Source organism: Acidovorax bellezanensis, assembly GCF_025421555.1.
Lineage (GTDB): Bacteria > Pseudomonadota > Gammaproteobacteria > Burkholderiales > Burkholderiaceae_C > Comamonas > Comamonas bellezanensis.
The window spans coordinates 401746-517088 of sequence record NZ_JAODYH010000001.1; the positions used below are offsets into that span (position 1 = coordinate 401746).

The following is a 115343-nucleotide window of genomic DNA, read 5'->3' on the forward strand; positions in this document are numbered from 1 at the left end:
CGCAAAACGTCGCACAGTTCCAGGCCACCTACCTGGTGCAAACCGTCGACGCCGCTGGAAGCACGACGCTGCAGTACCGCAAGGGAAGCGACATGCCCGCCTCCGCCCTCGACCCCGAATGGCGCCGCGTGCAGGGCATACAGATTTGTCTGGTGCTTTACGGCAGCGAGGCGATCAGCATGCCCCCGGGCAGCAGCTACACCGACTGCCAGGGCGCCAATGTGGACATGACCACCCTCACCGGCCTGCGCCAGAACCGCATGCACCTGCTGTTCAACAGCACTTTCCAGTTGCGCAGCCAGGGGCTGCTGCCCAACGCCTCCTGATCGCCATGAGCGCGCCCTCAGGAAACCACAAATCCACCACCATGCCACAGCCTCCACGCCCCGCCCCCCTGCGCCACCTTGCCCACGGCGGTCGCCAACACCTCTTGTCAGCCTTTGCCAAGCGCCAGCAAGGGGTGGTGCTGTTCGTCGTCATCGTCTGCGTCATGCTGTCGATGCTGCTGGCGCTATGGGCGTCGCGCACCTCGCTGTTCAACGAAATGGTCGTAGGCAACGACGCGAGCTACCAACGCGCCTTCGAGGCCGCCCAGGCGCTGATGCAGGACGCCGAACTCGACATCCGCGGCGAAATGGCCGATGGCAGCGCATGCGGCGCCCCCCCATGCCGGGCCTACTCCAGCAAGCTGCAGTTTCCGGCCGACACCCAGGAAATCAACCCTTTGATCACCGCGCTGCAGGCCGAGCCCACGCGCTGCAAGGATGGCCTGTGCTCACGGCGCGTAGGGCGGCAGGACTTCTGGAACTACGCCACAGCAACGACCCCCATCCAACCGGCCGCCAACGCGGACCTGGGGGAGGTGCCGCTATCCGCCCTCATGGCCGAGGGGGTCGGCGCCCGTTACGGCCAGTACACCGGCGCCGTCCATACCACCGACGCCGGCCCGATCAACCCCATCCTGGCCGAAACCGCGGCGGGACGGGGTGGCTGGTACTGGATAGAAGTCATGCGCTACAGCGACAAAGCCAAAAGCGCCAATCTGATCATGGACTCATCCACCAGCGAACTGCCGCTGAACCTCGACGTCTACGTCGTCTTCCGCATCACGGCCCTGGCCATAGGCAGCAGGCCCGGCACCACCGTCGTGCTGCAGGAAACCTATGCACGCCAACGGACGAAGGATTGACATGCCGCGCCGCACCCGCATTTCAAGCCATTTCATCTCTTTGTTGAATCCGCCCCTCAAGGAGCACGCCATGCCCCGCACCAAGCACCACCCCTTCCAGAAGAACCTGCTGGCCATGGCCATTGGCGCCGCGCTGACACCTGCCTGGGCCCTGGACCTGGTGCAGGAGCCGCCATTGCCCACGTCCAAATCGGCTTTTGTGGCGCCGAATGTGATTATCTCGGTGGATGACTCGGGGAGTATGGATTTCTGCTCCAATGCCGAAAGCGAAACGAAATGCGTCAAAAACACTGCTGACAGCACCGTCAAGATCACCTACAGCTGCTCTTCAGGGTACACCCTCAACTCAAATAATGATTGCACGAAGAACAATAATCCAAACAAGGGGTCCATAGATAACAGTAAAAGAAGCAGCAAAACCACCTACAGCTGCCCATCAGGATACAGCCTTGATAGCAACACCAATGATTGCTACCAATGGATTGGGGCTACGGATGAAACAGCGCCTATCAATGGATCATGGCCAGCCACCAGTCGCCGCATCAATGTTCTGAAATACTCGCTGAATAAAGTATTTTCCGACGCGGAATTGATACCCAGCAATAAAATACGCCTGGGCTGGCAAGCCATGTGGAATAACGGCGGATCCCCCAATGCAAAGAATATCAACGCAACGGTGATGAACACCAACTCCATGCGACCCATTGATGCAAGTCTGGGCACAGGGAGCACGCAGACAACACATCGCGCCAATTTTGTCAGTTTTGTCAACAAGCTATCGGCAAACAACGGCACGCCATCGCACCTGATGTTCAGCCAGGCAGACGCCTACATGCGACAGTCACTGGGAAAAAACAGCCCCTGGTCAACCGACCCCGGAGGAGTCGGTAGCAAGAGCACCGAATACCTGGGTTGCCGCCGCAATTACCACATCATGATGACCGATGGCCGCTGGAACAGCTCGGCCACTGATATTACAGAGACAAGCAAGCGCGACAATGCAACCAACTTGACTCTTGCCGATGGCACAAAATACACCGGCACCGATTCCGCACTGTACAGGGATAAATCCGCAAATTCCACGTTGGCCGACTGGGCTTTTTATAGCTGGGCGACGCCACTTCAAACCAGCGTGAGCCTGAAAGATGCGGACAAAATCAAGCCATCACTCGTCTATGAGCAAGCGCCATCCACCGAAACATTTGGCACCGGCACCGACCAAGTGACACTCAAGAAGTTCTGGAATCCTAGATATGATCCAGCCACTTGGCCACACATGGTCACCTATACGATTGGCTTCAGCCAGATGGCATACAGCTGGGACTACAGCTCCATTAATCCGCCTACGCAAATGGCGCCTTTTGGTTATGACGGCAGCTTCCCAGCATTAGCCAGCGGAAAAACACTCTGGCCAGATTTGACGACATCGACGGAATCCAGAAACTCTCTGGACCTTTGGCATGCGGCCTTGAATGGACGCGGCAGCTTCTACGCCATTCAACAAGGCGCCGAACTGGAGCAGGCCTTCCGCGAAATCATCGGCAAGATCAACAAGGAAAGCGCGCCCTTGCCCGACGAACTCGCCGGGGGCAGCAGCACCAGTGGCTACAACGTCTCGCAAAACAATGCCGGCATTTTCGCGTCGATCTACAGCCCCCTGCGAGGCTGGAGCGGCTCCATTACCGCCACGCGGGCCGTTGACCCCGAAGAATATGCCTGCCCGACCGAGGCGGACAAGGATGCCAAGTGCATACGCTTTCCTGACACCATCGCCGGATGGCAGGGCAAGTCCTCGGCGGATAGACTGGATGCTCTGGCCTCTGTAGACACACGGCTGGTTCTGAGCTGGAGCGATGACAGCAAGGGCATCCCGTTCCAATGGGCCGATTCAGGCAGCTACAGCACCGAGCAAAAAAAGGCCCTGCTGGGCCTGGCCGCGGGCGACACCATCACCGCCGCCCTGAAGACGCAAGGGACAAACCTCGTCAACTACATCCGGGGCGACCGCTCGCTGGAAGGCACCACGCCGGAGAAACCGCTGCGCGTGCGCTTCAGCCGGCAGGGCGATGTGGTCAACTCCGAAATCTGGTACACCGGCCGCCCGACCGGCAACTATGCGATGGACTATTCGACTTTCGTGACGGCCCAGAAAAACCGCACGCCTGTCTTGTACGTCGGCGGCAACGACGGCATGCTGCACGGCTTTTCGGCCACCGACGGCAAGGAATTGATCGCCTACGTACCGCGTGGCGTGGTCGCTGGACTGAGAGACCTGGCCGACAAGGACTACCAGCACCGCTACTACGTTGACGGTTCACCGATGACGGGCGACGTGCGTGACGGCACGACCTGGAAGACCCTGCTGGTGGGCTCACTGGGTGCCGGTGGCAAGGGTTACTTCGTGCTGGATGTCACCAAGCCCGGCAGCTTTGGCGCGGCCAAGGCGTCCGATCTGGTGGTGCTGGACCGCACCCGTGGCAACAGCGAAGCCGCCCCCGTCTGCACCACGCTCTCGGGCGCGGCACAGCTCGCCTGCAACGCGACCGTGGACGACAACAAGGACATTGGCAACATGACCGCCCAGCCGGGGCGCAATCCCGCCAACCTGCAAGAGGCCACGCAAATCACGCGCATGAACAACGGCCGCTGGGCGGTGGTGATGGGCAATGGCTACAACAGCGCCAACCAGCGCCCGGTGCTGCTGGTGCAATACCTCGACGGCGACAAGGCGCTCAAGCGCATCCAGGCCACCACGGCCCTCACGGGCAATGGCAACGCCAAGGACAACGGCCTGGCCTCGCCCGCGCTGGTGGACCTCAATGGCGACGGCAAGACCGACGTGGTCTATGCGGGCGACAACCTGGGCAACCTCTGGAAGTTCGACCTGACCAGCGCCAGCGATGGCGATTGGAAAGTGGCCTTTGGCAACAACACGCCCCTGTTCACCACGCTGGGCCCCGTCGCACTGGGCAACACGCGCAACCAGGTGCAACCGATCACGGCCCCGCCCATCGTGCGTGCCAACGATCGCCTCATGAACGTGGGCACAGGTTCCAGCGCCACGACCGTTGCCGTCGGCGGCATGATGGTCGCCTTCGGCACGGGCCGCAACCTCACCGCGAACGACCGCAGAACCGACATCACGCAGAACGTGCAGACGCTGTACTCCGTGCTGGACAACACGCGCTATCGCATGAAGGCCGACAAGACCGCCCTGGAAGTTCACCCAGGCGAAGGCAGTTGCAGCAGCGCGCCCGCCACCTGCATACCGGCCCCCACGCCGGCGGGCAACATGGCATCCGATGGCAAGCCCCTGGCCCAACAGACCATCAAAACGGTGGACGGCAACTTCGCTACCGTGAACGCCGTCCAGGAGCTGAAGAAGGAAACCTGGACAAGCTACAAGGGCTGGTACCTGGACCTGCCATTCACCGGCGAGCGTCTGCTCAAACCCATGCAGTTCTTCGATGGCAGCAATATTCTTGCGGTCTATACCGAATCGCCCTCGGGCACCATCAGCAACGAAAGCGACAACATCAACGAGAGCTGCGTGCCGGTCAAGGTGGACACCAGCGCCGGCAGCCAGTTCCGCACGCTGATCAACATCATGGATGGCAAGATCTCCACAGTCCAACTGGTGGACTACAAGGAAGACGGTGTTTTCAATGCCGCCGACCTGAAAGTGGCGCGGGTAAAGGTGAATACCGGCACCCCGGTGCTGATCACGAAACGCGATCGCATTGTGGACCTCACCGGGGGCGGGGGCGGGGACACCCGAGACACACTGAACCGCATGCCCGAGCAATCCATGCGCCCGAGCTGGCGCCAGCTGCGATAGTTTCCATTGAAGAAGAGCACATTTTTTATGAAGCACCCACACCGCGGTTTTACGCTCATCGAACTGATGATCGTGCTGGCCATCGTCGGCATTCTGTCCGCCATTGCCTACCCCAGCTATGCCGAATACACCCGGCGCGGCTACCGGGCGGACGCGCGGGCAGGACTGCTGCAGGCGCAGCAATGGCTGGAGCGGGCCTCCACGGCCACGGGCAACTATCCAGCGGCGCTGCCTTCGGCGCTCACCTGGGCGACAGACGGCACGAAACGTTATCTGATCAGCTACGCCCCCGTCGGCACGCCCGTCGCCAGCTTCACGCTGACGGCCACGCGCCGTGGCACGCAAGCAGACGACCGCTGTGGCGACTTCACTCTGACCAACACCGGCGTACGCGACGCAATCAATCTCAACGGCATGAGCGCCGCGGAGTGCTGGAACAAGTAAGCGCCGCGCTCCCCATCTGCGCTAGGATGGCGGCCACATGACGGCCACTCCTGACTTTATGCAGCAAGCGCTGGCGCAAGCTGCCCAAGCGCTCTTTTCCAGCAACCCCAACCCCCGCGTCGGTTGTGTCATCGTCGCGCGCGACGGTCACACCATTCTGGGCGCAGGCCATACCCAACAGGCCGGCGGCGCCCATGCCGAAGTGATGGCGCTGCGCGATGCCGCGGCCCGCAACCACGACGTGCAGGGCGCTACCGCCTACGTGACGCTGGAGCCCTGTGCCCACCAGGGCCGCACCGGCCCCTGCTGCGACGCCCTGGTGGCCGCCGGCATAGGCCGGGTGGTCGCCGCGCTCGAAGACCCGAACCCGCTGGTCGCCGGCCAGGGCTTTGCCCGGCTGCGCGCCGCTGGCGTGGCCGTGGAAGTCGGCCCGGGCGCAGCCCAGGCGCGCGAACTCAACATCGGCTTCTTCAGCCGCATGGTTCGCAAGACCCCCTGGGTGCGCATGAAAGCCGCGGCCTCGCTGGACGGAACGACGGCGCTGGCCAACGGCGAAAGCCAATGGATCACGTCGCCCCAGGCCCGCGCCGACGGCCACGCCTGGCGTGCCCAGGCCTGCGCCGTGCTGACCGGCATAGGCACCGTGCTGCAGGACAATCCGCGCCTGGATGTGCGCGGCCTGGACACTCCACGCCAGCCGCATGTGGTGGTCGTCGACAGCCGCCTGCAGACACCGCTGGACGCCAAGCTGTTCGTTCCCGGCCGCAGTTGCTTCATCTACACGGCCAGCGACAGCGCTGCCAAGACCGCGGCCTTGCAGGCCCTGGGCGCGGTGGTCATTCATCTGCCCAATGCCCATGGCAAGGTGGATCTGACCGCCATGCTGCGCGACCTGGGCCAGCGCGGCATCAACGAGCTGCATGTCGAAGCCGGCTACCAGCTCAACGGCTCGCTGCTGCGTGAAGCCCTGGTCGATGAATTGCTGCTCTACCTCGCACCCAAGCTGCTCGGCTCGGGCCGCGGCATCTGCCACATCGGGCCGCTGACGGCGCTGGCCGACGGGCCCGAACTTGCGTTCCACAGCGTCACCAATGTCGGACCCGACATTCGGGTGCTGGCACGTTTCGCTGGGCGTGCGGACTTCTGAGCCTGCGCCCACAATCACTTTTCTCTACCTGACACAATCTGCTCATGTTTACTGGAATCATCACCGGCATGGGGCGCATCGCCGCCGTGCAGTCGCTCGGCGACACCTCCGCCCACGGCAAGCGCCTGGTCATTGCCACTCCGCCCGGCTACCTGGACGACGTCGGCCTGGGGGACAGCATTGCCCTCAACGGCGCCTGCATGACCGTGACCAGCTTCGACAAGGCCGCGCACACGTTCACCGTCGACGTTTCGGCCGAGTCGCTGGACAAGACCACGGGCCTGTCGCAGCCCGGCCCCATCAACCTTGAAAAAGCCTTGCAGGCCCATGACCGCCTCGGCGGCCACCTGGTGTCCGGCCATGTGGACGGCCTGGGCAGCGTGACGCATTTCGCGCCCCTGGGCGAAAGCTGGGAGCTGCGCATCCAGGCGCCGGCCGACCTCGCGCGCTATGTGGCCTACAAGGGCTCGATCACCGTCAATGGCGTGAGCCTCACCGTCAACCGCGTGCACGATTCGGAGCAAGGCTGCGAATTGAGCATCAACCTGATTCCGCACACGGTGGAAAACACCGCCTTGGGCGTTCTTCAGGCCGGCTCCCAGGTCAACCTGGAAATCGACCTGATTGCGCGCTATGTCGGCCGCATGATGGACCGGCCCGCGCCACAGGCCTGATCCCCCCTGCCAGGCCCACCCGGGCCTGCACGTCAGCATTGTCTGACACGGAAACCCCGCGACACCGGCTATACCTGGGGCATCCTGCGGCACGGGCTGCAGCGAAGCCGCTTTTGCGCTCCCTGCCCCTCCCTATGCCCACTGATTCTGCTTTCCGGCCACTCCCCTGCCCACGGCGCCTGTCCTGGTACGGGTGGCTTGCCGTCCTGCTGCTGGCCTGGAGCCTCGCCGGCTGCGGCAGCTTGCCGCGCGACGTGCCTCGGCCGGTGTCCAATGCCTTGTCCCAGCCCGAGCAGACCGCGCTCGGCCAATGGCTGCAACAGCGGCAGGCGGCCGACCAGGCCCGCCACCCTTCGGCGTTCGTGCTGCTGTCTGGTGCGGCCGCGGCCTACGGCAGCCGGCTGGCGCTGATCGAGTCCGCCGAAAAGACACTGGACCTGCAGTACTACGCAATCCATGCCGATGCCAGCACCGGGCGGCTGCTGCGCGGACTGGTCGCTGCCGCCAAGCGCGGCGTGCGCGTGCGCATTCTGCTCGATGACTTCCACAGTGCCGGCAGCGACGCCCAGGTCCTGCGCCTGGCCTTTGTGCCGAACATCGAAATGCGTTTGTTCAACCCGCTGGCCGGGCCGCGCAACTCGACCCTGTTCCGGACCTTCAACGCCCTGACCGACTTCCATCGCGCCCAGCAGCGCATGCACAACAAGCTGTTCCTGGCCGACAACGTGGTCGGCATCGCCGGCGGCCGCAATCTGGGCGACGCCTATTTCGACCAGCACCCGAGCAGCAACTTCATCGACCTGGATGTGATGGCGGCCGGCCCCATCGTGCGCGACCTCTCGCGCAGCTTTGACAGCTACTGGAACAACGAGCGCGCCTACCCCGTGTCTTCGCTGGTCAGCCGCGCCGAACTGGAACGCATGGAGACGGCGGAGCAGGCGGCCGCCCGGGCGGCAAGCCACGCCCACAACACTCCCCTGGCCCCCATATGGGACCAGACACCGATGGACTTGCAGAGCGCGCCCTGGATCTGGGCCGCGGCCAGCGTGCTCGCGGACAAGCCGGCCAAGATTGCGCTCGAAGGCGAAGGTCCGACGACGACCGCGGCCAGCGCGTCCGCAGACCCGTCCGGCACGCCAGAAACACCGCCTCCCGCCGCAGCGCTGCCGCCCGTGCTGCGCCCAGGCGCGGGCACCATGGCCGTGCGCCCCGGCCTGCGCTCAGGCAGGGACACACCGGCGCTGCAGGCCGACTCCGTGGTCGATGGCCTGCTGGCCCTGATCCAGCGCGCGCGCCAGGATCTGCTCGTGGTCTCGCCTTACTTCGTGCCCGGCGACGACATGAAGCAGGCTTTTGCCCAGGCACTGCAGCGCGGCGTGCGTGTGCGCGTGCTGACCAACTCACTGGCCTCGAACGACGCCCCGCTGGCCCATGCGGGTTATGCGCGCCATCGGCCCCAGCTGCTGGCCATGGGCGTGCAGCTGTTCGAGATGCGCAGCGAGCGCGCCGGCCTGCGCAACAGCCTTTCCGCGGGCAGCACGGCGGGTGCTTCGCGCGCCATGCTGCACTCCAAGCTGCTGGTGATCGACGGCGGCCTGGTGGCCGTCGGCTCCATGAATCTCGATATGCGCTCGCAGTTGCAGAACACTGAAATCGCCCTGCTGATCGCCAGCCGCGCGCTGGGCCGCCAGGCCCAGGGCAACATCGACGCCGCCCTGATCGAAAGCGCCTGGCAGGTGACGCTGAGCGACAAGGGCCGCCTGGTCTGGCGGGCTCCGCTCGGCAGCGGCCTGGAAGATGCCACGTCCGAGCCCGATGCCAGCCTGCCGCTGCGGCTGATGCTGCAGCTGATAGGCCCGCTGGCGCCGGATAGCCTGCTCTAACAGCTATAGAAGTCCAGACCCACCGCCGGCGCCGGGCCGCACCTCGGCGGCCCCCCCAAGCCGGCGGCCCCCCCCAAGCCGGCGGCCGGCCCTCTCGGGGGCGGCCCGCGTAGGGGCAGCGCAGCTACGCGAAGCGAGCAAGCGTGGGGGCACGATTTTGCAGATCCTCCACCCACAGCGTGATCGCCTGCTGGTCGGTTTGCACGCGCACTTCCTGGTAGGCGATTTCGGCTTCGGGAAAGCGCCGGCGCAGCAGGTTGAGCCATTGCTTGAGGCGGCCCGCGCGCTGGCGCGGCTCCAGGTCTTCGCAGACCATTTGCCAGAAGCGCGCGATCTGCGGCAGCAGGGCTTGCCAGGTCAGGGGCGGGGCCACCGCGTCGCCGTCCACGGCCGCGCGTATGGCCAGCGCCAGCCCCGGATCGGCCACGATGCCGCGGCCCAGCATCAAGTCGTCGCAGCCCGATTGCTCGCGGCAGCGCAAGGCCTCTTCCACGGTCCAGATTTCACCGTTGGCGATCACCGGCACGTTCACGGCTTCGCGGATGCGCGGGATCAGCTCCCAATAGGCCGGCGGCCGGTAGCCGTCGAGCTTGGTACGCGCATGGACCACGATTTCACAGGCCCCGCCCTGGGCCATGGCCTGGGCGCATTCGCGCATCAGGCCGGTGTCGTTGAAGCCCAGGCGCATCTTGGCGGACACCGGCAGATGCGCCGGCACGGCGCGGCGCACGGCCTCGACCACGCGCGCGATATGCGCGGGATCCTGCAGCAAGGCCGCGCCGCCGCCATGGCGATTGACCACCTTGGCCGGGCAGCCGAAGTTCAGATCTATGCCTTCAGGGCCGAGCCGGGACAGGCTGGCGGCATTCTCTGCCAGGCTGACTGGATCCGAGCCCAGGAACTGCGCGCGCACCGGCACGCCGGCCAGCGTGCGGCTGCCATTGCGCAGCTCGGGCATGGTGCGAAAGTACACCTTGTCGGGCAGCAACGTGCCCGACACGCGGATGAACTCGCTCACGCAGCGGTCGGCCCCGCCGACGCGGGTCAGCACATCGCGCAACACAAAATCCAGCAAGCCTTCCATGGGCGCCAGCATCAATCTCATCGCCCCGCCCTCACCCGATTCGTCATAAACATTCCGCAAAAAAATGGATCCCGCCCGCATTGTCGCGCCTGGTCTATTTCCTGACACAGCGCTGTAATCCGCCCGGGTTTCAATCGGTGCTTCACGGATCGATGGACCCCATGCTGCTGTACAAGACGTCCAAAGCCCATCAAGAGCTTGCCCCGGGCTCGCGCAGCCTGAACCTGCGCCAGCGCTCGCTGCTGTTGCTGGCCGAAGGCACGCCGCTGGCCCAGCTGCAGCAGATGTACCACGGCGAAGGCGCGGCGCTGGTCGCGCAGCTGCTGGAATCGGGCTACCTGGAAGCCACGCAGCCTGCGCTCGCCCCCACTACGACAGCACCGCCGCCCGCTGTGGCACCGACCCTGGCCGGCACTCGCATGTACTTGTTCGACCTGGTCGAGCGCCTGTTCGCCAACCGCCAGCAGGACACGGCCCAGCATTTCCGCCAGGCCTTGCGCGAGGCCCGCAATGAGCATGCGCTGCGCTGCGTGTGCGACGCCCTGCTGCACGCCATCGCCCAGCACGCGGGCACGGACCGCGCCCTGCAGCTGAGCCAGCAGCTCGCCCATCTGGTGCCCGACTGGAGCCTCGAATCCTACGAGCCATGAAAAAAGCCGAAGCTTTCAAGGAAAGCTCCGGCTTGATGCGGTCCAGGCCAGCCCTTGCGGGCCTTGTCTTAGCGTGCGGCCAGGCGCCACAGCGAAGTGACTTCGGCAGCGCGCGCGGCATGCAATGCATCCGTCGTGTCGGCGACCTTGCCATGGTTGGCCTTGGTATCCATACGGTGCAGCACCTTGAGGCCGGCAGCGTCAATCCAGCCCATCAGGTCTTCGCGGCTGCGCAAGGACAGGTGCTCGGCCAGATCCGACAGGATCAGCCAGGCTTCGCCGCCAGGCGTCAAATGCGCCGCAGCGCCGGCCAGGAAGCCGCGCAACATGCTGCTGCCTTCGTCGTAGATCGCGTGTTCCAGCGCCGAGCTGGGCTTGGCCGGAACCCAAGGCGGGTTGCACACCACCAGGGGGGCGCGGCCTTCGGGGAACAGATCGGTCTCGACCAGATCCACCTTGTTCAGGCAGCCCAGGCGTTCGAGGTTTTCACGGGCACAGGCCAGAGCGCGCGGCGACAGGTCGGTGGCCACGATGCGCTTGACACCGCGGCGCGACAGGACGGCCGACAGCACGCCGGTGCCGACGCCGATGTCAAACGCCAGCGTCTGTGCATTGACGGGCAAAGGCGCTTGCGCGACCAGAGCCACATACTCGCTGCGCACGGGAGAAAACACCGCGTAGTGCGGGTGGATGCGGTTGTTGGGCGCAATGCCCAGCGCTTCCACTTCCACGCCCTTCTTGCGCCACTCGTGTGCACCGACCAGGCCCAGCAGCTCGCGCAGCGGGGTCACCAGCGTCGGGCCGACCTTGTCAGCCGGACCCCAGCCTTCTTCGCAAGCCACACGCAGATCGGGCGCACGACGCAGGCCAATGCCGTAGTCGGAATCGAGCTCGATCAGAATGCTAGAGAGCACCCGTGCGCGCTGCGCCTGCGCCTGGCGGTGCAAGTGGAACGCATGCGGGAAAGTCTCTTCAGGCAGGATTTCCTGCTTCTGCGCGGCCTGGCGCTTCTGGTGCCGGGCCTTGGCCGAGGACTTGCGCGGATCACGCTCCTGCCGGCGCATCAGCGCCTGCAGCAGCAGTCGTGCATTCTGGAAATCGCCCCGCCACAGCAGCGAAGTTCCTTCGCAGGCCAGACGGTGGGCCGCATCGGCGGACAGGGTGTCGTCGGCGATCACCACCTTGCGGGGTGCGGCCAGACCACTTTCAGAGCGCCAGACAGCGCTGCGCTCTTTGTTTTTTTCACGCCAATGCAACATCGGGGCTTTCAGTTCAGTGGGCGCTTGAGGCGCACTTCTTCAATTTTGATACCGCCGATGAGGGCGGTTTTGGCTGTCGACATTTCGCGCTTGAAACCGGCCATCTCATGAAAGCGCAGTGCGCGTTCATTGCGCAAAGGCACCCAGGCGGTGACATTGGTGCAGCCTTCTTCGGCCAGGCCATCGCGGGCAGCGTCCCAGAGGGTCACTCCCACGCCTTGGCCCCAATGCGAGGGGGCCGCGTAAATGGCCCAGATCTCACCGGTGGTAGGACGGGACTTTTCATCGCGCGAGCGATCGAAGCCGACAAAGCCCACGATCTTGTCGCCATCGATGGCGACCTGGACCTGGGGCTCACAATATTCAATGGCTTCGCGCCAGTACGCCTGGCGCTTTTCTACCGACGACATGGATTTCAGTTGATCGTCGGGAACCAGCCCTCGGTATGCCTCCGTGGCTGAAGCGGTATGGATCTGTGCAATGGCCTTGGCATCGCGAAGCGTGGCGGGACGAACCTGGAAACTGGACATGGAAATACCGAAACGAAAACAGGTGAAAATGGGAAAAGCGGAATTGTCGCCGCAAACGTTTTTTTACCAACCTGCATGAATCTGTAGCCATTCATGCAAGTACGGCTGTATGGGTCGCCTTGCCCTGCCAAAGCCAATGTGATAACGCCTATGAAAAATAGGCAGGAACACAAAGGCGCCAGCCGTGGCCCAACGCGCTCAACGTTTGATGGATGGTGACAAAAATGCCATGAATCTGGCCTGAACTCCTGCGGGTGAAGCAGGCTGTGCAGGCGCTTATAACCAGCGCCGGAGCAGCCCCATCACCCGGTCAAGCCGAGGTCCATAAGGCGGATAGAACAACGCCCCCATGGACCAGCGCGACTGCAGCAACACCGACTTCTGGTGGCTGAACCGCAAAAAGCCTTGCTCTCCGTGGTACGCCCCCCAGCCGCTGTCGCCGACCCCGCCAAACGGCAGGTTGTCGTGCGCAATATGCATCAGGGTGTCGTTCACCGACACCCCACCGCTGACAGTTCGCCGCAGTATACCGTCCCGGACATTTTCATCGCTGCCGAACCAGTACAAGGCCAAGGGCCGGGGACCGGCATTGAGGGCCGCGACCACGTCGTCCAGGCGTTCGTAAGTGATCACTGGCAGGATGGGACCGAAGATTTCCTCCTGCATCAACTGCATTTCCGAAGTCGCGCCAAACACCAGCGCGGGCGGCATCTGCCGCTCGGCCGCATCGCTCCACAGGCTGGCCGCGGCTTCGCCGGGCTGCGACGAAGCCGGCCCCATGACTTCGACATGCGCGCCCAATGACTGGGCCTGGCGCAGCATTTGCCGCAGCCGCGCCAGATGGCGCTTGGTCAGGATGGACGCGTAATCGGGATTGCCGACGATGGTCGGATACAGCCGGGCCACGGCCGCGCGGTAGGCCTGGGCAAACGCCTGCTCGCGCCCACGCGGCAGCAGCACATAGTCGGGCGCGATGCAGGTCTGCCCCGCATTGAGCAGCTTGCCGTGGGCAATCTTGAGCGCGGCATCGGCCATGTCGCAGTCCTGGGCGATGAGGCAAGGGGACTTGCCGCCCAGCTCCAGCGTCGTCGGCGTGAGGTGCGCCGCGGCGGCCTGGGCCACGCGCCGGCCCACGGCCGTGGAGCCGGTGAACACCAGGTGATCGAACGGCAGGCCCGAGAACTGGGTCGCCACATTGACATCGCCCTGCACCACGCAGAACTCGTCGGGCGCGAAAAACTGCGCCACCAGCGCCGCCAGCTGGGCCGAGGTATGGGGCGTGAGTTCGCTGGGCTTGAGCATCACGCGGTTGCCCGCGGCCAGCGCCGTGATGGCCGGCGCCAGGGCCAGCTGCACTGGATAGTTCCAGGGGGAAATCACGCCCACCACGCCCAGCGGCTGGCGCTCGATGCGCGCCCGCGCGGGCAGCAGGTACAAAGGCGTGCGCACTCTCTGCGGCTTCATCCAGCGCGCCAGCTTGCGCAGGCACTGGTTGAGCAGATTGCGCAGCACGAAGAAGTCGGCCACCTCGGTCAGACGCGGCGAGCGCATGCCGAAATCAGCCTGCACCGCCGCCGCCAGCACCGTCCCATGTTCGTCGAGCATCTTGCGCATGCGCAACAAGCGCTCGCGGCGCACCAGCAGCGGCACTTCCACATGGATGCGGCTGGCCTGGTGTTGGGCTTCAAACAGGCGATGGAGGTCGGCAGGAATCATGCGTACTCATAAAAACAGGAACCAAAGACAATCGGGCACATGCACGACTCACAGCCGATGCAACTGGCGCGTCCCAACAAAGGGGCAGGCCCCGCAGCGAGGCTGCCGTCCCCTTGGGGGAAGACGGGGCCGGCCATCCGGCGTAAGCGTCTCAGGGGGTGTCCCTAACCTCGCGTGGCTGAACATCGACTACGTCGTCGCTGCCACGCAAAATGCCGCCGCGGCGGCTGAAGCCAGCAGCGCCGGCCTCAGTCTCCGTTGCGGCAGCGGACCCGCCAGGGGCTGGCCCGCCGGGCGCCGTCCAGACGGTGCGAGAACGGTAGACCGAGCTCCAGGCCGCCGCGGGGCTCACGCCCATGGTCCAGGGCGTCACCGGGCGACCGGTGAGCCTGGCCCACAGGGAGCGCACGCCCCAAGCCAAGGCCAGCACGCTGGCGGCGGCCAGCAGACTCAGAAAGAACACGGTCGCGGCGATCAGCAGAAAAATGCGTACCGACCAGCGAACCACCAGAGTCACAAAATCATTCAAAGCTTGGCCTTTCTCGCTGGCCAGGGGCTTTACCCCTGGTCAACCAACGTAAATTGAAACACGCCCGGCTCCAGCACCGGATCCACCGTCACCGCAATCGTGCTCTTGGGCGGGAAGCGCCCTTCCAGCAGCAAGCGCGACAAGGGGTTCTCGATGCGTTGCTGGATCGCCCTCTTGAGCGGACGTGCACCGAACACCGGATCGAAGCCGACCTTGGCCAGCTCGTCCACAGCCTGGCTGGAAATCTCCAGCGCAAGGTCCATCTTCGCCAGCCGCTGCTCGAGCAGCTTGAGCTGGATCCGTGCAATCGATGCGATGTTTTTCGCATCCAGCGCATGGAACACCACGGTTTCGTCGATGCGGTTCAGGAATTCGGGTCGGAAATGGGTTTTAAGTTCCCCCCACACCGCTTCCTTGATGTCCGCCGAGTCTTCACCCACCATGGCCTGGATCAGGTGCGAGCCGATGTTGCTGGTCATGACGATGACGGTGTTCTTGAAGTCCACCGTGCGACCCTGGCCGTCCGTGAGGCGACCATCGTCGAGCACTTGCAGCAGCACATTGAACACGTCGGGATGGGCTTTTTCCACCTCGTCGAGCAGCAGCACGCTGTAGGGCTTGCGGCGCACGGCTTCCGTCAGGTAGCCGCCCTCCTCATAGCCCACATAGCCTGGGGGTGCACCGATCAGCCGCGCCACCGAGTGCTTCTCCATGAACTCGCTCATGTCGATGCGCACCATATGGTCTTCGCTGTCGAACAGGAAGCCCGCCAGTGCCTTGCACAGCTCGGTCTTGCCCACGCCCGTAGGGCCCAGGAACAGGAAGGAGCCAGTAGGACGATTGGGATCGGACAGGCCCGAACGCGAGCGCCGGATGGCATTGGCCACCGCCGCGATCGCCTCTTCCTGGCCGACCACGCGCTCGTGCAGCTTGTCTTCCATCTTCAGCAGCTTGTCTTTCTCGCCCTGCATCATCTTGGCCACGGGAATACCCGTGGCACGGCTGACCACTTCGGCGATTTCCTCGGCACCCACCTGGGTGCGCAGCAGCCGGTGCACAGGCACGCCGCCGGCACCGCCAGCTTCATTGGCCTGCACTTCCTTGAGTTGCTTTTCCAGCGCGGGCAGCTTGCCGTATTGCAGCTCGGCCACCTTGTTGAAATCGCCCTGGCGCTTGAACTCCTCGATCTGCATGCGGATCTGGTCGACATCCTTGCGGATCTGCTCCGAACCCTGGGCGCTGGCTTTTTCGCTTTTCCAGATGTCCTCCAGATCAGCGTACTCGCGCTCCTGCTTCTCGAGCTCTTCCTCGATCAGGGACAGGCGCTTTTGCGAAGCCTCGTCCTTTTCCTTCTTCATGGCTTCGCGCTCGATCTTGAGCTGAATCATGCGGCGGTCGAGCTTGTCCAGCACTTCGGGTTTGGAGTCGATTTCGATCTTGATCTTGGCCGCGGCCTCGTCGATCAGGTCGATCGCCTTGTCGGGCAGGAAGCGGTCCGTGATGTAGCGATGGCTCAGCTCGGCCGCGGCGACGATGGCCGGGTCGGTGATGTCCACGCCATGGTGGGCTTCGTACTTGACCTGCAAACCGCGCAGAATGGCGATGGTGTCTTCCACGCTGGGCTCGTTGACCAGCACTTTCTGGAAGCGCCGCTCCAGGGCCGCGTCTTTTTCAATGTACTTGCGGTATTCATCGAGCGTGGTCGCGCCTATGCAATGCAGCTCGCCGCGCGCCAGCGCTGGCTTGAGCATATTGCCCGCGTCCATGGCGCCGTCGGCCTTGCCGGCCCCGACCATGGTGTGGATCTCGTCGATGAACAAGATGATGCGGCCTTCCTCCTGGCTGACTTCCTTGAGCACGGCCTTGAGGCGTTCCTCGAAATCGCCACGGTACTTCGCGCCCGCGAGCAGGCCGGCCATGTCCAGCGACAGCACGCGCTTGTTCTTCAGGCTTTCAGGCACTTCGCCGGCCAGAATGCGCTGCGCCAGGCCTTCGACAATGGCCGTCTTGCCCACGCCGGGCTCGCCGATGAGCACAGGGTTGTTCTTGGTGCGCCGCTGCAGCACCTGGATGGCGCGGCGGATTTCGTCGTCGCGGCCGATCACCGGATCGAGCTTGCCGCTGCGCGCGCGCTCCGTGAGGTCCAGGGTGTATTTCTTCAGCGCTTCACGCTGGCCTTCGGCCTCGGCGCTGTCCACGCTGTTGCCGCCGCGCACGGCTTCAATGGCCGATTCCAGGCTCTTGCGCGAGACGCCGTTGTCTTTGAGCAGCTGTCCGGCACGGGTCGTGCTGTCGGTGAGCGCCAGCAGGAAGAGTTCGCTGGCAATGAACTGGTCGCCCCGCTTGAGGGCTTCCTTTTCCGTGGCCTGCAGCAGGCGAGCCAGGTCGGACCCGACCTGGATCTGGTCTTGCACCTGGACCTTGGGCAGGTCTTGCACGGCTTTTTCGGTCGCCGTCTGCAAAGCCGTGACGTTCGCGCCGGCGCGTTGCAGCAGCGAGCGCGGTCCGTCGTCCTGGCGCAAAAGGGCCAGCAGCAAGTGCAGGGGGTCGATATTGGAATGGTCGCTGCCCAGAGCCAGCGTCTGGGCTTCGGACAAGGCTTCCTGGAATTTCGTCGTCAGTTTGTCAATACGCATGGGTTGGGTTCCTCCGAATTGCTTTACAGGTGGGGAGCATCCATCCTATTTCAAGTCAGTTCACCCCCCTCGCGCTGCCAGACAAAGGCCCGACGCAGGCTTATTCCCCTGGCGTCAGACTTTCCAGCGCTCCAGCGCCGCGTCGTCGCTGCTGCGCGCATCCACCCAGCGCGCGCCTTGCGGCGTTTGCTCTTTCTTCCAGAAAGGCGCCTGGGTTTTCAGATAATCCATGATGAACTCGCAGGCCTGGAAGGACGCGCCGCGGTGGGCCGCGCTCACGGCCACCAGCACGATCTGGTCCAGAGGCTGCAGCAGCCCCACACGGTGGATGACCCTGGCGCCATAGATGCCAAAGCGCGCAATGGCCTGCTCGACAATGGCCGCGATCGATGGCTCGGTCATGCCGGGGTAATGCTCCAGCTCCATGGAAGCCACGGCGTCGCCCTCGTTGCGGTCGCGCACGCAGCCGACAAAGCAGCACACCGCGCCCACGCGTGGGTCGGCAGCGCGCAGAGCGGCGAGTTCAGCGCTGGCGTCAAAATCCTGCGGCTGAACCGCAATATGCACGGTGGTCATACCCTTCATGGCGCACGGTGCAGCCGCGGGGCCGACAATAGCGCCAGTTCCTCGTCCACCACCGTGGCCAGCTGGCGGTTCTCCTTGGTGTTCGGCAAACCGACCACCAGAGCCTGCAGACGCTGGAGATCTCCCACGGTGGGAGCCACCTTGATCTGCGCTGTTGCTGCGCTGGCATTGCCAGCGCGGATCAGGCCAAACACTTTGTTGGCCCATTCATTCTTGTTGTGCGCCATGGCGCCCTCTCATAGTCAAATCGGCAATGCCATTTTCGTTAGCATTGACTCGCACTGTAACCTTCAGACCATGGCCTCTCTCGCAATCACCACCAGCCACTACAAGCTTTTCCCGTCGCCGCGCAACGAACACCGCGTGGTGTTCGAGTACGAAGTCTTCGTGCCCCACCCTTACGCGCTGATCGATCTGCCCAGTTTCGGCTTCAAAGGCAAGTACAGCCTGTTCGCGGCCTGCCGCATCAAGGACATGAAAATGGGGCAGCTCGCGACCTTCGAACAGGTCGACGACGCCATCCACTTCGAAAAGAACTTCACGCCGGATTGAACCCATGTCCGAAGGCAACCAATTGACCGTGGCACCCAGCTTCGCCGCGCTCTACGCCGACCGCAGCGGCCGCGTACGCACGCCCCTGGCCGAAGTACTGGCGCGCTACGAATTCTGCGAAGACCTGGCCAGCCATCTGGTCGAGCAGGCACAAATTCTGTACCACCGCGAAGCCCCTTCCGAAGCCGGCGTGCTGCTGGGCATGCACGCTGCCCTGCGCGCCGACGAAGCGCTGCTGAGCGCCGCCGAAGCCGGCTGGGTGGTGCAACGCCTGGCCGAGCTGCTGGACTGGCGCTGCCCGCAGCTGCCGGAGCCCGGGGACGCTGCCCCCCCGCAGGTCTGAGTTCAGCCCTGGTCTGCGGCCAGACGATTCAGCATTCGCTGGACTTGGCCATGGGTCCATTCGCCGCCGCGCGCGGCCGCAATGCCGCGGCGATTCAATTCGGCGGCCATCTCGCGGTGGGTCAGGCCCTGGGCCTGAAATTCGGCGAACACCGGCTGCTGCAGCCGCGCAAAAGCATCGGCCGTCTGCGTGCGCTTTTCCAGCGTGGCCTGAAGATTGCGCGTGCCGGCGCTGCCCAGCACCACGCCGCGGGCCTTGGCCTGGGCCAACGCGGCGCGCGTGCGCTCGCTGACGGTCTGCGGAGCAGCGGATTCCTCGACCATGTTCAGCCTCCAGTCACGGGGGGAAAGAACGCGACTTCGTCGCCCGCCGCCAGCGGCGCGCTCTCATCGCTGAGCACCTGGTTGTGGGCCATGCGCACGGCCTTGCCGCGGGCCAGCGCCTGGGCATGCGCGCCGCCGCGCGCGATCAACTCATCGCGCAGCGCGCCCAGCGTGGGCGCCGTCGTCGCACAATTTTCGTATCCCGTGTCCAGCGCTTCGCGGATCGAGGCGAAATAGCGCACGGTAACAGTGATGGGGCTCATGACAGCAACTCCGCAAACGACAGAAAGCGCACCGTATCGCCGCGCGCAATGGTCTGCTCGGGCGGGTTGTCGACCAGGCCGTCGCCCCAGGCCGCCGAAGTCAGCAGGTTCGAAGTCTGGTTGCGAAACAGCTCCAACTGGCCGTCTTCGTTGTAGCGCACGCGCAGGAACTCACGTCGGCGGTCGCCGCGCGGCCAGTCGAAGGCCGCCGTGGCAGCGACCACGCGTGGCGCGACATCGGCCACGCCCTGCAGGCGCAGCAGGAAAGGCCGCACCAGCAGCATGAAAGTCACGAAGCTCGACACCGGATTGCCCGGCAGGCCCATGAAATGGGTCTCGCCCAGGCGGCCATAGGCAAACGGCTTGCCCGGCTTCATGGCAATTTTCCACAAATCCAGCTGTCCCAACTGTTCCACCGCGGGCTTGATGTGGTCTTCCTCGCCCACCGACACGCCGCCGCTGGTGAGAATCAAATCGTGGGCGCTGGCCGCATCGCGCAGCGCGTTGACCGTCGCCTCGCGCTGGTCGGGCACGATGCCCAGATCGGTGACTTCGCAGCCCAGGCGCTGCAGCATGGCGCGCAGAAAGAACCGGTTGCTGTTGTAGATGGCGCCCGGCGGCATGTCCTCGGGGCGCACGCTGCCCGGCATGACCAGCTCGTCGCCGGTGGAAAACAAGGCCACGCGCGGGCGGCGCGCGACTTCGAGCTGGGCCAGGCCAATGCTGGCCGCCAGGCCCAGCTCGGCCGGCGTGAGCCGCGTGCCGGCTTCGAGCACCACGGCGTTCAAGGCAATGTCAGCGCCCGCGCGGCGCACCCATTGGCCGGCTGCGGGCAGCGCGTTGATGCGCACGCTGCCATCGGCCTGCGCTTCACAGTCTTCCTGCATGACCACGGCATCGGCACCCGCGGGCAGGGGCGCGCCGGTGAAGATGCGCGCCACCGTCGCCGGTGCCAGCGCCTCGCCCATCTGGCCCGCGGCAATGCGCTGCGATACCGGCAGCACTGTGCCCGGCGCGGCCACATCGCTGCTGCGCACGGCATAGCCGTCCATGGCGCTGTTGTCGTGCGGCGGCACCTGCAGGGGCGACACCGCCTGCGCCAGCAGCACGCGGCCGTCGGCGTCGAAGGTACTCACGCGCTCGCTGCCGGATAAGGTACGGGCCTGGGCCAGCACCGCCGCCAGGGCCGAGTCGAGTGAAGTCAGTGAATCGCGCATCTCATTCTTTCGTAAAACGGTATTCCAGACGCTCGCCCTGGGCCAGCAGCCAGTCGACCACCGTCTGTGGCTGGTTCAGGTCCAGCAGCGCCAGCGGCTGCGCCAAGGGCGGCAGTTGGCGCGCATCGTCGGTGATCAGGGCCAGCACCCCACTGTCCTGCATGCACAGCAAAGGCCTGTCGCGCTCGCCGGGCGCGGGCGCGCGCCAGACTTCCATTTTGGGCAGATCGCCATGCTTGAAGCCTTCGACCAGCACCCAGTCCACACCGGCGTCAAGCTCGGCCAGCATGGCGTGGATGTCGATCTCGCCAGGCTGCTCGAACTCGCGCATCAGCGCCAGGCGCTGGTCCGAGACCACCAGCACTTCGAAAGCACCGGCCTGGCGGTGGCGCCAGCTGTCCTTGCCCGGCTGGTCGATGTCGAAATGGTGGTGGGCATGCTTGACCACCGACACGCGCAGACCGCGCTGGCGCAGCAGGGCAATGACCTGCTCGACCAGCGTGGTCTTGCCCGCGCCGGAGTAACCGGCAAAGCCGACCACTTTCATGGCCGGCCTCGCCTGGGCTCGCACATCACAGGCCGCACTCAGTCGCAGTTCTCGGCGATGTAGGCCTTGATCTGGTCCACATCGGCAGGCATGCGGTGCACGCGCTTGGGCAGGTCTTCGATGCCGACGAACTTCGCCGGACGATCGGGCAGGCGCCCCAGGGCTTCTTCAATGGTTTCGGCGAACTTGATCGGCAAGGCGGTTTCCAGCACGACCATGGGCTCGGGCCCCTTGTGCTCGCGCGCCACCTTGACGCCATCGGCCGTGTGCGTGTCGATCACCATGCCGAAGCGCTGGAACACGTCACGGATCGTGGCCAGACGGTCGGCATGTGTGCTCTTGCCGCTGACGAAGCCGTAGCGGGCGGCCGCATCGGCGAACAGCGGGTCGCCGCTGAGGTCGAAGAAGCCGTCGCGGGCCACGCCATCGACAAACAGCTGGCGCGTGCGCTCGGCGTCACGGCCCAGCAGATCGAACACAAAGCGCTCGAAATTGCTGGCCTTGCTGATGTCCATCGACGGGCTCGAGGTCTCGTAGGTATGGGCGCTTTCGCGCACGCGGTAGATGCCGGTGCGGAAGAACTCGTCGAGCACGTCGTTCTCGTTGGTCGCGACCACGAGCTTTTCAATCGGCAGGCCCATCTGGCGCGCCACATGGCCCGCGCAGACGTTGCCGAAGTTGCCGCTGGGCACGGCAAAGCTGACCTTCTGGTCGTTGCTCTGCGTGGCCTGCAGGTAGCCCGCGAAGTAGTACACCACCTGGGCCAGCAGACGCGCCCAGTTGATGGAGTTCACGGTGCCGATCTTGTAGCGGGCCTTGAAGGCGTGGTCGTTGGAGACCGCCTTGACCATGTCCTGGCAGTCGTCGAACACGCCGTCGACGGCGATGTTGTGGATGTTCTCGTCCTGCAGGCTGAACATCTGCGCCTGCTGGAACGGGCTCATGCGGCCGTGCGGGCTGGTCATGAAGACGCGCACGCCCTTCTTGCCGCGCATGGCGTATTCGGCCGCGCTGCCGGTGTCGCCGCTGGTCGCGCCCAGGATGTTGAGCGTTTCGCCGCGCCGGCCCAGTTCGTACTCGAACAGGTTGCCCAGCAGCTGCATGGCCATGTCCTTGAAGGCCAGCGTCGGGCCATTGGACAGGGCTTCGAGCCACAGGCCGTCTTCGATGTGGCGCAGGGGAACGATTTCGCCCGTGCCGAAGACTTCGGCCGTATAGGTCTTGGCGCACAGCGCGCGCAAGTCATCGGCCGGGATGTCGTCGATGTACAGCGACAGGATGCGGAACGCGAGTTCGGCATAGCCCTGCTCATGGTAGACACGGCGCAGTTCGCTCAGTTGCGCAGCATCAATCTGCGGGTAGCTTTGCGGCAGATACAGGCCGCCATCGGGGGCCAGGCCGGCGAGCAGGATGTCGCAAAAGCGCTTGCGCTCGGGGTGGCCGCGGGTAGAGAGGTACAGCATGGACGTAGGCCTTTAGTTCAGCTCTTCCTTGCGGATGCGGTTGATGGGAGCGAGCACCGTGGGCAGGGCCTGGATCTGCACCAGGGCTGCGTCCATGTCGCCTTCGCGCGTGTCGTGCGTGAGGATGATCAGATCGGTCTGGGTCGAGCCTTCGCCGCCGACTTCATCGGCTTCGCGCTGGATCACGGCGTCGATGCTGATGCCTGCATTCGCGAGAATGCCCGTGACCTTGGCCAGTACGCCGGCTTCGTCGGCCACATGCATGCGCAGGTAGTAGCTGGTCACGACTTCGCTCATCGGCAGCACGGGCAAGCTGCTCATCGCGCCTTCGAGCGTGTGCGACTGGAAAGCCAGCGGCGGCACGCGGTGGGCCGCATCGGCATCGGCCAGACGGGCGATATCGACCAGATCGGCGATCACGGCGCTGGCCGTGGGCTCGGAGCCCGCGCCCTTGCCGTAGTACAGCGTCGTGCCCACGGCGTCACCATGCACCACCACGGCGTTCATCGCGCCTTCCACATTGGCGATCAGGCGCTTGGACGGCACCAGCGAAGGGTGAACGCGCAGTTCCACGCCCTTGTCGGTGCGCTTGGTGATGCCCAGCAGCTTGATGCGGTAGCCCAACTGCTCGGCGTAGCGGATGTCGGCCGCGGCCAGACCGGTGATGCCTTCGATGTAGGCCTTCTCGAACTGCACGGGAATGCCGAAAGCGATCGCGCTCATCAGCGTGACCTTGTGGGCTGCGTCCACGCCTTCGATGTCGAACGTCGGGTCGGCTTCGGCATAGCCCAGGCGCTGGGCTTCCTTGAGCACCACGTCGAAGTCCAGGCCCTTGTCGCGCATTTCGGACAGGATGAAGTTGGTCGTGCCGTTGATGATGCCCGCCAGCCACTGGATGGAGTTGGCCGTCAGGCCTTCGCGCAGCGCCTTGATGATGGGAATGCCACCGGCCACGGCGGCCTCGTAGGAGACGATCACGCCCTTGTCGGCCGCGGCCTGGAAGATTTCCGTGCCGTGCACGGCCAGCAAGGCCTTGTTGGCCGTCACCACATGCTTGCCCGCGGCGATGGCTTCGAGCACCAGCGCCTTGGCGATGCCGTAGCCGCCGATGAGCTCGACCACCACGTCGATGTCGGGGTTGGCGATGACTTCGCGCGCATCGGCCACCACTCGCACGCTGTCGCCCACCACGCTCCTGGCACGCTCCGTGTCCAAGTCGGCGACCATGGTAATTTCAATCCCGCGACCTGCGCGGCGGCGAATTTCGCCTTGATTGCGCTGCAGCACGTTGAACGTGCCGCTGCCCACGGTGCCAATGCCCAGAAGGCCTACTTGGATCGGTTTCATATGCAAATTGCCAGTCAAAAAGCGCTGCAACACACAGGAACCCTGCGCTTGCAGCAATTGGGAAACGGGTAAGAAAATCAGTTCGTTCCGAAGCGCACACGCGCTTTTTCGAGGAACACGGCCAGGCGGCGAATGGCTTCGCGCAAGTCGGCCTCGTGCGGCAGAAAGACAATGCGGAAATGGTCGGGTTCGGGCCAGTTGAAGCCCGTGCCCTGCACCAGCATGACCTTGGTTTCCTGCAGCACTTCGAGGAAGAACTGCTGGTCGTCCTTGATCGGGTAGATCTTGGGGTCCAGGCGCGGGAACATGTACAGCGCCGCCTGCGGCTTGACGCAGCTCACGCCCGGAATGGCGGTGATCAGCTCGTGCGCCAGGTCGCGCTGCACGCGCAGCCGTCCGCCCGCCTGCACCAGCTCGTCGATGCTCTGGTGGCCGCCCAGCGCCGTCTGCACCGCCCACTGGCCGGGCACGTTGGCGCACAGACGCATGTTGGACAACATGTTCAGGCCCTCGATGTAGTCACGCGCGGGCTTCTTGTCGCCCGACACCACCAGCCAGCCGGCGCGGTAGCCGCAGGAGCGGTAGGCCTTGGACAGGGAGTTGAAGGTCAGCGTCAGCACATCGGTCGACAGGCTGGCCATGGGCACATGCACCACGTCGTCGTAGAGCACCTTGTCATAGACCTCGTCGGCAAAGATCACCAGACCGTGCTCGCGCGCAATCTCGACGATGCTTTGCAGCAATTCCTTGGAATACAGCGCGCCCGTGGGGTTGTTCGGGTTGATGACCACGATGCCCTTGGTGCGCGGCGTGATCTTGGCGCGGATGTCTTCCAGATCGGGCATCCAGCCGTTGGCTTCGTCGCAGGTGTAGTGCACGGGCGTGCCGCCCGACAGGCTGGCCGCCGCCGTCCACAACGGGTAATCGGGCGCGGGCAGCAGCACTTCGTCGCCGTTGTCCAGCAGCGCATTGGTGGCCATCACGATCAATTCGGAGGCGCCGTTGCCCAGGTAGATGTCGTCCAGCGTCACGCCCTTGATGCCCTGGCGCTGGGTTTCATGCATCACCGCCTTGCGGGCCGCGAAAATCCCCTTGCTGTCCGAGTAACCCGCCGACGTCGGCAGATTGCGGATCATGTCCTGCTGGATTTCTTCGGGCGCATCGAAGCCGAACACCGCCAGATTGCCGATGTTGAGCTTGATGATCTTGTGCCCGTCTTCCTCCATCTGTTTGGCCGCGTCCATGATGGGACCGCGGATGTCGTAACAGACGTTGGCTAGCTTGGCGGATTTGTGGACGGTCTTCATGCGGGTAGGGTAGTTACTGCAGAACACGCCAAAGGGCATAGCCCCCTGGTGAAACCTATAATTTGACCACAGTTCCGCACTGCACCATGGCGCCCATGGGCATGGCGGCAGGCCACTTTTTTCACACCGGCGGCCCTGACGGGCAGTCGCTACCGAGCGCACCATGAAATTCCAACCCGAACGCTCCGACGCTCAAACCATCCGCGGCTACGGCCCTGGCTGGATTGCCATCGACCAGGACAAGATCAGCCACAGCCTGATCATCAGCGCCAGCGGCCTGCGCCAGGCCTGGGACTGCCAGCGCTTCGAAGACCTGACGCCCGAGCATTTCGCCCAGATCGCCGCCATCCCGGCCGAGTTGGTGCTGTTTGGCAGCGGCACGCGCAGCCGTTTCGTGCCGCCAGCCTGGCTGCAGCCGCTGATCGATCGGCAAATCGGCGTGGAAACCATGGACACGGCCGCGGCTTGCCGCACCTACAACATTTTGGCCAGTGAGGGAAGAAACGTGGTCGCAGCACTGCTACTGGAGTAATCCAGGTGTGCAAAATCAATTCAGGGTAAAATACCAGACTGCGGTTGGGGGCTGCATCAAAGCAATAACAGACCTTTGCCCTCAACTATTCAACGACTACACCCGAGAGATAGAAGCGCATGGCGATCGTTGTCAACAAACCACTCCCTGAATTCGAAGCCAATGCAACCGGCGGGATCAAGGTGTCCAACACCTCCCACAACGGCCAGATTGTGATTCTGTACTTCTATCCGAAAGACAATACGCCCGGTTGTACCACCGAAGCGATGCAATTTCGGGATAAGTACAAGGATTTTGTCAAAGCCGGAGCTGCCGTGTTCGGCGTTTCGCGTGACAACATGAAGTCGCACGACGATTTCAAGGAAAAGCTCGAGCTGCCCTTTGAACTCATCGCCGACACCGAAGAGAAAATGTGCCACATGTTCGGCGTGGTCAAGAACAAGATCATGTACGGCAAGAAGGTCAAGGGCATCGAGCGCAGCACCTTCCTGATCGACACCGACGGCATATTGCACCAGGAATGGCGCGGCCTCAAGGTGCCCGGTCACGTGGAAGAAGTGCTCAAGGCCGTCAAGTCCTTGAAGACACTGAAGAAAGAAGCCGCCTGATTTCAGGCCGCTACCTCTGTGGGGGCTGCAATTGCATGCAGCTGTCACAGAGCTATGCATAATGGAACGATGCCACCGAGCACCGCCGCACCATTGACTCCCAATCCCAAGCCGCCCCGGTCTCCGTGGCGGCTTTGTGCTTTTTGTTCTGTTGTTTTTTGATGGGTCCGCCGAATATGCCACTGCCTCCCGCCCCCAGCCGCCGCGCGGCCAAGCTCCCTCCTGAAGCCTTCAACCAGGTCGCGCAGCGCAAGAATGCGCTCTCGGACGTGGCCTTGGCCGAGCCCGACGAGCCATTGCACGTCGCCCCCGCCCCCGCCCTCAAAATCGCGGCGCCCGCCGCCCCACGCCGTCGCGCCGCGCCGGCACCTGTCGCCGCACCCGCCAGCCAGGCGGCCGCCCCCGCGCCCAGCGCCAAGCCCGTCGCCGCTCCCGCAGCCGCGCCGGCCGGCAACTTCGCCCGCGGCAACCGCCCAGCGGCCCCGGCGCCAGTGTCCGCCAAGGCCAGCAGCCCGACCCCGGCAGCCGCCGCGCCGGCCGGCCCCATGCCCGTGCGCCCGCGCAAGTCGCGTTCCGGCGTCACCACGCTGTTCGTGCTCGACACCAATGTGCTGCTGCACGACCCGTCCAGCCTGTTCCGCTTTGAAGAACACGACATCTTCCTGCCCATGGTGGTGCTCGAAGAGCTGGATGCCCACAAGAAGGGCATGACCGAAGTCGCGCGCAATGGCCGCCAGGTCAGCCGCAGCCTCGACGCCCTGGTCGCCGCCCAGGGCGACATCAGCCTGGACCAGGGCCTGCGCCTGAACGCTTCTGGCCAGCGCAGCGCCACCGGCCAGCTGTTCTTCCAGACCGGCGCGCTGGAGTCCCCCCTGCTGTCCAGCCTGCCGCAAAGCAAGGCCGACAACCAGATCCTGGGCGTCGTGGCAGCGCTGCGCAAGCAGCACAGCGGCCGCGAAGTGGTGCTGGTGTCCAAGGACATCAACATGCGCGTCAAGGCGCGTGCGCTGGGCCTGGCCGCCGAGGATTACCAGAACGACAAGGTCCTGGACGACGGTGATCTGCTGTATTCCGGCCTGATGGCCCTGCCCCTGGACTTCTGGACCAAGGCCGGCAAGGGCATGGAAAGCTGGAACGAAGGCCCTTACACCTGCTACCGGGTCACTGGCGCCATCGTGGGCCAGTTCATGATCAACCAGTTCGTCTACTACGAAGCACCGGGCGAGCCCAGCCTGTTCCTGCGCGTGGTCGAAATCCGCGACCGCACGGCCGTGCTCAAGACCCTGCGCGACTATGGCCATGCCAAGAACGCGGTCTGGGGCGTGACCACGCGCAACCGTGAGCAGAATTTCGCCATGAACCTGCTGATGGACCCGGAAATCGATCTGGTGACGCTGACCGGCACCGCCGGCACCGGCAAGACGCTGATGGCCTTGGCCGCGGGCCTGACCCAGGTCCTCGACGAGCGCCGCTACACCGAAATCATCATGACCCGCGCCACCGTCAGCGTGGGCGAGGACATCGGCTTCCTGCCCGGCACGGAAGAGGAAAAAATGGGTCCATGGATGGGCGCGCTGGACGACAACCTGGAATTCCTGGCCAAGGGCGACGGCGGCAATGCCGGCGAATGGGGCCGCGCCGCGACCAATGAGCTGATCCGCAGCCGCATCAAGATCAAGAGCATGAACTTCATGCGCGGCCGTACTTTCCTCAATAAGTACCTGATCCTGGACGAGGCACAAAACCTCACGCCCAAGCAGATGAAGACCTTGATCACGCGTGCCGGCCCCGGCACCAAGATCATCTGCATGGGCAATCTGGCACAGATCGACACGCCTTACCTGACCGAAGGCTCGTCGGGCCTGACCTACTCCGTCGACCGCTTCAAGGGCTGGCCGCACAGCGGCCACATCACCCTGGCGCGCGGCGAGCGTTCACGCCTGGCGGACTTCGCCAGCGAGGTGCTCTAAGCCATGGCCATCAGCTGGATCACCGCCTTGAAGCTGGTTCCCTGGGGCGACGTGATCGAAGCCACGCCCCAGGTGGTCAAGGCCGCCAAGGGCCTGCTGGGCAAGAAACCGCCAGCGACCGCCAGTGCGCCCGCCGCCACGCCTCAGGCGGCCAGCCACCTGAACGCTCCGCACAACGCGGGCGAGCAGGCCTTGCAGCTGATCCAGGCCCTGGAAGCGCGCACCCGCCAGCTCGAGCAGGCACAGCAGTTGTCGGCCGAGCTGATCGAACAGCTGGCCGAGCAGAATGCGCAGGTGGTGCGCACCGTCGACCTGCTGCGCACCGGCGCCCAGCGCCTGGCCTGGGCCTGCGTCGTGCTGGGCGTGGCCGTCATCGGCCTGGGCATTGCACTCTGGCGTGTAAGCTGAAGCTCCACGCCCCCAACAAAAAACGGCCCTCGGGCCGTTTTTTATTGGACGTCTTATCTGCTTTCATAACGCTTTCAGCACCCACAGCTTGTGAAACTGGCGTGCCCCAGCTCAGGGGCAGCGAGCAAGCGCCGCCGCGCAGCGAGGCTGCCGTCCCCCTCCACCGAAGGATGAGAGGGGGAAGCCGGGGCGGCCCATGCCGCGAAGCGGCTCAGGGGGTGCCTTAGAAATCATCGCCGCCCATGGCCAGATTCTCGAAGCGCGTCTGGTTCTTCTGGAAGAACAGCTTGACGGTGCCCGTGGGGCCGTTACGCTGCTTGCCGATAATGACTTCGGCGATATTGGGCTCTTTCGAGTCCTTGTTGTAGTAGTCGTCGCGGTAGATGAACATGATGATGTCGGCATCCTGCTCGATGGCGCCGGATTCGCGCAGGTCGGACATCATCGGGCGCTTGTCGGTGCGCTGCTCGACCGAGCGGTTGAGCTGCGACAGCGCAATCACCGGGCATTGCAATTCCTTGGCCAGCATCTTCAAGCCCCGCGAAATTTCGCCCAGCTCGGTCGCCCGGTTGTCCGAGCTCGCCGCCGAACCCGAGCCGCTCATCAGCTGCAAGTAATCGACCACGATCAGGCCCAGCTTGCCGCACTGGCGCGCCAGACGACGCGAGTTGGCACGCAGCTCGCCAGGCGTGAGGCCCGGGCTTTCGTCGATGTGCAGCGACACCGTGCGCAGCCGCTCGATGGCCTCGGTCAGGCGCGGCCACTCGTCGTCATTGAGCTTGCCGGTGCGCAGATTGCCCTGGTTCACGCGGCCGATCGAGCCCACGATACGCACGGCAAGCTGGGCGGCGCCCATTTCCATGGAGAAGATTGCGACCGGCAGGCCTTCGTTGAGCGCCACATGCTCGGCGATGTTCACCGCCAGCGCGGTCTTGCCCATGGAAGGACGCGCGGCCAGCACCACCAGGTCACCGGCCTGCATGCCCGACGTCATGCGATCCAGATCGGCAAAGCCCGTGGGCACGCCGGTCACGTCCATGGGGTTGTCGGCCATTTCCTGGACCCGGTCCAACAGGTCGACCACCAGGGTGTCCAGCGACTGGAAGCCCTGCTTGTTGCGCGCGCCTTCTTCGCCGATGGCGAAGATCTTGGACTCGGCCTCGTCCAGCACGCGCTCCACGGTCTTGCCCTGGGGGTTGAAGGCGTTGGTGGCGATGTCATCGCTGGCCGTGATCAGCTTGCGCAGGATGGAGCGGTCGCGCACGATTTCCGCATAGCGGCGGATATTGGTCGCGCTGGGCACGTACTGGGCCAGCTGGTTCAGATACAGCAAGCCGCCGATTTCCTCGGCCTTGCCCATGGTCTGCAGGTTCTCGTAGACCGTGATCACGTCAGCCGGCTTGCTGGCATTGATCAGCTTGCCTATGGCTTCATAGATCAGCTTGTGCTCGTGGCGGTAGAAGTCGCTGTCCGACAGCAGGTCACCCACCCGGTCCCAGGCGTTGTTGTCCAGCAGCAGACCGCCGAGCACGCTCGACTCGGACTCCATCGAATGCGGCGGCACGCGCAGCTGCGCGACCTGGCGGTCCGGCGGAGAAAAAGCATCATCGAGCTCAAGCGGCGGCATAACAGAGGACATGAATTTCCTTGGGGGCAAGCCCTCCATCCTAGCCGCTGTCGCGATGGCCGTCATCCTCGGCAAGCGTTGCACGCACGAGGGGAACGGCTATGGCTTGCACAGCCGGCGCGGATGGAAGCAAAAAACACAAAAGCCGCCCGAAGGCGGCTTTCGATCAGGGGACAAGCCCTTGATTAGGCAGTTTCGCCGTAGACCGAAACGGTCACGTCAACCACCACGTCGGTGTGCAGGGACACGCTCACGGTGGTGTCGCCAATGGTCTTGATGGGACCGTTGGGCAGGCGCACTTGCGACTTCACAACCTTGTAGCCTTGCTTGTTCAGCTCAGCCGAGATGTCGCTGTTGGTGACGGAGCCGAACAAACGGCCGTCAACGCCAGCCTTTTGCGACAGCTTGACGTTGCCGCCAGCCAGCTTTTCGCCTTCAGCCTGAGCAGCAGCCAGCTTTTCAGCGGCAGCCTTTTCCAGTTCAACGCGCTTGGCTTCGAACTGGGCCTTGTTGGCTTCAGTCGCGCGGCGTGCGGAGCCGGAAGGGATCAGGAAGTTACGGGCGTAGCCGTCTTTGACCTTGACGATATCGCCGAGGTTACCCAGGTTCACAACCTTTTCGAGCAGAATGATTTGCATGGTTCGGCTCCTTAGATCTTGTGCTGGTCGCTGTAAGGCACCAGGGCCAGGAAGCGGGCGCGCTTGATGGCGGTGTTCAGCTGACGCTGGTAAATGGCGCGGGTGCCGGTCAGACGTGCGGGCACGATCTTGCCGTTTTCGCCGATGAAATCGCGCAGCGTGTCGACGTCTTTGTAGTCGATTTCTTCAACACCAGCCACGGTGAAGCGGCAGAAGCGCTTGCGCTTGAACAGCAGCGACTGGGTGTTGCGCTTGGGGCGCTTGTCTTTGTTGAATTTCTTGAACGTGGCCATTGCTGGACCTCTTGAAAATTAATTTTGTTGAATATCCTGGATGTGCATCACCACTGTCTTGCTGTTGCGCGGGGTAGCGAGGAAGCCTTGAAACTTCCAGCTGCTGCCCGGTGCCTGACGAGCCAGACGCTCTGCCAGTGCACCAAAGGCCACCGCTTTGACAGCTGCCGTGACATTCCGCTGGGTACCTGCCTCTTGCTGCTGGGACTCGTGTTCGAGTCTCAGGTCCAGCGCAGGCAGTCCGGCGGGCGTGTAGCGCAGGGGTTGAACCTCAGCGATACAAGCGGTCAGGGCAACGTGGTTTTCCACTCCGTGGGTGCGATGTGACGCTGAGCTCAGGCCTGTTCGGCCTGGTTAGCCTTACGGGCTTCTTCGCGCTCGACAGTCTTCATCATCGAAGAAGGTGCAATATCAGCCTTCTTCTTTTGCACGGTCAGGTGACGCAGCACGGCGTCGTTGAACTTGAACGCGTGTTCCAGTTCAGCCATCACGGCTTGATCAGCTTCGATGTTCAGGCACAGGTAGTGGGCCTTGGCAAGCTTGTTGATCATGTAGGCCAGTTGACGACGGCCCCAGTCTTCTTCACGGTGCACCTTACCGCCGCCGGCGGTAATCATGCCCTTGTAGCGCTCCAGCATGGCTGGAACTTGTTCGCTTTGATCCGGGTGGATCAACAAAATGATTTCGTAATGACGCATGTAAACTCCCTTTTGGGTTGGGCCCCCCGCTGCGTCTGTAGCGGTGTGGCAAGGCAAAGTAGGCAATTATAGCCCCCCTTCCGCCAGCTTGTACACTCCCGGTCTGGAGATGCCCTTTCAAAAGCCAGGCCAGCCCATGGCCAGGCCTGAAAAGGGCCCACGCTACGCAAGCTGCGGATGCTGCTCTTGAATTACCACGGCAGACCCACATCTGCCATGCAATCGTTTTTACTTCTTATTCTTGAAGCCTATATCCATGCCTGAACAGAATCCTACAGCCCACCTTTCCCCGGCAAACGCTTCGCCCGAAGAAGTGGAGGCAGCAATGGCCGCCCACAGCGCCGACGAAATGGCCCGCCTGCAGGCCGAGCTCGCAGAGATCAAGGCCAAAAGTGCCGAGTTGGCGGACCAGTTCCTGCGCGCCAAGGCCGAAGCGGAAAACGCCCGCCGCCGCGCCGAGGACGAAGTCTCCAAGGCCCGCAAGTTCAGTATTGAAAGCTTCGCCGAGAGCCTGTTGCCCGTTTGCGACAGCCTCGACGCCGCCCTGGCCATCCAGTCGGCCACGCCCGAGCAACTGCGCGAAGGCGCGGACGCGACGCGCCGCCAGCTGGCTTCGGCCCTGGAACGCAACAAGGTTCAGCCGATTGATCCCGCGGCCGGCGACAAATTCGACCCCCACCTGCACCAGGCCATCAGTGTGGTGCCCGCCGAGCAGGCGCCCAACACCGTGGTGAACGTGCTGCAAAAGGGCTACCTGATTGCCGACCGCATCCTGCGCCCGGCCCTGGTGACCGTGACAGCGCCTAACTAGCTCGACTTGAACGGCGGTCTGCCGCCATGAAAAATTTCGGCGGCCTGGCTTGAAGCATCGCCAGCCCGCCACAAGTTATCAGCCATTCATATATTCAATATTACGGAGAAGAACATGGGAAAAATCATCGGTATCGATCTGGGAACCACCAACAGCTGCGTGGCTGTGATGGACGGAAACACGGTTCGCGTGATTGAAAACAGCGAAGGTGCACGCACCACGCCGTCGATCATTGCCTACCAGGAAGACGGCGAAATCCTCGTCGGTGCATCGGCCAAGCGCCAGGCCGTGACCAACCCACGCAACACCATCTACGCTTCCAAGCGCCTGATCGGTCGCAAGTTCGACGAGAAGGAAGTGCAGAAGGACATCGACCTGATGCCCTACACCATCACCAAGGCCGACAACGGCGACGCCTGGATTGAAGTGCGCGGCCAGAAGATGGCCCCTCCTCAAATCAGCGCCGAAGTGCTGCGCAAGATGAAGAAGACCGCCGAGGACTTCCTGGGCGAGCCCGTGACCGAAGCCGTCATCACCGTGCCGGCCTACTTCAACGACGCCCAGCGCCAGGCCACCAAGGATGCAGGCCGCATCGCCGGTCTGGATGTCAAGCGCATCATCAACGAGCCTACCGCTGCAGCCCTGGCCTTCGGCCTGGACAAGACCGACAAGGCCGATCGCAAGATCGCCGTGTATGACCTGGGTGGCGGTACGTTCGACGTGTCCATCATCGAAATCGCCGACGTGGACGGTGAAAAGCAGTTCGAAGTGCTGTCGACCAACGGCGACACCTTCCTGGGCGGCGAAGACTTCGACCAGCGCATCATCGACTTCATCATCAGCGAGTTCAAGAAGGAACAAGGCGTTGATCTGTCCAAGGACGTGCTGGCCCTGCAGCGCCTGAAGGAAGCTGCCGAAAAAGCCAAGATCGAACTGTCGAACTCGGCCCAGACCGACATCAACCTGCCTTACGTGACGGCTGACGCTTCGGGTCCCAAGCACCTGAACATCAAGCTGACGCGCGCCAAGCTCGAAAGCCTGGTCGACGACCTGATCGAGCGCACGATTGCGCCTTGCCGCATGGCCATCAAGGACGCCGGCATCTCGGTCTCCGACATCAACGACGTGATCCTGGTCGGCGGTATGAGCCGCATGCCCAAGGTGCAGGAAAAGGTCAAGGAATTCTTCGGCAAGGAACCCCGCAAGGACGTGAACCCCGATGAAGCCGTGGCCGTGGGCGCTGCCGTGCAAGGCCAGGTGCTGTCGGGCGACCGCAAGGACGTGCTGCTGCTGGACGTGACTCCCCTGTCGCTGGGTATCGAAACCCTGGGTGGCGTCATGACCAAGATGATCACCAAGAACACGACCATCCCGACGAAGTTCGCACAGACCTTCTCGACGGCCGACGACAACCAGCCTGCCGTGACCATCAAGGTCTTCCAGGGCGAGCGTGAAATCGCATCGGGCAACAAGATGCTGGGCGAGTTCAACCTTGAAGGCATTCCACCAGCAGGCCGCGGCGTGCCGCAGATCGAAGTGACCTTCGACATCGACGCCAACGGTATCTTGAACGTCTCGGCCAAGGACAAGGCGTCCGGCAAGGAAAACAAGATCACCATCAAGGCGAACTCGGGCCTGTCGGAAGAAGAGATCCAGCAAATGGTCAAGGACGCGGAACTCAACGCGGCCGACGACAAGAAGAAGCTGGCTCTGGTGCAGTCCAAGAACCAGGGCGAAGCCGCTGTGCACAGCGTGACCAAGAGCCTGACCGAGCACGGCGACAAGCTTGATGCCGCCGAGAAGTCGGCCATCGAAGCTGCCGTCAAGGAAGTGGAAGAAGCGCTCAAGGGCGACGACAAGGACGCCATCGACGCCAAGACCACGGCCCTGATGACCGTCAGCCAGAAGCTCGGCGAGAAGATGTACGCTGACGCGCAAGCCGCTGGCGGCGCAGAAGCCGCAGCAGCTGGCGCCGGTGCTGCTGCTTCGGGCCCCGCAGCGGCCGACGACGACAACGTGGTCGACGCGGAAGTCAAGGAAGTCAAAAAGGACTGATGCGGCAGGTCTTTAAAGACTGACCCGCCGCCGCGTCGCCCCGTGTTTACGGGGTGACGCGGCGTTCCTGTTCCAACCGGCTCAAAAAACAACATGTCCAAACGTGACTATTACGAAGTCCTCGGCGTTGCCAAGAACGCTTCGGACGATGAAATCAAGAAGGCTTATCGCAAGCTGGCGATGAAGCACCACCCTGATCGCAACCAGGGCGATGCGGCCGGCAAGTCGGAAGAAAGCTTCAAGGAGGCCAAGGAGGCCTACGAGATGCTTTCGGACAGCCAGAAGCGTGCGGCCTACGACCAGTACGGCCATGCAGGCGTGGACCCGAACCGCGGCATGGGTGGCGGCGAAGGCTATGGCGGTTTTGCCGAAGCTTTTGGCGACATCTTTGGCGATATGTTCAGCCAGGGTCAGGGGCGCGGCGGGCGCGCGGGCGGCGGACGCCAGGTCTACCGCGGCAACGACCTGAGCTACTCGATGGAAATCACCCTCGAGGAAGCGGCCAAGGGCAAGGACGCGCAGATCCGCATCCCTTCGTGGGACAGCTGCGACACCTGCCACGGCTCGGGCGCCAAGCCCGGCACCAGCGCCAAGACCTGCACCACCTGTGCAGGCCAGGGCTCGGTGCAGATGCGCCAGGGCTTTTTCAGCGTGCAGCAAACCTGCCCCCACTGCCGCGGCACGGGCAAGATCATTCCCGAGCCTTGCACCAGCTGCCAGGGCCAGGGCAAGGTCAAGCGCCAGAAGACGCTGGAAGTGAAGATTCCCGCGGGCATCGACGACGGCATGCGGATCCGCTCCACCGGCAACGGCGAGCCAGGCACGAATGGCGGCCCTCCGGGCGACCTGTACATCGAGATCCGCACCAAGAAGCACGACATCTTCGAGCGTGACGGCGACGACCTGCACTGCCAGGTGCCGGTGAGCTTCATCACGGCCGCCCTGGGCGGCGAGATCGAAGTGCCGACACTGGCCGGCAAGGCCGCGATCGACATTCCCGAAGGCACCCAGGCCGGCAAGCAGTTCCGTCTGCGCGGCAAGGGCATCAAGGGCATTCGCGCCAGCTACCCCGGCGATCTGTACTGCCACATCGTGGTGGAAACGCCGGTCAAGCTCACCGAGTACCAGCGCAAGCTGCTGCGCGAGCTGGAAGAGTCGCTGCAAAAGGGCGGCGGCCGCCACTCGCCCGGCGGCGAGAGCTGGACCGACAAGCTGAAGAAGTTCTTTAGTTGAAAGTATGAGGCACCCCCTGAGCCGCTAACGCGGCTTCCCCCTCTCATCCTTCGGTGGAGGGGGACGGCAGCCTCGCTGCGGGGCGGCCCTTGCTCGCTGCCCCCATGCTGGGCCGCGCCAGTTGCATGGGCTGCGCCGCCTCACCGATTCCTGCAAAGACCAGCCCCGCCTTCGAGCGGGGCTTTTTTTCATCCGGAGCGACCCGGGCAACAATCGCTGAAAAACATGTTTGTCATCGCGATTCACGATGACAAAGCGGCAATAATCGTTGAAAATACGTCTCTCTTCTCCTTTCGAGAAGCATTCAAGCCCCATGAAGAATTCAGAACGCAGTTTTGCCCGCCGCATCGATCTCACATCGCTGCAGTTGTTTGTGGCCGTCTGCGAATTGGGCAGCATCGGCCGCGCGGCCGAACGCGAATTCATCGCCGCCTCGGCCGTGAGCAAGCGCCTGTCCGACCTGGAAGCCGCCGTGGATACGGCCCTGCTCTATCGCCACAGCCGCGGCGTGACGCTCACGCCGGCCGGTGAAAGCCTGCTGCACCATGCGCGCACCGTGCTGTTCGGGCTCGAGCGCATGCAGGGCGAGTTGAGCGAGTACGCCGAAGGCGTGCGCGGCCATGTGCGCATGCACGCCAACATGTCGGCCATCCTGCAATTCCTGCCCGAAGACCTGGGCGCGTTCGCGCGCACCCACAGCCAGATCAAGATCGACCTGCAGGAGCGGCTGAGCCCCGAAGTGCTGCACGCCGTCCAGGAAGGCACGGCCGACATCGGCATCTGCACCCTGGGCACGGCCGGCGCGGGCGACTTGCAGACCCGCCCCTATCGCAGCGACCGGCTGATGGTGGTGGTGCCCGAAACCCATCCGCTGGCCGCCTACCCGTCCGTGGCCTTTGCGCAGGTACTGGACTGGGACATCGTCGGTCTGCAGGGCGGCTCCAGCATCAGCCTGGCCATGCGCGCCGCCGCCGCCCTGGCGGGCCAGCCGCTGCGCCAGCGCATCCAGGTCACCAGCCTCGACGCCATGTGCCGCATGATCGACAACGGCCTGGGCCTGGGCCTGCTGCCCGACCGGGCTTTTGCCTTGATGCACGGCGGCGGTCGCCTGCGCGCCGTGCGCCTGACCGACGCCTGGGCCGCGCGCGAAGTGCAGCTCGTGGCCCGCGATTTCGACGCCCTGCCCGTGACGTCACGGCTGCTGGTCGAACACCTGAGCCCCGCGCCGACGGCACTGGCCGAGCGCCTGGCCGCAGCCTAAAATTATCCTACCCACCGAAACCACAAATCCGAGAGAACGCCATGGGACGCACCCTGTACGACAAGATCTGGGACGAGCACGTCGTCCATACCGAAGAAGACGGCACGTCCATCCTCTACATCGACCGCCATCTGGTGCACGAAGTGACCAGCCCCCAGGCGTTCGAAGGCCTGCGCGTCGCGGGTCGCAAGCTCTGGCGCATCAGCTCGGTAGTGGCCACGGCCGACCACAACACGCCCACCACGGGCTGGGAGCTGGGCTACGAAGGCATTGCCGACCCGATCAGCAAGGAGCAGATCACCACGCTCAACGACAACATCGGCGAGTTCGGCTCGGCGGCCTTCTTCCCCTTCATGAGCAAGGGCCAGGGCATCGTCCACGTGATGGGTCCTGAGCAAGGCGCGACGCTGCCCGGCATGACCGTGGTCTGCGGCGACAGCCACACCTCGACCCACGGCGCTTTCGGCGCGCTGGCCCACGGCATCGGCACCTCGGAAGTCGAGCATGTGATGGCCACGCAGACCCTGCTGGCCAAGAAGGCCAAGAACCTGCTGGTGCGCGTGGACGGCAAGGCCTCTCCCGGCGTCCAGGCCAAGGACATCGTGCTGGCCATCATCGGCAAGATCGGCACGGCTGGCGGCACGGGCTACACCATCGAATTCGCGGGCCAGGCCATCCGCGACCTGTCCATGGAAGGCCGCATGACGGTCTGCAATATGGCCATCGAAGCCGGCGCGCGCGCCGGCCTGGTGGGTGTGGACGAGAAAACCATTCGCTACATCAAGGGCCGCCCGCTCGCGCCCACGGGACTGGAATGGGACCAGGCCGTGGCCTACTGGCAGACGCTGCAGTCGGATGCCGATGCGCAATTCGACGCCGTGGTCACGCTCGACGCCACGCAGATCGTGCCGCAGGTCACCTGGGGCACTTCGCCTGAAATGGTGCTGGGCATCGACGCCCGCGTGCCCGATCCGGACAAGGAAAAGGACAGCAACAAGCGCGGCGCCATCGAGCGCGCGCTGGCCTACATGGGCCTGGAGCCGGGCAAGGCCATCAACGACATCACCATCGACAAGGTCTTCATCGGCTCGTGCACCAACAGCCGCATCGAAGACATGCGCGAAGCCGCGGCCATGGTGCAAAAGCTCGGCCGCAAAGTGGCCAAGAACGTGAAGCTGGCCATGGTCGTTCCCGGCTCGGGACTGGTCAAGGAACAGGCCGAGCGCGAAGGCCTGGACCTGATCTTCAAGGCCGCGGGCTTTGAATGGCGCGAACCCGGCTGCTCGATGTGCCTGGCCATGAACGCCGACCGCCTCGAGCCCGGCGAGCGCTGCGCTTCGACGTCGAACCGCAACTTCGAAGGCCGTCAGGGCGCGGGTGGCCGCACCCACCTGGTCAGCCCGGCCATGGCTGCCGCGGCCGCCGTGCACGGCCATTTTGTCGACGTGCGCCGATTCACCTGATTGGGGAGAAAAGCGATGAGAAAAGCTGCTGCACTGTGCCTGGTCGCGCTGGCCTTCACGCTCACCGGCTGCAACACCGTCCAGGGCATGGGCCAGGACGTACAGCGCGCCGGCAATGCCATCGAGCGCGCCGCCCGCTGAGGCCGCCCCACCCGAACCGAAAAGAATTCCTTCCATGCAAAAATTCACTGTGCACCAAGGCCTTGTGGCCCCCATGGACCGCGAGAACGTCGATACCGACGCCATCATTCCCAAGCAGTTCCTCAAGTCGATCAAGAAGACCGGCTTTGGCGTGAACCTGTTCGACGAATGGCGTTATCTGGACCACGGCGAGCCCGGCCAGGACCCGGCCAGCCGCAAGCCCAACCCCGACTTCGTGCTGAACCAGCCGCGCTTCCAGGGTGCTTCCATCCTGATCGCGCGCAAGAACTTCGGCTGCGGCTCCAGCCGCGAGCACGCCCCATGGGCGCTGGACCAGTTCGGCTTTCGCGCCATCATCGCGCCCAGCTTTGCCGACATCTTCTTCAACAACTGCTTCAAGAACGGCCTGCTGCCCATCGTGCTGCCCGAAGCCACGGTGGCCGAGCTGTTCGACGCCGTCAAGGCCTTCCCCGGCTACCAGCTGACCATCGACCTCGAGCGCCAGGTGGTGGTCCATCCCCAGGGCCAGGAAACGCCGTTCGAAGTGAACGCTTTCCGCAAGTACTGCCTGCTCAACGGTTTTGACGACATCGGACTGACCCTGCGCCAATCCGACAAGATCAAGGCCTTCGAAGCCCAGCGCCTGGCAACCAAGCCCTGGCTGGCCCATACCCTGGTGCAAGGCTGATCGCACCCAATGAACGGCTGGGCACGCGGGTGAGACCGGCGTGCCCAGCCCTGTTTTACATCTCCACAGAGAACTCTCATGAAAATTGCAGTCTTGGCCGGTGACGGCATTGGCCCGGAAATCGTCGCGGAAGCCGTCAAGGTGCTCAACGCCCTCGACCTGGACTTCGACATGGAATCGGCCCTGGTCGGCGGTGCCGCCTACGCCGCCACGGGCCACCCCCTGCCCGAAGCCACGCTGAAGCTGGCCATGGAATCCGACGCCGTGCTGTTTGGCGCCGTCGGCGACTGGAAGTACGACACGCTGGACCGCCCCCTGCGCCCCGAGCAGGCCATCCTGGGCCTGCGCAAGCACATGGGCCTGTTCGCCAACTTCCGCCCGGCCATTTGCTACAAGGAACTGACCCACGCTTCCAGCCTCAAGCCCGAGCTGGTCGCCGGCCTGGACATCCTGATCATCCGTGAACTCACGGGCGACATCTACTTCGGCCAGCCCCGCGGCCGCCGTATTGCCACCGACGGCCATTTCCCCGGCGCCGAGGAAGCTTTCGACACCATGCGCTACTCGCGCCCCGAAATCGAGCGCATCGCCCATGTGGCTTTCCAGGCCGCGCAAAAGCGCAGCAAGCGCGTGACCAGCGTGGACAAGGCCAATGTGCTCGAGACTTTCCAGTTCTGGAAGGACGTGGTCACCGAAGTCGGCAAGGAATACCCCGACGTGCAGCTGGACCACATGTATGTGGACAACGCTGCCATGCAGCTGGTCAAGGAACCCAAGCGTTTTGACGTGGTGGTCACGGGCAATATGTTCGGCGACATCCTGTCGGACGAAGCCTCCATGCTCACCGGCTCCATCGGCATGCTGCCTTCGGCCAGCCTCAACTCCAAGGGCCAGGGCCTGTACGAACCCAGCCACGGCAGCGCGCCCGACATCGCCGGCAAGAACATCGCCAACCCGCTGGCGACCATCCTGTCGGCGGCAATGATGCTGCGCTTCAGCCTGAACCAGGAAGCCGCGGCCCAGCGCATCGAAGCCGCCGTGCAGGCCGTGCTGGCCCAGGGCCTGCGCACGCCCGACATCTGGAGCGAAGGCACGACCCGCGTCGGCACCGTGGAAATGGGCGATGCGGTGGTGAACGCACTGCGCTGAACGCGCCAGGCGCCGCAAGGCGCCACCAGCCCACAAGGCAGCCAGCAGTGGCTGCCTTTTTTTTGCCCTGAGATTGCAGGAAAAGCGCAGTGACCGAGGGCTTGTAGGCGGCCGTCTATAAATAGTTCAAAGCTATTGACCCGTTGATTTCAAAAAAATAACCTCATCACTCACTCACAGGCCGCGCGCCGCATCCGCGGTGCATGCCGACCCGCAACTTCCAGGAATTGCCATGACCACCACCCTCGCCCATCCCGACACACGCCAGGACGGCAGCGCCAGCCGCTGCGTCGATACGCCGGACCACGCCGCCAGCGCACAGGCCACGCCCGCCACGAACGCACTGAATGCGACGGCGACCGGGCCGGGCGCGCTCCTGGCCTGGCTGCAGGACTCGGCGCAGACAGTGCGCTCAGCCGTCACCACCCTGCGGGAAGAAGCCAGCCAACATCTCGCCGCCCACAATGGGACGACCGCCAAGGCCATCGCGCTCGGCAAGATCACGCTGCAGCACCTGTCCACCGCCGCCGAGGAAGTGCACTCCTTCCTCCTCGCGGAAACGACCCAGACCCTGTTGAGCAACACCGTGGACAGCTGTATTGCCCTGTCGAACAAGGCGTTCCAGACCATTGCGCAGCCGCTGGCCAAACTGCCAGCCCAGACCTCCGACGCCAGCGACTTCGTGCTGAAATGGGCCGCCACCGCCATCCCTGGCAGCCGGGTACTGTGTTCCGTGGCGCTGACCAAACTGCAAGACCTGGGCAGCACCCTGTGGCAGGTGTATCAGAAGACCGGCACCGATGGCACGGAAAAATCGCCCACCATTTCGGATTTCAGCGCATTTGTCGACCGCCCCGCCGCAAAGCACAGCAGCGCTACAACCCCTGGCTCGACCACGGCAAAGACACCCGATGACCCCGGCCTCGATCCGGGCCATGCGCTGCCACCCCTGACGCAGCGGGACTCCATGGGCGCGACTGGCGACACCTACATGTACAACGATGAGAACCTGCAGCCCTCGCTGACCCGATGGATGTCGCAAGACCTGCCCCTGCCCCCCACGGAAACCGCGCGCTGCATGGGAATCTGCGAAAGTTTCGAAGGCGCCACCGCGCCCCTCCTCTGATCCACCCTGGTCGGCAGCAGGGGAACCCTCGCCGAATGGCGGGGGAATCCATTACAATGCGCGGCTATGTTTGCCGCCCACACCCGCTTGGTCCCGATGACAGCTGCCCCCCTGGCAGCCGTGGCTGCGCGCGCAACCATCATTACGACGATTAAAGGCTGACCCAGCCCGGTTCGTCGCGCGCCCTCTCCCGGCCAGACGAGCCGGGACCCCAGTCTGGTCGAACACTGTTTCTTAAACCAAAAGGGCGTTGAAAATGAGCAAGTTGGTAGGTTTGGTGGGCTGGCGCGGCATGGTCGGCTCGGTGTTGATGGACCGTATGCAGGCCGAAGGTGACTTCGATCTGATCGAACCCATTTTTTTCTCCACCTCGAATGCCGGCGGCAAGGCTCCGGCCATGGCCCGCACGCACACCACGCTGCAGGATGCCAACGACATCGCAGCGCTGGCCCGTTGCGACATCATCATCACCGCCCAGGGCGGCGACTACACCAAGGCCGTGTTCGGCCCGCTGCGCGCATCCGGCTGGCAAGGCCACTGGATTGACGCGGCTTCGTCGCTGCGCATGGAAGATGACGCCGTCATCGTGCTCGACCCCGTCAATGACGACCTGATCCAGTCCAAGCTGGCCGCGGGCGGCAAGAACTGGATCGGCGGCAACTGCACCAACTCCATCCTGCTGATGGGCCTGGGCGGCCTGTTCAAGGCCGGTCTGGTCGAATGGGTCAGCTCCATGACCTACCAGGCGGCATCGGGCGGCGGCGCCAACCACATGCGTGAACTGCTCAAGGGCATGGGCGTGGTGCATGCGGCCGCGGCCGACGCGCTGGCCACGCCGGCTTCGGCGATTCTGGACATCGACCGCCAGGTGGCCCACACCATCCGCAACGACGTGCCCACCGAATACTTCGGCGCGCCCCTGGCCGGCGGCCTGATCCCCTGGATCGACGTGCAGCTGCCCAACGGCCAGTCCAAGGAAGAATGGAAAGGCCAGGCCGAAGTCAACAAGATTCTCGGCACGGCGTCCGTCATTCCGGTCGACGGCCTGTGCGTGCGCATCGGCGCCATGCGCTGCCACTCGCTGGCGCTGACGATCAAGCTCAAGCAGGACCTGCCCCTGGCCGAGATCGAAGCCCTGATCCAGTCGGGCAACCCCTGGGTGAAATTTGTCGCCAACGACCGCGCGGTCACCGTGAAGGAACTCACTCCCGCCGCCGTGACCGGTGGCCTGGAAGTGGCCGTGGGCCGCGTGCGCAAGCTCAACATGGGCCCTGAATACCTGTCGGCCTTCGTCATCGGCGACCAGCTGCTGTGGGGTGCTGCCGAGCCGCTGCGCCGCATGCTGCGCATTCTGCTCAAGTAAGCCACGCCCTTCTTGCGGGCCGCAAACGCCCCCTGGACTGCAATCCGCGGCCCAGGGGGCGTTTTCTCGTTGTCTCAAGACAACATCTGGCCCGCCCGCCAGGCGCCGGCCGCTGCCTGCCCTGTCAGGTGTTGGACAATGCCCTCTGTCACCTTGGCTTGTCACTGCTATGCATTGCTGCTAAGGTCATTTTCTACATTGACGCGCAAAGCACCGGGCAGGGATTCTTCATGAGAACAACTATGCCGCTCGCCCGGGCTGCACAACCATAAAAGCTGACGCAACCATGCATCGTTGGAAACTCTCTGCACTGGCCGCTGCGGCCCTTGTCTCTGTCAGCCTGACGGCCACCGACGCCTGGGCCCTGGCACTGGGGCGCATCAACATGCAGTCGGCTTTGGGCGAGCCTTTGCGCGCTGAAGTCGAACTGCCCCAGATCACGGCCGCCGAAGCCGACAGCCTCCAGGCCAATATCGCCACGCCGGCCGTCTTCCGTGCCCAGGGCATGGAGTACTCGACCACGGCCAGCCAGCTCAAGGTCCAGCTGCACCGCCGCCCCGATGGCTCGGCCGTGCTGCGGCTGAGCAGCGCGCAACCCATCAACGAACCGTTTGTCGACCTGGTACTCAACGCCACCTGGGGCGCCGGCCAGGTCGTGCGCAGCTACACCCTGCTGCTCGACCCTCCCGCCTTGCGCCGCCCGGCGCCAGGCGTGACGGCAGCCCCCCAGGCCGCCATGCCGGCAGCGCCCGCCGCCGCAGCGCCTTCGCCCGCCCCTGCGGCCGCTGCAACGCCTGCGCCCGCCGCTGCCCGCAGCCCCGCCTCCGCGCCAGCCCCCGTGGCGCAGCAAGCCCCCAGCGCCCGCACGGCGGCCGCGCAGACGGTGCGCGCCGGCGACACGGCAGGCCGCCTGGCCAGCGCCCATCGCCCGGCTGGCGTCTCGCTGGACCAGATGCTGGTGGCCATGCTGCGCGCCAACCCCCATGCTTTCATCAGCGGCAATGTGAACCGCATCAAGGCCGGTGCCGTGCTGCAAATCCCCGACCAGGCGACGGCGCAAGCCACCCCGGTCAGCGAAGCCAGGCAAATCGTCGCCGCGCAAAGCCACGACTTCAACCAATACCGCCGCCAGCTCGCTGGCGCAGCGCCCATGGCCACGGTGGAGACGGCCAAGCGCAGCGCCAGCGGCAACGTCGAAGCCCAGGTCGAGGACAAGAAGCCATCCACCGCAGCGCCCGACAAGCTCACCCTGTCCAAGGGCGCGCTCGAAGCCAGCAAGAACGCCGATGAACGCCTGGCCCAGGACAAGCAGGCCCAGAGCCAGTCCGAGCGACTGGCCGAGCTCTCGCGCAACCTGACGGAACTCCAGCAAGTCTCGGGCGCCGCCGCGACCACGGCGGCGGGAACGCCTGCCGCCGGTACGCCCGCAGCCGGTACGCCCGCGACGCCAGCGGCCGCAGGCGCCGCGCCCGCCGCCGGCATGGAAGTGAGCACCAGCGCGGCAGCCGCTCCCGCGGCCGCCGAAGCCGCGCCCGCGACCCCGGCCCCCGCACCTGCCCCCGCCGTGGCCTCCGTCACCCAGGCCCCACCGGCAGCCGCCCCGGCCCCTGCGCCAGTGGAAGAGTCCGGCTTCATGGACTTCCTGGGCGAAGACCCGATCCGCCCGCTCGCCGGCGCCGGCCTGCTGGCCCTGCTGCTGGGCTATGCCGGCTACCGCGTGGCGCAGCGCCGCCGCCAGCAACGCGACCTGCAGGGCGACAGCCAGTTGCCGACCGACTCCTTCTTTGGCGCCGGCGGCGGCCAGCGCGTCGATACTGCGCACAGCCAGTTCGGCAGCGGCACGTCGATGGCCTATTCGCCCAGCCAGCTCGATACGGGCGGCGAAGTCGATGCCGTGGCCGAAGCCGATGTCTACCTGGCCTATGGCCGTGACCTGCAGGCCGAAGAGATCCTGAAGGAAGCCCTGCGCAGCCAGCCGGACCGCATTGCGGTGCACCAAAAGCTCGCCGACATCTATGCCAAGCGCCAGGATCGCAAAGCCTTCGAAGCCGCGGCCCAGGCCGTGCTGGCCCTGACCCAGGGCCAGGGCGCGGATTGGCGGCATCTGGCCGAACAAGGCCGCCAGCTCGATCCAGGCAACCCCCTGTACCAGAATGATGCCCACGCCGCGCCTGGCGCGGACAGCATTTTCCCCAGCACCCAGCCCGCCGCCGACGAAGCTGCGCTGGCACCTGTCGCCATGGCCGCGGCAGCCGGTGCCGCGGCAGTCGGCGTAGCCGGGGCCTTGGCGGCCTCGGCACTGCAGGACCAGCGCACCGAGCCCTCCTTGCCACCCGGCCTGGACCTCGATCTGGATCTGGACCTGCCCGGCGGCCTGGCCGACCAGGCGAGCGCAGTGACTGCGCCGCAAAGCCTGCCTCAGCACTCGCCCAACGACATCGATTTCGAAGCCATAGAGCCCACCTGGAAGCTGCCGGCCTCCACGGACGCCGAGGCAGAGGCAGAGGCCGCGCCCGAAGCGCTGGCCGCGGATTTTCCGGCGATCTCCCCCGAGTTGCCGGAACTGGCGGCGCCGTCAGACGACACCAGCGCGACACAAGCCCGCCAGGATCCGCCCACGGCACCCGCAGACGCTCCCGCCCAGCCTCCTGCGGCCGATGCGCCATGGTCTGGCCAGGCCATGGAGTTCAGCCTGGACAGCGATGCCGCGCCGGCGCCAGTCGCGCCCGCCGAGCCTGCCATCCCGGCCCCCGCGGCGGCACCCGAAGTGGCACCCGCAGCTGCGCCCGCTTTTGACTCCCTGGAATTCGATCTGAGCAACCTGTCGCTGGACCTGGGCGATACCCCGCCCGCGTCACTGTCGCAAAGCAGCCAGGCTGCCGCCGAAGACCCACTGGCCACCAAGCTGGCGCTGGCCCAGGAATTTGCTGCCATCGGCGACAGCGAAGGTGCTCGCACCCTGATCGAGGAAGTGGTCGAAGAAGCCCACGGTGAACTCAAAGCCCGCGCCCAGCGCCTGCTCTCTGAAATAGATTGATGTTTTTTTTGATGACAAGCCCGGCGCCGCGCGCGTCCGGCAAGGAGCTGCCATGCGCGTAGCCCTGGGAGTGAGTTACAACGGCCAGCGCTACAACGGCTGGCAAAGCCAGACGTCCGGCAACACGGTGCAAGACCATCTCGAAGCGGCCCTGGGCCGCTTTGCCACGCAGCCCGTGCCCACCGTGTGCGCGGGCCGCACCGACGCCGGCGTGCACGGCATCATGCAGGTGGCGCATTTCGACACGGAGTTGTCGCGCACGCCGTTTTCCTGGGTGCGCGGCACCAACACCTACCTGCCGGCCGACATCGCCGTGCAATGGGCCCAGATCGTTCCCACGGATTTCCACGCACGCTTTTGCGCCACGGCGCGCCGCTATGCCTATGTGCTGCTGCAGTCTCCGGTGCGCCCCAGCGTCGAGGCCGGTCGCGTGGGCTGGGTGTTCCATGAGCTCGACGGCGAGGCCATGCAGGCCGCCGCGCGGCAACTGCTGGGCGAGCATGACTTCTCGTCCTTTCGGGCCTCGTCCTGCCAGGCCAAGAGCCCGGTCAAGACCATGCACCGCATTGACATCTCGCGCCGCGCGTCGCCCGCCTCCGGCCCACTGGACGGCCTGCACGGCCTGGGCCGCCCGGGCGAGCCGCCGATGCAGACCTGCTACTGGCATTTCGAATTCGAGGGCAGCGCTTTCCTGCACCACATGGTGCGCAACATCATGGGCTGCCTGATCGCCATCGGCCAGGGCAAGCAGCCCGTGGACTGGATGCAGACCGTGCTGGATGCGCGCTCGCGCGATGCCGCCGCGCCGACTTTTTCCCCTGACGGCTTGTATTTCCTGGGTCCGGTCTACGATGCGGTGTGGGGTCTTCCCACGCGTGCCGCTGCGTATGATTGGCTGCCATGAACCCGACTTTTGCAAAACCGCTGCGTACCCGCATCAAGATCTGCGGCCTGACCCGTGAAGAAGACGTGGACCAGGCCGTGGCCGCCGGGGCCGATGCCATAGGCTTTGTGCTGTATGCGCCCAGCCCCCGCGCGGTGAGCCTGGCGCGCGCCGCGCAGCTGGCGCGCCGCCTGCCGCCATTCGTCACGCCCGTTCTGCTGTTCGTCAACGAGACCGCAAAGCGCATCCAGGAGGCCTGCGCGACCATCCCCGGCGCCTGCCTGCAATTCCACGGCGATGAGTCGCCCGAGCAATGCCTGCAAGCCAGTGGCGGCACGCGCGCCTTCCTGCGCGCCGCACGGATTCCCCTTGGCGACGCCGCAGCCAGCTTCGACCTCGTAGAATATGCACAGCGTTACTCTCACGCCCAAGCCATCTTGCTCGATGCCCATGTGGACGGCTATGGCGGCGGCGGCAAGGCATTCAATTGGTCACTCCTACCACCAAGCGTCGACTCTCACCTCGTTTTGTCTGGTGGACTCACGCCTGCAAACGTAGCCGATGGCATCGAACAGCTACGCCCGCGTTGCAAGACGCTGGCCGTTGATGTCAGCTCTGGCGTAGAGGCCACGGGCCCCGACGGCCGACCCATCAAAGGCGTCAAGGACGCCGACAAGATTCACCGCTTCGTTGCCGCTGTGCGTGCGGCCGATGCCCAAACCCTTGAGAATTTGTAATGTTTGACTATCAGCACCCGGACGCCTCCGGGCATTTCGGCCGCTATGGCGGCAGCTTTGCCAGCGAAACCCTGACCCACGCACTGACCGAGCTGCGCGAAGCCTATGCGCGCTACCAGCACGATCCCGAGTTCGTCGCCGAGTTCGAGTCCGAGCTCAACCACTACGTGGGTCGTCCTTCGCCCGTCTACCATGCGGCCCGCATGAGCCGTGAAATGGGCGGCGCGCAGATCTACCTCAAGCGCGAAGACCTGAACCACACCGGCGCGCACAAGATCAACAACGTCATCGGCCAGGCCATGCTCGCCAAGCGCATGGGCAAGAAGCGCATCATCGCCGAGACCGGCGCGGGCCAGCACGGCGTGGCCACGGCCACCATCTGCGCGCGCTATGGCATGGAGTGCATCATCTACATGGGCGCCGAAGACATCCGTCGCCAAAGCCCCAACGTCTACCGCATGAAGCTGCTGGGCGCCACCGTCGTGCCCGTGGAATCGGGCAGCAAGACGCTCAAGGACGCCTTGAACGAAGCCATGCGCGACTGGGTTGCCAACGTCGACAGCACCTTCTACATCATTGGCACGGCCGCGGGCCCGCACCCCTACCCCATGATGGTGCGCGACTTCCAGAGCGTGATCGGCACCGAATGCCTGACGCAGATGCCGGAATTCCTCGCGGGCGGCCAGCCCGACGCGGTCGTCGCCTGCGTGGGCGGCGGCAGCAATGCCATCGGCATCTTTCACCCCTATATCCCCTACGAAGCCACGCGCCTGATCGGCGTGGAAGCCGCGGGCATGGGCCTGGACACGGGCAAGCACTCGGCTTCGCTGCAGCGCGGCAGCTCGGGCGTTCTGCACGGCAACCGCACCTTCATCCTCCAGGATGACGACGGCCAGATCCTCGAAACGCACAGCATCAGCGCCGGCCTGGACTACCCTGGCGTGGGTCCAGAGCACGCCTGGCTGCAGGAAATCGGCCGCGCCGAATATGTCGGCATCACCGACACCGAAGCGCTCGAGGCGTTCCACTACCTGTGCCGCACGGAAGGCATCATTCCGGCGCTCGAGTCCAGCCACGCCGTGGCCTATGCCATGAAGCTGGCCAAGGACATGCGCGCCGACCAGTCCATCCTGGTCAATCTTTCGGGCCGCGGCGACAAGGACATCGGCACGGTTGCCGACCTGTCGGGCGCTGATTTCTATGACCGCCCGTCCATGCGCGGTCTGACTGTGAAGGGAGGGCCTGCCGCATGAGCCGCATTGCCGCCACATTCGAAAAACTCCAATCCGAAGGCCGCAAGGCCTTGATTCCCTACGTCACGGCCGGCTTCCCGTTCGCGGCCATCACGCCGGCGCTGATGCACGGCATGGTGGAAGCCGGCGCCGACGTGATCGAGCTGGGCGTGCCGTTCTCCGACCCCATGGCCGACGGCCCGACCATCCAGAAAGCCGGCGACAAGGCCTTGGCCCTGGGCGTGGGCGTGGTCCAGGTACTGGCCTATGTGCGCGAATTCCGGCAGAAGAACGACAGCACCCCCGTGGTGCTGATGGGCTACGCCAACCCTATCGAGCGCTATGACCAGATCCATGGCGAAGGCGCTTTCGTCAACGACGCGGCCAACGCCGGCGTCGACGGCATGCTGATCGTCGACTACCCGCCCGAGGAATGCGCGGAATTCGCGGCCGCGCTGCGCGCGCGCGACATGGACCTGATCTTCCTGCTCGCGCCCACCAGCACCGACGCGCGCATCCAGCAGGTCGCTCGCGTGGCCAGCGGCTACGTCTACTACGTCTCGCTCAAGGGCGTGACCGGATCCGGCGCCCTGGACCCTTCGGCCGTGCAAGCCATGCTGCCGCGGATTCGCGCGCATGTGAACATTCCCGTGGGCGTGGGTTTTGGCATCCGCGATGCCCAGACCGCCCAGGTGATCGGCCAGATGGCCGATGCCGTGGTCATCGGCAGCCGCATCATCGAGATGCTCGACGGCCAGCCCCACGAAAAAGTCGTACCGCTCACCATTGACTTTCTGCGCGGTGTGCGTAAGGCACTCGACGCATAATGCACCAAAACGTTAAGCACCCCCTGAGCCGCTGACGCGGCTTGGGCCGCCCCGGCTTCCCCTCTCAACCTTCGGTGGAGGGGGACGGCGCCCTCGCTGCGGGGCAGCCCTTGCTCGCTGCCTCCACGCTGGGGCACGCCAGTTTCAGGGGCTGCGAGCATCGCTGGTGCCACGGATAAATCAAGAGGAAATACTATGTCTTGGCTTGAAAAACTGTTGCCTGCCAAAATTCAGCACACCGACCCGACAGAGCGTCACCAGATCCCTGAAGGCCTGTGGATCAAGTGCCCCTGCTGCGAAACCGTGCTGTACCAGGCCGACCTGGAGAAAAACCAGAACGTCTGCCCGACCTGCGGCCAGCACCACCGCATTGGCGCGCGCGCCCGCCTGAACCATTTCCTCGACGCCGAAGGGCGTTACGAAATCGGCCAGGAAGTCGTGCCCGTCGATCCGCTGAAGTTCAAGGACAGCCGCAAGTACCCCGAGCGCCTCAAGGAAGCCCTGGAGAACACCGGCGAGACCGATGCACTGATTGTGATGGGCGGCTCCGTCAAGAGCGTCAATCTGGTCGTGGCCTGCTTTGAATTCGATTTCATGGGCGGCTCCATGGGCTCGGTCGTCGGCGAGCGCTTCGTGCGCGGCGTCGAAACCGCCATCGAGCAGAAAGTGCCTTTCCTGTGCTTTACCGCCACCGGCGGCGCACGCATGCAGGAAGGCCTGCTGAGCCTGATGCAAATGGCCAAGACCAACGCCGCGCTGACCCGCCTGGCGAAGAAGGGCCTGCCCTACATCAGCGTGCTGACCGACCCGACCATGGGCGGCGTGTCGGCCGGCTTTGCCTTTGTCGGCGACATCGTGATCGCCGAACCCAAGGCGCTGATCGGCTTCGCCGGCCCGCGCGTGATCGAAACCACGGTGCGCGTGAAGCTGCCGCCAGGTTTCCAGCGCGCTGAATTCCTGCAGGAAAAGGGCGCCGTCGACATGATCGTCGACCGCCGCAACCTGCGCGACACCGTGGCCAGCAGCTTGGCCATGCTGCAGCGCCTGCCTGCCGACGCGGTAGCCTGAAAATAAGCACCCCCTGAGCCGCTTCCGCGGCTTGGGCCGCCCCGGCTCCCCCCTCTCAACCTACGGTGGAGGGGGACGACACCATCGTTGCGGGGCGGCCCTTGCTCGGTGTCCCCTTGCTGGGACGCGCCAGTTTCAAGGGCTGTGCCACCTTCAAAAAAAAAGCGGTAAGTGCAGCCATGCACTTACCGCTTTTTTGTTTACAGGCTCACATCAGCACACCTGCCTGCACATAGGCCAGCACCATCATCGCGATCTGCAGCAGCACCAGCAGCACCAACGGCGACAGGTCGATGCCGCCGATCAGCGGCATCACCTTGCGCACCGGGCGCAGCAGGGGCTCGGCCAGGCGTTCCAGCACCTGGGAGATGGGCGAACGCGTCTGCACCCAGGACAGGATGGTGTAGACCAGCACAATGCCTATGCAGCCCGACAGCAGCACGCGCAGCAGGCCGCACAGCGCCAGCCAGGGCAGCCACAGTCCCTGCGCACCCGCGCCCATCATCAGCCACAGCAGCAGGTACTGCAGCAGCTGCAGCACAAAAGCCGCGATCAGACTTGACGCATCCCAGCGTCCTGTGGGCGGCACGACCTTGCGCAGCGGCAGCACGATCCAGTCGGACAGTGCAAACACCAGACGCCCCACGGGGTTGGAAAACGGAACGCGTTGGGCCTGCATGTACAGGCGCAGCAGGCAGATGCCGGTGAGCAAGCCCACCACGACGTCCAGCAAGAAAGTGATGATCTGAAAAAACATGTAGGAATGATGGCTAAGAAGCTTGCGGCAAAAACGCCACAGACAGGCGGCTTGTGCCTGCACGACAGGGACTGGGGCTCCATGGGATGATAGCGGGCAAGGCCTCAGCACCATGACATTACCCCTGACCCTCACTTCCCTGCCGTTGTTCCCCCTGGGCAGCGTACTGTTCCCTGGCGGCCGCCTGCCACTGCGTGTCTTTGAAGTGCGCTACCTGGACATGGTGCGCAAATGCGCGCACACCGGCGCGCCGTTTGGCGTGGTGGCGCTGACCGACGGGCATGAAGTCCGCCAGGCCGGCGCACCGCCCGAGCAGTTCCACAGTGTGGGCACCCTGGCCACCATTGCCCAGCTGCAATTCCCCCAGCCCGGTCTGATGCATTTGCTGTGCCAGGGCACGCAGCGCTTTCACGTGCGCGAGCGCCGCTGCCTGCCCCAGGGCCTGTGGGTGGCCGACGTGGAGCTCATAGAGCCCGACCTCACGGTGGCCGTACCCAACGACCTGCAGGCCGCGGCCCAGGCGCTGGCCCAGTTGCTGCAGACGCTGCGCACCCAGCACGCCGATGATCCCGGCCTGGCCTTGCCCGACAGCCTGCACCTGCAGGACTGCGGCTGGGTGGCCAACCGCTGGTGCGAGCTGCTGCCGCTGACAACCACCTTGCGCCAGCAACTGATGGAGCTGGAAAATCCACTGGTGCGGCTGGAACTGGTGGCCGACGTTCTCGAGCGCAGCGGCATCGGTTTTTGATGCGTGAGCAGGTGCGCCACACGGCCATTGCATGGGTGCATGCCCAACTCGACTAAAGAACTTAAAATCACCGGTTTTGGCCCCGTTCCACCAGCGCTCGCACGCTGGCGCTTTGTTCATGTCTGACCACAACACCTCCTCCGCTGCCGAGACCGCCGCCCCTCAGGACGAAAACCAACTGATCGCCGAGCGCCGCGAAAAACTCAAAGCGCTGCGCGCAGCCCAAGCCCAAGGCGGTGGTGTGGCCTTCCCCAACGACTTCCAGCCCACGCACCACGCGGCCGACATCCAGGCCAGCTACGCCGAGCAAACGCCCGAAGCGCTGGAAGCCGCCGCTGTCAGCGTCAGCGTAGGCGGCCGCATGATGCTCAAGCGCGTCATGGGCAAGGCCAGCTTCGCCACCGTGCAGGACGGCTCGCTGGGCGCGACCGGCGGACGCATCCAGCTCTACATCACGCGCGACGCCATTGGCGAAGAGCTGTATGCACAGTTCAAGCGTTGGGACCTGGGCGATATCATCGGCGCCACGGGCACCCTGATGAAGACCAAGACCGGCGAGCTGTCAATCAAGGTCACGGCGCTGCGCCTGCTCACCAAGAGCCTGCGCCCCATGCCCGACAAGTTCCACGGCATGGCCGACCAGGAACAGAAGTACCGCCAGCGCTACGTCGACCTGATGATGGACGAAGCCGCACGCCGCCGCTTCACCGCCCGCTCCAAGGCCATCAGCGGCGTGCGCGAGTTCATGGTGCAACACGACTTCCTCGAAGTCGAAACGCCCATGCTGCACCCCATTCCCGGCGGCGCCAATGCCAAGCCTTTCGTCACGCACCACAATGCGCTCGACCAGGAAATGTATCTGCGCATTGCGCCCGAGCTCTACCTCAAGCGCCTGATCGTGGGCGGCTTCGAGCGCGTGTTCGAAATCAACCGCAGCTTCCGCAACGAAGGCATTTCGGTCCGGCACAACCCTGAATTCACCATGATGGAGTTCTATGCCGCGTACTGGAACTACCGCGACCTGATGGACTTCACCGAAAAGCTGATCCGCGACACCGCCCAGAAGGCTGTCGGCAGCCTGCAGTTGAGCTATGGCGGCAAGCCCGTGGACCTGGCCCAGCCTTTCGAGCGCCTGACCATCCGCGAAGCCATCCTCAAGTACACCGAAGCCGGCGACAACGTCGACCAGCGCGACTGGCTGATTCCCGCGCTGCGCAAGCTGGGCTTGACCGAAGACAAGAACAAGCTCTCGGGCCGCACCCTGGCCAGCCTGCAAGTGCTGTACTTTGAAGAACTGGTCGAAGAAAAGCTCTGGAACCCGACTTTCATCATGGAACACCCGACGGAAATTTCGCCGCTGGCCCGCGCCAACGACGACCGCCCCGAAGTGACCGAGCGCTTTGAGCTGTACATCACGGGCCGCGAGTTCGGCAATGGCTTCAGCGAATTGAACGACGCCGAAGACCAGGCTGCGCGCTTCAACGCCCAGGTCGACGCCAAGGACAGCGGCGACGACGAAGCCATGTTCTTCGACCACGACTTCGTGCGCGCGCTCGAATACGGCATGCCTCCCACCGGTGGCTGCGGCGTGGGCCTGGACCGCTTGATGATGTTGCTCACCGACAGTGCCAGCATCCGCGACGTGATCCTGTTCCCCGCACTGCGCCACGAACGCTAAGGCACAGGCTGGATAAAGGTGTAAGCTGCGCACCGGCTGACGTTTACACTTGTATCTTCTGTCGCCGCTTGGCCGGCAGACATATTTGGCCGGAGGCGCGATTGCACTCCGGGCTTCAGGCCCCAAGGAACCCGATGTGATCCCGACGCAGCCCCCTCCAGCCATCGAACCCACCGGGGCTCGCTTCACGCCCCATACGGATCCTGCCCCCTTCTCGGTCTTGGTGGTCGAAGACCAGGCATCACTGCGCGCCTCGCTGGTGCAGGAGCTGCAATACGCGGGCGTGACCGAAGTCATGGAAGCGGCCGACGGTCAGGTGGCGCTGCAACTGTTCAAGCTGCGCCGCCCCGACCTGGTGCTGCTCGACATCCGCCTGCCCGGCATCGACGGCTATGCCGTCGCCCACCAGATGCGCGAAGCCGAGCCCGGCGACTGGACGCCCATCATTTTCCTGTCCGGCCTCGACAACGACCTCGATGTCTGGCGCGGCATCGAATCGGGCGGCGACGACTACCTGGTCAAACCCGTCAAACCCATCGTGCTGGTGGCCAAGCTGCGCGCCATGCGCCGCCTGCTGGACATGCGCCGCCGGTTGATTTCCATGTCGGCCGAGCTGCATCTGGCCAACCAGCGCCTGAACGAGATGGTGGAGATGGATGCGCTCACGGGCCTGGTCAACCGCCGGGGCTTCGACCGCATCCTGCACGCGGAAATCATGGCCGCACGGCGCGACGGCACGCCGCTGACGCTGATGCTGTGCGACCTGGACCATTTCAAGCGCTACAACGACAGCTGCGGCCACGTCAAAGGGGATGAATGCCTGCGCGCGGTGGGCAAGCTGCTGCGCGAAGTCTGCGTGCGCCCGCGCGACGTGGCCTCGCGCTACGGCGGCGAAGAATTCGCGCTGATCCTGCCGAACACGCCGCGCTCGGGCGCCATGACCTTCGCCCGTGCCCTGGGCAAGATGCTGAGCCTGCGCGCCCTTCCGCACCCCGACTCTCCGCTGTGCGCCGTGCTCACGCTGTCGGGCGGCATCACGACCTGCATCCCCGATGACCACACCAGCGCCGAAAGCATGCTGATGCGCGCCGACCAGGCCTTGTATGCCGCCAAGGCCCAGGGCCGCGACCGTTTTTTCAGCTTCGAGATGCAGATGGATACCATCGAGCAACGCGGCGGCGTCGCTGCCCCCTTCTGAGCGGCAGAAGGCTCCGGGGTGGGGATGCGCCCATTTCAGGGGCTGCGGCATGGATAGCTGATAGGCTTGTGGCCCGGGCTCTACCGCCTGTACCCTTCCTTTTTCGACCCCATTGGAGCTATGCGTCGCCTCTTCACTCACCTGCCCAGCTGGTTGCAGGACTGGCTGGAAGTCCTGATTCCCGCCACGCAAATCCTGTTGATCCTGCTGTCCGCCTGGCTGATCAACCTGTTTTTCAAGCGCCTGATCGCGCGCGCCGGTGCCCACTATGCGCTGCCGCGCGAGCTGCTGGTGCCGCTGCGCGGCGTCATCCGCTGGCTGATCATTGCAGCCACCGTGCTGTTGCTGCTGGAGCGCCTGGGCGTCTCGGCCACCGTGCTGTGGACGGCCTTCACGGGGTTTGCCACCGTCGGCGCCGTGGCCTTCTTCGCCGCCTGGAGCGTGCTGTCCAACCTGTTCTGCGCCCTGCTCATCGTCACCGTGGGCCCTTACCGTCTGGGCGACTACATCGAGCTGCTCGACACCGCGGAAAAGCCCGGCGCCAAAGGCCGCGTGATCGACATCAACATGCTCTACACCACGCTGGAAGATACTTCGGGCCGCCATGGCGAAGGCACCTTGCTGCAGATTCCGAATTCACTGATCTTCCAGCGCGTGGTGCGCCGCTGGAAAGGCGGAATCCATGCCCATGTGCCGGACGATGCGCCGCCGTCGGACGTGGAAGAGGCTGCAGCGCTGGAACTGACCTCTCGCACACCCCCTGCGTAACAGGGTGTACCACGGGGTCCATCGTGGAACCACTTCATCCCTGCGGTTACAGAGCAAGCATCTTCAGTTTTCTAGAAACGGTTTGCTATGCGCCAACGCTACGATGACCTGCTGACGGCACTGGCCGAAGAAATTGGACTGGATGGACCATCCTTGCTCGCCACGGAGGAAATCCTGATCGACAACCTGTCGATCAGCCTGCAGCTGGAAGGCAACGACGACAAAGCGCAAGTGCTGCTGTGCAGCCTGCTGGGCGCCGTGCGCTCAGACCGCTGGCCCCAGGTCGCCCGCACCCTGTTGCTGGCCAACCACGGCTGGACCGCCACCCGCGGCGGCACGCTGGGCGTGATCCCCGATGACGATACGGTCAGCCTGAGCATTCGCCGGCCGCTGCACAGCCTCGATGCCGACAAGCTCGCTGCCCTGCTCGGCTGGGTGAGCGACATCGGGCTGGCCTGGAAAGAATATGTCGCCGGAGACTCCAGCACCGAGCCACCGGCCTTATTCCAGAACAGTCTCAACGTCTACGCTTGATACACCGCGAAGAGCTGCCATGAACGTCATTGCCTCCCGGATTTCCCCCAGCATTCCACCAACAGGGCTGCAAGGCACAGATACCGCGGCGACCAATGCCCCGGACCACTCCCGCGATACCGAAGCCCGCAATGGCTTGGGCCCCCTCGGTGGACGCCAGATTGCAGTCGGTGATGGCCGAGCCACCCAGGCTTTGCACCGCGCCGATTCGACGCTGCAAGCCACGCTGGCCGGCGTTTCTCCAGATCTCCAGGCGAAAGTGGACAGCGCGGCGCCCCCCTCCAGCGACAAGGGCATCGCTCGCCTGAAAGAGCGCCAGCTAGGCAATGGCGATGGCCAGGCAGCAGCCCGGTCACGCGGTGCCAGCGCCAGCATCCTGCGCGTGCTGTCCGGCGTATCGAACCTGCTCAAGACGCTGCTGCAATCCATCAAGACAACCAGCATGAACAGGCAGGAGCGTTCCGCGGTAATGCAATGGGAAAAGGCCCACGCGGCTGTCAAAAACCTGGGCGCATTGCCCCACGACGCCCCTGTAATGCAGCAGGCACAGGAACGACTGACGCGGGCCATGGAAGCCAGGACCAGCAGCCACCAGCAAATTTTTCATGCCGAGGTCAGCCAACTGAAAGGCGTGCTGCTCACGGACCCCATGCCCTCGGCCGACACCTCGGCAGCGGAATCGATCCACCAGCAGGCCGTCAAGGACTGGAAACGCGATGGCGTGACCATCGATGGCAAGACTTTTCCGCCCAGCCAGGAAAGTCACAACGTTCGGGAGGCCTCCACGGCCCTCGCCGAAGCCTGCGGCAAGCCCATGGCCCAATGGGTCAGCCGCTTTACCAACCAGCAGGCCTTCAGTCCCGTGAGTACCTTGATCAGCAAGCTGCCTCTGGGTGTCAACGGCGAAGCCGGGTTTCTGCCTGTGGGCACGGCGCAGCAGAGCTACACCATCACCGTGCTGCCCGACAAAAGCGTGCAGATCGACCTGTGCTGCAGCTGGGACTCACCGCCGGGCCTGACATCCGCACGCAATGGCGAAATCGATATGCTGGAACTGGACAAGGGCAGCAACATCACGGCCAAATTCTCTCTCCAACTGGAGATGTCATCTTTAGGCGCCACGGATGCTCCGCCCACCGTCTCCGTCCTGAAACCACTGGAACTCACCACCGACATCCGCCACAGCACGGACCAGTGACCGCGCCCGCCTCAGGGCAGACGGTCCAACGCGTTGCGGTAGGCCGGCTGGAGCATGAGCTCCTCCCAGCTCTGGGGCAGGGTTTCGGGCAGCAGCGCCAGGCGGCGCGATTCGCTGTCCAGGCTGGGCGTCCAGCGGCCCTGCTCCAGCGCGGTCTGCAGGCCGTCCAGCAGCCCGTCCAGCGCCAGGCCGTCGCCCAGGCTCTGGTTGCACAGCAGCGCCATGTCGCAGCCCGCGTTCAGGGCTTCGATGGCGGCGTCCGTGAAACTCAGGGTCTTTCCATTCAGCCGGCGCGCGGCTTCCATGCTCAGGTCGTCGCTGAAGATCGCGCCGTCAAAACGCAGCCGGCCGCGCAAGATGTCCTGCAGCCATTTGGCCGAGAAGCCCGCGGGGCGCTTGTCGACCTTGGGGTAGATCACGTGGGCCGGCATGACGCTGGTCAGCACCGAGGCCAGCCAGGGATAAGGCGCGGCATCGCCGGCCAGGATGGCCTGCAGACCGCGCGAATCCACGGGCATGTCGGTATGCGAATCGGCCTTGACGAAGCCGTGGCCGGGGAAGTGCTTGCCGCAGTTGGCCATGCCTGCCTGCAGCAGGCCGTGCATCAGGCTCTTGGCCAGGGCCGCGACAACGCGCGGGTCCGCATGGAAGGCCCGGTCGCCGATCACGCCGCTTTCGCCCCAGTCGAGGTCCAGCACGGGCGTGAAGGAGAAATCCACGCCGCAGGCGCGCAGCTCGCAGCCCAGCACATAGCCCGCGGCCGTGGCGGCGTCCATGGCGCGCATCGCACCACTGCCTTCGCGCCGCTTCGCGCCCTGGCCGTCGTCCATCCACATCTGGCCAAAAGCGCGCATGGGCGGCAAATGGGTGAAGCCGTCGGTGCGAAAACGCTGCACGCGACCGCCTTCGTGGTCCACGCAGATCAGCAGGTCATCGCGCACCGCCTTGATCTCGGCCGTGAGCGCCAGCAACTGGGCCCGGTCCTGCCAGTTGCGCGCGAACAGTATCATGCCGCCGACCAGCGGGTGCGCCAGGCGGACGCGGTCAGCCGGCGTGAGCTCGGTGCCGGCGATGTCGATGATGAGGGGAGCGTGCTCGGTCATGTTCGGTCCTTGGGGGAAAATCCTTCAATCCGCGCATGATGCCAGCGCCCTGCGCGGCTGGCAGCCGCTAGGCGGCTTTTTTCTCGACCACGCAGTAACTCGTGGCGTAGTCGCTTTCGTCGCTCACGCTCAAATGCACTTGCAGGTCCCGCGCCTCGAACCATTCCTTGAGCGCGCCGTGCAGCACGATACTGGGCTGACCGCTGGGCAGCTTCACGACTTCGCAGTGCCGCCAGGTCATGGGCATGCGCATGCCCATGCCTATGGCCTTGCTGAAGGCCTCCTTGGCCGAAAAGCGCGTGGCGACATAGCGCACACCGCGATCCGGCCAGCGCGCGCTGCGTGCGCGCCAGGTGGCGAGCTCGCCTTCGGCCAGCACCTTCTCGGCGAAGCGGTCGCCATGGCGCTCCAGGCTGGCGCGTATGCGCCGCACATCGCAGATATCCGTGCCTATGCCGTAGATCATGGCGTCAGGCCGTCTGGGCTGTCTTGGAACGCATGCCCGCGGCTATGGTCTCCTGGTACGCCTGCACCGCGCCCGCGTAGCCGCGCTCGAGTGCGTCGGCGATCAGCGCATGGCCGATGGAGACTTCCTGCAGTCCCGGCACCTGGGCCACGAAGGCCGCGAGGTTGTCGAGGTTGAGGTCGTGGCCGGCGTTGATGCCCAGGCCCACGTCCAGCGCCGCCTGGGCAGCCGCGCGGTAGCTTTCAAGCTGCTGCGCCTGTGCAGGCGTTCCCCAGGCCGCGGCATAGGGCTCGGTGTAGAGCTCGACCCGGTCCGCGCCCACGGCCTTGGCGGCCGCCATTTGCGCGGGGATGGGGTCCATGAACAGGCTCACGCGCACGCCCAGGGCCTTGCATTCGGCGATCAGCGGCGCGAGGCGCTCGGCGTCCTGGGGGAAGTTCCAGCCATGGTCGCTGGTGAACTGGTCTTCACCATCGGGCACGAAGGTCGCCTGATGGGGTCGCTGCGCGCGGATGAAGTCCATCAGGTTGTGAAAGGGGTTGCCTTCGATGTTGTATTCGGCCTGGGGCCACTGCTTGAGCAGCTCCTGCAGCTCGCTGACATCGCTGGCGCGGATATGGCGCTCGTCGGGCCGCGGGTGCACGGTGATGCCTTGCGCGCCGGCCTCGAGGCACAGTTGGGCCGCGCGCGTCACGCTGGGAATGCCCAGGTGGCGCGTGTTGCGCACCAGCGCAACCTTGTTGACGTTGACCGACAGCGCGGTGCGGGTGGTGGCAGTAGCAGAGGAAGTCATAGGTTTTGCAAATCCATCATCAGCTGGCGGGTGCGCAGCAAGGGACTGCCGCAATGGTATTGCAACAAGGTCCGCAATTGCGATTTGAGGGCCAGGGCCACGGGCGCGGCCGCACGCAAAGTCGCGGTGTAGACCGAGGCCGTCGGGGTGTTGGCGCTGCCCAGGGCCTGTTCCAGCGCCTGCCATTGTGCGCCCGTGAGGGCAGCGCGCTCGCCGGCCGCGGCCTGACGCAGCCCGCCTTCTGGCACCAGCATGTAGCGGCTGCGCGCCTCAAGCGCCGACAAGGTCATGGTTTCCTCGCCGAGGCTGGGCAACAGGCCCAGTTCGCGCAGCAGCACCAGCTCGAAAGCGCGCAGCACGGGCTCCAGGGCTTCGCCCTGGGTGCCGGCCAGCACCCGCACCACGCCGCCATAGACGTCGAACAGCGCCGCGTAGGGATCGTCGCGCGCCATCAGGCGCAGCAGCAATTCGTTGAGGTACAGGCCGGACAGCAAGGCCTCGCCCGTGGGCATGACATGGCCGCCGACCCACTCCGCGCCCTTGAGGCTGTGGATTTCGGCATTGCCTTCCGCGCCCAGGGTGTAAGTCAGGCGCAGTGGCTGCAGCGGCAGCAGCACCGGCCTGAAGTTGGACGTCGGCTTCTTGGCGCCGTTGGCCGCCAGCGCCACCCTGCCGCGGTGGCGCGTGAAGACCTCCAGAATCAGACTGGATTCGCTCCAGTCATAGCTGTGGAGCACATAGGCGGGCTCGTCGATGACGCGCTTGGCAGCCAAGCTAGCGCTTATTCGTAGCCAAAGGAGCGCACGCGCGCTTCATCGTCGGCCCAGCCCGAGCGCACCTTGACCCAGACTTCCAGGAACACCTTGGCGTCCATCAGGCGCTCGAGCTCCTGGCGGGCTTCGGTGCTGATGCGCTTGAGGCGCTCGCCCTTGTCGCCGATCACCATAGCCTTGTGGCCGTCGCGTTCGACCACGATGGTCACGGCAATGCGCATGAAGCGCTTGTGTTCCTTGCTCTTCTCCTCGGAGAACTTGTCCAGCACCACCGTGGAGGTGTAGGGCAGCTCGTCGCCGGTGAAGCGGAACAGCTTTTCGCGCACGGTTTCCGTGACCAGGAATTTCTCGCTGCGGTCGGTCAACTCGTCGGGGCCGTAGAACCAGCCCTGCTCAGGCAGGTATTTCTCGCAGATGCCGAACAGGCGCTGGATGTCGTCGCGCTTCTTGGCCGACATGGGCACGAATTCGGTGAACGGGTGGCGTTCCTGCATGCTCTTGAGCCAGGGCGCGAGGTCGGCGCGTCTATGGATCTGGTCGAGCTTGTTGGCCAGCAGCAGCGTGGGAATGCCGGGCTTGAACAGGCTCAGCACCTTGGCATCGGCCAGCGTGAAGTTGCCGGCTTCGACCACGAACAAAATCAGGTCCACATCGCTGATCGCGCCCATCACGGTCTTGTTCAGCGACTTGTTCAGGGCCGTCGAATGCTGGGTCTGAAAACCCGGCGTGTCGACGAACACGAACTGCGTGGCTTCGCGCGTGGCGATGCCGGTGATGCGGTGGCGCGTGGTCTGTGCCTTGCGCGAAGTGATGCTGATCTTCTGGCCGACCAGTGCATTCATCAGCGTGGACTTGCCCACGTTGGGCTTGCCGACAATGGCGATCAGGCCGCAGCGCTGGCCTTGCTCGTAAGCGGGCACGCTGGCCGCGGCCAGCATGGCTTCGATATTGGCATCTACAGGAGTCTGCGCGGCAGTTTGCGCGGCAGGCTTTTCTTCGCCTGCATCGCCAGCTACGTCGTGGGTAGCATCATTCATGATTTTTCGCTTTCAATGTGGTCAACATGGCCTCGGCCGCAGCCTGTTCGCCGGCGCGGCGGGATCCACCCGTGCCGCACTCGGTCAGGCCCAATTCGGCAATGGCACATTCGATTTCGAATTGCTGACGGTGTGCCGCCCCGGTGGTAGCCACCACACGGTACTGCGGCAGTTTCATTTTTCGGCCTTGCAGCCATTCCTGGAGTGCGGTCTTGGCATCCTTGGCCGCCGCTTCCATCTGCGGGTTGATTTCCACCTTCTCGAACAGGTGGTGCACCAGCACTTCGGCCGGCGTGTAGCCGGCATCCAGATAGACCGCGCCAATCACGGCTTCCACCGCGTCGGCCAGGATGGACGGGCGCTGTTTGCCGCCCGACTTGAATTCCCCTTCGCCCAGGCGCAGCACTTCGGGCAGCTGCAGGCGCACGGCGATGCGGTGCAGCGTGTCCTGCTTGACGAGGTTGGCGCGCACGCGCGAAAGATCGCCTTCGGGCAGGGAGCGCAAGCGCTCGAACAGCAGGCTGGAAATCGCCAGGCTGAGAACCGAATCGCCCAGAAATTCCAGGCGTTCGTTATGGTCTGCCGAAAAGCTGCGGTGCGTGATCGCACGCTGCAGCAAGGCAGGGTCCTTGAATGTGTACTGCAGACGCTGCTGCAGTGCGATGAGTCCGGGTTGCACCTAGGGAGTCTGCTTCTTAAAACGGTAGACGAGATAGGCCGGACCAGCCAGCGCAATCTCGCGGGAGTAACTGAAGGCGACCTGCACCTGTTCATTCTGCTTGGTCACCTCCAGGTCCTTGCCCTGGATGGAAGAGATGTTGTCTATCACTGCGGCCCGGTCGAAAATGGCCCGCACTTCAGGCACCGTCGTGCCTTCACTGGCTGCCTTCTTGGCCGCCTTGATGACGGCCTGGTATTCGAGAAAGATGGGAAGGGATTGTCCGCCAATCGCGACAACGGAAACTGCCACCACCGCAATAAACACCAAACCAATAAAGGACAGCCCACGCTGGCGCGTGCGGCGGGCGGTGTTGTGCATCGTCATATTCCCGTCTCCTCAGGCCCCAGGGCCAGTCCCATATTCGCGGCAGCGTTCAGTGGAAGCTGCCGATACGCTTGATATCGCCGAAATTCATCCAGACGAAAAACGCCTTGCCGACAATGTTTTCGTCGGGCACAAAGCCCCAGTAGCGCGAATCCAGCGAGTTGTCGCGGTTATCGCCCATCATGAAGTAATGGCCTTCGGGTACCTTGCAGGTCACGCCTTCCACACTGTAGCGGCAGTTTTCACGGTATGCAAAATCGCTCGCACCCTGGATAAACGCTGGAACATCGGGATTGTTGAGCAGACGGTGGGGCTGGTCGCCCAGCTTTTCCTCGAACTGCTTGAAGTAACGCATCACGTCTTTTTCAAAGAAGTCCGGCAGGGCGCTGGTTTCCACGGGCTTGCCGTTGATCGTCAGACGCTTGTTCAGGTAGGCCACCTCGTCGCCGGGCACGCCGACCACACGCTTGATGTAGTCCAGCGTGGGCTGGGGTGGGTAGCGAAACACCATCACGTCGCCGCGCTGGGGCGTCCCGCCCTCGATGATCTTCTTGTTGATCACCGGCAGGCGCACACCATAGGTGAACTTGTTGACCAGGATCAGGTCGCCGACCATCAGCGTCGGAATCATCGAGCCCGAAGGAATCTTGAACGGCTCGAACAGAAAGGAACGCAGCACGAAGACGATGGCAATCACCGGAAACAGGCCGGCGGTCCAGTCCAGCCACCAGGGCTGCATCAGGATGCGGCCACGGGCTTCCGGGCTGATGTCGATGTCGAGCTTGGTGATGCCCTTGCTGTCGAGCTCGGCGCGGCGCTGCACCACGGCCTGCTCCAGCGCCTGCGCAGCCTTGCGGCGGCGCGGCCAGAAATACAGGCGCTCGGCCACCCAGTACACGCCGGTCACCACGGTGGCCAGGAACAGCAGCAACGCGAAGTTGCCCTCGAGGGCACCGAAATACCAGGCACCGATGTATCCCACGAAGGCCGCCAGAACGGCGGACGTGATCCATTGCATTGCTTGCATCAATCCTCCACTTGCAAAATCGCCAGGAAGGCTTCCTGCGGAACTTCGACCGCGCCAATTTGCTTCATGCGCTTCTTGCCGGCCTTTTGCTTTTCCAGCAGCTTGCGCTTGCGGCTGATGTCGCCGCCGTAGCACTTGGCCAGCACGTTCTTGCGCAAGGCCTTGACGGTTTCGCGCGCAATGATGTTCGCGCCGATGGCCGCCTGGATGGCCACGTCGAACATCTGGCGGCTGATGATTTCGCGCATCTTCGCGACCACGGCCCGGCCGCGGTACAGCGACTGGGAACGGTGCACGATGATGGACAGGGCATCGACTTTTTCGCCGTTGAGCAGAATGTCGACCTTGACCACGTCGGAGGCACGGTACTCCTTGAACTCATAGTCCATCGAGGCGTAGCCGCGCGAGACGCTCTTGAGCTTGTCGAAGAAGTCGAGCACGATTTCGCCCAGCGGCATTTCGTAGGTCAGCATGACCTGGCGGCCGTGGTAGGCCATGTTCATCTGCACGCCGCGCTTCTGGTTGGCCAGCGTCATCACCGGGCCCACATATTCCTGCGGCATGTACAGGTGGACGGTGACGATGGGTTCGCGAATTTCTTCCATCCGGCCCTGGTCGGGCATCTTGGACGGGTTCTCGACCATCATCACTTCGCCATCGGCCTTGACCACCTGGTAGACCACGCTGGGCGCGGTGGTGATCAAATCCTGGTCGAATTCGCGCTCCAGACGCTCCTGCACGATTTCCATGTGCAGCAGGCCCAGGAAGCCGCAGCGGAAGCCGAAGCCCAGCGCCTGCGAGACTTCGGGCTCGTAATGCAGCGAAGCATCGTTGAGCTGCAGCTTTTCGAGCGCGTCGCGCAGCGAGTCGTACTCGCTGGCTTCGGTCGGGTACAGACCGGCAAACACCTGGGGCTGGATTTCCTTGAAACCTGGCAGCGCCTGCGCGGCCGGACCCATATTGTTGGGCAGCTTCTTTTCAAGCGTGATGGTGTCGCCGACCTTGGCGGCCTTCAATTCCTTGATGCCGCAGATCACGTAGCCCACCTGGCCCGCGCGCAGGATGTCGCGCGGATCGTTGCCTGGCGTGAACACGCCCAGGGAGCCGGCTTCGTAGACGGCGCCCGTGGCCATGAGCTTGATGCGCTCGTTCTTCTTGAGTTGGCCGTCGACCACGCGCACCAGCATCACCACGCCGACATAGGAGTCGAACCAGCTGTCGATGATCATCGCGCGCAGCGGAGCATCGGGGTCGCCCTTGGGATGGGGAATGCGGGCCACGATGGCTTCGAGGATGTCGTCGATGCCCATGCCGCTCTTGGCCGAGCAGGGAATCGCGTCCGTGGCATCGATGCCGATCACGTCCTCGATCTCGGCCTTGGCGTTGTCGGGATCTGCATTGGGCAAATCCATCTTGTTGAGCACGGACACCACTTCCACGCCCAGGTCGAGCGCGGTGTAGCAATTGGCCACGGTCTGGGCTTCGACGCCTTGCGAGGCATCGACTACCAGCAGCGCGCCTTCGCAGGCCGACAGCGAGCGGCTGACTTCATAAGAGAAGTCGACGTGGCCGGGCGTGTCGATCAGGTTGAGGTTATAGACCTGGCCGTCCTTGGCCTTGTAGAGCAGCGCCGCCGTCTGCGCCTTGATGGTGATGCCGCGCTCTTTCTCGATGTCCATCGAGTCCAGCACCTGCGATTCCATTTGGCGCTCGGAGAGACCGCCGCAGCGTTGTATCAGTCGGTCTGCAAGAGTCGACTTGCCGTGGTCGATATGCGCAATGATGGAAAAATTTCTGATGTGCTTCATCAACGAAGAGCGTCTGGTAAGAATAAAACGAAGGGTGGCGCGTGCAACCGGCGCGTGCAAGAAAAAAGGGCGCGTCGGCAAATGACGCGCCCTGAACCAACAATCTAGGGCAACTGCGATGGTTGGGGCTCGATTGTAGGCAAAAAGCCCCGATTTCAAGCCGACCACCACCATCCCTTCCGGGGGATTGCGCCACTGCGACTGCATGGTGCACACGGGTCAATTCACTCAAGCACGCCCCTTTTCAGGGTGCGCACGGCTATTTCTCAGCGTGGCCTCTGGAAGGCCTGCGCCGCGGGCCGTCAAAGCCATAACAGGGCATTCTACCCAATGCGTCTGCCACAGCGGATAGGGGGCAAATACGCCGCGCCAGGGGATTAGCCCGGCGCAGCGGTCACAGGCCCATGGGGGCTCAGCGGACCGGGCGAATCAGCACATACTGCGCCCACTCGCCACGGCGCACCAGCAGATTGATGGGCTTGGTTTTATCGGCCTTGGCCAGCGCGGCTTCAAAGCTCTTGAGGCCGGTGACTTCGCTATTGGCCACGGCCAGCAGCACATCGCCTTCACGCAGGCCGGCACGCGCCGCCGCGCCCTCGGCCGACACCACGCGCACGCCGCCCTTGATCTTGAGCTCCTTCTTTTGCGCTTCGGTCAGCTCGGCCACGACCAGGCCCAGCTTCTGGGCTGCTGGCGATGCCTTGCCGGGCTTGTCTTCGGCGACGGCGGCAGCGGCCTGGGCCTTTTCATCGGGCTCGACTTCCGCGATGGCAATGCTCAGGTCGCGGTAGGCACCGCGGCGGAACACCGTGAGCTGGCTCTTGGTGCCGGGCTTGGTATTGCCCACCATGCGCGGCAGATCGCCAAACTTCTCAATCGTCTTGCCGTCGTAGCGCGTGATCACGTCACCCGGCTCGACCCCGGCCTTTTCGGCCGGCGAGCCCGCTTCCACGGCACTCACCAGCGCGCCCTGGGGCTTGCCCAGGCCGATGGACTCGGCCACGTCCTTGGTCACCTGGCCGATTTGCACGCCGATGCGCCCGCGCACGACCTTGCCCGTGGTGCGCAGCTGCTCGCTGACGCGGGTCGCTTCGTCGATGGGAATCGCAAAGGAGATGCCCATGAAGCCGCCCGAACGCGAATAGATCTGGCTGTTGATGCCGACCACTTCACCGCGCATGTTGATCAGCGGCCCGCCCGAGTTGCCGGGGTTGATCGCCACGTCGGTCTGGATGAATGGAATGTACTCGCCGGTGTCGCGCTGCTTGGCGCTGACGATGCCCGCCGTGACGGTGTTTTCCAGGCCGAAGGGCGAGCCGATGGCCATCACCCACTCGCCCACCTTGAGGCGGCTGACGTCGCCGACCTTCACCGCCGGCAGACCGGTGGCGTCGATCTTCACCACGGCCACGTCGGTGCGCTTGTCCGAGCCGACGATCTTGGCCTTGAATTCACGTTTATCGGTCAGCGTCACGATGACTTCGGACGCGCCTTCGACCACGTGCGCATTGGTCATCACGTAGCCGTCCGACGTCAGGATGAAGCCCGAGCCCACGCCGCGTGGCTGCTCTTCCTCGGGCTGCTGCTGCGGGCGCTGCTGGCGCGGTTGATTGGGAATGGGCAGGCCGAAACGCCGAAAGAACTCCAGCATGTCGTCGTCCATGCCGCTGGCAGTACCGCGGCTGGCGACTTTTTCCAAGGTCCGGATATTGACCACTGACGGCCCTACCTGCTCCACCAGCTCGGTGAAGTCGGGCAGGCCACGCACCGCCGAGGTTTGCGCATGCGCGGGAGTCACGGGGAGCAAGGCACCGACAGACATGGCCGTCATGACCGATGCCAGCACATAGGAACGGGTCGATTTCCAGGAGGGATGGGACATTCTCAGCCTTTCACAAATTCTTGATTCAACAACATCGTTTGGAAAACCAGAAACAGATTTGGTTCCCTGGATCATCGCGCGCAGACGCAAGCGCCAAAGCACCGGGCCCTGACAGGCACCGATGAACGCCATCATGCACGCATTGCGGCGCCGGTGCAGCCCCCCTGGGAGCGCCGCACCCAGGCCCCGCGTCAGGGCTGTGGCGCGGGCGCGGAAAAATTGGCGTTGCGCAGGAAGTTCGCGGGCATTTGCAAGGCCGCGGCGCTGCTGTACTGGCGCTGGGCGGCGAGCAGTTCGTCCAGGCGCGGATCACGCAGCATCACCGGTCCGCCGGCCTCGCCCTGCAGGGCCACCATGGTGGTCGCGGGAACGGATTGCACGGGCGCCCCGCCTTCAGCCAGTTGCATGCCGGCATCCACGCCGCTGCCGCCCATAGGCAGGGCCGTCCAGGCCAGCGCCGCCACAGCCACCACCGAAGCCAGTCCTGCGACCAGTTTCCAGCGGAACACGGCGCTGTTGGCGGCCCGGTCCGGCGCGGTCGGCCCGGCCGCAGCTACCTGGCTCAGCGGCGCCGGCGCAGGCCGCGGCTCCCTGGCCAACTGGGCGCGCACCCCCGACAGCACGTCGTGGCGCGCATGGTGGGCCAACTCGGGAGAGCGCAGCACGTCACCCACCAACTGGTACAGCTGCCAGGTCTGTCGGCCTTCACCGCTGTCGGCAAATGCCAGCGCCTGCGCCATGTCTTCGGGCGCAAGCTGTCCGTCGGCCAGTGCCGACAACTGTTCTCTTTGACTTTGGTTCAGATCTTCATTCATTGCCGTATCCCCACCGGATGCGCCTGCCGGGCGCTACCACTACCACCGCTTGCCCGTCTGGTTTTCCAGCATGGGCTTGACCCGCGCCGAAATCGCTTCACGTGCCCGAAAGATACGCGAACGCACCGTGCCTATGGGGCAAGCCATGGCCGAGGCGATTTCCTCGTAACTCAAGCCCTCGATTTCCCGCAAGGTCACCGCCTGCCGCAATTCCTCGGGCAAAGCCTCCATCGCGGCGTTCACCGCTTGCGCGATTTCCCGCGCCGCCAACACCGTTTCCGGTGTTTCGTCCGTGGTTAGTTCGTGTCCGAGGCGATAAGTTTCATCTTCCTCGTCCTGACTGTGCATCGCGGATTCGCTCACCACCGGGTTGCGCTTCATGTCCAGCAGCGCTTTCTTGGCCGTATTGACCGCGATCCGGTACAGCCAGGTGTAGAACTGGGCCTCGCCGCGGAACTGGTGCAGCGCCCGGTAGGCGCGGATGAAAGTTTCCTGGGCGATGTCCTGCACCTGGTCGGTGTCGCGCACCATGCGCGCGATCAAGCGCTCGATGCGGCGTTGGTACTTGATCACCAGCAGCTCAAAGGCCCGCTGGTCTCCGGCATTGGTGCGCTCCACCAACTGGAGATCGCTGTCGCTGGTGGAAGAAGGAGTCAAAGGGGGCTTCATGGAATCGTTCAAGGCCGCCCTAGTATCGCGCATGCCACATGCGCATTCGTGCGCTCACGCACTATCGGCCGCTCGGGCGCGCCAATATACCGCACGCCGCAGATCACCCCACAGCGCGGGCGCGCTGCTGCGCTGCAGCCACAGCCAGCGCTGTCCGCCCGCCGCCAGCGCCACGCCCAGCAGCATGAAGCCCTGCCCATCCCAGTGCAGGCGCGGCGCACCGGCCAGGGGCTGGGGCCGCAGCGCACTGTCCGTCTTGAGCCACCACTGGCTGCCATCCCATTCGAGCAGGCCGCCGGGCCAGCGCCGCCAGCAACGCAGCGCCCAGGCCGCCACCAGCACCCACAGCAGCAGGCCCAGAGCGCCAGACCGCAGCCCCGCGCCCGAGAACGCCCACAGCAGCAGCCCGCAGGCGCCCGCCAAGGCCACGGCCAGCAGACCCCAGCCCACGGCACGGGGCGGCCGCGCAAAGCCATAGACCAGGCGCGGCGGTGCCAGGCGGGTCATTGCGCAACGCTCCCCCGCTGTGCGTGGTCCGCTGCCGCCCGAGGGAGCGTTTTCACCGGCGATGAAAAAAAGCGCCGGCCCGCCGACACAGGGTCGGAGGAACGGCGCTTTGGCATCGTGCGACGGGTGAGAAGTCTCAGATTCGCTTGAAAATCAGCGAACCGTTGGTTCCACCGAAACCGAAGTTGTTCTTCAAGGCGATATCCATCTTCATGTCCCGTGCCGTGTTGGCACAGTAGTCAAGATCACACTCGGGATCCTGCGAGAAGATGTTGATCGTCGGCGGTACCTTTTGGTGGTACAGCGCGAGCACCGTGAATACGCTTTCAATACCGCCAGCACCGCCGAGCAGGTGACCGGTCATCGACTTGGTCGAACTCACAACCATGTTCTTGGCATGGTCTCCGAGGGCCGCCTTGATGGCATTGGTCTCGTTGAGGTCGCCCAGGGGCGTCGAGGTGCCGTGGGCATTGAGGTAATCCACCTGATCGGCGTTGATACCTGCATTGCGCATGGCGTTTTGCATGGCGCGGCGTGGGCCGTCCATGTTGGGCGCTGTCATATGACCGGCGTCGGCACTCATGCCGAAACCCGCCAATTCAGCGTAAATCTTGGCACCGCGGGCCTTGGCGTGTTCGTACTCTTCGAGCACCAACATGCCAGCACCCTCGCCCAGCACAAAACCGTCACGGTCCTTGTCCCAGGGGCGCGAAGCTGTCTTGGGATCGTCATTGCGCGTGGAAAGCGCGCGCATGGCGGCAAAGCCACCGACGCCCAGGGGCGACACTGTCGCTTCCGTGCCGCCGGCGATCGCCACATCGGCGTCGCCGTACTCGATCATGCGACCCGCTTCACCGATGCAATGCAGACCGGTGGTACATGCCGTGACCACTGCCAGATTCGGCCCCTTGAAGCCGAAACGCATGGACACATGACCGGCCACCATGTTGATGATGGACGCGGGCACGAAAAACGGCGTGATGCGGCGCGGGCCGCGACTTGCCAGTTCAATCTGGGTGTTTTCAATCAGGGGCAGGCCACCAATGCCCGAGCCCACCACGCACGCAATGCGCGTAGCGAGTTCTTCGGACAAGGCGTCGCCCGTAGGCAAGCCTGCATCCTGAACGGCTTGCGCCGCAGCCGCAATGCCATAGTGGATGAATGTGTCCATTCCCCGCGCATCCTTGGCGCTGAGATAGGACTCCAAATCAAACCCCTTGACCTCGCCTGCAATCTTGCAGGAAAAGTTCGACGTGTCGAACTTGGTGATGAGGTCAATTCCGGACTGGCCGGCCAAAATATTGGCCCAGGCATCCGCCACCGTGTTACCCACGGGGCTGATGCAACCCAGGCCGGTCACGACAACGCGACGACGGCTCATGCGTAAACTTTCTACTGAACGCTCGGTGCGCAGGCCTTAGGCCTTTTGGTGGGTATTGGCGTAATCGATGGCGTTTTGCACCGTCGTGATCTTCTCGGCGTCTTCGTCGGGAATCTCGATGCCAAACTCGTCTTCCAAAGCCATCACCAGTTCCACGGTGTCCAGCGAGTCTGCGCCCAGGTCAGCCACGAAGGCCTTTTCGCTGGTGACTTGAGACTCTTCCACGCCAAGTTGTTCGGCAATGATTTTTTTGACACGTGCTTCGATATCGCTCATGGTTTCCCTCTGGGGGTTGTGAATGAATCCGCGATTCTAGCTGCTTAGGGCAAAACCCCTGAGCAGCCTGCCGCTCGGACATACGGCGTTGACACTTGACAATTACATATACATGCCGCCATTGACATGCAGCTCTTGACCTGTTACATAGCCGGCGCCGGCGGATGCAAGATAGGCCACTGCATGGGCAATGTCGGACGGCTGACCCAGCTGACCCAGGGCGATCTGGGTTTGCAGGGCCTTGCGTTGCTCTTCTGGCAGCTGCGCGGTCATGTCGGTCTCAATGAAACCAGGGGCCACACAGTTGACGGTGATGTTGCGGCTGCCCAGCTCGCGCGCCAGGGCGCGCGACATGCCGGCCACACCGGCCTTGGCGGCCGCGTAGTTGGCCTGGCCCGGGTTGCCCGAGGCTCCGACCACGCTGGTGATCGAGATAATGCGGCCAAAGCGCTGCTTCATCATCGGACGAATGGCCGCGCGGCTGACGCGGAAGACCGCTTTCAGATTGGTGTCAATCACCGCATCCCAGTCGTCATCCTTCATGCGCATGGCGAGCTGGTCGCGGGTAATACCCGCGTTGTTGACCAGCACATGCAGGCCGCCCTGGGCCTTGACGATAGCGTCGACCAGGGCATCCACGGCCGCGCCGTCGGTGACGTTGAGGTTGACACCCCGGCAGCCAGGGAAGGCCGCCAGGGCCTCGCTGATGCGCTCGGCGCCGCTGTCGGAGGTGGCAGTACCGACGACCTGGTAGCCGCGACCGGCCAGTTCCAGGGCGATGGCGGCGCCAATGCCACGCGTGGCACCGGTCACGAGAGCAACTTGGGGTTTGGTTTCTGTCATGCGAGCAATTCTTTCACTTCGGCCAAGGTGGCCGGATCGTACAGGGCTGCGCCTGTGAGTTCAGCGTCGATGCGGCGGGTCAGGCCCGCCAGCACCTTGCCAGGGCCGCATTCGACCAGATGGGTCACGCCGCGGGCCTTGATGGCCTGCACGCACTCCACCCAGCGCACCGGACCGAAGGCCTGGCGGTACAAGGCTTCGCGGATCGCATCCGCTTCGGTCTGCACCACGACGTCGATGTTGTTGATGACGGGAATCCGTGGCGCCGCCAAGACGGTTTGCGCCAGGGCCTCGCGCAGCTTTTCGGCCGCGGGCTTCATCAGGCTGGAATGGAAGGGTGCCGACACCGGCAGCGGCAGAGCGCGCTTGGCGCCCGCGGCCTTCAAGGCTTCGCAGGCTTTTTCCACGGCCAGCTTGCTGCCGGCAATCACGGTTTGCGAAGGATCGTTGAAGTTCACGGCCTCGACGACTTCAGCGCCGCCCAGGCTGGCGGTCACTTCGGCGCAGCCGGCCGTCACCGTGGCAGCAGGAAGCCCCAGGATGGCCGCCATGGCGCCCGTACCCACGGGCACGGCCTCCTGCATGGCCTGGGCCCGCAGGCGCACCAGCGGCGCGGCCTGGGCCAGCGTCAGCACGCCCGAAGCCACCAGCGCCGAATACTCGCCCAGCGAGTGTCCGGCCAGGGCCGCGGGTTGGGCGCCGCCTTCGGCGCACCACACGCGCCATGCGGCCACCGCCGCCACCAGCATCACCGGCTGGGTGTTGGTGGTCATGGCCAGCGCTTCCTTGGGGCCTTCGTGGATCAGGCGCGCGAGGTCTTCACCCAGCGCGTCGGAAGCTTCGGCCAGCGTCTGGACGACCACGGGATGGTCTTGCCAGGCGTCCAGCATGCCCACGGATTGCGATCCCTGACCAGGAAAGACAAATGCAAATTTCTTCATGCTCACCGTCTTGCGTTGATTTTTTGATAAAGCGGCGCCCAGCGCCGCTGATGACTACAGCTTCAGCAGCACCGCGCCCCAGGTGAAGCCGCCGCCCACGCCTTCGAGCAGCAGGGTCTGGCCGGGCTTGATCTGGCCGCTGCGCACGCCGTGGTCCAGCGCCAGCGGAATCGATGCCGCCGACGTGTTGCCGTGCTGATCCACCGTGATGATGACCTTGTCCATGGAGAGCTTGAGCTTCTTGGCCGTGCTCTGCATGATGCGGATGTTCGCCTGGTGGGGAATCAACCAGTCGATGTCGGCTTCGCTCATGCCGGCCTTGTCCAGCGTCGCCCGCGCGGCCTTGTCCAGCACGCCCACGGCCAGCTTGAACACGGCCTGACCGTCCATCTTGAGCACGGGGTCGCCGATCACCTGGCCGCCCGAGACATTGCCCGGCACGCACAGGATGCCGCTGTGCTTGCCGTCGGCATGCAGGTCGCTGGCCAGGATGCCCGGCTGCTCCGATGCTTCGAGCACCACCGCGCCCGCGCCGTCGCCGAACAGCACGCAAGTCGTGCGGTCGTTGAAATCGAGGATGCGGCTGAAGACTTCGGCACCGATCACCAACGCGCACTTGGCCGTGCCGGTCTGGATCAGGGCGTCGGCCACGGTCAGCGCGTAGACAAAGCCGCTGCACACGGCCTGCACGTCAAAGGCCGGACAGCCGTTGGCGCCCAGCTTGTTCTGCAGGATGGCAGCCGACGAAGGGAACACCATGTCGGGCGTGGACGTGGCGACGATGATCAGGTCGACCTCGTCGGGGCGCCGGCCCGCGGCCTCAAGGGCCTTGCGCGCGGCTTCCAGACCCAGGTCGCTGCTGCAGACATCGGGTGCGGCGAAATGCCGGGCACGGATACCGGTGCGCTCCACGATCCACTCATCCGAGGTTTCAATACCGCGGGTGGCCAGCTCGGCTTGCAGGTCCTGGTTGGTGACTCGCCGAGGCGGCAGATAACTTCCGGTGCCGGTGATGCGGGAATAAATTCTCATCTGTTTCAAAGCTCAAGACGCCGACGCAGCAGGCGCCGGACTGGCAGGCGCTGCGGCCAACAATGGCGCTGCATGGGCAATCCGGGACTGAACACGTTCAAGCAAGTTATTGCAGGCCGCATCATACGCCCGGCTCAGCGCGTACTCGAAAGCAATCGCATCCGCCGATCCGTGGCTCTTGAAGACCAGGCCACGCAGGCCCAGCAGGGCCGCGCCGTTGTAGCGGCGGTGGTCCATGCGCTTCATCAGCGCCGACAGCACCGGATAGGCCACGACAGCAGCCATCTTGGTCCACAGGTTGCGCTTGAATTCCTGCTTGAGTCCGCCGGTGATCATCGAGGCCACGCCTTCGCTGGTCTTGAGCGCGACATTGCCGACGAAACCATCGCAGACCACGATATCGACCGTGCCCTTGAAGATGTCATTGCCTTCGACATTGCCGTAGAAGTTCAATTCACCGGCCTGACCGGCCTTGCGCAGCAATTCGCCCGTGCGCTTGATGATGTCGCTGCCCTTGATGGCTTCTTCGCCGATGTTGAGCAGGCCGACCGAGACGGCCGAGCCTTCCTGCAGCGCCGACACCAGGGCCGTGCCCATGAAGGCGAACTGCAGCATGTGCTCGGCCGTGCAATCCACATTGGCACCCAGATCGAGCACCGTGGTGGCCTGGCCTTTGCTGTTGGGGAGTTGGGCGGCGATGGCGGGGCGGTCTATGCCGTCCAGCGTCTTGAGCACGTAGCGGGCAATGGCCATCAGGGCGCCCGTGTTGCCGGCCGAAACGGCAGCGGCGGCAGCTCCAGCTTTGACCTGCTCAATGGCCACACGCATGGAAGAGTCTTTTTTGCGCCTCAGCGCGACTTCGACGGGGTCGTCCATACCGACCACTTCCGAAGCAGGGACCAGCGTGACGCGCGCATGCTGGAAGGACTCCAGGCTGTCGGGCTTGCCAACGAGCAGCAGGTGCGCGTCGGGATGTTTGTCGAGGAACTGACGGCACGCCGCGAGCGTGACGCGGGGGCCGTGATCGCCCCCCATGCAGTCAACAGCCAGTGTGATCATGGGCGACTTGCGGACCTGTTGCGAGGTCCCAAATGAAAAGTAATGCGTTCAAAAACACAAAAGCCCGCGCTACTTTTTTTGTAGCCGCGGGCCTTGTGGGAGCGGTCGAAGATCAGGCTTCGGACTTGTTCTTCAGCACCTGACGGCCACGGTAGACACCGGTGGGGCTGATGTGGTGGCGCAGATGGATTTCGCCGGTGGTGGGCTCAACTGCGATACCGGGCACATTCAGTGCATTGTGCGAACGGTGCATACCGCGCTTGGAGGGGGATTTTTTGTTTTGCTGAACAGCCATGATGGCTCCTGAGTCTTGAAGGGGTTGGTAAAAAACGCGATCAGCCCATTGAAGACACGAGGGGATTCGCGAGAAGCCTAAGAGTATAACGCAAACGTCTTCAAAGGGGAATTATTGGCCGGGTTACTTGCCCGGCTTGGTGATGCGCAGACTGGAAAGAGCGGCAAAAGGATTGGGCTTTTCGCTGTTGGCTTGCTCGAAATCCTCGTCGCTGGAGGCCAGCGGCACGACTTCAGGGCAGACGTCGTGCATGGGCACAACGGGTAACTCCATCAGCAGCTCATCCTCGAGCAGCTCACGCAAATTGAATTCGCGGCTCATCGCCAGCAAATCTTCTTCACTTTCATCGTCCAGTGCTTCCGCCGTGGCTTCATCGGCCACAAAGCGGAAAGACCGGTCGACATCCAAGGGAATGGCTGCCAGCGTCAGGCAACGCTGGCAGACCATGGGCAGGTCCACCTCGCCTTGCAGGTGCAGCCACACCTGGTCGGGCGCGCCGGCTTCGGCGCGTGTCTCACCCTGGGCCGCCCAGCGTACGTAGACACCATCGTGCGGACCCTGGGCTTCGAGCACCAGGCGATTGAATTGCGAGAGCGGGTCCTGGCTTTCGATGTGCGCCTGCGTTTGGGCAAACGCATTGACATCGAGCCGATCCGGGGAAAATTCCTTGGTCATGGCGGGCAGTGTAAGAGAATCAGCCCATGCTTGAATCCCCTTCTTCCTCGAAACCTTTGAACCAGCGTCCTTTGATCCTGGGCTCGACCTCGCGCTACCGCCGTGAGTTGCTGGAGCGCCTGGGCCTCACGTTTGCCACGGTACCCCCCGAAGTCGACGAGACCCCGGCCCCGGGCGAAGCCCCGCGCGCACTGGCGCTGCGCCTGGCCGAAGCCAAGGCCCGCGCCGTGGCCGCGCTGCACCCCGAAGCCGTGGTCATTGGCTCCGACCAGGTCGCCGACCTGGCCGGCCAGCCCCTGGGCAAGCCCCTGACCCATGAGCGGGCCGTGCTGCAGCTGCGCGCCATGCGCGGCCAGACCGTGCTGTTCGAAACCGCGGTCTGCGTGACCTGCCAGGCCAGCGGCTTCGTGCAGACCGAGCTGGCCACTGTGGAAGTGCAGTTCCGCGACCTGGACGACGACGAAATCGAGCGCTACCTGCGCGCCGAACAGCCCTACGACTGCGCGGGCAGCGCCAAGAGCGAAGGCTTAGGCATCAGCCTGCTGACCCACATCCTCAACGACGACCCCACGGCATTGATCGGCCTGCCGCTGATCCGCACGGCCAAACTGCTGCGCGCTGCCGGACTGCGACTGCCATGAGCCAAGCATCCTCCCCCCAACGCGGCACCCTGTACCTGGTGCCCGCACCGCTGGACTTCGGCTGCGACAGCCAGGCCGCGCTGACCGATGTACTGCCCGAAGCCACGCTGCTGCGGGCCGCGGGCCTGACGCACTGGATCTGCGAGAGCGCCAAGAGCACGCGCGCCTACCTCAAGCGCGTCGGCGAACTGCACCCGCTGGCCGCCACGCTGCAGGAGCAATCCATCGTCGAGCTGCCGCGCGAAGCCCACAAGAAGGGCGACCATGGCGACAAGGGCAGCGCGGTGTTCGACGCCAAGCCCCTGCTGGCGCCGGCGCTTGCCGGCCATGACATGGGCCTGGTCAGCGAAGCCGGCATGCCGGCCGTCGCCGACCCGGGCAGCTCCATCGTGCGCGCCGCGCATGACCTGGGCCTGGCCGTGGTGCCGCTGGTCGGCCCGGTGTCCCTGCTGCTGACGCTGGCCGCCAGCGGCCTCAACGGCCAGAACTTCGCTTTCGTCGGCTACCTGCCCCAGGACAGCGCCGCGCGCACCCAGCGCATACGCGAGCTCGAAGCCCTGGCGCTGCGCCAAGGCCAGACCCAGCTGTTCATCGAGACGCCTTACCGCAATCCCGCGCTGTGGCAGGCCTTGCTGCAGACCTTGCAGCCCAACAGCCGCCTGGCCCTGGCCGCCGGACTGACCCTGGCCACGGCCCGCATCGAAAGCCGGCTGGTGCGCGACTGGAAACGCCTGCCCGTGCCGGCCGACAACCGCACGCCGGTAGTGTTCGCACTCGGACGCTGAGGCGCGCGGAAAAACCCTATCGCTATCATTGCGCGCAGTCGCAAGGCGCTGACGCCAGGCGACCGGGCTCGTGCCCTGTCCAAGCCACCCCCTGTTTACGGAGTCTTCATGGACGCTGGTACCTGGTTCATACAACGCAATGCCTGGCAGGTCATGGCCCTGGGGTTGGTCTTTTTCGGCGCCCTGTATTGCCTGGGCGGCTGGGGCATGTCGGCGCTGACGCGCACGCTGGCCCGCCTGGGCATGGGCCGGCCGCTGGACACCCGCCCGCTCAAACCCGACCAGCTGCGGCGCGAATGGCGCCAGTCCTTTCACTCGGTGCTGGTATTCGGCCTGGGGACCATCGTGCCCTGGGGTTTCCTGCAACTGGGCTGGGCGCATCTGACGCCCACGGCCAGCGCCGGCCGCATTGCGCTGGAAATCTTCGTGCTGCTGATCTGGAACGATGTGCACTTCTGGATCAACCACCGCCTGCTGCACACCCGCCGGCTGGTGCGCTTTCACGGCGACCACCACCGCTCCGTGGTCACCACGCCCTGGTCCACCTACAGCTTTCACCCGATCGAAGCCATGATGCTGGGCAACATCATCCTGCTGCCCATGCTGGTGCATGACTTCTATTTCTGGTCGCTGGCCAGCGTGCCGGTGCTGAGCCTGCTGCTCAACGTGATCGGCCACGCCAACTACGACTTCTTTCCCCGCGTCTCCAACGAGCACCCGCTGGCCGCCAGCCGGCGCCACCACCTGCACCACGCCCGCCCGGCCGGCAACTACGGTTTTGCGCTGGCCTTCATGGACAAGATCATGCGCACCCAGGTCAAGACCGCGCCGGTCCAGGCGCCTCAGGCACCGCACAGCGCGCACTGAATGCCGTCCTGCCCTCGCCTGCGCCGCTGGCGTGACTGGCAATCCCTGGCCTATATGCTGGGGCTGCCGCTCGTCGTGGGGTGGCAATGGACCCACGGTTTCCATTGGCTGCTCTATGGGATCACCCTGTTCTTGACGCTGGGCGTAGGCGTCATTCACCACAACCACACCCATGTGCGCATGTGGCGGGGACGCTGGGCCAACCGCTTCACGGATTACTGGCTCACCCTGCTGCAAGGCCACCCCACGTTTGTGTTCTGGCCCGCCCATGTCGCCAACCACCATCGCTTCCAGCATGGGCCGCGCGACATCGCCCGCACCTACCGGCCCGAGTTCGGCGGCGACACCAACCACCTCTGGGGCTATCTGATCCATCCGCTGCAGGCGGCCCTGGTGCTGTACCCCTTGTTCCTGCGCTGGCTGAACCGGCTGCGCCAGCATTCGCCGGGCGCGTTTCGCTACTGCATGGGTCAGTACCTGCTGTGGCTGGGCAGCTGGGTCTTCTTTCTGGCGCTGGATTGGCAAAAGGCGCTGATCTTCATCATCGTTCCCCAGTTGCACGGCTTGCACTGGCTGCTGGCCACCAACTATCTGCAGCACGCGCATGCCGACGGCCGGCCCTTGAGCCGGGCGCAGCGCAATACGCCCGATACTCCGCTGAACTACGCGCGCAATTTCGAAGGCTGGGTCAATCCCCTGCTCTTCAACATCGGCCTGCACACCGCCCACCACGAACACCCCCACGCCCACTGGTCGCAGCTGGCCCGACTGCATGCCGAGCACTACCGCCAGCGGGTGGATCCGGCCCTGAACGAGGGCGGCCTGCTGCCCTATATGGGACGCGTGTTCGTGCTCGGCCTGGTCTGGCCTGCAGCAAGAACCCGCCCGCAAATGCCCTCGGACGCCATCCAATAACCAGAGAACCTATGCCTGTTGCCTATTCCAACGTCTACCTTCAATCTGCCGGCATGTTCCTGCCCGGCGCTCCGGTGGACAACGCCGGCATGGATGCGTTTGTCGCGCCGCTCAACCGCATCTCCGAGCGCCTCAAACGCCGCATCCTGGCCGAAAACGGCATCCTGAGCCGCCACTACGCCATCGATGGCGCGGGCGACACCGTTTTCAGCAACGCGCAAATGGCGGCGGGCGCCATCCAGGCGACGCTGGCGGATGCGGGCCGCACGCTGGCCGACATCGGCTTTCTGTCCAGCGGCTCCTCGGGCGGCGATGCCTTGATGCCGGGCTTTGCCAGCATGATCCAGGGCGAGATGGCCGCGCCCCCCATGGAGACCCTGTCGGTGCACGGTGTGTGCGCCGCCAGCGTAGGCGCCATGCAGGCCGCCGCCATGGCGGTGGAAAGCGGCGCGCACCGCCTGGCCTTGTCGGTGGCCAGCGAAATGCCGTCCCGCCTGTTCAAGCGCTCGCGTTTTGCCGCCCAGGGCTACAACACGGACTTCGACGCCCACTTTCTGCGCTGGATGCTGTCCGACGGCGCGGGCGCCGTGCTGCTGGGCGGCCCCAAGGCCTTGCCCCAAGCCAACGGCCTGCAACTGCGACTCAAGTGGACCCATTTGCGCAGCTTCGCGGGCGACTACCCGGTGTGCATGCAGCTGGGCATGACGGCCGACCGCGGCAAGAGCCACCTGGACTTTCCGGCCTGGGCCGATGCCGAAGCCGCTGGAGCGCTGTCCTTGCGCCAGGACATCCGCCTGCTGCCGCATTTGTTCGACGTCTGCATCCACGAATACGCCGACCTGGCCCACAAGGGCTGGGTGCCCGAGCGCGGCATCGACCATTTCCTGTGCCACTACTCTTCCGAGCGCTTCATTCCCGTGGTCGACGACCTGCTGAGCAAGGCCCAGCTATCGATCCCGCGCGAGCGCTGGTGGAGCAATCTGGCCTGGCGCGGCAATACCGGCGCGGCCTCGATCTTCATCATGCTGTCGGAATTTCTGCAGCAAAAGGGATCCGCCCTCAAGGCCGGCGACACCGTGCTGTGCTTCATCCCCGAGTCCGGCCGCTTCACCGCAGGCTACATGCTGTGGGAAGCCGCGGCGGCCGCTGCCGTGCCGGAGACCCAGGCCGCTGGCGCCCCCGCCTATCCGCGCCAGGGCGCGCAAGCCAGCCAGCCCATTCCCGATGACGCCCTGCCCGATGTCGCCACCATCGCGCCGCCGCACGACCCGGCCGCGGCGCCCAAGACCCTGGCGCCGCTGCTGACCGAGCTGGCCAGCATCTGGCAGGACTACCGCTCGAATGTCTGGCGCACGCCGCTGCTGCACCGCATACGTACGCGCCAATTGCACACGGCCGACTATGTGCGCTGGATGAGCCACTGGATTCCCCAGGTGCGCGAAGGCAGCCTGTGGATGCGTGAAGGCGCGGCCTCGCTGACCGGCGACTACGCGGCGCTGGCGTCGCTGATCGACCTGCATGCGGGCGAGGAACAGAACGACTTCAAGATCCTGCACAACGACTATCTCCTGGCCGGCGGCACGCAAACCGACATCGGCCAGTTGCGCCGCAACCCCGGTGGCGAAGCGCTCAATGCCTATCTACACAGCCTGGCCGCGACGCCCAACCCGATCGGCCTGCTGGGCGCGATCTACATCATCGAAGGCACGGGCCAACGCATCGTGCCCAGCCTGCTGCCGCTGCTGCGCGCCGCCCTGCCCCTGCCGCCCGAGGCCTTCCGCTTCCTCGAATACCACGGCGCCAACGACGAGCACCACCTGGACCGCTGGCTGATGGCGGTGCAGATGGCGCTGGAACTCGACAGCACCGGCACGGCCCAGCAAGCCATATTGCAGACCGCACGCCATACGGCGGCCATGTATCTGATGCAGTTCCAGCATGTCATCCCCGAACAATAAGGACCCGCGCATGAAGAACGAATACACCGATCACGCCTGGGACGAGCGCGACCCCAGCCCCTGGCTGGCGTTGTACCTGGACCAGAGCACGCCCCTGCCCGATGAAGTGAAAGCCGCCTGGCTGCGCGACTGCAGCAGCTCCTCGCGCCAGTTCTTCCTGCCGCTGGTGCGGCCCATGGCACGCGTGTCGATGATCCTCATCCAGCTGCTCAAGATCTTCCTGCCCAAGCGCTGGTCGCATTCCATGCTGCTGCACCGGCTGCTGGCCTTGAGCATGAACCGCTTTGTCTCACCCGAGGCCAACTGGCTGATCATGCGGCACTTCCACCTGGGCTCCCAGGTGCTGGCCTTCGTGGCCGCCAATGCGCCCGTGGCGGTCACGGCCACGCCGCTCACGCCCATGGTGATCGACGACGTCAAGGACGAGCTGTTCCTGCGCCATGACCTGAACCTGTTCAACTTCGTGATTCGCCTGAACAAGGCCCTGCGCACGGAAAACAAGGAATTGCTGCCCGTGCCCGAGCCGGATTTCTCCATGCTGCGCCAGCCGGACCTGCGCCTGGAGGACATGCCGCGCGGCAAGCTCAACCTGCTGGACCTGCAAAGCGCCATCGAGATCTACACCCCGGTCTACCAGTTGCTGCTGACCGACAACGACTTCTGGCGCGCGAGCAACTCGCTGCAGCTCGACGAGACCGTGGCCATCTACTGCGCCAAGATCCTGGCCTCGCCCGAGCACCTGGTGCTGCTCAACAACAAGCACCCGCTGGTGCCCATGACCACGCTGTACGCGGCTTACCGCCTGGTGCTGCACGGGCTGTCGTCGGAAATGCTGCATTCGCTGCTGATGCGCATGGCGCGCGGCGAGATCCCGGTGCCGGCCCGGGAGCTGGCCAAGATGCACAAGGCAGCCGAGGCGGTGGCAGCCGAGGAGTCACTGGCGCCCTGAAACCTTGGTCAGGCTCAGGGTGGACGGGGGAAAACCGTCGTCCTGGGCCTGCCTGCGCGGTCCGCTCAGCGCAATACGGGCAGCGATGACCGCAAGGTCTGCATCGCGCCACCGCCCACGGCCGCGCCAAAGCGCTTGGCCAGGCGTTCGGCCACGTTGTCGCGGCGCGTGTAGTCGATGACTTCCTCGGCCTTGACGACTTCGCGCGCCACATAGTCCAGGGTACCGAGCTTGTCGGCCAGGCCCATTTCCACGGCCTGCTGGCCGGTCCAGAACAGGCCGCTGAACGTATCGGGCGTGACCTTCAGGCGCTCACCGCGGCCGGTCTTGACGGCGGTAATGAACTGCTGGTGGATCTGGTCCAGCATGCTCAAGGCATGTTCGCGCTGGCTTTCGCTCATCGGGCTGAAGGGATCGAGAAAGCCCTTGTTCGCTCCGGCCGTCAGCAGCCGGCGCTCGACGCCCACTTTTTCCATCACGCCGGTGAAGCCGAAACCGTCCATCAGCACGCCAATGCTGCCGACGATGCTAGCCTTGTCGACAAAGATGTCGTCAGCCGCGGCCGCAATGTAATAGGCCGCCGACGCGCAGGTCTCTTCGACCACCGCGTAGACGGGCTTGCTGTGCTTGGCCTTGAGGCGCACGATTTCATCGTAGATGATGCCGGCCTGCACCGGGCTGCCGCCAGGGGAGTTGATCAGCAGCACCACGGCACGCGAACCCGAATCTTCGAAAGCGCTGCGCATGGCCGCGACCACGAATTCGGCGCTGGCATCCGCCCCCGAGGCAATTTCCCCCTTGATGTCGACCACGGCCGTGTGCGGGCCGCTGGCCGCGGTGGTCGTTGCGTCACGCCCGAACAGCAGCCAGATCGCGAGCAGCAGCACCGCCACCCAGGCCAGGCGGCCGAACAGCCGCCATTGGCGGGCAGCGCGCTGCTCGCGGATGCCGGCCATGACCAGGTTTTCCAGCACCTCGCGCTCCCAGCCTGGCGCCTTCGCGGACGCGGACGGCGACACCGGCGGCACAGGCGGAGGCTGCGGGTGCTCGGACTGCGGGCGAGCCCACAAGTCAGGCGCGGCGGGATGGACAGGTTCGGAGCCTGGGGCTCCAGGAGGCAATGGGGTGGTCATGTCAGGGCTCGACAGGGTGCAGGTTGTTGGCAGTATGCCAGCGCACCACGCCCTGATCTTCCGACAGTGTGATTTTCACCAATCCGCCGCGACATGGCCCGCCCACGCAGGCGCCGGTGTCGGGCGCATAAAAGGCCCCATGGGTGGCACACATCAGCCAGCGGCCTTCGTCGTCGAACACCCGGTTGGGCAGGTAGTCGAGCTCCATGGGAATGTGGGTGCAGCGGTTCAGATAGGCCTGGACACGGCCTTCAAAACGCACGGCAAACGCCCGGCAGGCCTCGCCGGCGTAGACCACGTCGAAAGGCACGGCCTCGCCGCCTTCCAGCAGTTCGTCGCTACGGCACAGGACTACCGATGACATCGCTGCCTCAACCGTTGGCCAGCAGCCACTGGTGCAGACCGGCCACCGTGTCGGCCACGTACAGCGGCTGCAGCTCGGCGAAGCCATCCGTGGCATGGGCACCATAGGACACGCCCACGCTGGCACAGCCGGCGTTGCGCGCCATCTGCAAATCGTGGGTGGTGTCGCCAATCATCAGCACCCGCTCGGGTTCCACGCCGAACTCGGCCATCAGCTCCTGCAGCATCAAGGGATGGGGCTTGCCCGCCGTCTCGTCCGCCGTACGCGAACCATCGAACAGGCCCTTGATCTCGACCATGGCCAGCACCTCGTTGAGGCCGCGCCGGCTCTTGCCCGTGGCCACCGTCAGCAGATGGCCGCCTTCGCGCAGCGATTCGAGCATGGGCACGACGCCGTCGAACAGGCTCAGATCGTTCTGGTGCTGCAGATAGTGGTAGCGGTAGCGGTTGCCCAGCTCGGGGTATTTTGCCTGCGGCACGTCGGGCGCGGCATGGGCCAGGGCCTGCATCAAGGCCATGCCGATCACATAGGAGGCCGCTTCCTTCGTCGGCACCTGGCCGCCCACGTCGCGCACCGCTTCCTGGATGCTCTTGGTGATCGCCGCCGTGGAGTCATACAAAGTGCCGTCCCAGTCGAAAGCGATCAGGTCAAAGCGGCGGGAAGAAGCAATAGTCATGAAAAATCCGTCAGGAATCAAGAAAGACAGGCAACAGGCATTCAGGCGACAAAGTCGGCCAGCTCGGCGGGCAGCTCACAGCGCAGTTCCACCCGCTCGCCCAGCGCCGGATGGTTGAACTGCAGGCGCCAGGCGTGCAGGAACATGCGTTTGAGCCCGTGCTTCTGCACCCGGCGGTTGAGGTCGAAATCACCATATTTGTCGTCGCCGACAATGCCATGACCCTGGGAAGACAGGTGTACGCGGATCTGGTGCGTGCGCCCGGTCTTGATGGTGACTTCCAGCAGACTCATCGCCGGCAGGCCTTGCAGGGGGCGCGCGGCGATCTGCGTGCGCACCTTGACCAGCGTCACCGAGCGCATGCCGTCGGGATCGTCGGCCGTGGTCACGCGCACCCGGCGCTCGCCGTCGGGCAGCAGGTATTTGTGCAGCGGCGTGTCTATGACTTTCTTGTTGGCCGGCCAACTGCCCTGAACCAGGGCCAGATAAGTCTTGCCAGTCTCCCTATCGCGAAACTGGTCTTGCAGGCCGGTGAGCGCCGAACGCTTCTTGGCGACCAGCAAGATACCCGAGGTTTCCCTATCCAGGCGGTGCACCAGTTCCAGGAATTTGGCCGCGGGACGGGCCTGTCGCAGTTGTTCGATGACGCCAAAACTGACCCCGCTGCCGCCATGCACGGCGACGCCCGCGGGCTTGTCGATGGCCAGCACATGATCGTCTTCGAGCAGGATGGGAAACTCACGCGCCGGCGCCGGGTGGGCGGCCTTTTCGGCCACTTTCTCAGAGACGCGCACAGGAGGAAGCCGCACGCTGTCGCCTTCGGCCACGCGCGTGTCGGCGCTCACCCGACCCTTGTTGATGCGCACTTCGCCGCTGCGAATAATGCGATAGACATGGGTTTTTGGCACGCCTTTGAGATGACGAATCAGGAAGTTGTCGAGCCGCTGGCCAGCCGAATCGGCGTCGACTGCGATGAGGCGTGCAGCGGGGGCTGCAGCAATTTGGGCTCGGTCCATCGCCGGTTTGCCCTCTATAATGTGTTTCACCTGCGCAATACTAGTGTAAGTGGTTGATTTGCATGGAGTTTAGTCCACCCAGCCATTTCCCGCTGCGCAGGCAGGTCGATGCCAGCCGGTGTCGCACACGCAGATTGCAGGCCAGATGCCTGTATTGCCTGTGCCGCATTGGGCAATCTGACGAATTGAAACACTGATACGGAATCTCAAAGTTGGCAGCTTTCGGCGAACCAAAGCGTTCGCACCTGCCAACGGATCAAAGCGAGCATGTGGATCTTTTGGGCATGGATGGTCTTTCTGGGACGGAGGTCTTCACCTCCGCGCTGGACCGACCGTGCTCTCAAGCCCCCCGCTTCTCTCGCGCTGCCGCTCTCACGCCTTCGCATGAAGCTGCGCGCACGTCTACTCGCGCCCATCCACACGCCTTTGCCCCCTTTGCCGACATAAAGATGGTCAGCAACACGCGGCATTTCCGGCCATTCCTTTTCGTTTCAATGCGTCAGTCAGGCATCATCGGCTCCGATAGAGCCCGTCTTTGATTGAGAGTCAAAGGCGAGTCGATCCAACAGCGAATCGCTGCCGATCGGCCCGCCTACATAACGAATAAAGGAAACGCATCATGAAACGGATGCTTATCAACGCTACGCAGCCTGAAGAACGCCGCCTGGCCATCGTCGACGGCCAGAAGCTGCTCGACTACGAGATCGAAATTGAAGGCCGCGAACAGCGCAAGGGCAACATCTACAAAGCCGTCGTGACCCGCGTCGAGCCTTCGCTCGAAGCCTGCTTTGTGGACTACGGCGAAGACCGCCACGGCTTCCTGCCGTTCAAGGAAATTTCCCGCCAGTACTTCGCCGAAGGCGTTGCACCCAGCCAGGCTCGCATCAACGATGTGATCCGCGAAGGCCAGGAAATGCTGGTTCAGGTCGAAAAGGAAGAACGCGGCAACAAGGGCGCAGCCCTCACGACCTTCGTCTCCCTGGCTGGCCGCTATGTCGTGCTGATGCCCAACAACCCCCGCGGTGGTGGCGTTTCGCGTCGCATCGAAGGCGAAGACCGGGCCGAACTCAAGGAAGCGATGGACCAGCTCGAATACCCCAAGGGTATGAGCATCATCGCGCGCACTGCCGGCATCGGCCGCAGCGCACCTGAACTGCAGTGGGACTTGAACTACCTGCTCAAGCTGTGGAGCGCCATCGACGGCGCCGCCAAGGGTGGCAAGGGCGCTTTCCTGATCTATCAGGAATCGAGCCTGGTGATTCGCGCCATCCGCGACTACTTCAACAACGACATCGGTGACATCCTCATCGATACCGACGACATCTACGAACAAGCCCAGCAGTTCATGGCCCACGTGATGCCCGAGCACACTGCCCGGGTCAAGCGCTACCGTGACGACGCGCCGCTGTTCAGCCGCTTCCAGATCGAGCACCAGATCGAATCGGCCTACTCGCGCACCGTGACCCTGCCTTCGGGCGGCGCCGTGGTGATCGACCACACCGAAGCCCTGGTCTCGGTGGACGTGAACTCGGCCCGCGCCATCAAGGGCGGCGACATCGAGGAAACGGCCACGCGCACCAACCTCGAAGCCGCCGACGAAGTGGCCCGCCAGATGCGCCTGCGCGATCTGGGTGGCCTGATCGTGATCGACTTCATCGACATGGAAGAGTCGAAGAACCGCCGCGAAGTGGAAAACCGCCTGCGCGACGCGCTGCGCCAGGACCGTGCCCGCGTGCAGTTCGGCAGCATCAGCAAGTTCGGCCTGATGGAAATGAGCCGCCAGCGCCTCAAGCCCGCGCTGTCCGAAGGTGCCCACATCAACTGCCCACGTTGCGGCGGCTCCGGCCATATCCGCGACACGGAAAGCTCGGCACTGCAAATCCTGCGTATCATCCAGGAAGAGTCCATGAAGGACAACACGGCCGCCGTGCACTGCCAGGTGCCCGTGGAAGTGGCTTCCTTCCTGCTCAATGAAAAGCGCACCGAGATCGCCAAGATCGAACTCAAGCAACGCGTGTCGGTGCTGATGGTGCCCAACAAGTCGCTGGAAACGCCGCACTACAAGCTCGAGCGCCTCAAGCACGACGATCCACGCCTGGAAAACCTCGAGGCCAGCTACAAGCAGGTCGAGGAAGTCGAAGCCAACACCGCCGTGACGCGCCGCTCGCAAGAGCCGACCAACAAGCAGACGCCCGTCATCAAGGGTGTGTTGCGCGATACGCCCGCTCCCGCGGCCGAAGCCCGTCCGGAAGTGGCGCCCCGCCCCACCGCCGCTGCGCGCCCTGCGCCGGCAGCCCCGGCCGCCGCACGCCCTGCAGCCCGCCCGGCCGCAGCACGCGAGCAAGGCTTTTTTGCCTGGCTCAAGAACCTGCTCGGTTTTGGCACCCCGCCAGCACCGGTCGCAGCCACACCCGCAGCCCCCGAAACGCCTGCAGCACGTGAAGCCCGCGAAGCGCGCCGCGACGGCCGCTCCGGCGAGAACCGCGGTCGCCGCGGCGAGGGCCGCACCGGTGAACGCAACGGCCCACGTGAAGGTGGCCGCGAAGGCGGACGTGACGGCAACCGTGAAGGTGGCCGTGACGCCAACCGCGAAGGCGGTCGTGACGGCGCCGGTGAAGGCCGTGGCCGCCGCGGTGAGCGCTCTGCCGAAGGCCGCAATGGCCGCGACAGCGAACGCCGCAACGACCGCCCTGAAGGCGAACGCAATGCCCGTCCCGAAGGCGAGCGCAATGCCCGCCCTGAAGGCGAGCGCAATCGCGGCCGTGGTGAACGCGGCGAGCGTGGTGAGCGCCAGGAACGCCGTGACGGCGAACAGCGCCAGCCGCTGGACGCATCGGCCCAGGTGGCACAGGCTGCGGTCGGTAGCAACGAAGTCTCCCTGGACGCCGACGGCCGCGCCGAACGTGCACCCCGCCGCGAGCGTGGTGAACGTGGCGATCGCCCTGAAGGCAGCGGTCGCCGCGAACGCGGTGAACGTGGTGAGCGCCGCGAACGCGCTCCCCGCCCAGCGGACGCACCCGTGGCCGATGGCCAGCCTGAGGAAGTGAATGCTGCAGCCCAGCAGGAACAAGCCCAGGTCGAAGGCGAGAACGCCCAGGCACCGACCGCTGAAGGCGAACCCCGTCAGCGCCGCTCACGCGACCGCTACGGCCGTGACCGCCGCGAGCGTGGCGAGCGTCCAGCCCGTGACGCCGCTGGTCAGCCCGCGTTCGAAGCCACCCAGCCGCCCGCCGAAGATGCCCAGGCCTTTGTGCCTGAAGCCTCGGAAGCCGAACCGGCCCGCCGCAGCTACTTCAGCGCAGCCGCTGCAGAAGCAGGCGCAGCGCCTGTAGCCGCAGCACCTGTTGCCGCAGCGCCCGTCGCCGCAGCACCGGCTCCAGTCGCCGCACCGGTCGCAGCCCCCGTGGCCGCAGCTCCAGTGGCAGCGCCTGTCGCAGCACCGGCTGCCGCAGCTCCCGTGGCCGTCGCTCCAGTGGCAGCACCTGCTGCACCTGTCGCTGCTCCCGCGGCTGCAGCCCCCGTGCTGGCACCTGTCGCCATCGTTGCGCCAGTCGCAGCACCTGCCCCGGTGGCAGCACCTGCTCCAGTGGCCGCGCCCGCCGTCGCCAGCCTGCCCCTGGTCGAGCACTTTGCTCTGCCCCTGGACACGCTGCATGGCATTGCCCAGGCCTCCGGTCTGCAATGGGTGAACTCGGACGCCAGCAAGATTGCTGCCGTCCAGGCCGCCATCGCCGCTGAACCCGCACCTGTGCGCGTGCCACGCGAGCGTCCCGCTCCGGTGGTGATCGATGCCGGCCCGCTGGTGCTGGTCGAAACCCGCCGTGACCTGCGCGAGATGCCGCTGCCGTTCGAGCAGTCCGACAACGCTTGAATGCGCTGAAACCAGGGGCCTTCGGGCCCCTGGTTGTTTCTGGACCCTGTTTCCCTCTTATTTCGACACTGTCCATGCTGTTGCTGCTGTCCCCCGCGAAATCCCTGGATTACGCCTCCCCCCTGCCTCCGGGCCTGAAACACACCCTGCCCCCCTTCATCCATCAATCCGCGCAGCTGATCGACGTGCTGCGCACGCAGACGCCCCAGTCGCTGGCCAGCCTGATGAGCCTCAGCGACAAGCTCGCCGCGCTCAATGTGGCGCGATACGCCGCCTGGAGCCCCGAATTCACGGCCGAGAATGCCCGCCAGGCGCTGTTCGCCTTCAACGGCGACGTCTACGAAGGCCTGCAAGCCGGCACGCTGTCTGCGCCGGACATTGCCTGGGCCCAGGAGCACCTGGCCATGCTCAGCGGCCTGTACGGCGTGCTGCGCCCGCTCGACCGCATGCAGCCCTACCGCCTGGAAATGGGCACGCGCCTGGCCACGCCGGCCGGCAGCAACCTCTATGCCTTCTGGGGCACACAGATTGCCGAGCACATCAACCAGCGCCTGCAGGAACGCAGCGACCCCGTAGTCATCAACCTGGCTTCGCAGGAATACTTCAAGTCGGTGGATCGCAAGCACCTGCAGGCCCGCGTGGTCGAATGCGTATTCGAGGACTACAAGGCCGGCAAGTACAAGATCATCAGCTTCCACGCCAAGCGCGCGCGCGGGCTGATGGCCCGCTACGCCGTGCAGCAGCGCCTGACCCGGCCTGCACAGTTGCAAGGCTTTGACGCCCAGGGCTATGCTTTTGCCGACGCGGCTTCGTCGCCCGACCGACTGGTGTTTCGCCGCAAGACCGACTAACCTGAGGGGTCACGCGCCGCGACAGCGTTCCCGGCCTTGTTCCCTCTGTCGCATCCTGATTGCCATGCCCCACTCTGGCTCCCCATCATCGACAGCGCAAGCCAGCTTCGCGGCCAGCGCCACCCCGCAACTGCAGCAATGGATTGACCAGCAGCGCCTGGCCGGTGTGCAGGACGGCGCCCTGCTCACCGCCATGGTCGCCGCCGGCTGGAACACCGACGTCGCCCGCCTGGCCTTGCTGCCCGCCACAACGCATGACGCGGCCGTCGCGCTGCCCGAACCGGATCTCGCGGGCGAGCCTTGCGCCATCGATGTCGGCGACCGCCAGGTGCCGGTGCTGATGGCCATGACCGCGCCGCGTGTGGTGCTGTTCGGCCAGATCCTGACCGATGCCGAATGCGCGGCTATCATCGCCGCTGCCCGGCCCCGGCTGTCGCGCTCGCTCACGGTGGAAACCACTTCGGGCGGCGAAGAAATCAATGCCGACCGCACCAGCGACGGCATGTTCTTCCAGCGCGGCGAAATCCCCCTGGTGCAGCAGCTCGAAGAGCGCATTGCCCGGCTGCTGAACTGGCCGCTGGAAAACGGCGAAGGCCTGCAAGTGCTGCGCTACGGGCCAGGCGCCGAGTACAAGCCCCACCACGACTATTTCGATCCGGCCGAACCCGGCACGCCCAGCATCCTGCGCCGCGGTGGCCAGCGCGTGGGCACGCTGCTGATCTACCTCAACGAGCCCGAGCGCGGCGGCGCGACGGTGTTTCCCGAAGTACCGCTGCAAGTCGTGCCCCAGCGCGGCCATGCGGTGTTTTTCAGCTATGACCGCCCGCACCCCGCCACGCGCACGCTGCACGGCGGCGCACCGGTGATCCGGGGCGAGAAATGGATTGCCACCAAATGGCTGCGCCAAGGGCGCTTTGACTGAATTGAACTGAATCTGGCGGCGCGCCCTGGATGCGCCCCGCCCCCTGCTCCAGCGGCCTTGCGCCGCTTTATTCGAGAATCTTGTGATGAACACGCCTGAACATTCGCAGCTGGGCAAGACCTCTGCGTACATCGACCAATACGACGCCAGTCTGCTGTTTCCCCTGCCCCGCGCCACCAAGCGCGCCGAACTGGGCCTGGGCGCCACGCCGCCCTTTTTTGGCGCCGACCTCTGGACCGCGTTCGAGCTGTCCTGGCTGAACCTGCGCGGCAAGCCGCAAGTGGCACTGGCCCACATCACCGTGCCCTGCGAGACGCCGCAGCTCATAGAGAGCAAGTCTTTCAAGCTCTATCTCAACAGCTTCAACAACAGCCGCTTTGCCGATGCCAGCGAAGTCCAGGCAAGGCTGCGCGCCGACCTGAGCGAAGCCGTCTGGCGCGGCAGCGAGCAGTCAGGCACCGTGGGCGTGCAAATCCTGCTGCCCGAAATGTTCGACCGCCAGCAGGTGCATGAATTCGACGGCATCAACCTGGATCGGCTGGATGTGGAGTGCACGCACTACGCGCCCGCGCCCGAACTGCTGCGCGCCGACGCCAGCCAGCCCACGGTGACGGAGACGCTGACCAGCAACCTGCTCAAGAGCAATTGCCTGGTCACCGGCCAACCCGACTGGGGCAGCGTGCAGATCCGCTACACCGGCGCGAAAATCGACGAGGAAGGCCTGCTGCAATACCTGGTGAGCTTTCGCAACCACAACGAATTCCACGAGCAGTGCGTGGAGCGCATCTTCATGGACATCTGGCGCCGCTGCGAGCCGCTGAAGCTGTCGGTCTATGCGCGCTACACGCGCCGCGGCGGCCTGGACATCAACCCCCTGCGCACCAGCCACGCCCAGGCCCTGCCGGCCAACGTCCGCAACGCAAGGCAATGAATAGGGCCCCCACGCTTACTCGCTTCGCGTAGCTGCGCTGGGGGGCGAGAGCCCCCCAGATACTTTCTTGTCTTGGGACCGGCCCATGCCGCGTCAGCGGCTCAGGGGGTGCTTCACTTCAATCCAGATTGAACACCGCCACCGAGCGGCGCAGCATCTGCGCGCGGCTGCCCAGCGAAGCCGCGGACTCGGCCGATTGCTCCACCATGGCGGCGTTCTGCTGCGTCACCGCATCGAGCTGGGCCACGGCCACATTGACCTGGCTGATGCCCAGCGACTGCTCGCGCGTGGCAATGCTGATCTGGTGCACCAGGCTGCCCACGCGGTCCACGGCCGTGACCATGCCCTGGATGGTGTCGCCGGCCTGGGCCATGCGCGCATTGCCGTCATTGATGCCGTCCACGGTGCTGTTGATCAGCATGCCGATTTCCTTGGCCGAGGCCGCGCTGCGCTGTGCCAGGGCGCGCACTTCGCCCGCCACCACGGCAAAGCCACGGCCCTGCTCGCCCGCGCGCGCGGCTTCCACGGCCGCGTTCAGCGCCAGCAGATTGGTCTGGAACGCAATGCTTTCGATTACGCCAATGATTTCGCGCATGCGCGTGGACGAGCCACGGATGCGTTCCATGGCCGCGCCCACTTCCTGGATGGCGGCGCCGCTGCGGCTGGCCACCTGGGTGCTTTGCTCGCTCTCGCCAGCCATGCGCTGGGCGGTGTCCGCCGTCTGGCTCACCGTGCCCGACAGCTCCTCCATCGACGCCGCGGTCTGCTGCAGGCTCGTGGCCTGGGATTCGGTGCGCCCGGCGAGGTCGGCACTGCCCTGGGCGATCTCCTGCGATGTCTGGGCAAAGCCTTCGACATCGCGCAAGACATCGCCCAGCACGGCGCGCAGATTGATCTGGATTTGCTGCATGCGGCGCAGCATGGTGCCCATGGCCCCGGCGTAGCGGTCGTCCGGCGCGGTCGTGAGGTTGCAACCCGCGAGATCGGAAGCAAAGCGCCCGGCGGCCTCGAGCCCGGCCGCGCAACGCATATGAAAGCGCCACACCACCCAGCCTATGCCCAGCGCCAGCACGGCCGCGCGCACGCCCCAGGCCAGCGGGCCGGTCCAGCCCAGCACATCGGGCAGCAAGGCCAGCACGGCCACCACCGCCAGCATCAGCGCCAGCCTGGCCGTCAGCCCCAGGTCCTGCCCCAGATGGCCCAGCCCTCGCCAGCCGAGGTGGCGCACTTCACCGCCGCGCAGACGCAGCGTGGCCTGGCCCGATGCGGCTTCGGCGCGCATGCGCGCGTAAAGGGCTTCGGCCTCCTGCACGGCGGCCGCGCCAGGCTTGGTGCGCACCGACATATAGCCGCGCGGCTTGCCGTTTTCCATGATGGGCGTGACGTTGGCGCAGACCCAGTAATGGTCGCCATTCTTGCGCCGGTTCTTGACCAGGCCCGTCCAGGGGTAGCCGTGGGCGATGGTGCGCCACATGTCCTTGAAAGCCGCCTCGGGCATGTCGGGATGGCGCACCAGGTTGTGCGGCTGGCCCATCAATTCGTCATAGGAATAACCGCTGACGCGCGCGAACGCCGGGTTGCAATGGGTAATTTCGCCCTTGGTATTGGTCGTGGAGACCAATAGCTCACCGTCAGGAAAATCATGGTTTTTGTGGGTGACGGGCAAGTTGACACGCATGCACTGAGCTCCTGGCAATCGCTTTTTATCGGTATGACTTGCGGGCACTGCAATGGCCCGCAAATACAGCTTGTTACAGCATAACCCTCAATCATCGCACAAGGAATTTTCCGACCCACCACAGCAACTCAGTAGAAGGATCGGCTACTGCCGCCGATGCCGTTCAGAGCTACCGCGCCCTGCGTACCTGCTTGATCTGGTACATGGCGGCATCCGCGGCTTGCAGCGCCTGCGCGGCACTGTGGGTGCCAGGAGCCACGCCCAGCACGCCCACACTCGCGCCCGGGTAGTGCAACAGCAGCGGACCCAGCTGGTAGTCGCCTAGCGTCGCCTGGTAGACCCGCTGCTGGAAGGCCTGCCGGGCCTCGGGCAGCAGGTCGAGCCGCTCCGGCCCCAAGGCGATGACCACAAACTCATCCCCGCCCAGGCGGGCCGCCAGGTCCTCGGCGCGCAGCAGACCGCACAAACGCGCGGCCAGGGCGATCAGGAACTGGTCGCCCACATCATGGCCGTGGCGGTCGTTGATGGCCTTGAAGCCATCCAGATCGACAAACGCCACCAGCACCGAATCCCCGCGCCGCGCCCCCTGCTCCAGCAAGCGCGTCAGGGCTGGCAGCAGTGCACGGCGGTTGGCCAGCCCCGTCAGAGAATCCGTGGTGGCATAGCTGGCCAGCCGGGTATTGACCTCGATCAGGTTCTCCAGCAGTTGCTCGCGCTCGACGTGCTGTGCAATCAAGGTGGCGAACAGCGACAGGATATGCCGGGCCTGTTCCGGCAGCGCGTGCCGCTCGGAACTGGCAGCGCACAAGGTGCCGTACAAGGCGCCATCGGTCAGGCGCACCGGCGTGCTCAGATAGGTCTGGATCTGCAAGGCGCGCGCCGCGTCGGAATCGCCCCAGCGCAGATCCACATCGTTGGAGAACGACTGTTGCTCATCCAGGGCCCGCTTGCACAGCGTATCGCCCCAGGGCACGGACAGCCCTTCGGGAATCTGCATCTGGCTGACATTGCGCGCATACAGCACATGCTGGATGTTGTGCGCCAAGTCGATGGTCGTCAGGTAGGTGGACTCCATTCCGGTGACCGAAGCCAGCATTTCCAGCAGTGGCCGCGACAAATCTTCCAGGGTCTTGGCCGTCGTGACAGTCACGGACAGGTGATCGAGTAAAGGCTCCATGCCCCATTATTGTCTTGCAGCCGACACTGCTGCGCGAAAAATCCGTAGACCCGGGGCGGCCATACCGGGCGGCTAGAACAGGTTGATCTGGCTGGATTCCGGCGGGGCGGCAACCAGGTCGGCCTGGTCCAGGGCGCTGCGCGCAATCAAGGCGTCCACCTTGACGCCCAGCAGCCGCAGCGGCCTGGCCAGCGGCGCGCGCTTGAGCGCCAGGCCTGCCGCACGCCGGATCGCGGCCGCCGTGTCGACGGGTGCGGCCAGGGTGTGATTGCGCGTCGCGGTCTTGAACTGGTCGTCACGGATCTTGATGCTGACCGTGCGCCCGGCATAGCCTTTGCGCTGCAAGTCCGCCGCCAGCTGCTCGCACAGGCGCGTGAAGATGGCCCCCAGGACTTCCTTGTCATGGACTGCGTGCAAGTCGCGCTCGAACGTGGTCTCGCGGCTCATGGACACCGGCTCGCTGCTGGTTTCCAGCGGCCTGTCGTCGCGCCCCCAGGCAGCGTCGTGCAGCCAGGCGCCGTAGCTCTGCCCGAAGCGATCGACCAAAAAGTCCCGCGACCGGGCCGCCAGGTCGCCGATGGTGTGAATGCCCAGTTCGCTCAGCTTCAGGTCGCTCTTGGGGCCCACGCCGTTGATCTTGCGGCAGGGCAAGGGCCAGATCATGGACTGCAGATCCTGCTCATGAACGATGGAGATGCCGTTGGGCTTGTTGAACTCGCTGGCCATCTTGGCCAGCAGCTTGTTGGGCGCCACGCCGACGGAGCAGGTCAAGCCCGTGGCCTCATGGATGCTCTTCTGGATCAGCCGGGCCAGCACCCGCCCGCTTTGGCGCTGCCCGCCGGGAACGTCCGTGAAGTCGATGTAGACCTCGTCCACACCACGGTCCTGCATCTGGGGAGCGATTTCCAGGATGACTTCCTTGAACATGCGCGAGTACCGGCGCACTTCCTCGAAGTCCACAGGCAGCACGATGGCCTGGGGGCACAGCCGTGCGGCCTTCATCATGCCCATGGCCGAACCCACGCCAAACTGGCGCGCCGCATAGGTCGCGGTGGTGATCACCCCGCGTCCCGTGTAATCCTTGAGCAGCGGAAAAGCCTCGGCGGGAATATCGGCCAGGGGCTGGCCCGCGAAGCGCCGCGCCAGCGCGTCATCGGGTGCGCGGCGCCCGCCGCCAATCACCAGCGGCAGGCCCTTGAGCTGGGGGTAGCGCAGCAACGCGACCGACGCAAAGAACGCGTCCATGTCGAGATGGGCAATGCGGCGCGGCAGGGGCGATTCGGCGGAAGCGGTCACACCGAGATTGTGCGTGCAGGAGCGCGCCGATGCCGGCGCGCCGTCAATACTCCAGCGTCACCAAGACCAATCCGATGAGCATCAGCAGCATGCCGATTTTTTCCGGCCAGCTCAGCGGCTCGCTGAGCACGCGGCGCGACACCAGGTAGCTGAACACCACTTCGACCATGCCCAGCGTGCGCACCTGGGCCGCGCCCTGCATGGCATAGGCGCTGAACCAGGCCATGGATGCGGCAGCGCCCATGCTGCCCGCGATCAGCGACACCCGCCAGGCGCGCCACACCGGCGCCAGGCCACCCGGATGGCGCCAGGCCACCCAGCCACCGAGCACGATGGACTGCAGGGTCTGCGCCAGCACCACGCCCCAGGCGCCGTTGATCCACGGCACGGATTCGCCCAGCGCCAGCGCGCCGCCACGAAAGCCGATGGCCGCCACCGCGAAGAAGGCACCGCAGGCCAGGCCGTAAAGCGCCGAGCGACTGAACCAGGCGGACAGCGACCAGCGCTTGTCGCGCGAAGGCAGCGACAGCACCAGCACGCCCACGGTGGCGGTCACCATGGCCACCACGGACAGCGCCGTCGGCAGCTCGTGCAGGAACACGGTGGCGAACAAGGCCACCTGCAGCACTTCGGTCTTGGACAGCGTCACCGCCACGGCGAAATTGCGCTCCCGCATGGCCAGCAGCAGCATGGCCGTGCCCCCCACCTGGAACAGCGCGCCGAGTGCAATCCAGCCCAGATAAACCAGACTGAACTGCGGCAGCGCGCGCGGGGTCAGCCAGTACAGCAACCCAAGCCACAGCAGCGCGAACGGCAGGCCGTAGAGAAACCGCACCATGGTCGCCGGCAAGGTGCCAATGGCTTGGGTCAGGGAACGCTGGGCCGCATTGCGCGCGGTCTGGGCCAGGGCCGCAAACAGCACGAGAGGCACCCACAGCCAGGTCGAATCAATCAGGGAAGAGGTCATGCATCAGACAACAGAAATCGGGGTGGACACCCCCTGTGCCGAGCATAGTGCCCCGCGCTGGCGCGCGTCAGCGCTTTTGGCGAGGCAGGCCGCAGCGATCAACGATTGCTGCGGCGGCGCTCCTGGGCGCTCAGGCCGAAGGGAATGACAAGGGGTAGCTGCCCGGCAGCAGGATGGAGTGATCGACCTGATCGATGTGCGTGCGGCCGCAGAACGCCATGGTGGTGTCGAGCTCGCGCTGGATCAGCTCCAGCGCGCGTGTCACGCCGGCCTGGCCGTAGGCGCCCAGGCCGTAGAGAAAGCTGCGACCGATCAAGGTGCCTTGCGCGCCCAGCGCACGCGCCTTGAGCACGTCCTGGCCGCTGCGGATGCCGCCGTCCATCCAGACTTCGATGTTCTTGCCCACGGCCTCCACGATGGATGGCAGGGCCGCGATCGACGAAGGCGCGCCGTCGAGCTGGCGGCCGCCATGGTTGCTCACGACCAGCGCGTCGGCGCCGCTGTCCACGGCCAGGCGCGCGTCTTCGGCATCCATGATGCCCTTGAGAATGATCTTGCCGCCCCAGCGCTTCTTGATCCATTCGACGTCACCCCAGTTGAGCTGGGGATCGAACTGCTCGGCCGTCCACGACGACAGCGAGGACAGGTCGGTCACGCCCTTGGCATGGCCCACGATGTTGCCGAAAGTGCGCCGCTTCGTGCCCAGCATGCCCAGGCACCAGTGCGGCTTGGTCGCGAGATTGATCAGGTTCTTGAGCGTCGGCCGGGGTGGCGTCGACAGGCCGTTCTTGATGTCCTTGTGGCGCTGGCCCAGGATCTGCAGATCGAGCGTGATCTGCAGCGCCGAGCAGTTCGCGGCCTTGGCGCGGTCGATCAGGTTCTCTATGTATTCGCGGTCACGCATCACATACAGCTGGAACCAGAACGGGTGGCGGTCCGTGGCCTGGGCCACGTCCTCGAGCGAGCAGATGCTCATGGTCGACAGCGTGAACGGAATGCCGAAAGCCTTGGCCGCGCGCGCGCCCAGGATTTCGCCGTCGGCATGCTGCATGCCCGTGAGGCCCGTGGGCGCAATCGCCACCGGCATGGCCACGTCCTGGCCCAGCATGGTGGTGCGCGTGCTGCGGCCGCTGAGGTTCACGGCCACGCGCTGGCGCAGCTTGATGCCCCGGAAGTCGTCTTCATTGGCGCGGTAGGTGCCCTGGGTGTAGGAGCCCGAATCCGCATAGTCGTAGAACATGCGCGGCACGCGGCGTTCGGCGACGGCGCGCAGGTCTTCGATGCAGGTAATTTTGGAGAGATCGGATGCCACTGTATGCCCTTTTCTGAACAGGCTGCATCGTAAGCCGCGCGGACCGCGCTGTGTACGTCGCCGCGTTGAAAGCATTTTGTCGGGCGTGAAAATTTGTTCAGCCTGACCGGCTTCAGCGCACCCCGGCACCCCGCACTTCATAGGTCACGCTGTCGAGCAACTGCCCCTTGGCATCGCGCAGCTCCATGCGGTGGCGGCCGGGCCAGGGCAGACCGGCCCAGTGCAGGCCGCGACCCACTTCCTTGCCGTCGAGCAGCCAGCGCAGCGCGCGCGCGTCGCCCGTGGCCAGCCGCGCGGCGAACTGCAGGCGCTGTCTATCGGGTGGAATGTCCGGGTCCAGCGCCACGATTGTGCCGGAGGCAGGGCGCAGAATTCGCGCCTGGACAGGCTCCGCGGCCGGCACGGCGCCCGTCTGCACCGCGCCCTGCTCCAAGGCAAAAAGCTCCTGCTGCGTTCCCGGCAAAAACCACTCGCTGCGCGTGCTCGCCAGCGGCTGGCCCGTGGCCGGATCGGCGCCATAGCGCACGGCAGCGCGCAGCAGCGCCGGCCGCTGGGCGGTGGCGGCCGGTGGCTGGGGTGCGCGGCTGGGGCGCCGGGCATGCAACAGGGCCATGAGCTCGGCCCAGATGGGCGCAGCGCCACTGCTGCCGCTGACGCCATGCATGGCGGCGCCGCCCGCGTTGCCGACCCAGACACCGACGGTGTAATCCTGCGACCAGCCCACGGCCCAGTTGTCGCGCATGTCCTTGCTGGTGCCGGTCTTGACGGCCGTCCAGAAACGCGTGGCCAGCAGGCTGTCGGTGCCGAACGTGGGTGCGCGTGCATTGCCGTCGGACAGGATGTCGCCGACGATGAAGGCCGCGCGCGGATCGAGCACCGGCGTGCAAGCCCCCGTGGGCCGCGCCGCTGCCAGCCGGCCCGCGGCTACCGGCCGCCAGCAGCCGCCATTGGCCAGCGCGCGGTAGGCATTGGTCAGCTGCAGCAAAGGCACTTCGGCGCTGCCCAGCGCCAGGCTGTAGCCGTAGTAGCCGCCGCTTTCGCGCAGCGGCATGCCCAGGGCGCGCAACTGCGCGAAAAAGGCATCGGGCGAGACCATGGCCAGCGTGCGCACCGCGGGCACATTGAGCGAGGCGGCCAGCGCCGTGCGCACCGACACCCAGCCCTTGAAACGCCGGTCGTAGTTTTGCGGGATGTAGAGGCCGCCCGGCGTGGAAATGTGGGCCGACGAATCTTCGATCAGCGAAGCCGCCGTGAGCCGCCGTTCGGCCAGCGCCTGGGCATAGAGAAAGGGCTTGAGCGTGGAGCCCGGCTGGCGCAGGGCCAGCACGCCGTCGACTTCGCCGGCCTGGCTCAAGGCGCCCGAAGAGCCTACCCAGGCCAGCACTTCGCCCGTGGCGTTGTCCAGCACCAGCGCCGCGCCGTCTTCCACATTGCGCCCTTGCAGTTCGCGCAAATGCTGCTGCAGGCTGCGCATGGCCTCACGCTGCAGCGGCGCGCTGAGCGTGCTGCGCAGTTGCGCCGGCAGCTCGCCAGCGGGCGCGACCTGCTCGGCCAGCACCCGGCGCGCGAAATGCGGCGCCCAGCCTTCGGAGGCCGGCCAGCGCCGCTGCTGCAGGCTGCTTTCGGTGAACAGCTGCAGCGCCTCGCAGTCGACAGATTGCGCCTGTTGCTCCAGCAGCGCGCAGGCCCGCCGCGCCACGCGCGCGGGCGTCGCATTGGGCGCGCGCACCAGCACCGCCGCCACGGCCGCTTCGCGCGCGTCCAGGCCGTGGGCGGCCTTGCCGAACAGCGTGCGCGCCAGCGCATCTATGCCCACCAGCTCGCCACGAAACGGCACCAGGTTCAGATAGGCTTCGAGGATCTGGTCCTTGCGCCAGCGGCGGTCCAGCACCTGGGCGACCACGGTCTGGCCCAGCTTTTGCACCACGTTGCGCCCACCGGGTCCGCGGCGCCAGTCGCCGTCGACCAGGCCCGCGAGCTGCATGCTGATGGTGCTCGCGCCGCGCGTGCGCTGGTGCCACAGCCGGCCCCAGGCGGCCGACGAAACCGCGGCCCAGTCCACGCCGCTGTGTTCGTAGAAGCGCTGGTCTTCGCTGAGCAGCAGGGCCGTGCGCAGCGCCGGGGAAATGTCCTGCAACGCGACCCACTCGCCACGGCGCACGCTGGCATCGGTGCGCAGGCGCTGCAGCACTTCACCTTCGCGCGACAGCAGCAGGGTTTCGGACGGGCGGTGCGCGCTGCGCACTTCCTCGAAAGTCGGCAAGGCCCAGGCGGCCGAGCAAGCGGCGCCCCACAACAGCGCTGCGCGCATTGCATTGGGCCACCACGAATTGCGAAAAATCAGCATGCGCAGTTGTACCCCAGAACGGGCTGCGCGCGGACCTTCAGCCCAGGGTCAAAGCCACGGGCTGGTGGTCGGATGCCTGGGTGTTGCTGTCCGTCTGCCAGTCGCGCACCCGCGTGCTCAGGCTGTCGCTGACCAGCATGAAATCGCAGGCCACGGGTTCGGGCCCGTAGCTGCGGTCGAATAGCTTGAAAGTCGACGGCTGCGGCGTATCCGGATGCAGCAGATGCCAGCTGTCATGCCACTGGCCCGGCTGCAGCGCGCCCTCTTCGCCCATGGCCCAGGGCGCCGTCAGCGCCCCGTACTCGGGCTCATGGCGTTCGAAGTTGAAGTCGCCGCACAGCACGGCATGCGGCGTATGCGCCTTGGTCTGGAACGGCGAGCCATCGCGGCTGTCCTGGGGCCTGGCGTCGACCTGGGCGCAGGCCCCCAGGTGCAGGCTGCGCAGCGCCTGGGCCTGGGCCATGCGCTGGCGTTTGGAGTAGTACTCGAGGTGGGTGGTCATGACGCGCACCGCGCCCAAGCGCGCGTCCATCACCGTGACCACGGTGCACATGCGGGGCATGCTGCGCACGCCCGCGTCGGCCGGGTACGGCAAGGGGTAATGCTGGACCTGCAAGGCCGGCAGGCGGGTCGCGATCAGATTGCCAAAGCGCTGGCGCCCGGCCGTGGTGAACTCGTCGACGGCCGCGCCGAAAAACAGCTGCCAGCCTGGCAACAGGTCCTGCAGCTGCGTCAGCTGGTCGCCGGGGCCGCCTTGCAGACCGGGGTAGTTGACGGCGATTTCCTGCAGGCACAGCACGTCGGCATCGACCAGATCACGCGCGCGCTCGATGATGCGTTGCGGGCTGACCAGACCGTCCAGGCCACAGCACCACTGGGTATTCCAGGTGAGGATGTTCATGCCTGTATTACACCCCCAGGACGGTGCCATTTCAAGCCAGTCAACGCCGCCATTTCAGCCGCCGCACCCACCGGATCTACTTGATGCCCGCGCGCATGAAGCTTTGCACGAACTGGCGCTGGAACAGCAGGAAAGCGATCAGCAGCGGGGCCGAAGTCATCAGCGTCGCGGCAGTGATGGTCGACCATTCCACGCCCTGCTCCACCGAGGAAAACACCTGCAAGCCCACGGTGAGCGGGCGTGACTCCACGCTGTTGGTGATGATCAGCGGCCACAGGAAGTTGTTCCAGTGAAAGCTGATCGAGACCAGGGCGAAGGCCGTGTACACCGGCCTGGCCAGCGGCACATAGACGCGCCACAGGGTTTGCAGGGCCGTGGCACCTTCGACGCGCGCGGCTTCGTCGAGCTCCTTGGGAATGCCCATGAAAGTCTGGCGCAGCAAGAAGATGGCAAAGGCCGACGCGAAGTACGGCAGGCCTATGGCCAGCAGGCTGTCGACCAGACCCAGCCGGGCCATGGTCTGGTAGTTCTCCACCAGCAGGATGTCCGGCATGATCATCAACTGCACCAGCACCAGCGCGAAGGCCACGTTCTTGCCGCGGAATTCGTAGCGTGCAAACGCATAGGCGGCCAGCGTGCTGAGCACCATCTGCGCGGCCAGGATCATGCCCACCAGCAGCGTGGTGTTGAGAAAGTAGCGCGCGAACGGCGCGGCCTGCCAGGCATGGCGGAAGTTCTCCAGCGTCCAGGGCGCGGTGAGATCGAAGCGCGTGGAAAATTCGGCCGGATGGAAGGCCGTCCAGACCGCATAGACCAGCGGCAGTATCCACAGCAGCGCCAGCAGCCAGGCGGCGGCCGTGTCCAGCCACGACACGCTGTACAGCGCCGGGCCCTGGGCGCGCGCGCGCTGCCTGGACGAGGATTCTTGGGCGGCACTCATTGGTAATGCACTTTCTTGTCCAGCACGAAGAACTGCAGCAGCGCGACGCTGGCCAGCACCACCACCAGCACCACGGTGATGGCCGCGGCATAGCCGCTGTCCCAGAACTTGAAGCCGACTTCGTAGAGGTGGTAGAGCAGCAGGCTGGTGGCGTTGTCCGGGCCGCCGCGCGTCAGAATGAACACATGGTCGACCAGCCGGAAAGCATTGACCACGGCATTGACCAGCACGAACAGCGTGGTCGGCATCAACAGCGGCCACTGCACGCGCCGGAAGTAGTACCAGCGCGACGCACCTTCGATCGCCGCCGCCTCCTTGAGACTGGGGTTGAGCGTCTGCAGCGCCGCCAGATAGAAAATCATGAAGAAGCCGGCCTCCTTCCACACCGCGACCAGCGTGATGCAGGCCAGGGCCGTGGCCGGGTCACCGAGCCAGTTGTGCGACGGCAAACCCAGGGCGCCGGTGATCTGCTCCAGCAAACCGTATTGCGGCGTATAGAAGAACAGCCAGATGTTGGCCACGGCGATCATCGGCAGCACCGTGGGCGTGAAATAGGCCATGCGCAGAAAGGCACGGCCGTGCATGCGCTCGTTGACCCACAGCGCCATGCCCAGCGCCAGGCCAATGGACAGCGGAATGGTGGCGCCGGCGAACCACAGGTTGTTGCGCACCGCCTGCCAGAACACCGGGTCGTCTGCCATCACCTGGTAGTTTTCCAGCCCGACCCACTGGCCGGGCCGGCTGCCGCGCGGCGTGGAGAAGAAGCTGTCGATCAGCGTGGCCAGGGCCGGCCAATGCGTGAACGACACCAGCAGCACCAGGGCCGGCAGCAGCAGGAGCCAGGCATGCAGCGCGTGTTGACTGATGGCTGCGCGCGGCGCAGCGGCGCCCCGCGCAGCGGCGCCCGACGCCATGTTCATTCCCGCGGCCATGGTCTTACTGGTAGCTGCGCAGCAGGCGATCGGCTTCGCGCTGGGCATCCTTCAAGGCCTGGGTCGAAGTCTTGCTGCCATTGAGCGTGGCCTGGACGGCGTCGTTGAGCAGCTTGGTCACGCGCTGGTTGTCGTGGGTCGAGAACTCGGCCACCGACACCGGCAGCTGGTCACGCGCCACCAGGGCCGGGGGGAACTCCTGGCCGTACTTCTTGAGCACCGGCGTTTCGTAGGCCGCGGGCGACACGGCCACATAGCCCGTGTCCATGCTCCACTGGGCCGCGCGCTCGGGCTGGGTCACCCATTGGATGAACTCGAAAGCCGCCTGCTGCTGGGCCGCGGGCGCCTTCTTGAAAATGTAGAAATTGCCGCCGCCCGTGGGCGAGCCCTTGCGCAGGTTGCCGGCGATCTGGCCCACGCCGAAATCGAACTTGGCGTTGGCCTTGAGGTTGGTCAGATTGCCCGTGGTGGTGACGATGATGGCCGCCTTCTTCTCCAGGAAATCCTTGGGCGTCGTACCCCACTCGACCACGCCGCTGGGGTGCACGCCCTGGCGCGTCAGATTGACCCAGTAGTCCAGTGCCTCGATCACCTTGGGATGGTCGAACGTGACCTTGGTGCCGGAGTCGTTGGCCAGCAGCACGCCATTGGGCGTGGTCAGCGTCTGCAGCATCCAGTAGGCAAAACCGGTGGACGGGATCTGGATGCCGTACTGCGTGACCTTGCCGCTGGCGTCCTTGATGGTCAGCTTCTGCGCCGCTTCACTGAGTTCTTTCCAGGTCTGGGGCGCGCGGTTCGGATCCAGGCCGGCCTGCTTGAACAAGTCCTTGTTGTAGTACATCACCACGGTGGAGCGCTGGAAAGGCACGCCCCAGGTCTTGCCGCCCGACTGGCTGTTGGCCATGAAGGCCGGGTAGAAGCCCTTGAGCCAGGCCTTGTCGGCGTCGGTCTTGACGAACTGATCTATGGGCGCGATCGCGTCCTCATCGATCAGCGTGAACATGTCGGTCGACAGCAGCACCGAGGTGGCGGGCGGCTTGCCCGACTTGTGCGCGGTGAGCGCCTTGACGATGGTTTCCTGGTAGGTGCCCGCGTAGATCGGCGTGACCTTGATATGCGGGTGGGTCTTCATGAACTCCGCCGCAAAGCCATCGATGGTCTTGGCGATGGCGCCGCCCACGGCGACCGGATAGTAGAACGGCACTTCCACCTGCGCCTGGGCGTGGGCAGAGCCCAGAACGCCGAAAGTGCCGGCCAGGGCCAAGGAGGTGAGAAAAGTCTTGCGTTGCATGTCGACTCCAGAGAGAGAAAATCCGATCAACAGCCAGGCGTTGGCAGTGCCGCCGCTGTGGCCAAAATCCGGGGGATTGGGTTCAGTCGGCCAGTGCGCCCAGGCGCAGGCCGTCGCTACCGAAGAAGTGCGTATCCGCGGCCTGCCAGTGCAGGCGCACATGCGCGCCCGTCGCCACCTGCTGCGGGCCGGGGGCACGCACCGTGAGCACTTCGCGGCCCACCTGGCAGCGCAGCACCAGGTCGGCGCCCAGGTATTCCTGGCCGACCACTTCGGCCGGCACGGACGGGCCTTCGGCGCTGCTCTGCAGCACCGCTATGGCTTCGGGGCGCAAGCCCATGGTCCGTGCTCCGCCGCCGCCCACGGCGACGCTGCTGCCGGCAATCCGGCCGTCTTCGAGGGCGATCAGATTCATGGCCGGCGTGCCTATGAAGCGCGCAGCAAAACGGCTCGCCGGGCGCGCATACATGTCGCGCGGCGTGGCGCACTGCTCGACCTGGCCCTGGTGCAGCAAGACCACTTGATCGGCCATGCTCATGGCCTCGGCCTGGTCGTGCGTCACATAGACCACCGTGAGGCCCAGGCGCTGCTGCAATTCGCGCAGCTCGCTGCGCATTTCCTGGCGCAGCTGAGCGTCCAGGTTGGAAAGGGGTTCGTCCATCAGGCAGACCTTGGCCTGCGCCACCAGGGCCCGGCCCAGGGCCACTCGCTGCTGCTGCCCGCCCGACAACTGGCCCGGCCGGCGGTCCAGCAAACCCGTCAGACCCAGCAGCTCGGCGGACTCGGCCAGGCGCCGCGCAGCTTCCGCCGCCGGCACCTTGCGCACCGACAGGCCAAAGCCTATGTTCTCCGCCACCGTGAGGTGCGGAAACAGCGCGTAGTTCTGGAACACCATGGCAATGCCGCGCTGCGCGGGCGGCAGATGGGTCACGTCGCGCCCGTCAATGCGCACGCTGCCGACGCTGGCCGTTTCCAGGCCCGCGATGATGCGCAGCGTGGTCGATTTTCCGCAGCCCGAAGGCCCGAGCAGCACGCAGAAAGTTGCCGGTTCAATGCGCAGATGGATGGCGCGCAGCGCCGTCGTTGCACCCCAGGACTTTGCGACACCGTCGAGTTCGATCAAGGACATGGCCCAAGTCTAGGCAGGTCATGTGACGGATGGATGTCAATTTTCTAGGTGCTTGCCCTGAAGTCACGAAAGTCCGGTGACGGTCATCTTTGTAAACCGCAGGGCCTCCCGGCCCTGCGATCCATGGCGCCGTTTACGGCGCAGCCACCACCTTCACCGGTGCGTTGGGCGTTTCGCCAAACATCTCCGGCGCATACAGCGCTTCGACGCGCGTGGGCGGCAGCGCGAATGCGCCGATGTTGCTCAGCCGCACGCGGTAGCGGGTCTTGAAACTGCCGCGCGGCAGCCACTCGTAGTAGCCGCGCCACGACGAGAAGCTGCGCTCCTCGAACGTCGGCCGGCCCGTCTCGCCATCGCCGCTGTCGCCCCCGCCCTGCTGGGCGATCTCCGAATCGCGGCCCAGGCCGCTGCCCAGAATGGTCGCGCCCGCGGGAATCGGATCGGTGACGGCCACCCAGCCCATGTCGGCCGAGGCCGTGACTTCCAGCGTCACTTCCAGCACATCGCCGCGCCGGTATTCACCCGCGGGCAGCGACGACGGCGTGATGCGTGTCACGGTCTTGCGCACCGCGTAGCCGGCGTTGAAGGGCTTCTTCAGCGGCACGGCGGCCACGGCCTGCAAGCTCAGCCAGGGCTGGCCATGGCCTTCGTGCGTGACGGTCAGCGGACCGGCTGCCCAGGGCAGGAACATTCCCGCGGTGAGAGGCTGCTTGGCTCCCAACGAAGTCGCACCCAGGGGCGCCGTTGTCGCCGGCGCTTTCGCCGCGCTCCAGTCCTTGGCCACGCTGTGCGTGCCCAACTGGGCTTCGGTGCGGCCCGAGACCGGCGTGCTTTCACGCTTGCGCGAGAAGTCCTGCAGCGCCATCGCGCCCCAGAAGTTGGCCGTGGTCGTGGACCAGGCACCGCCGCGCTGGCGCGCGATCAGGCCCTGGGCCAGGCGCGGCACGTCGTCCTTCCAGTCAGGCAAGGACAGCCCGGTCAGCAACAGGCGGGCGGCATTGCTGTCCGCGCCCTGCATCTGCCACCACCAGTTGTCGTCCTTCTCGGTGCTGAACACCACCTGGCTGCCCTGGTAGGACAGGCGGCTTTGCAGCAGCTGCTTGGCCTCCTGCAGCCGCTGGTCGCGCTGCGCCACTTCGGGCAGGCGCTGCAGGATCTGCACCCAGTCGATCAGCGCATGGGTAGGCCACTGCGCGGGCGTGATGCGCACGCTGTCCAGCATGCGCGGCTGCGCCCGGCCATGGCGCGACAAGGCCTCGATGGCCGCGAGCTTGCGCACGTCCAGGGACTGGTCGTTGCGCGGGTTGCTGCCCCTGCGCGTCAGACGCCCCTCGACAAACGCGATCAACCCGCTTTCCATGGAGGCGCGCAATGCCTCGGGCAGCGCCAGCTGAGGATCGTGGCGCGCGGCCTCATGGCTGGCGGCCAGCAGATAGGCCGTGAGCGTATCGCTGCCCTGGTGGATACTGCCCGCGCTCGGCGGGAAGTACGAAGCCAGGCCGTCTTCGTCGAGATAGCCGGGCATTTGCGCGCTGATCTTCTGCCACAGCGTGGCATCGCCCAGGCTCAACGCACGGCTGCTGACCTGCTCCAGACAGGTATAGGTGTAGCGTGCCCACCAGTCGCGCACACCGGGCAGGCCGTCGGCCAGGCGCGGTGCCAGCGACAGACGCAGGCCGCCGCGCCCCGGCAGGGCATCGGCGGGCGGCGCCACGGGCAGTTGCCAGCGGCCCGCTATCTGCACCAGCGTGCCCTGCTGCACCGTCAACGGCACAGCCTCCTCGATGCGCTGGCGCACGCGGATCGCATCACGCGCCACGGGTGCACCCGGTGTCACATCCTGGGCAAGGATCTCCCATTCCAGTCCCGCGGCCGGGTCGCTGCCGGCTTCGGGCGCGGTCGGCGCCGTGACCTCCCAGGACACTTCCTGCGACGCGCCCGCGGCCAGGGCAATGCGCTGCGCAGCCGGTTGCAGCGGTGCGGCGCGCGGCTGCACCTGCACTTGCATCGCCCGGTCGGTGGTATTGCGCAAGGTGATCTGCGCGCGGAACTGGTCGCCCTCGCGCACCAGCGGCGGCAGGCCGCTGATGATTTGCAGGTCCTGGGTGCTGCGTATGCTGGTGCGCCCCGTGCCGAACATCTGCGCGCCGGCATCGGCCACGGCCACGATCTCGAACGTGGTCAAGGAATCGTTGAGCGGCACGCTGACCTTGGCCTGGCCCTTGGCATCGAGCACCACCGTGGGCTGCCACAGCAGCACGCTGTCGAACAGCTCGCGGCGCGGACTGCGCCCGCCGCCGCCGCCGGCCGCCACGGCCTTGCGGCCATAGTGGCGCCGGCCTATGACTTCCATCTGCGCCGTGGCGGTCTGCACGCCCCAGGCGCGGCGCGGCAGCATGGCATCGAGCAGGTTCCAACTGGTATTGGGCATCAGCTCCAGCAAGGCCTGGTCCACGGCAGCCAGCGCCACTTCAGCGCCCGCCGCGGGCTGGCCATTGGGCAACTTGGCCGAGATCGTGACCTGGGCCGTTCCGCGCACCGGGTAGGTGGCATGGTCGGCACTGACCTGCACCGTGATACGGTGGGCGGCGGCGTCGACCTTGAGCTCGGCCATGCCCAGACGGAACGCGGGCCGGCTCAGATCGACCAGCGCCGTCGGCGCCACATACTCGCGGCCTTCATGCCAGAACGCATTCCACCAGGCGCGCGGCGCCTGGTAGCCCCAGGTGAAGAAGCTGTACCAGGGCACTTCGCGCAGGCGCCCGCGCAGCGCCAGCACGCTCACATAGACGTTGGGGCCCCAGCCTTCCTCGATCTTCAGCTCCACCGTCGGGTTGTCGCCTTCGAGTTGCACCACGCGCGTGCTCAGAATGCCTTCGCGCTCCACGGCCACCAGGGCCGTCGCATGGCGAAACGGCATGCGCACCTGCAAGCGCGCGGTCTCGCCGGGCGCGTAGCTGCGCTGCTCGGGCAGCAATTCCATGCGGTCATGGTCTTCGCCGCCGAACCACAGCTCGCCCTGGCCCGTGACCCAGACCGAAGTCGCCGCCTGGGCCGCATTGCCCGCGGAGTCGGTCGCCGTGACCACCAGCTCGACTTCGCCCGCCTGGTCTATCTTCGTGGAGCAGACCAGCCGCCCCTGGCGATCGCTCTTGCCGGTGCACACCGTGCCCAGGTCCTTGAGCGTGGTCTGGTTGTCGTAGCTGTAAAAGCCGCCCACCAGGCGCTTTCGGCTGCTGGTGGTGATGCGGGCCAGCGCCTGCACCTTGAGCGCCACCCCGGCCTGGGGCTTGCCGTCCAGCCCCAGCGCCAAGGCCTGGAACTGCATCTGGCGCGCCGTCGAGACCCAGTTTTCGGCCTGTATGCCCGCGACCACGGCCGCGGGCCACAGCGTCTGCGTGCTGCGCAGCGTCTGCACTTCACCGCTCGGGTCGGCATAGCTGGCTTCGATCAGCAGCTCGCGCGCCTGGGGATCGCGCGGCAGCGAGGTCAGCTTCACGCTGCCCGCGCCCTGGCGGTCCAGCACCAGCGGCAGCGCATCGGCAATCACGCGCGTGTCCTGGCTGGCCGTGGCCTCTTCGTCATCGCTTTGCGCGCCATCGGCGGCCTTGCGCGGCGGGCCGAAATGGAAGTCGTCATAGCCGGCAAAAACCGGCGCATGCTGGCGCACCAGCGCCGACACGCGCACCGGCAGGCCCGCGGCCGGTCCGCCCGCGAGGTAGTTGAGCTGCACCTGCACGGGCAGCGTCTCGGCCCGCACCAGCGGCTTGGCATCGGCCGGACCGACCCGGCCTTCGAACACCGGCAGGCGGAATTCCTCCACGCGGAAAGCACCGCTGGAGATGGGCCGAAACCCCGACGGCTCCTGCGCATCGCGCAGCTCCACGTCGTACTCGCCGAGCTTGGCGCCCGCGGGCACGGCGAAGCGGCTTTCGGCGCTCAGGCCGCCGCTGCCCGTGCTGCGCCAGACCAGGGGCTGGCGGTAGCTCTGGCCGCTGCCGATATGGGTGATGCGCAACTCCGTGGGCTGTTGCGCGGGCAAGGCCAGGCCCTGGCTGTTCTGCTGACGCAGAAAGTGCTTCATGGCCAGGGTTTCGCCGGCGCGCAGCAGCGTGCGATCGAACACCGTATGGCCGCGCATGTCGGGCTGGCGGCTCGCGCTGGTCGGCACATTGAAGCGCCAGGGCTCGATGCCGCGCTGCCAGTCGCTCCAGGCGAAAGCCAGCTCCGGCCCGGACGCGGTCTGCGCGCGCGCGCTGACGAAATAGGCGGCGTTGCGATAGCCTTCGCCGCGGCAGCGGGGTGGCTCGGGCGACAGGCCTTCAAGCATCGCCACGCCCTGGGCATTGGTGGCCGCCGTGGCCAGCATCTTGCCATTGCAGTCCGACACCTGGACCTTGGCCCCGGCCACCACCTGGCCCTTGTCCAGCGTGGTCACCCAGGCGGCCGCGTTCTCGCGCCCGAGCTTGAAATGCACGGCCAGATTGGTCACCAGCGCCGAGCTGCGCACATACATCTTGCGCTGCGCGCCGTAGCGTTCGTCGAGCAGGGCCGCGCCCAGCAGCGGCGAAGCGATTTCCACCACATGAAAGCCCGGACTCAAAGGGATACCGACCACTTCGAAGGGCCGAGGGTCGCCGGCCACCGCGCTGGGCAACACCATGGCCTGGGCTTGCGGGCGACCGGCCAGCAGCGACAGCATGCGCGTCGCCACCATCTTGCGGTCATCCGGGTCGATCACCGGCGGCAGGGGTCCGCGCACGTCGCGCTGGGCCTGGACACGCGTCACCTGGCCACTGTCGTAGTCCTGCAGCTTGTGCAGCCAGGCAATGATGTCGGCGTCGCTGCGCGCTTCGAGCAGGCTGACCTGGCCCGCGCCTCCCGGCTCCAGCCGTTGGCCTTGCAGCGCGGCCTCCACCTTGCGCACGGTCACCGGCAGCAGGGCCGGTCCGTTGGGACCTTCTGCAAAGCGCTCGACGATGCCGAAAGGCGAAGCCGCGAACTTAACCAGCGGCGGCATGTCGGCCGTGGCCACGGTCACGGGGAAAGCGTCGGCATTGCGCAGAGTCCGTCCGGCCGCATCCTGGAAGCCCTTGGGCAGCTGCAACTGGTAGCTGGTCTGCGCCTTGAGGCCTTCAAAGCGCAGGCCTTCGACCAGCGCCTTGGGATCCGGGCTTGCGCCCGACTCTTCGTCGAACACCGGCTTGAGCGTGCCGCCGCCGCCTTGCAGGCGTACGCCTTCGGCCAGGGCCCGCGTCACGGGGGCGTTGAACGACAGCCGAATGGGACGTATCGGCAGGCAGGCGGCCTGGGCGTTCTCGCGTTCGCAGCGCACTTCGGCCGCGAACGGCTCGCGCACGCTGTAGGCAAATTCCTGGGCGCTGCGCGTGGCGACGCCGCTGCCCAGCACCAGGCGCAGCTTGGCGCCAGGCGTGAGACGCCGGTTGCAAGCCAGGGTGGCGAACTGCTGCGGCGTCGCCGCGGCCGCCTTGCCCCAGTCGCGCATCTTCAGCAGCGCCGTGCGCTCGGCGCCGTCAATCCAGCGCAGGGGAATGCGCTCGCCCAGACCTTCCATGGCGCACCAGCTGTTGGCCAGCAGGCTCTCGCGCGCCACGGCGCCGTTGAAGCGCAGTACAAAGAACTGCTCTTCATCGATGGCTTCGTAGGTCGACGGCAGAATGCTCTGCACTTGCGGGCCGCCGGTGCTGAACTGGTAGCGCGTGGTCCCCGACAGCAGTTGGCCCGTGGGCGACTTCAAGTCCGCCTGCAATTGGGCCGTGCAACGTACGCCCGGAGGCAGGGGCTTGGAGAAATCGAACACCCATTCGCGCTCGCTGGTCCAGCGGCCCGTGCCGGCCGCGGCCTGGGCGTCGCTGCAGGTCAATTGCAGCGGCGCCGCGGCCTTGGGGTCGCCAAAGCGCACGGCCGCACTGTCGAACTGCACGCGCACCTGCTGTACCTTGGCCACTTCACCCTGGGGATTGAATTGCCCCACGGCCAGCGCCAGCGCGTTGCCAGCCCACAGCGCCAGCGCGGCACCTGTCCATTGCTTGATTCCCACGGCTTCTCCCCCTCTAGGCCCGGCTCGGCCGGTGATGTCTTGTTCTGCCCGCTGCGGTTTTGCGACGCATTCGTCGATGATCGGCGTGCAGGGGCCATTTTTCAAAAAAAAACCCTGCAGAAGCTGCAGGGCTTTTCCACGGCGACAGTATCGCCGCTGCCAGGCCGGACGGCCTACTGCGGCTGGTAGCCGCTCTTGCGGATGATGGCCGACCAGGCACGCGTATAGGCCTGCTCGCGCTTGGCCAGCTGCTGCGGCGTCATATGGCCCACGGTCAAGCCCAGCGCCACCAGTTGCTCGCGCACATCCCGCATCTGCAACACCTTGGCCGTGGCGGCCGAGAAGCTATCGATGAAAGCGGCAGGCGTGCCCTTGGGCGCATACACGCCGTAGTAGGGCATGTCTTCATAGCCCTTGACGCCTTGCTCGGCCAGCGTGGGCACCTCCGGCATCGCTGCCTGGCGCTTGTCACCGAGCACGGCGATCACGCGCAGCTTGCCCGCGCGCTGGTGCTCGATGAAGTCCTGCACCGCGCCTATGCCCGCCGGAATCTGGTTGCCCAGCATGTCGGCCAGCATGGGCGCGCTGCCGCGGTAAGGCGCGGCCACCAGATCGAGCTTGAAGTGGGCCGACAGCTGCTGGACCAGAAACTCGGGCGTGGACGCGGGTGCGGGAATGCCCACCGCGCTCTTGCCGCCCTGCTGACGCACCCACTCCACGTACTCGGCCAGGTTCTTGGCCGGCGTCTGGCTGGACACGGCCAGTGCGTTCACGAACGTCGCAATGCCGACCACGGGCACGAAGTCCTGGTCAGGATCGAAGCCCGGCTTCCTGATGACCTGCGGCAGGATGGAGATGGTGTGGTCGTGCGTCAGAAACAGCGTATGGCCATCGGCCGGCGCGCTCTTGAGCAACTGCGCCGCGATCTGCCCCCCGGCACCCGGGCGGTTGTCCACCAGCACGGGCTGGCCCAGCTCGTCGCGCAGCTTTTCGGCCAGCAGACGGGCAATCGCATCCGAGCCGCCGCCCGGCGGAAAGCCCACCAGGATGCGTATGGGCTGCGGAGCCGCCTGGGCCCCGCCCCAGACGGACAGGGCGGAGACTGCAGCGGCGTGGGACAGAAGACGGCGACGCGAAAGGTGCATGAACGGGCACTCCAATGGAATCAACAGATCAGGAACGATAGCGCGGGGCCGCCCCGCCGCTGTTGTTTTTTTATGCCAGACGTGCCTGGTGGCGCGCCAGCTGGGCCCGCACCTGTGCCGGCGCCGTTCCGCCCAGCGTGTTGCGCGCGTTGAGCGAACCGCGCAGGCTCAGGCACTCGAACACGTCTTGCTCGATCTGCGGGTGAAAGCCCTGCAGCGTGGCCAGGGGCAGTTCCGACAGGTCCACGCCCTGGGCAATCGCCGCCTTGACCGCATGGGCCACGGTTTCGTGCGCATCGCGGAAAGGCAGGCCCTTCTTGACCAGGTAGTCGGCCAGATCGGTGGCCGTGGCATAGCCCTTGAGCGCGGCGCGCTCCATGGCTTCGGCGTTGACGCTGATGCCGCCTTCCTTGACGCCCGTGGCCGGGTTCAACTGGCCGCCGACCATTTCGCTGAAGATGCGCAGCGTGTCCTTCAAGGTGTCCACGGTGTCGAACAGCGGCTCCTTGTCTTCCTGGTTGTCCTTGTTGTAGGCCAGGGGCTGGCCCTTCATCAGCGTGATCAGACCCATCAGGTGGCCGACCACGCGGCCGGTCTTGCCGCGCGCCAGTTCAGGCACGTCGGGGTTCTTCTTCTGCGGCATGATGGACGAGCCGGTAGTGAAGCGGTCGGCAATCTTGATGAAGCCGAAGTTCTGGCTCATCCACAGGATCAGCTCTTCCGAGAAACGGCTGATGTGCACCATGCACAGCGCGGCGGCGGCGCTGAATTCGATGGCGAAATCACGGTCGCTGACCGCATCCAGGCTGTTCTGGCACACGCCTTCCATGCCCAGCGCACGCGCCACGCGCTCGCGGTCCAGCGGGTAGGTGGTGCCGGCCAGCGCGGCCGAGCCCAGGGGCAGGACGTTGACGCGGCGGCGCACGTCGGCCATGCGTTCGGCATCGCGGTGGAACATTTCCACATAGGCCAGCAAATGGTGGCCGAAGCTCACGGGCTGGGCCACCTGCAAATGGGTGAAGCCCGGCAGAATCACTTCGACATAGCGCTCGGCGGTCTCGACCAGCGACTTCTGCAGCTCGCCCAGCAGGCCGCTGATCACGTCGATCTCGCCGCGCAACCACAGGCGCACGTCGGTCGCGACCTGGTCGTTGCGGCTGCGGCCGGTGTGCAGGCGCTTGCCGGCATCGCCGACCAGTTGCGTCAGGCGCGCTTCGATGTTCAGATGCACGTCTTCCAGATCGAGCTTCCATTCAAAGCCGCCGGCTTCGATCTCGGCCGTGATCTGCGCCATGCCTTTCTGGATGGAGGCGTGGTCTTCGCTCGAAATAATGCCCTGGGCGGACAGCATTTCGGCGTGGGCCAGGCTGCCCATGATGTCGGCCTGCCACAGGCGCTTGTCAAAGAACACGCTCGATGTGTAGCGTTTGACGAGGTCGCTCATGGGCTCGGAAAACAGCGCCGACCATGCCTGGGCCTTGGTGTCGAGCTGGTTGTGGGATGGTTGTGAAGTGGTGCTGTTGGACATGAGAAGACAATAATCAGTGGGTTCAAGACAGCCGGAATATTCCGGTGCCGCCATGCAAGATACGCAAATTTTATCGAC

General features: G+C 65.2%; 107 protein-coding genes (2 of these 107 only partly in view). 47 read left to right on the top strand and 60 right to left on the bottom strand.

Annotated elements, in window-relative coordinates; all coding sequences use genetic code 11:
• The 7 genes from N0K08_RS01795 to N0K08_RS01825 form a co-directional block, all read left to right on the top strand.
• Positions 1–326, top strand: the 3' end of a protein-coding gene (locus N0K08_RS01795; RefSeq protein WP_261498275.1) for a PilW family protein. It extends 559 nt beyond the left edge of the window; 326 of the gene's 885 nt are visible here — the last part of the coding sequence; the start codon falls outside the window, past its left edge; its stop codon occupies positions 324–326.
• A gap of 41 nt (positions 327–367) precedes the next feature.
• Positions 368–1189, top strand: a complete 822-nt coding sequence (locus tag N0K08_RS01800; protein WP_408642887.1) for a pilus assembly PilX family protein — start codon at positions 368–370, stop codon at positions 1187–1189.
• 1 nt (position 1190) lies between these two features.
• A complete protein-coding gene (locus tag N0K08_RS01805) occupies positions 1191–5027 on the top strand; it encodes a pilus assembly protein (protein WP_261498276.1) in 3837 nt (1278 codons plus the stop codon).
• A 27-nt stretch (positions 5028–5054) separates the two neighbouring features.
• A complete protein-coding gene (locus N0K08_RS01810; protein ID WP_261498277.1) occupies positions 5055–5471 on the top strand; it encodes a type IV pilin protein in 417 nt (138 codons plus the stop codon).
• A gap of 37 nt (positions 5472–5508) precedes the next feature.
• A complete protein-coding gene (gene ribD / locus N0K08_RS01815; protein WP_261498278.1) occupies positions 5509–6618 on the top strand; it encodes a bifunctional diaminohydroxyphosphoribosylaminopyrimidine deaminase/5-amino-6-(5-phosphoribosylamino)uracil reductase RibD in 1110 nt (369 codons plus the stop codon).
• A 44-nt stretch (positions 6619–6662) separates the two neighbouring features.
• Positions 6663–7292: a riboflavin synthase gene (locus N0K08_RS01820; protein WP_261498279.1), complete on the top strand. Its 630-nt coding sequence runs from the start codon at positions 6663–6665 to the stop codon at positions 7290–7292.
• 134 nt (positions 7293–7426) lie between these two features.
• Positions 7427–9175: a phospholipase D-like domain-containing protein gene (locus N0K08_RS01825; protein ID WP_261498280.1), complete on the top strand. Its 1749-nt coding sequence runs from the start codon at positions 7427–7429 to the stop codon at positions 9173–9175.
• A gap of 124 nt (positions 9176–9299) precedes the next feature.
• On the opposite strand, the gene N0K08_RS01830 is transcribed toward N0K08_RS01825, so the two are convergent.
• Positions 9300–10280, bottom strand: a complete 981-nt coding sequence (locus N0K08_RS01830) for a tRNA dihydrouridine synthase (protein ID WP_261498281.1) — start codon at positions 10278–10280, stop codon at positions 9300–9302.
• A gap of 140 nt (positions 10281–10420) precedes the next feature.
• Between N0K08_RS01830 and N0K08_RS01835 the strand changes: the two genes are divergently transcribed.
• Complete coding sequence (locus N0K08_RS01835; RefSeq protein WP_261498282.1) at positions 10421–10909, top strand: hypothetical protein; 489 nt, start codon at positions 10421–10423, stop codon at positions 10907–10909.
• A gap of 68 nt (positions 10910–10977) precedes the next feature.
• Here N0K08_RS01835 and N0K08_RS01840 read toward each other — a convergent pair whose 3' ends face one another.
• The 7 genes from N0K08_RS01840 to N0K08_RS01870 form a co-directional block, all read right to left on the bottom strand.
• Positions 10978–12168, bottom strand: a complete 1191-nt coding sequence (locus N0K08_RS01840) for a class I SAM-dependent methyltransferase (RefSeq protein ID WP_261498283.1) — start codon at positions 12166–12168, stop codon at positions 10978–10980.
• A gap of 8 nt (positions 12169–12176) precedes the next feature.
• Positions 12177–12698, bottom strand: a complete 522-nt coding sequence (locus N0K08_RS01845; RefSeq protein WP_261498284.1) for a GNAT family N-acetyltransferase — start codon at positions 12696–12698, stop codon at positions 12177–12179.
• A gap of 276 nt (positions 12699–12974) precedes the next feature.
• A complete protein-coding gene (locus N0K08_RS01850; protein WP_261498285.1) occupies positions 12975–14414 on the bottom strand; it encodes a coniferyl aldehyde dehydrogenase in 1440 nt (479 codons plus the stop codon).
• A 151-nt stretch (positions 14415–14565) separates the two neighbouring features.
• Entirely contained in the window at positions 14566–14943 is a 378-nt protein-coding gene (locus N0K08_RS01855; protein ID WP_261498286.1) for a hypothetical protein, read from the bottom strand.
• A gap of 29 nt (positions 14944–14972) precedes the next feature.
• Positions 14973–17579 (bottom strand): ATP-dependent chaperone ClpB, encoded by a 2607-nt coding sequence (gene clpB, locus N0K08_RS01860; protein ID WP_261498287.1) that lies wholly within the window; start codon positions 17577–17579, stop codon positions 14973–14975.
• Between the two features lie 114 nt (positions 17580–17693).
• Positions 17694–18155, bottom strand: a complete 462-nt coding sequence (locus N0K08_RS01865; RefSeq protein WP_261498288.1) for a molybdenum cofactor biosynthesis protein MoaE — start codon at positions 18153–18155, stop codon at positions 17694–17696.
• Positions 18156–18160: 5 nt separating this feature from the next.
• Positions 18161–18391 (bottom strand): hypothetical protein, encoded by a 231-nt coding sequence (locus N0K08_RS01870; protein WP_261498289.1) that lies wholly within the window; start codon positions 18389–18391, stop codon positions 18161–18163.
• A gap of 70 nt (positions 18392–18461) precedes the next feature.
• On the opposite strand from N0K08_RS01870, the gene N0K08_RS01875 reads away from it, so the two are divergent.
• On the top strand, positions 18462–18716 hold the full coding sequence (locus N0K08_RS01875; RefSeq protein WP_261498290.1) for a hypothetical protein: 255 nt from the start codon (positions 18462–18464) through the stop codon (positions 18714–18716).
• Positions 18717–18720: 4 nt separating this feature from the next.
• Positions 18721–19059, top strand: coding sequence for a hypothetical protein (locus N0K08_RS01880; protein ID WP_261498291.1), 339 nt, complete (start codon positions 18721–18723; stop codon positions 19057–19059).
• Positions 19060–19061: 2 nt separating this feature from the next.
• Here N0K08_RS01880 and N0K08_RS01885 read toward each other — a convergent pair whose 3' ends face one another.
• The 7 genes from N0K08_RS01885 to N0K08_RS01915 all read right to left on the bottom strand — a co-directional run bounded on the left by N0K08_RS01885 (position 19062) and on the right by N0K08_RS01915 (position 25526).
• Complete coding sequence (locus tag N0K08_RS01885; RefSeq protein WP_261498292.1) at positions 19062–19382, bottom strand: recombinase family protein; 321 nt, start codon at positions 19380–19382, stop codon at positions 19062–19064.
• 2 nt (positions 19383–19384) lie between these two features.
• Entirely contained in the window at positions 19385–19645 is a 261-nt protein-coding gene (locus N0K08_RS01890) for a MoaD/ThiS family protein (RefSeq protein WP_261498293.1), read from the bottom strand.
• Positions 19642–20862 (bottom strand): molybdopterin molybdotransferase MoeA, encoded by a 1221-nt coding sequence (locus N0K08_RS01895; RefSeq protein WP_261498294.1) that lies wholly within the window; start codon positions 20860–20862, stop codon positions 19642–19644. Before N0K08_RS01895 ends, N0K08_RS01890 begins: the two co-directional genes overlap by 4 nt.
• Before the next feature lies 1 nt (position 20863).
• The gene (gene mobB, locus N0K08_RS01900) at positions 20864–21409 is read right to left on the bottom strand and encodes a molybdopterin-guanine dinucleotide biosynthesis protein B (RefSeq protein ID WP_261498295.1); all 546 of its coding nucleotides are present in this window, start codon (positions 21407–21409) and stop codon (positions 20864–20866) included.
• A gap of 38 nt (positions 21410–21447) precedes the next feature.
• Complete coding sequence (thrC, locus tag N0K08_RS01905) at positions 21448–22872, bottom strand: threonine synthase (RefSeq protein WP_261498296.1); 1425 nt, start codon at positions 22870–22872, stop codon at positions 21448–21450.
• A 12-nt stretch (positions 22873–22884) separates the two neighbouring features.
• Positions 22885–24219 (bottom strand): homoserine dehydrogenase, encoded by a 1335-nt coding sequence (locus tag N0K08_RS01910; RefSeq protein WP_261498297.1) that lies wholly within the window; start codon positions 24217–24219, stop codon positions 22885–22887.
• Positions 24220–24296: 77 nt separating this feature from the next.
• On the bottom strand, positions 24297–25526 hold the full coding sequence (locus N0K08_RS01915; RefSeq protein WP_261498298.1) for a pyridoxal phosphate-dependent aminotransferase: 1230 nt from the start codon (positions 25524–25526) through the stop codon (positions 24297–24299).
• Positions 25527–25689: 163 nt separating this feature from the next.
• On the opposite strand from N0K08_RS01915, the gene N0K08_RS01920 reads away from it, so the two are divergent.
• The 4 genes from N0K08_RS01920 (at position 25690) to N0K08_RS01935 (ending at position 29044) form a co-directional block, all read left to right on the top strand.
• A complete protein-coding gene (locus tag N0K08_RS01920; protein WP_261498299.1) occupies positions 25690–26058 on the top strand; it encodes an Mth938-like domain-containing protein in 369 nt (122 codons plus the stop codon).
• Positions 26059–26177: 119 nt separating this feature from the next.
• Positions 26178–26666, top strand: a complete 489-nt coding sequence (locus N0K08_RS01925; RefSeq protein ID WP_261498300.1) for a peroxiredoxin — start codon at positions 26178–26180, stop codon at positions 26664–26666.
• A gap of 176 nt (positions 26667–26842) precedes the next feature.
• Complete coding sequence (locus N0K08_RS01930) at positions 26843–28636, top strand: PhoH family protein (protein WP_261498301.1); 1794 nt, start codon at positions 26843–26845, stop codon at positions 28634–28636.
• Positions 28637–28639: 3 nt separating this feature from the next.
• The gene (locus N0K08_RS01935; protein ID WP_261498302.1) at positions 28640–29044 is read left to right on the top strand and encodes a hypothetical protein; all 405 of its coding nucleotides are present in this window, start codon (positions 28640–28642) and stop codon (positions 29042–29044) included.
• 223 nt (positions 29045–29267) lie between these two features.
• Here N0K08_RS01935 and dnaB read toward each other — a convergent pair whose 3' ends face one another.
• The 5 genes from dnaB to rpsF all read right to left on the bottom strand — a co-directional run bounded on the left by dnaB (position 29268) and on the right by rpsF (position 32300).
• On the bottom strand, positions 29268–30683 hold the full coding sequence (gene dnaB, locus N0K08_RS01940; protein ID WP_261498303.1) for a replicative DNA helicase: 1416 nt from the start codon (positions 30681–30683) through the stop codon (positions 29268–29270).
• 173 nt (positions 30684–30856) lie between these two features.
• Positions 30857–31309, bottom strand: coding sequence for a 50S ribosomal protein L9 (gene rplI, locus N0K08_RS01945; RefSeq protein WP_261498304.1), 453 nt, complete (start codon positions 31307–31309; stop codon positions 30857–30859).
• Positions 31310–31320: 11 nt separating this feature from the next.
• Positions 31321–31602 (bottom strand): 30S ribosomal protein S18, encoded by a 282-nt coding sequence (gene rpsR, locus N0K08_RS01950; RefSeq protein WP_012207026.1) that lies wholly within the window; start codon positions 31600–31602, stop codon positions 31321–31323.
• An 18-nt stretch (positions 31603–31620) separates the two neighbouring features.
• Complete coding sequence (gene priB / locus N0K08_RS01955; RefSeq protein ID WP_261498305.1) at positions 31621–31911, bottom strand: primosomal replication protein N; 291 nt, start codon at positions 31909–31911, stop codon at positions 31621–31623.
• Positions 31912–31937: 26 nt separating this feature from the next.
• Positions 31938–32300, bottom strand: coding sequence for a 30S ribosomal protein S6 (gene rpsF / locus N0K08_RS01960; protein WP_261498306.1), 363 nt, complete (start codon positions 32298–32300; stop codon positions 31938–31940).
• Positions 32301–32556: 256 nt separating this feature from the next.
• Here rpsF and grpE point away from each other — a divergent pair, with 256 nt between their 5' ends.
• From grpE to accD, 16 genes are all read left to right on the top strand, one after another.
• The gene (gene grpE / locus N0K08_RS01965; RefSeq protein WP_261498307.1) at positions 32557–33111 is read left to right on the top strand and encodes a nucleotide exchange factor GrpE; all 555 of its coding nucleotides are present in this window, start codon (positions 32557–32559) and stop codon (positions 33109–33111) included.
• A 114-nt stretch (positions 33112–33225) separates the two neighbouring features.
• Complete coding sequence (gene dnaK, locus N0K08_RS01970) at positions 33226–35166, top strand: molecular chaperone DnaK (RefSeq protein ID WP_261498308.1); 1941 nt, start codon at positions 33226–33228, stop codon at positions 35164–35166.
• Between the two features lie 93 nt (positions 35167–35259).
• Entirely contained in the window at positions 35260–36399 is a 1140-nt protein-coding gene (dnaJ, locus tag N0K08_RS01975) for a molecular chaperone DnaJ (RefSeq protein WP_261498309.1), read from the top strand.
• Between the two features lie 313 nt (positions 36400–36712).
• Positions 36713–37660, top strand: a complete 948-nt coding sequence (locus tag N0K08_RS01980) for a LysR family transcriptional regulator (protein WP_261498310.1) — start codon at positions 36713–36715, stop codon at positions 37658–37660.
• A gap of 41 nt (positions 37661–37701) precedes the next feature.
• Positions 37702–39123, top strand: coding sequence for a 3-isopropylmalate dehydratase large subunit (leuC, locus tag N0K08_RS01985; protein WP_261498311.1), 1422 nt, complete (start codon positions 37702–37704; stop codon positions 39121–39123).
• Positions 39124–39138: 15 nt separating this feature from the next.
• On the top strand, positions 39139–39264 hold the full coding sequence (locus N0K08_RS01990; protein ID WP_261498312.1) for an entericidin A/B family lipoprotein: 126 nt from the start codon (positions 39139–39141) through the stop codon (positions 39262–39264).
• 34 nt (positions 39265–39298) lie between these two features.
• Positions 39299–39952: a 3-isopropylmalate dehydratase small subunit gene (gene leuD / locus N0K08_RS01995; protein ID WP_261498313.1), complete on the top strand. Its 654-nt coding sequence runs from the start codon at positions 39299–39301 to the stop codon at positions 39950–39952.
• A 78-nt stretch (positions 39953–40030) separates the two neighbouring features.
• The gene (leuB, locus tag N0K08_RS02000) at positions 40031–41101 is read left to right on the top strand and encodes a 3-isopropylmalate dehydrogenase (protein ID WP_261498314.1); all 1071 of its coding nucleotides are present in this window, start codon (positions 40031–40033) and stop codon (positions 41099–41101) included.
• Between the two features lie 232 nt (positions 41102–41333).
• Entirely contained in the window at positions 41334–42227 is an 894-nt protein-coding gene (locus tag N0K08_RS02005) for a hypothetical protein (RefSeq protein ID WP_261498315.1), read from the top strand.
• A 256-nt stretch (positions 42228–42483) separates the two neighbouring features.
• Complete coding sequence (gene asd / locus N0K08_RS02010) at positions 42484–43590, top strand: aspartate-semialdehyde dehydrogenase (protein ID WP_261498316.1); 1107 nt, start codon at positions 42484–42486, stop codon at positions 43588–43590.
• A gap of 286 nt (positions 43591–43876) precedes the next feature.
• Positions 43877–46627 carry a FimV/HubP family polar landmark protein gene (locus N0K08_RS02015; protein WP_261498317.1) on the top strand — a complete coding sequence of 917 codons (2751 nt, stop codon included), beginning with the start codon at positions 43877–43879 and terminating at the stop codon, positions 46625–46627.
• Positions 46628–46679: 52 nt separating this feature from the next.
• Positions 46680–47531, top strand: a complete 852-nt coding sequence (gene truA, locus N0K08_RS02020; RefSeq protein ID WP_261498318.1) for a tRNA pseudouridine(38-40) synthase TruA — start codon at positions 46680–46682, stop codon at positions 47529–47531.
• Positions 47528–48247: a phosphoribosylanthranilate isomerase gene (locus N0K08_RS02025; protein WP_261498319.1), complete on the top strand. Its 720-nt coding sequence runs from the start codon at positions 47528–47530 to the stop codon at positions 48245–48247. The genes truA and N0K08_RS02025 overlap by 4 nt, the downstream gene beginning before the upstream one ends.
• Entirely contained in the window at positions 48247–49500 is a 1254-nt protein-coding gene (gene trpB, locus N0K08_RS02030; RefSeq protein WP_261498320.1) for a tryptophan synthase subunit beta, read from the top strand. The genes N0K08_RS02025 and trpB overlap by 1 nt, the downstream gene beginning before the upstream one ends.
• Positions 49497–50306: a tryptophan synthase subunit alpha gene (gene trpA / locus N0K08_RS02035; RefSeq protein ID WP_261498321.1), complete on the top strand. Its 810-nt coding sequence runs from the start codon at positions 49497–49499 to the stop codon at positions 50304–50306. Before trpB ends, trpA begins: the two co-directional genes overlap by 4 nt.
• Positions 50307–50501: 195 nt before the next feature.
• Positions 50502–51374, top strand: a complete 873-nt coding sequence (gene accD, locus N0K08_RS02040; RefSeq protein ID WP_261498322.1) for an acetyl-CoA carboxylase, carboxyltransferase subunit beta — start codon at positions 50502–50504, stop codon at positions 51372–51374.
• A 208-nt stretch (positions 51375–51582) separates the two neighbouring features.
• Here the strand turns inward: accD and N0K08_RS02045 are convergent, their stop codons facing one another.
• Positions 51583–52131, bottom strand: a complete 549-nt coding sequence (locus N0K08_RS02045; protein WP_261498323.1) for a YggT family protein — start codon at positions 52129–52131, stop codon at positions 51583–51585.
• 112 nt (positions 52132–52243) lie between these two features.
• Between N0K08_RS02045 and N0K08_RS02050 the strand changes: the two genes are divergently transcribed.
• The 6 genes from N0K08_RS02050 (at position 52244) to N0K08_RS02075 (ending at position 58255) form a co-directional block, all read left to right on the top strand.
• Positions 52244–52879: an LON peptidase substrate-binding domain-containing protein gene (locus N0K08_RS02050; RefSeq protein WP_261498324.1), complete on the top strand. Its 636-nt coding sequence runs from the start codon at positions 52244–52246 to the stop codon at positions 52877–52879.
• A gap of 118 nt (positions 52880–52997) precedes the next feature.
• Complete coding sequence (lysS, locus tag N0K08_RS02055; protein ID WP_261498325.1) at positions 52998–54557, top strand: lysine--tRNA ligase; 1560 nt, start codon at positions 52998–53000, stop codon at positions 54555–54557.
• A gap of 163 nt (positions 54558–54720) precedes the next feature.
• Positions 54721–55755 carry a GGDEF domain-containing response regulator gene (locus tag N0K08_RS02060; protein WP_261498472.1) on the top strand — a complete coding sequence of 345 codons (1035 nt, stop codon included), beginning with the start codon at positions 54721–54723 and terminating at the stop codon, positions 55753–55755.
• A 120-nt stretch (positions 55756–55875) separates the two neighbouring features.
• On the top strand, positions 55876–56523 hold the full coding sequence (locus N0K08_RS02065) for a mechanosensitive ion channel family protein (protein ID WP_261498326.1): 648 nt from the start codon (positions 55876–55878) through the stop codon (positions 56521–56523).
• A gap of 87 nt (positions 56524–56610) precedes the next feature.
• On the top strand, positions 56611–57057 hold the full coding sequence (locus N0K08_RS02070) for a type III secretion system chaperone (RefSeq protein WP_261498327.1): 447 nt from the start codon (positions 56611–56613) through the stop codon (positions 57055–57057).
• 19 nt (positions 57058–57076) lie between these two features.
• The gene (locus tag N0K08_RS02075) at positions 57077–58255 is read left to right on the top strand and encodes a hypothetical protein (RefSeq protein WP_261498328.1); all 1179 of its coding nucleotides are present in this window, start codon (positions 57077–57079) and stop codon (positions 58253–58255) included.
• A gap of 11 nt (positions 58256–58266) precedes the next feature.
• On the opposite strand, the gene nagZ is transcribed toward N0K08_RS02075, so the two are convergent.
• The 21 genes from nagZ to N0K08_RS02180 all read right to left on the bottom strand — a co-directional run bounded on the left by nagZ (position 58267) and on the right by N0K08_RS02180 (position 76682).
• Positions 58267–59358, bottom strand: coding sequence for a beta-N-acetylhexosaminidase (gene nagZ / locus N0K08_RS02080; RefSeq protein ID WP_261498329.1), 1092 nt, complete (start codon positions 59356–59358; stop codon positions 58267–58269).
• 67 nt (positions 59359–59425) lie between these two features.
• A complete protein-coding gene (gene acpS, locus N0K08_RS02085) occupies positions 59426–59824 on the bottom strand; it encodes a holo-ACP synthase (RefSeq protein WP_261498330.1) in 399 nt (132 codons plus the stop codon).
• 4 nt (positions 59825–59828) lie between these two features.
• Entirely contained in the window at positions 59829–60617 is a 789-nt protein-coding gene (locus N0K08_RS02090; protein ID WP_261498331.1) for a pyridoxine 5'-phosphate synthase, read from the bottom strand.
• Positions 60614–61390: a DNA repair protein RecO gene (gene recO, locus N0K08_RS02095; RefSeq protein ID WP_261498332.1), complete on the bottom strand. Its 777-nt coding sequence runs from the start codon at positions 61388–61390 to the stop codon at positions 60614–60616. Before recO ends, N0K08_RS02090 begins: the two co-directional genes overlap by 4 nt.
• 8 nt (positions 61391–61398) lie before the next feature.
• A complete protein-coding gene (era, locus tag N0K08_RS02100) occupies positions 61399–62427 on the bottom strand; it encodes a GTPase Era (RefSeq protein ID WP_261498333.1) in 1029 nt (342 codons plus the stop codon).
• Entirely contained in the window at positions 62420–63106 is a 687-nt protein-coding gene (gene rnc, locus N0K08_RS02105; RefSeq protein ID WP_261498334.1) for a ribonuclease III, read from the bottom strand. The genes era and rnc overlap by 8 nt, the downstream gene beginning before the upstream one ends.
• Complete coding sequence (locus N0K08_RS02110; RefSeq protein ID WP_261498473.1) at positions 63107–63466, bottom strand: DUF4845 domain-containing protein; 360 nt, start codon at positions 63464–63466, stop codon at positions 63107–63109.
• Positions 63467–63521: 55 nt separating this feature from the next.
• The gene (gene lepB, locus N0K08_RS02115) at positions 63522–64499 is read right to left on the bottom strand and encodes a signal peptidase I (RefSeq protein WP_261498335.1); all 978 of its coding nucleotides are present in this window, start codon (positions 64497–64499) and stop codon (positions 63522–63524) included.
• Positions 64499–66307, bottom strand: a complete 1809-nt coding sequence (lepA, locus tag N0K08_RS02120; protein WP_261498336.1) for a translation elongation factor 4 — start codon at positions 66305–66307, stop codon at positions 64499–64501. The genes lepB and lepA overlap by 1 nt, the downstream gene beginning before the upstream one ends.
• A gap of 412 nt (positions 66308–66719) precedes the next feature.
• Positions 66720–68189, bottom strand: coding sequence for a DegQ family serine endoprotease (locus N0K08_RS02125; RefSeq protein ID WP_261498337.1), 1470 nt, complete (start codon positions 68187–68189; stop codon positions 66720–66722).
• Positions 68190–68380: 191 nt separating this feature from the next.
• Positions 68381–69004: a sigma-E factor negative regulatory protein gene (locus tag N0K08_RS02130; RefSeq protein WP_261498338.1), complete on the bottom strand. Its 624-nt coding sequence runs from the start codon at positions 69002–69004 to the stop codon at positions 68381–68383.
• A gap of 39 nt (positions 69005–69043) precedes the next feature.
• Entirely contained in the window at positions 69044–69673 is a 630-nt protein-coding gene (rpoE, locus tag N0K08_RS02135; protein ID WP_261498339.1) for an RNA polymerase sigma factor RpoE, read from the bottom strand.
• Positions 69674–69727: 54 nt separating this feature from the next.
• The gene (locus N0K08_RS02140; protein ID WP_261498340.1) at positions 69728–70180 is read right to left on the bottom strand and encodes a hypothetical protein; all 453 of its coding nucleotides are present in this window, start codon (positions 70178–70180) and stop codon (positions 69728–69730) included.
• 136 nt (positions 70181–70316) lie between these two features.
• Positions 70317–71561, bottom strand: coding sequence for a beta-ketoacyl-ACP synthase II (gene fabF, locus N0K08_RS02145; protein WP_261498341.1), 1245 nt, complete (start codon positions 71559–71561; stop codon positions 70317–70319).
• 36 nt (positions 71562–71597) lie between these two features.
• Positions 71598–71837, bottom strand: coding sequence for an acyl carrier protein (gene acpP, locus N0K08_RS02150; RefSeq protein WP_048441207.1), 240 nt, complete (start codon positions 71835–71837; stop codon positions 71598–71600).
• 102 nt (positions 71838–71939) lie between these two features.
• Positions 71940–72680, bottom strand: coding sequence for a 3-oxoacyl-ACP reductase FabG (gene fabG / locus N0K08_RS02155; protein ID WP_261498342.1), 741 nt, complete (start codon positions 72678–72680; stop codon positions 71940–71942).
• Complete coding sequence (gene fabD / locus N0K08_RS02160) at positions 72677–73621, bottom strand: ACP S-malonyltransferase (RefSeq protein WP_261498343.1); 945 nt, start codon at positions 73619–73621, stop codon at positions 72677–72679. The genes fabG and fabD overlap by 4 nt, the downstream gene beginning before the upstream one ends.
• A 54-nt stretch (positions 73622–73675) precedes the next feature.
• Positions 73676–74653, bottom strand: a complete 978-nt coding sequence (locus tag N0K08_RS02165) for a beta-ketoacyl-ACP synthase III (protein WP_261498344.1) — start codon at positions 74651–74653, stop codon at positions 73676–73678.
• 12 nt (positions 74654–74665) lie between these two features.
• Positions 74666–75712, bottom strand: a complete 1047-nt coding sequence (plsX, locus tag N0K08_RS02170) for a phosphate acyltransferase PlsX (protein ID WP_261498345.1) — start codon at positions 75710–75712, stop codon at positions 74666–74668.
• A 112-nt stretch (positions 75713–75824) separates the two neighbouring features.
• Positions 75825–76007 carry a 50S ribosomal protein L32 gene (gene rpmF, locus N0K08_RS02175; protein WP_261498346.1) on the bottom strand — a complete coding sequence of 61 codons (183 nt, stop codon included), beginning with the start codon at positions 76005–76007 and terminating at the stop codon, positions 75825–75827.
• 123 nt (positions 76008–76130) lie between these two features.
• On the bottom strand, positions 76131–76682 hold the full coding sequence (locus N0K08_RS02180; protein ID WP_261498347.1) for a YceD family protein: 552 nt from the start codon (positions 76680–76682) through the stop codon (positions 76131–76133).
• 26 nt (positions 76683–76708) lie between these two features.
• On the opposite strand from N0K08_RS02180, the gene N0K08_RS02185 reads away from it, so the two are divergent.
• The 6 genes from N0K08_RS02185 (at position 76709) to N0K08_RS02210 (ending at position 82797) form a co-directional block, all read left to right on the top strand.
• A complete protein-coding gene (locus N0K08_RS02185) occupies positions 76709–77323 on the top strand; it encodes a Maf family nucleotide pyrophosphatase (RefSeq protein WP_261498348.1) in 615 nt (204 codons plus the stop codon).
• Complete coding sequence (locus N0K08_RS02190; protein WP_261498349.1) at positions 77320–78108, top strand: SAM-dependent methyltransferase; 789 nt, start codon at positions 77320–77322, stop codon at positions 78106–78108. The genes N0K08_RS02185 and N0K08_RS02190 overlap by 4 nt, the downstream gene beginning before the upstream one ends.
• Before the next feature lie 108 nt (positions 78109–78216).
• Entirely contained in the window at positions 78217–78975 is a 759-nt protein-coding gene (locus N0K08_RS02195) for a sterol desaturase family protein (RefSeq protein WP_261498350.1), read from the top strand.
• A complete protein-coding gene (locus N0K08_RS02200) occupies positions 78976–79890 on the top strand; it encodes a fatty acid desaturase family protein (protein ID WP_261498351.1) in 915 nt (304 codons plus the stop codon).
• Between the two features lie 11 nt (positions 79891–79901).
• Positions 79902–81848, top strand: coding sequence for a beta-ketoacyl-ACP synthase III (locus N0K08_RS02205; RefSeq protein WP_261498352.1), 1947 nt, complete (start codon positions 79902–79904; stop codon positions 81846–81848).
• 10 nt (positions 81849–81858) lie between these two features.
• Positions 81859–82797 (top strand): DUF6999 family protein, encoded by a 939-nt coding sequence (locus tag N0K08_RS02210; RefSeq protein ID WP_261498353.1) that lies wholly within the window; start codon positions 81859–81861, stop codon positions 82795–82797.
• 65 nt (positions 82798–82862) lie between these two features.
• Here N0K08_RS02210 and N0K08_RS02215 read toward each other — a convergent pair whose 3' ends face one another.
• Genes N0K08_RS02215 through N0K08_RS02230 form a run of 4 tightly spaced genes read right to left on the bottom strand, consistent with a single transcriptional unit; the run spans position 82863 to position 86016 of the window.
• On the bottom strand, positions 82863–83930 hold the full coding sequence (locus N0K08_RS02215; RefSeq protein ID WP_261498354.1) for a S49 family peptidase: 1068 nt from the start codon (positions 83928–83930) through the stop codon (positions 82863–82865).
• 1 nt (position 83931) lies between these two features.
• The gene (locus tag N0K08_RS02220; protein ID WP_261498355.1) at positions 83932–84294 is read right to left on the bottom strand and encodes a Rieske (2Fe-2S) protein; all 363 of its coding nucleotides are present in this window, start codon (positions 84292–84294) and stop codon (positions 83932–83934) included.
• A gap of 7 nt (positions 84295–84301) precedes the next feature.
• Complete coding sequence (locus N0K08_RS02225; RefSeq protein WP_261498356.1) at positions 84302–84970, bottom strand: HAD family hydrolase; 669 nt, start codon at positions 84968–84970, stop codon at positions 84302–84304.
• A 41-nt stretch (positions 84971–85011) separates the two neighbouring features.
• Positions 85012–86016: an RluA family pseudouridine synthase gene (locus N0K08_RS02230; protein WP_261498357.1), complete on the bottom strand. Its 1005-nt coding sequence runs from the start codon at positions 86014–86016 to the stop codon at positions 85012–85014.
• Between the two features lie 589 nt (positions 86017–86605).
• Here N0K08_RS02230 and N0K08_RS02235 point away from each other — a divergent pair.
• The 4 genes from N0K08_RS02235 (at position 86606) to queF (ending at position 92561) form a co-directional block, all read left to right on the top strand.
• On the top strand, positions 86606–89857 hold the full coding sequence (locus N0K08_RS02235; RefSeq protein WP_261498358.1) for an Rne/Rng family ribonuclease: 3252 nt from the start codon (positions 86606–86608) through the stop codon (positions 89855–89857).
• Between the two features lie 74 nt (positions 89858–89931).
• Positions 89932–90708: a peroxide stress protein YaaA gene (gene yaaA / locus N0K08_RS02240; RefSeq protein ID WP_261498359.1), complete on the top strand. Its 777-nt coding sequence runs from the start codon at positions 89932–89934 to the stop codon at positions 90706–90708.
• Positions 90709–90772: 64 nt separating this feature from the next.
• Positions 90773–91630, top strand: a complete 858-nt coding sequence (locus tag N0K08_RS02245; RefSeq protein WP_261498360.1) for a 2OG-Fe(II) oxygenase — start codon at positions 90773–90775, stop codon at positions 91628–91630.
• 85 nt (positions 91631–91715) lie between these two features.
• Complete coding sequence (gene queF / locus N0K08_RS02250; protein WP_261498361.1) at positions 91716–92561, top strand: NADPH-dependent 7-cyano-7-deazaguanine reductase QueF; 846 nt, start codon at positions 91716–91718, stop codon at positions 92559–92561.
• 118 nt (positions 92562–92679) lie between these two features.
• On the opposite strand, the gene N0K08_RS02255 is transcribed toward queF, so the two are convergent.
• From N0K08_RS02255 to argH, 14 genes are all read right to left on the bottom strand, one after another.
• Positions 92680–94239, bottom strand: coding sequence for a methyl-accepting chemotaxis protein (locus N0K08_RS02255; RefSeq protein ID WP_261498362.1), 1560 nt, complete (start codon positions 94237–94239; stop codon positions 92680–92682).
• Positions 94240–94408: 169 nt separating this feature from the next.
• On the bottom strand, positions 94409–95416 hold the full coding sequence (locus tag N0K08_RS02260; RefSeq protein ID WP_261498363.1) for a sensor domain-containing diguanylate cyclase: 1008 nt from the start codon (positions 95414–95416) through the stop codon (positions 94409–94411).
• 72 nt (positions 95417–95488) lie between these two features.
• Positions 95489–96661: a Y-family DNA polymerase gene (locus N0K08_RS02265; RefSeq protein WP_261498474.1), complete on the bottom strand. Its 1173-nt coding sequence runs from the start codon at positions 96659–96661 to the stop codon at positions 95489–95491.
• Positions 96662–96755: 94 nt separating this feature from the next.
• Positions 96756–97679, bottom strand: a complete 924-nt coding sequence (locus tag N0K08_RS02270) for a DMT family transporter (RefSeq protein ID WP_261498364.1) — start codon at positions 97677–97679, stop codon at positions 96756–96758.
• Between the two features lie 130 nt (positions 97680–97809).
• Positions 97810–98991, bottom strand: coding sequence for an alpha-hydroxy acid oxidase (locus N0K08_RS02275; protein WP_261498365.1), 1182 nt, complete (start codon positions 98989–98991; stop codon positions 97810–97812).
• A gap of 112 nt (positions 98992–99103) precedes the next feature.
• A complete protein-coding gene (gene pbpC, locus N0K08_RS02280; RefSeq protein ID WP_261498475.1) occupies positions 99104–101302 on the bottom strand; it encodes a penicillin-binding protein 1C in 2199 nt (732 codons plus the stop codon).
• A 73-nt stretch (positions 101303–101375) separates the two neighbouring features.
• Entirely contained in the window at positions 101376–102239 is an 864-nt protein-coding gene (locus N0K08_RS02285; protein WP_261498366.1) for an endonuclease/exonuclease/phosphatase family protein, read from the bottom strand.
• A gap of 76 nt (positions 102240–102315) precedes the next feature.
• Complete coding sequence (locus N0K08_RS02290) at positions 102316–103179, bottom strand: carbohydrate ABC transporter permease (RefSeq protein ID WP_261498367.1); 864 nt, start codon at positions 103177–103179, stop codon at positions 102316–102318.
• Entirely contained in the window at positions 103176–104093 is a 918-nt protein-coding gene (locus N0K08_RS02295; RefSeq protein WP_261498476.1) for a carbohydrate ABC transporter permease, read from the bottom strand. The genes N0K08_RS02290 and N0K08_RS02295 overlap by 4 nt, the downstream gene beginning before the upstream one ends.
• 22 nt (positions 104094–104115) lie before the next feature.
• Entirely contained in the window at positions 104116–105402 is a 1287-nt protein-coding gene (locus N0K08_RS02300; protein WP_261498368.1) for an ABC transporter substrate-binding protein, read from the bottom strand.
• 82 nt (positions 105403–105484) lie between these two features.
• A complete protein-coding gene (locus N0K08_RS02305) occupies positions 105485–106531 on the bottom strand; it encodes an ABC transporter ATP-binding protein (protein ID WP_261498369.1) in 1047 nt (348 codons plus the stop codon).
• 133 nt (positions 106532–106664) lie between these two features.
• A complete protein-coding gene (locus N0K08_RS02310; RefSeq protein ID WP_456301225.1) occupies positions 106665–112592 on the bottom strand; it encodes an alpha-2-macroglobulin family protein in 5928 nt (1975 codons plus the stop codon).
• A gap of 173 nt (positions 112593–112765) precedes the next feature.
• On the bottom strand, positions 112766–113737 hold the full coding sequence (locus N0K08_RS02315; RefSeq protein ID WP_261498370.1) for a Bug family tripartite tricarboxylate transporter substrate binding protein: 972 nt from the start codon (positions 113735–113737) through the stop codon (positions 112766–112768).
• Positions 113738–113807: 70 nt separating this feature from the next.
• Entirely contained in the window at positions 113808–115265 is a 1458-nt protein-coding gene (argH, locus tag N0K08_RS02320) for an argininosuccinate lyase (RefSeq protein ID WP_261498371.1), read from the bottom strand.
• A gap of 52 nt (positions 115266–115317) precedes the next feature.
• Between argH and N0K08_RS02325 the strand changes: the two genes are divergently transcribed.
• A protein-coding gene (locus N0K08_RS02325; RefSeq protein WP_261498372.1) for a sensor histidine kinase crosses the window boundary here: on the top strand, positions 115318–115343 show its start. Its footprint extends 1045 nt past the window's final position; only the first 26 of its 1071 coding nucleotides appear in the window; its start codon is at positions 115318–115320; its stop codon lies off the right edge, out of view.

Coding starts and splice junctions, on each gene's coding strand:
- N0K08_RS02180 (WP_261498347.1), bottom strand. CDS start 76,682: ATGACCAAGGAATTTTCCCCGGATCGGCTCGATGTCAATGCGTTTGCC.
- rpmF (WP_261498346.1), bottom strand. CDS start 76,007: ATGGCTGTTCAGCAAAACAAAAAATCCCCCTCCAAGCGCGGTATGCAC.
- N0K08_RS01850 (WP_261498285.1), bottom strand. CDS start 14,414: ATGATTCCTGCCGACCTCCATCGCCTGTTTGAAGCCCAACACCAGGCC.
- era (WP_261498333.1), bottom strand. CDS start 62,427: ATGAATGATGCTACCCACGACGTAGCTGGCGATGCAGGCGAAGAAAAG.
- N0K08_RS02140 (WP_261498340.1), bottom strand. CDS start 70,180: ATGACCCGCCTGGCACCGCCGCGCCTGGTCTATGGCTTTGCGCGGCCG.
- N0K08_RS01835 (WP_261498282.1), top strand. CDS start 10,421: ATGCTGCTGTACAAGACGTCCAAAGCCCATCAAGAGCTTGCCCCGGGC.
- N0K08_RS01930 (WP_261498301.1), top strand. CDS start 26,843: ATGCCACTGCCTCCCGCCCCCAGCCGCCGCGCGGCCAAGCTCCCTCCT.
- lysS (WP_261498325.1), top strand. CDS start 52,998: ATGTCTGACCACAACACCTCCTCCGCTGCCGAGACCGCCGCCCCTCAG.
- N0K08_RS02210 (WP_261498353.1), top strand. CDS start 81,859: ATGAAGAACGAATACACCGATCACGCCTGGGACGAGCGCGACCCCAGC.
- queF (WP_261498361.1), top strand. CDS start 91,716: ATGAACACGCCTGAACATTCGCAGCTGGGCAAGACCTCTGCGTACATC.
- N0K08_RS02065 (WP_261498326.1), top strand. CDS start 55,876: ATGCGTCGCCTCTTCACTCACCTGCCCAGCTGGTTGCAGGACTGGCTG.
- N0K08_RS02255 (WP_261498362.1), bottom strand. CDS start 94,239: ATGCGTGTCAACTTGCCCGTCACCCACAAAAACCATGATTTTCCTGAC.
- N0K08_RS02270 (WP_261498364.1), bottom strand. CDS start 97,679: ATGACCTCTTCCCTGATTGATTCGACCTGGCTGTGGGTGCCTCTCGTG.
- trpA (WP_261498321.1), top strand. CDS start 49,497: ATGAGCCGCATTGCCGCCACATTCGAAAAACTCCAATCCGAAGGCCGC.
- N0K08_RS02025 (WP_261498319.1), top strand. CDS start 47,528: ATGAACCCGACTTTTGCAAAACCGCTGCGTACCCGCATCAAGATCTGC.
- N0K08_RS02235 (WP_261498358.1), top strand. CDS start 86,606: ATGAAACGGATGCTTATCAACGCTACGCAGCCTGAAGAACGCCGCCTG.
- N0K08_RS01910 (WP_261498297.1), bottom strand. CDS start 24,219: ATGAAACCGATCCAAGTAGGCCTTCTGGGCATTGGCACCGTGGGCAGC.
- accD (WP_261498322.1), top strand. CDS start 50,502: ATGTCTTGGCTTGAAAAACTGTTGCCTGCCAAAATTCAGCACACCGAC.
- fabF (WP_261498341.1), bottom strand. CDS start 71,561: ATGAGCCGTCGTCGCGTTGTCGTGACCGGCCTGGGTTGCATCAGCCCC.
- rpsF (WP_261498306.1), bottom strand. CDS start 32,300: ATGCGTCATTACGAAATCATTTTGTTGATCCACCCGGATCAAAGCGAA.
- N0K08_RS02260 (WP_261498363.1), bottom strand. CDS start 95,416: ATGGAGCCTTTACTCGATCACCTGTCCGTGACTGTCACGACGGCCAAG.
- N0K08_RS02265 (WP_261498474.1), bottom strand. CDS start 96,661: ATGGACGCGTTCTTTGCGTCGGTCGCGTTGCTGCGCTACCCCCAGCTC.
- acpS (WP_261498330.1), bottom strand. CDS start 59,824: ATGATCTACGGCATAGGCACGGATATCTGCGATGTGCGGCGCATACGC.
- N0K08_RS02165 (WP_261498344.1), bottom strand. CDS start 74,653: ATGAGAATTTATTCCCGCATCACCGGCACCGGAAGTTATCTGCCGCCT.
- N0K08_RS02245 (WP_261498360.1), top strand. CDS start 90,773: ATGCCCCACTCTGGCTCCCCATCATCGACAGCGCAAGCCAGCTTCGCG.
- N0K08_RS02190 (WP_261498349.1), top strand. CDS start 77,320: ATGAGCCAAGCATCCTCCCCCCAACGCGGCACCCTGTACCTGGTGCCC.
- N0K08_RS02195 (WP_261498350.1), top strand. CDS start 78,217: ATGGACGCTGGTACCTGGTTCATACAACGCAATGCCTGGCAGGTCATG.
- N0K08_RS01895 (WP_261498294.1), bottom strand. CDS start 20,862: ATGCGCGATTCACTGACTTCACTCGACTCGGCCCTGGCGGCGGTGCTG.
- N0K08_RS01865 (WP_261498288.1), bottom strand. CDS start 18,155: ATGACCACCGTGCATATTGCGGTTCAGCCGCAGGATTTTGACGCCAGC.
- N0K08_RS02050 (WP_261498324.1), top strand. CDS start 52,244: ATGACATTACCCCTGACCCTCACTTCCCTGCCGTTGTTCCCCCTGGGC.
- N0K08_RS02130 (WP_261498338.1), bottom strand. CDS start 69,004: ATGAATGAAGATCTGAACCAAAGTCAAAGAGAACAGTTGTCGGCACTG.
- trpB (WP_261498320.1), top strand. CDS start 48,247: ATGTTTGACTATCAGCACCCGGACGCCTCCGGGCATTTCGGCCGCTAT.
- N0K08_RS01935 (WP_261498302.1), top strand. CDS start 28,640: ATGGCCATCAGCTGGATCACCGCCTTGAAGCTGGTTCCCTGGGGCGAC.
- N0K08_RS02125 (WP_261498337.1), bottom strand. CDS start 68,189: ATGTCCCATCCCTCCTGGAAATCGACCCGTTCCTATGTGCTGGCATCG.
- truA (WP_261498318.1), top strand. CDS start 46,680: ATGCGCGTAGCCCTGGGAGTGAGTTACAACGGCCAGCGCTACAACGGC.
- N0K08_RS02045 (WP_261498323.1), bottom strand. CDS start 52,131: ATGTTTTTTCAGATCATCACTTTCTTGCTGGACGTCGTGGTGGGCTTG.
- N0K08_RS02305 (WP_261498369.1), bottom strand. CDS start 106,531: ATGTCCTTGATCGAACTCGACGGTGTCGCAAAGTCCTGGGGTGCAACG.
- yaaA (WP_261498359.1), top strand. CDS start 89,932: ATGCTGTTGCTGCTGTCCCCCGCGAAATCCCTGGATTACGCCTCCCCC.
- N0K08_RS02205 (WP_261498352.1), top strand. CDS start 79,902: ATGCCTGTTGCCTATTCCAACGTCTACCTTCAATCTGCCGGCATGTTC.
- N0K08_RS02220 (WP_261498355.1), bottom strand. CDS start 84,294: ATGTCATCGGTAGTCCTGTGCCGTAGCGACGAACTGCTGGAAGGCGGC.
- dnaJ (WP_261498309.1), top strand. CDS start 35,260: ATGTCCAAACGTGACTATTACGAAGTCCTCGGCGTTGCCAAGAACGCT.
- N0K08_RS01805 (WP_261498276.1), top strand. CDS start 1,191: ATGCCGCGCCGCACCCGCATTTCAAGCCATTTCATCTCTTTGTTGAAT.
- N0K08_RS02315 (WP_261498370.1), bottom strand. CDS start 113,737: ATGCACCTTTCGCGTCGCCGTCTTCTGTCCCACGCCGCTGCAGTCTCC.
- argH (WP_261498371.1), bottom strand. CDS start 115,265: ATGTCCAACAGCACCACTTCACAACCATCCCACAACCAGCTCGACACC.
- N0K08_RS01870 (WP_261498289.1), bottom strand. CDS start 18,391: ATGGCGCACAACAAGAATGAATGGGCCAACAAAGTGTTTGGCCTGATC.
- N0K08_RS02215 (WP_261498354.1), bottom strand. CDS start 83,930: ATGACCACCCCATTGCCTCCTGGAGCCCCAGGCTCCGAACCTGTCCAT.
- rplI (WP_261498304.1), bottom strand. CDS start 31,309: ATGCAAATCATTCTGCTCGAAAAGGTTGTGAACCTGGGTAACCTCGGC.
- N0K08_RS02225 (WP_261498356.1), bottom strand. CDS start 84,970: ATGACTATTGCTTCTTCCCGCCGCTTTGACCTGATCGCTTTCGACTGG.
- rpsR (WP_012207026.1), bottom strand. CDS start 31,602: ATGGCCACGTTCAAGAAATTCAACAAAGACAAGCGCCCCAAGCGCAAC.
- nagZ (WP_261498329.1), bottom strand. CDS start 59,358: ATGACCGAGCACGCTCCCCTCATCATCGACATCGCCGGCACCGAGCTC.
- lepB (WP_261498335.1), bottom strand. CDS start 64,499: ATGCAAGCAATGCAATGGATCACGTCCGCCGTTCTGGCGGCCTTCGTG.
- N0K08_RS01810 (WP_261498277.1), top strand. CDS start 5,055: ATGAAGCACCCACACCGCGGTTTTACGCTCATCGAACTGATGATCGTG.
- N0K08_RS02285 (WP_261498366.1), bottom strand. CDS start 102,239: ATGAACATCCTCACCTGGAATACCCAGTGGTGCTGTGGCCTGGACGGT.
- N0K08_RS01890 (WP_261498293.1), bottom strand. CDS start 19,645: ATGAGCCCCATCACTGTTACCGTGCGCTATTTCGCCTCGATCCGCGAA.
- N0K08_RS02015 (WP_261498317.1), top strand. CDS start 43,877: ATGCATCGTTGGAAACTCTCTGCACTGGCCGCTGCGGCCCTTGTCTCT.
- N0K08_RS02185 (WP_261498348.1), top strand. CDS start 76,709: ATGCTTGAATCCCCTTCTTCCTCGAAACCTTTGAACCAGCGTCCTTTG.
- N0K08_RS02005 (WP_261498315.1), top strand. CDS start 41,334: ATGACCACCACCCTCGCCCATCCCGACACACGCCAGGACGGCAGCGCC.
- leuD (WP_261498313.1), top strand. CDS start 39,299: ATGCAAAAATTCACTGTGCACCAAGGCCTTGTGGCCCCCATGGACCGC.
- N0K08_RS01820 (WP_261498279.1), top strand. CDS start 6,663: ATGTTTACTGGAATCATCACCGGCATGGGGCGCATCGCCGCCGTGCAG.
- N0K08_RS01800 (WP_408642887.1), top strand. CDS start 368: ATGCCACAGCCTCCACGCCCCGCCCCCCTGCGCCACCTTGCCCACGGC.
- N0K08_RS02110 (WP_261498473.1), bottom strand. CDS start 63,466: ATGCACAACACCGCCCGCCGCACGCGCCAGCGTGGGCTGTCCTTTATT.
- plsX (WP_261498345.1), bottom strand. CDS start 75,712: ATGATCACACTGGCTGTTGACTGCATGGGGGGCGATCACGGCCCCCGC.
- N0K08_RS02090 (WP_261498331.1), bottom strand. CDS start 60,617: ATGACTTCCTCTGCTACTGCCACCACCCGCACCGCGCTGTCGGTCAAC.
- N0K08_RS01990 (WP_261498312.1), top strand. CDS start 39,139: ATGAGAAAAGCTGCTGCACTGTGCCTGGTCGCGCTGGCCTTCACGCTC.
- N0K08_RS01885 (WP_261498292.1), bottom strand. CDS start 19,382: ATGGTCGAGGAATCCGCTGCTCCGCAGACCGTCAGCGAGCGCACGCGC.
- N0K08_RS02200 (WP_261498351.1), top strand. CDS start 78,976: ATGCCGTCCTGCCCTCGCCTGCGCCGCTGGCGTGACTGGCAATCCCTG.
- ribD (WP_261498278.1), top strand. CDS start 5,509: ATGACGGCCACTCCTGACTTTATGCAGCAAGCGCTGGCGCAAGCTGCC.
- N0K08_RS02290 (WP_261498367.1), bottom strand. CDS start 103,179: ATGAGTGCCGCCCAAGAATCCTCGTCCAGGCAGCGCGCGCGCGCCCAG.
- N0K08_RS02075 (WP_261498328.1), top strand. CDS start 57,077: ATGAACGTCATTGCCTCCCGGATTTCCCCCAGCATTCCACCAACAGGG.
- acpP (WP_048441207.1), bottom strand. CDS start 71,837: ATGAGCGATATCGAAGCACGTGTCAAAAAAATCATTGCCGAACAACTT.
- N0K08_RS01880 (WP_261498291.1), top strand. CDS start 18,721: ATGTCCGAAGGCAACCAATTGACCGTGGCACCCAGCTTCGCCGCGCTC.
- lepA (WP_261498336.1), bottom strand. CDS start 66,307: ATGAAGCACATCAGAAATTTTTCCATCATTGCGCATATCGACCACGGC.
- mobB (WP_261498295.1), bottom strand. CDS start 21,409: ATGAAAGTGGTCGGCTTTGCCGGTTACTCCGGCGCGGGCAAGACCACG.
- N0K08_RS02070 (WP_261498327.1), top strand. CDS start 56,611: ATGCGCCAACGCTACGATGACCTGCTGACGGCACTGGCCGAAGAAATT.
- N0K08_RS01825 (WP_261498280.1), top strand. CDS start 7,427: ATGCCCACTGATTCTGCTTTCCGGCCACTCCCCTGCCCACGGCGCCTG.
- N0K08_RS01920 (WP_261498299.1), top strand. CDS start 25,690: ATGAAATTCCAACCCGAACGCTCCGACGCTCAAACCATCCGCGGCTAC.
- N0K08_RS02295 (WP_261498476.1), bottom strand. CDS start 104,093: ATGGCGTCGGGCGCCGCTGCGCGGGGCGCCGCTGCGCCGCGCGCAGCC.
- fabD (WP_261498343.1), bottom strand. CDS start 73,621: ATGAAGAAATTTGCATTTGTCTTTCCTGGTCAGGGATCGCAATCCGTG.
- pbpC (WP_261498475.1), bottom strand. CDS start 101,302: ATGCGCGCAGCGCTGTTGTGGGGCGCCGCTTGCTCGGCCGCCTGGGCC.
- leuC (WP_261498311.1), top strand. CDS start 37,702: ATGGGACGCACCCTGTACGACAAGATCTGGGACGAGCACGTCGTCCAT.
- N0K08_RS01925 (WP_261498300.1), top strand. CDS start 26,178: ATGGCGATCGTTGTCAACAAACCACTCCCTGAATTCGAAGCCAATGCA.
- thrC (WP_261498296.1), bottom strand. CDS start 22,872: ATGCTGTACCTCTCTACCCGCGGCCACCCCGAGCGCAAGCGCTTTTGC.
- leuB (WP_261498314.1), top strand. CDS start 40,031: ATGAAAATTGCAGTCTTGGCCGGTGACGGCATTGGCCCGGAAATCGTC.
- N0K08_RS01845 (WP_261498284.1), bottom strand. CDS start 12,698: ATGTCCAGTTTCCAGGTTCGTCCCGCCACGCTTCGCGATGCCAAGGCC.
- N0K08_RS01915 (WP_261498298.1), bottom strand. CDS start 25,526: ATGAAGACCGTCCACAAATCCGCCAAGCTAGCCAACGTCTGTTACGAC.
- rpoE (WP_261498339.1), bottom strand. CDS start 69,673: ATGAAGCCCCCTTTGACTCCTTCTTCCACCAGCGACAGCGATCTCCAG.
- clpB (WP_261498287.1), bottom strand. CDS start 17,579: ATGCGTATTGACAAACTGACGACGAAATTCCAGGAAGCCTTGTCCGAA.
- grpE (WP_261498307.1), top strand. CDS start 32,557: ATGCCTGAACAGAATCCTACAGCCCACCTTTCCCCGGCAAACGCTTCG.
- N0K08_RS01875 (WP_261498290.1), top strand. CDS start 18,462: ATGGCCTCTCTCGCAATCACCACCAGCCACTACAAGCTTTTCCCGTCG.
- dnaK (WP_261498308.1), top strand. CDS start 33,226: ATGGGAAAAATCATCGGTATCGATCTGGGAACCACCAACAGCTGCGTG.
- fabG (WP_261498342.1), bottom strand. CDS start 72,680: ATGACAGAAACCAAACCCCAAGTTGCTCTCGTGACCGGTGCCACGCGT.
- N0K08_RS01830 (WP_261498281.1), bottom strand. CDS start 10,280: ATGAGATTGATGCTGGCGCCCATGGAAGGCTTGCTGGATTTTGTGTTG.
- asd (WP_261498316.1), top strand. CDS start 42,484: ATGAGCAAGTTGGTAGGTTTGGTGGGCTGGCGCGGCATGGTCGGCTCG.
- N0K08_RS01980 (WP_261498310.1), top strand. CDS start 36,713: ATGAAGAATTCAGAACGCAGTTTTGCCCGCCGCATCGATCTCACATCG.
- dnaB (WP_261498303.1), bottom strand. CDS start 30,683: ATGTCCTCTGTTATGCCGCCGCTTGAGCTCGATGATGCTTTTTCTCCG.
- N0K08_RS02300 (WP_261498368.1), bottom strand. CDS start 105,402: ATGCAACGCAAGACTTTTCTCACCTCCTTGGCCCTGGCCGGCACTTTC.
- N0K08_RS01840 (WP_261498283.1), bottom strand. CDS start 12,168: ATGTTGCATTGGCGTGAAAAAAACAAAGAGCGCAGCGCTGTCTGGCGC.